The sequence below is a fragment of the Pseudarthrobacter lactosi genome (genome assembly GCF_055412785.1).
The window spans coordinates 1-96,599 of sequence record NZ_JBVAYS010000008.1 but is presented as its reverse complement, the minus strand read 5'-3'; the positions used below and the strand labels follow the sequence as shown (position 1 = coordinate 96,599).

Annotated in this window: 76 protein-coding genes and 3 tRNA genes; 49 read left to right on the top strand and 30 right to left on the bottom strand. The window is 63.5% G+C overall.

Features of this window, described 5'->3' with window-relative positions:
• Positions 1-9: 9 nt before the first annotated feature.
• From ACZY0Q_RS20645 to ACZY0Q_RS20635, 3 genes are all read right to left on the bottom strand, one after another.
• Positions 10-1,230, bottom strand: a complete 1,221-nt coding sequence (locus ACZY0Q_RS20645; RefSeq protein ID WP_463919754.1) for a sarcosine oxidase subunit beta family protein — start codon at positions 1,228-1,230, stop codon at positions 10-12.
• On the bottom strand, positions 1,227-2,525 hold the full coding sequence (gene glyA, locus ACZY0Q_RS20640; protein ID WP_463919752.1) for a serine hydroxymethyltransferase: 1,299 nt from the start codon (positions 2,523-2,525) through the stop codon (positions 1,227-1,229). Before glyA ends, ACZY0Q_RS20645 begins: the two co-directional genes overlap by 4 nt.
• 204 nt (positions 2,526-2,729) lie before the next feature.
• On the bottom strand, positions 2,730-3,407 hold the full coding sequence (locus ACZY0Q_RS20635) for a GntR family transcriptional regulator (RefSeq protein ID WP_463919749.1): 678 nt from the start codon (positions 3,405-3,407) through the stop codon (positions 2,730-2,732).
• Between the two features lie 122 nt (positions 3,408-3,529).
• Here ACZY0Q_RS20635 and purU point away from each other — a divergent pair, with 122 nt between their 5' ends.
• The 4 genes from purU to ACZY0Q_RS20615 all read left to right on the top strand — a co-directional run bounded on the left by purU (position 3,530) and on the right by ACZY0Q_RS20615 (position 8,631).
• Positions 3,530-4,444 (top strand): formyltetrahydrofolate deformylase, encoded by a 915-nt coding sequence (gene purU / locus ACZY0Q_RS20630; protein WP_463919747.1) that lies wholly within the window; start codon positions 3,530-3,532, stop codon positions 4,442-4,444.
• A gap of 55 nt (positions 4,445-4,499) precedes the next feature.
• Positions 4,500-6,992: a GcvT family protein gene (locus tag ACZY0Q_RS20625; protein ID WP_463919745.1), complete on the top strand. Its 2,493-nt coding sequence runs from the start codon at positions 4,500-4,502 to the stop codon at positions 6,990-6,992.
• A 140-nt stretch (positions 6,993-7,132) separates the two neighbouring features.
• Entirely contained in the window at positions 7,133-7,759 is a 627-nt protein-coding gene (locus tag ACZY0Q_RS20620) for a cyclodeaminase/cyclohydrolase family protein (RefSeq protein ID WP_463919743.1), read from the top strand.
• Entirely contained in the window at positions 7,756-8,631 is an 876-nt protein-coding gene (locus ACZY0Q_RS20615; protein ID WP_463919741.1) for a bifunctional 5,10-methylenetetrahydrofolate dehydrogenase/5,10-methenyltetrahydrofolate cyclohydrolase, read from the top strand. The genes ACZY0Q_RS20620 and ACZY0Q_RS20615 overlap by 4 nt, the downstream gene beginning before the upstream one ends.
• 27 nt (positions 8,632-8,658) lie before the next feature.
• Here the strand turns inward: ACZY0Q_RS20615 and ACZY0Q_RS20610 are convergent, their stop codons facing one another.
• On the bottom strand, positions 8,659-9,354 hold the full coding sequence (locus ACZY0Q_RS20610) for a GntR family transcriptional regulator (RefSeq protein WP_463919739.1): 696 nt from the start codon (positions 9,352-9,354) through the stop codon (positions 8,659-8,661).
• A 275-nt stretch (positions 9,355-9,629) separates the two neighbouring features.
• On the opposite strand from ACZY0Q_RS20610, the gene ACZY0Q_RS20605 reads away from it, so the two are divergent.
• The 3 genes from ACZY0Q_RS20605 to ACZY0Q_RS20595 all read left to right on the top strand — a co-directional run bounded on the left by ACZY0Q_RS20605 (position 9,630) and on the right by ACZY0Q_RS20595 (position 15,025).
• On the top strand, positions 9,630-11,957 hold the full coding sequence (locus ACZY0Q_RS20605; protein WP_463919736.1) for an FdhF/YdeP family oxidoreductase: 2,328 nt from the start codon (positions 9,630-9,632) through the stop codon (positions 11,955-11,957).
• An 8-nt stretch (positions 11,958-11,965) separates the two neighbouring features.
• A complete protein-coding gene (folE, locus tag ACZY0Q_RS20600) occupies positions 11,966-12,553 on the top strand; it encodes a GTP cyclohydrolase I FolE (protein ID WP_463919735.1) in 588 nt (195 codons plus the stop codon).
• Positions 12,554-13,000: 447 nt separating this feature from the next.
• Complete coding sequence (locus ACZY0Q_RS20595) at positions 13,001-15,025, top strand: BCCT family transporter (protein ID WP_463919733.1); 2,025 nt, start codon at positions 13,001-13,003, stop codon at positions 15,023-15,025.
• Positions 15,026-15,366: 341 nt separating this feature from the next.
• Here ACZY0Q_RS20595 and ACZY0Q_RS20590 read toward each other — a convergent pair whose 3' ends face one another.
• Positions 15,367-16,299, bottom strand: coding sequence for a LysR family transcriptional regulator (locus ACZY0Q_RS20590; protein ID WP_463919731.1), 933 nt, complete (start codon positions 16,297-16,299; stop codon positions 15,367-15,369).
• A 161-nt stretch (positions 16,300-16,460) separates the two neighbouring features.
• Here ACZY0Q_RS20590 and ACZY0Q_RS20585 point away from each other — a divergent pair, with 161 nt between their 5' ends.
• From ACZY0Q_RS20585 to ACZY0Q_RS20565, 5 genes are all read left to right on the top strand, one after another.
• Positions 16,461-17,762 (top strand): aromatic ring-hydroxylating oxygenase subunit alpha, encoded by a 1,302-nt coding sequence (locus ACZY0Q_RS20585; RefSeq protein ID WP_463919728.1) that lies wholly within the window; start codon positions 16,461-16,463, stop codon positions 17,760-17,762.
• Positions 17,759-19,174, top strand: coding sequence for a ferredoxin reductase (locus ACZY0Q_RS20580; protein ID WP_463919726.1), 1,416 nt, complete (start codon positions 17,759-17,761; stop codon positions 19,172-19,174). Before ACZY0Q_RS20585 ends, ACZY0Q_RS20580 begins: the two co-directional genes overlap by 4 nt.
• Positions 19,175-19,326: 152 nt before the next feature.
• Positions 19,327-20,550: a formaldehyde dehydrogenase, glutathione-independent gene (gene fdhA / locus ACZY0Q_RS20575; protein WP_463919725.1), complete on the top strand. Its 1,224-nt coding sequence runs from the start codon at positions 19,327-19,329 to the stop codon at positions 20,548-20,550.
• Positions 20,551-20,745: 195 nt separating this feature from the next.
• The gene (locus tag ACZY0Q_RS20570; protein ID WP_463919722.1) at positions 20,746-21,873 is read left to right on the top strand and encodes an L-talarate/galactarate dehydratase; all 1,128 of its coding nucleotides are present in this window, start codon (positions 20,746-20,748) and stop codon (positions 21,871-21,873) included.
• Positions 21,874-21,883: 10 nt separating this feature from the next.
• A complete protein-coding gene (locus ACZY0Q_RS20565; RefSeq protein WP_463919721.1) occupies positions 21,884-22,588 on the top strand; it encodes a FadR/GntR family transcriptional regulator in 705 nt (234 codons plus the stop codon).
• Between the two features lie 64 nt (positions 22,589-22,652).
• Here the strand turns inward: ACZY0Q_RS20565 and ACZY0Q_RS20560 are convergent, their stop codons facing one another.
• Complete coding sequence (locus ACZY0Q_RS20560) at positions 22,653-24,062, bottom strand: flavin monoamine oxidase family protein (RefSeq protein ID WP_463919719.1); 1,410 nt, start codon at positions 24,060-24,062, stop codon at positions 22,653-22,655.
• Positions 24,063-24,169: 107 nt separating this feature from the next.
• Between ACZY0Q_RS20560 and ACZY0Q_RS20555 the strand changes: the two genes are divergently transcribed.
• Complete coding sequence (locus tag ACZY0Q_RS20555; protein ID WP_463919717.1) at positions 24,170-24,901, top strand: TetR/AcrR family transcriptional regulator; 732 nt, start codon at positions 24,170-24,172, stop codon at positions 24,899-24,901.
• A 91-nt stretch (positions 24,902-24,992) separates the two neighbouring features.
• Here the strand turns inward: ACZY0Q_RS20555 and ACZY0Q_RS20550 are convergent.
• Positions 24,993-25,075 (bottom strand) — tRNA-Leu (locus ACZY0Q_RS20550).
• Between the two features lie 331 nt (positions 25,076-25,406).
• Between ACZY0Q_RS20550 and ACZY0Q_RS20545 the strand changes: the two genes are divergently transcribed.
• From ACZY0Q_RS20545 to pknB, 7 genes are read left to right on the top strand one after another with little or no spacing between them, the layout of a single operon-like run.
• The gene (locus ACZY0Q_RS20545) at positions 25,407-26,150 is read left to right on the top strand and encodes an FhaA domain-containing protein (protein ID WP_463919714.1); all 744 of its coding nucleotides are present in this window, start codon (positions 25,407-25,409) and stop codon (positions 26,148-26,150) included.
• Positions 26,147-26,629 carry an FHA domain-containing protein FhaB/FipA gene (locus ACZY0Q_RS20540; RefSeq protein ID WP_056342800.1) on the top strand — a complete coding sequence of 161 codons (483 nt, stop codon included), beginning with the start codon at positions 26,147-26,149 and terminating at the stop codon, positions 26,627-26,629. The genes ACZY0Q_RS20545 and ACZY0Q_RS20540 overlap by 4 nt, the downstream gene beginning before the upstream one ends.
• A gap of 2 nt (positions 26,630-26,631) precedes the next feature.
• Positions 26,632-28,266: a PP2C family protein-serine/threonine phosphatase gene (locus ACZY0Q_RS20535; RefSeq protein ID WP_463919712.1), complete on the top strand. Its 1,635-nt coding sequence runs from the start codon at positions 26,632-26,634 to the stop codon at positions 28,264-28,266.
• Positions 28,263-29,651 carry an FtsW/RodA/SpoVE family cell cycle protein gene (locus ACZY0Q_RS20530; protein ID WP_463919711.1) on the top strand — a complete coding sequence of 463 codons (1,389 nt, stop codon included), beginning with the start codon at positions 28,263-28,265 and terminating at the stop codon, positions 29,649-29,651. Before ACZY0Q_RS20535 ends, ACZY0Q_RS20530 begins: the two co-directional genes overlap by 4 nt.
• Positions 29,648-31,108 carry a peptidoglycan D,D-transpeptidase FtsI family protein gene (locus tag ACZY0Q_RS20525; RefSeq protein WP_463919709.1) on the top strand — a complete coding sequence of 487 codons (1,461 nt, stop codon included), beginning with the start codon at positions 29,648-29,650 and terminating at the stop codon, positions 31,106-31,108. Before ACZY0Q_RS20530 ends, ACZY0Q_RS20525 begins: the two co-directional genes overlap by 4 nt.
• Complete coding sequence (locus ACZY0Q_RS20520) at positions 31,105-32,790, top strand: protein kinase domain-containing protein (protein WP_463919706.1); 1,686 nt, start codon at positions 31,105-31,107, stop codon at positions 32,788-32,790. Before ACZY0Q_RS20525 ends, ACZY0Q_RS20520 begins: the two co-directional genes overlap by 4 nt.
• 15 nt (positions 32,791-32,805) lie before the next feature.
• Positions 32,806-34,746, top strand: coding sequence for a Stk1 family PASTA domain-containing Ser/Thr kinase (pknB, locus tag ACZY0Q_RS20515; protein WP_463919704.1), 1,941 nt, complete (start codon positions 32,806-32,808; stop codon positions 34,744-34,746).
• Positions 34,747-34,848: 102 nt separating this feature from the next.
• Here pknB and ACZY0Q_RS20510 read toward each other — a convergent pair whose 3' ends face one another.
• From ACZY0Q_RS20510 to ACZY0Q_RS20500, 3 genes are read right to left on the bottom strand one after another with little or no spacing between them, the layout of a single operon-like run.
• On the bottom strand, positions 34,849-35,490 hold the full coding sequence (locus ACZY0Q_RS20510) for an aminodeoxychorismate/anthranilate synthase component II (protein WP_056342783.1): 642 nt from the start codon (positions 35,488-35,490) through the stop codon (positions 34,849-34,851).
• Entirely contained in the window at positions 35,487-35,657 is a 171-nt protein-coding gene (locus ACZY0Q_RS20505) for a hypothetical protein (RefSeq protein WP_181577402.1), read from the bottom strand. Before ACZY0Q_RS20505 ends, ACZY0Q_RS20510 begins: the two co-directional genes overlap by 4 nt.
• 2 nt (positions 35,658-35,659) lie before the next feature.
• Positions 35,660-36,460 carry a class E sortase gene (locus ACZY0Q_RS20500; RefSeq protein WP_463919702.1) on the bottom strand — a complete coding sequence of 267 codons (801 nt, stop codon included), beginning with the start codon at positions 36,458-36,460 and terminating at the stop codon, positions 35,660-35,662.
• Between the two features lie 175 nt (positions 36,461-36,635).
• Between ACZY0Q_RS20500 and ACZY0Q_RS20495 the strand changes: the two genes are divergently transcribed.
• Both ACZY0Q_RS20495 and ACZY0Q_RS20490 read left to right on the top strand, forming a co-directional pair.
• The gene (locus ACZY0Q_RS20495) at positions 36,636-36,890 is read left to right on the top strand and encodes a cell division protein CrgA (protein WP_463919701.1); all 255 of its coding nucleotides are present in this window, start codon (positions 36,636-36,638) and stop codon (positions 36,888-36,890) included.
• A 19-nt stretch (positions 36,891-36,909) separates the two neighbouring features.
• A complete protein-coding gene (locus ACZY0Q_RS20490) occupies positions 36,910-37,542 on the top strand; it encodes a DNA-3-methyladenine glycosylase I (protein ID WP_463919699.1) in 633 nt (210 codons plus the stop codon).
• Between the two features lie 269 nt (positions 37,543-37,811).
• Here the strand turns inward: ACZY0Q_RS20490 and ACZY0Q_RS20485 are convergent, their stop codons facing one another.
• The 3 genes from ACZY0Q_RS20485 to ACZY0Q_RS20475 form a co-directional block, all read right to left on the bottom strand.
• Entirely contained in the window at positions 37,812-38,285 is a 474-nt protein-coding gene (locus tag ACZY0Q_RS20485; protein WP_463919696.1) for a carboxymuconolactone decarboxylase family protein, read from the bottom strand.
• An 826-nt stretch (positions 38,286-39,111) separates the two neighbouring features.
• Positions 39,112-39,993: a rhomboid family intramembrane serine protease gene (locus ACZY0Q_RS20480; RefSeq protein WP_463919694.1), complete on the bottom strand. Its 882-nt coding sequence runs from the start codon at positions 39,991-39,993 to the stop codon at positions 39,112-39,114.
• Between the two features lie 8 nt (positions 39,994-40,001).
• Positions 40,002-40,547 carry a peptidylprolyl isomerase gene (locus ACZY0Q_RS20475; RefSeq protein ID WP_141138883.1) on the bottom strand — a complete coding sequence of 182 codons (546 nt, stop codon included), beginning with the start codon at positions 40,545-40,547 and terminating at the stop codon, positions 40,002-40,004.
• Between the two features lie 155 nt (positions 40,548-40,702).
• On the opposite strand from ACZY0Q_RS20475, the gene ACZY0Q_RS20470 reads away from it, so the two are divergent.
• Both ACZY0Q_RS20470 and ACZY0Q_RS20465 read left to right on the top strand, forming a co-directional pair.
• A complete protein-coding gene (locus ACZY0Q_RS20470; RefSeq protein WP_463919691.1) occupies positions 40,703-41,686 on the top strand; it encodes a hypothetical protein in 984 nt (327 codons plus the stop codon).
• Positions 41,687-41,823: 137 nt separating this feature from the next.
• On the top strand, positions 41,824-42,699 hold the full coding sequence (locus ACZY0Q_RS20465; protein WP_463919688.1) for a glycosyltransferase family 2 protein: 876 nt from the start codon (positions 41,824-41,826) through the stop codon (positions 42,697-42,699).
• Between the two features lie 34 nt (positions 42,700-42,733).
• Here the strand turns inward: ACZY0Q_RS20465 and ACZY0Q_RS20460 are convergent, their stop codons facing one another.
• The 12 genes from ACZY0Q_RS20460 to dnaA form a co-directional block, all read right to left on the bottom strand.
• Positions 42,734-43,678, bottom strand: a complete 945-nt coding sequence (locus tag ACZY0Q_RS20460; protein WP_463919687.1) for a DMT family transporter — start codon at positions 43,676-43,678, stop codon at positions 42,734-42,736.
• Between the two features lie 107 nt (positions 43,679-43,785).
• A tRNA-Ala gene (locus ACZY0Q_RS20455) sits at positions 43,786-43,861 on the bottom strand.
• 72 nt (positions 43,862-43,933) lie between these two features.
• Positions 43,934-44,050: a DLW-39 family protein gene (locus ACZY0Q_RS20450; RefSeq protein ID WP_210412373.1), complete on the bottom strand. Its 117-nt coding sequence runs from the start codon at positions 44,048-44,050 to the stop codon at positions 43,934-43,936.
• Positions 44,051-44,119: 69 nt separating this feature from the next.
• Positions 44,120-44,193, bottom strand: a tRNA-Ile gene (locus ACZY0Q_RS20445).
• 99 nt (positions 44,194-44,292) lie between these two features.
• Positions 44,293-44,961, bottom strand: a complete 669-nt coding sequence (locus tag ACZY0Q_RS20440; RefSeq protein ID WP_463919685.1) for a DUF3566 domain-containing protein — start codon at positions 44,959-44,961, stop codon at positions 44,293-44,295.
• Entirely contained in the window at positions 44,958-47,636 is a 2,679-nt protein-coding gene (gene gyrA, locus ACZY0Q_RS20435; RefSeq protein ID WP_463919683.1) for a DNA gyrase subunit A, read from the bottom strand. The genes ACZY0Q_RS20440 and gyrA overlap by 4 nt, the downstream gene beginning before the upstream one ends.
• Positions 47,637-47,695: 59 nt before the next feature.
• The gene (gene gyrB / locus ACZY0Q_RS20430; RefSeq protein WP_463919681.1) at positions 47,696-49,786 is read right to left on the bottom strand and encodes a DNA topoisomerase (ATP-hydrolyzing) subunit B; all 2,091 of its coding nucleotides are present in this window, start codon (positions 49,784-49,786) and stop codon (positions 47,696-47,698) included.
• Positions 49,787-50,160: 374 nt separating this feature from the next.
• On the bottom strand, positions 50,161-50,718 hold the full coding sequence (locus ACZY0Q_RS20425; RefSeq protein ID WP_354158553.1) for a DciA family protein: 558 nt from the start codon (positions 50,716-50,718) through the stop codon (positions 50,161-50,163).
• Positions 50,711-51,913 (bottom strand): DNA replication/repair protein RecF, encoded by a 1,203-nt coding sequence (gene recF, locus ACZY0Q_RS20420; protein ID WP_463919679.1) that lies wholly within the window; start codon positions 51,911-51,913, stop codon positions 50,711-50,713. Before recF ends, ACZY0Q_RS20425 begins: the two co-directional genes overlap by 8 nt.
• Before the next feature lie 45 nt (positions 51,914-51,958).
• Positions 51,959-52,843, bottom strand: a complete 885-nt coding sequence (gnd, locus tag ACZY0Q_RS20415) for a phosphogluconate dehydrogenase (NAD(+)-dependent, decarboxylating) (RefSeq protein ID WP_463919676.1) — start codon at positions 52,841-52,843, stop codon at positions 51,959-51,961.
• Between the two features lie 128 nt (positions 52,844-52,971).
• A complete protein-coding gene (gene dnaN, locus ACZY0Q_RS20410; RefSeq protein ID WP_463919674.1) occupies positions 52,972-54,096 on the bottom strand; it encodes a DNA polymerase III subunit beta in 1,125 nt (374 codons plus the stop codon).
• Between the two features lie 528 nt (positions 54,097-54,624).
• Complete coding sequence (gene dnaA, locus ACZY0Q_RS20405) at positions 54,625-56,046, bottom strand: chromosomal replication initiator protein DnaA (protein WP_463919671.1); 1,422 nt, start codon at positions 56,044-56,046, stop codon at positions 54,625-54,627.
• A gap of 469 nt (positions 56,047-56,515) precedes the next feature.
• Here dnaA and rpmH point away from each other — a divergent pair, with 469 nt between their 5' ends.
• The 8 genes from rpmH to ACZY0Q_RS20365 all read left to right on the top strand — a co-directional run bounded on the left by rpmH (position 56,516) and on the right by ACZY0Q_RS20365 (position 62,252).
• The gene (gene rpmH, locus ACZY0Q_RS20400; RefSeq protein WP_003800212.1) at positions 56,516-56,653 is read left to right on the top strand and encodes a 50S ribosomal protein L34; all 138 of its coding nucleotides are present in this window, start codon (positions 56,516-56,518) and stop codon (positions 56,651-56,653) included.
• 40 nt (positions 56,654-56,693) lie between these two features.
• On the top strand, positions 56,694-57,104 hold the full coding sequence (gene rnpA / locus ACZY0Q_RS20395) for a ribonuclease P protein component (RefSeq protein WP_463919668.1): 411 nt from the start codon (positions 56,694-56,696) through the stop codon (positions 57,102-57,104).
• Positions 57,097-57,492: a membrane protein insertion efficiency factor YidD gene (gene yidD, locus ACZY0Q_RS20390; RefSeq protein WP_463919665.1), complete on the top strand. Its 396-nt coding sequence runs from the start codon at positions 57,097-57,099 to the stop codon at positions 57,490-57,492. The genes rnpA and yidD overlap by 8 nt, the downstream gene beginning before the upstream one ends.
• A gap of 16 nt (positions 57,493-57,508) precedes the next feature.
• On the top strand, positions 57,509-58,489 hold the full coding sequence (gene yidC, locus ACZY0Q_RS20385; protein WP_463919662.1) for a membrane protein insertase YidC: 981 nt from the start codon (positions 57,509-57,511) through the stop codon (positions 58,487-58,489).
• Positions 58,489-59,055: a Jag family protein gene (locus ACZY0Q_RS20380; protein WP_463919660.1), complete on the top strand. Its 567-nt coding sequence runs from the start codon at positions 58,489-58,491 to the stop codon at positions 59,053-59,055. The genes yidC and ACZY0Q_RS20380 overlap by 1 nt, the downstream gene beginning before the upstream one ends.
• 20 nt (positions 59,056-59,075) lie before the next feature.
• On the top strand, positions 59,076-59,726 hold the full coding sequence (gene rsmG, locus ACZY0Q_RS20375) for a 16S rRNA (guanine(527)-N(7))-methyltransferase RsmG (protein WP_463919658.1): 651 nt from the start codon (positions 59,076-59,078) through the stop codon (positions 59,724-59,726).
• 87 nt (positions 59,727-59,813) lie between these two features.
• Positions 59,814-60,881: a ParA family protein gene (locus ACZY0Q_RS20370; RefSeq protein WP_463919656.1), complete on the top strand. Its 1,068-nt coding sequence runs from the start codon at positions 59,814-59,816 to the stop codon at positions 60,879-60,881.
• 66 nt (positions 60,882-60,947) lie between these two features.
• Entirely contained in the window at positions 60,948-62,252 is a 1,305-nt protein-coding gene (locus ACZY0Q_RS20365; RefSeq protein ID WP_463919653.1) for a ParB/RepB/Spo0J family partition protein, read from the top strand.
• Between the two features lie 5,202 nt (positions 62,253-67,454).
• On the opposite strand, the gene trxA is transcribed toward ACZY0Q_RS20365, so the two are convergent.
• From trxA to ACZY0Q_RS20340, 5 genes are all read right to left on the bottom strand, one after another.
• Positions 67,455-67,781, bottom strand: coding sequence for a thioredoxin (trxA, locus tag ACZY0Q_RS20360; RefSeq protein ID WP_111908381.1), 327 nt, complete (start codon positions 67,779-67,781; stop codon positions 67,455-67,457).
• 36 nt (positions 67,782-67,817) lie between these two features.
• On the bottom strand, positions 67,818-68,774 hold the full coding sequence (gene trxB / locus ACZY0Q_RS20355; RefSeq protein WP_463919650.1) for a thioredoxin-disulfide reductase: 957 nt from the start codon (positions 68,772-68,774) through the stop codon (positions 67,818-67,820).
• Positions 68,775-69,021: 247 nt separating this feature from the next.
• Positions 69,022-70,593 (bottom strand): ABC transporter substrate-binding protein, encoded by a 1,572-nt coding sequence (locus ACZY0Q_RS20350; protein WP_463919648.1) that lies wholly within the window; start codon positions 70,591-70,593, stop codon positions 69,022-69,024.
• A gap of 182 nt (positions 70,594-70,775) precedes the next feature.
• Positions 70,776-72,932 carry a murein biosynthesis integral membrane protein MurJ gene (murJ, locus tag ACZY0Q_RS20345; protein ID WP_463919645.1) on the bottom strand — a complete coding sequence of 719 codons (2,157 nt, stop codon included), beginning with the start codon at positions 72,930-72,932 and terminating at the stop codon, positions 70,776-70,778.
• A 92-nt stretch (positions 72,933-73,024) separates the two neighbouring features.
• Entirely contained in the window at positions 73,025-73,525 is a 501-nt protein-coding gene (locus ACZY0Q_RS20340; RefSeq protein ID WP_463919755.1) for an NUDIX hydrolase, read from the bottom strand.
• 207 nt (positions 73,526-73,732) lie between these two features.
• Here ACZY0Q_RS20340 and ACZY0Q_RS20335 point away from each other — a divergent pair, with 207 nt between their 5' ends.
• From ACZY0Q_RS20335 to ACZY0Q_RS20255, 17 genes are all read left to right on the top strand, one after another.
• Positions 73,733-75,241, top strand: a complete 1,509-nt coding sequence (locus ACZY0Q_RS20335) for a CCA tRNA nucleotidyltransferase (RefSeq protein WP_463919642.1) — start codon at positions 73,733-73,735, stop codon at positions 75,239-75,241.
• Complete coding sequence (locus ACZY0Q_RS20330; RefSeq protein ID WP_185262037.1) at positions 75,238-75,822, top strand: histidine phosphatase family protein; 585 nt, start codon at positions 75,238-75,240, stop codon at positions 75,820-75,822. Before ACZY0Q_RS20335 ends, ACZY0Q_RS20330 begins: the two co-directional genes overlap by 4 nt.
• A 601-nt stretch (positions 75,823-76,423) precedes the next feature.
• A complete protein-coding gene (locus ACZY0Q_RS20325) occupies positions 76,424-76,585 on the top strand; it encodes a hypothetical protein (protein WP_463919639.1) in 162 nt (53 codons plus the stop codon).
• Between the two features lie 60 nt (positions 76,586-76,645).
• On the top strand, positions 76,646-78,112 hold the full coding sequence (locus ACZY0Q_RS20320; protein WP_463919636.1) for a glycosyltransferase family 87 protein: 1,467 nt from the start codon (positions 76,646-76,648) through the stop codon (positions 78,110-78,112).
• Positions 78,105-79,544 carry a phytoene desaturase family protein gene (locus ACZY0Q_RS20315; protein WP_463919633.1) on the top strand — a complete coding sequence of 480 codons (1,440 nt, stop codon included), beginning with the start codon at positions 78,105-78,107 and terminating at the stop codon, positions 79,542-79,544. The genes ACZY0Q_RS20320 and ACZY0Q_RS20315 overlap by 8 nt, the downstream gene beginning before the upstream one ends.
• A 55-nt stretch (positions 79,545-79,599) precedes the next feature.
• Positions 79,600-81,588: a penicillin-binding transpeptidase domain-containing protein gene (locus ACZY0Q_RS20310; RefSeq protein ID WP_463919630.1), complete on the top strand. Its 1,989-nt coding sequence runs from the start codon at positions 79,600-79,602 to the stop codon at positions 81,586-81,588.
• Positions 81,589-81,687: 99 nt separating this feature from the next.
• On the top strand, positions 81,688-83,370 hold the full coding sequence (locus ACZY0Q_RS20305) for an ABC-F family ATP-binding cassette domain-containing protein (protein WP_463919627.1): 1,683 nt from the start codon (positions 81,688-81,690) through the stop codon (positions 83,368-83,370).
• A 111-nt stretch (positions 83,371-83,481) separates the two neighbouring features.
• Positions 83,482-84,255 carry a DeoR/GlpR family DNA-binding transcription regulator gene (locus ACZY0Q_RS20300; RefSeq protein ID WP_463919625.1) on the top strand — a complete coding sequence of 258 codons (774 nt, stop codon included), beginning with the start codon at positions 83,482-83,484 and terminating at the stop codon, positions 84,253-84,255.
• Positions 84,252-85,448, top strand: a complete 1,197-nt coding sequence (locus ACZY0Q_RS20295) for an MFS transporter (RefSeq protein WP_463919622.1) — start codon at positions 84,252-84,254, stop codon at positions 85,446-85,448. Before ACZY0Q_RS20300 ends, ACZY0Q_RS20295 begins: the two co-directional genes overlap by 4 nt.
• A gap of 43 nt (positions 85,449-85,491) precedes the next feature.
• Positions 85,492-86,988: a phosphatase PAP2 family protein gene (locus ACZY0Q_RS20290; protein WP_463919619.1), complete on the top strand. Its 1,497-nt coding sequence runs from the start codon at positions 85,492-85,494 to the stop codon at positions 86,986-86,988.
• A gap of 171 nt (positions 86,989-87,159) precedes the next feature.
• A complete protein-coding gene (locus ACZY0Q_RS20285; RefSeq protein WP_463919616.1) occupies positions 87,160-88,122 on the top strand; it encodes an ABC transporter ATP-binding protein in 963 nt (320 codons plus the stop codon).
• Between the two features lie 14 nt (positions 88,123-88,136).
• The gene (locus tag ACZY0Q_RS20280; RefSeq protein WP_463919613.1) at positions 88,137-89,024 is read left to right on the top strand and encodes an ABC transporter permease; all 888 of its coding nucleotides are present in this window, start codon (positions 88,137-88,139) and stop codon (positions 89,022-89,024) included.
• 20 nt (positions 89,025-89,044) lie between these two features.
• On the top strand, positions 89,045-90,409 hold the full coding sequence (locus tag ACZY0Q_RS20275; RefSeq protein ID WP_463919610.1) for a sensor histidine kinase: 1,365 nt from the start codon (positions 89,045-89,047) through the stop codon (positions 90,407-90,409).
• On the top strand, positions 90,402-91,094 hold the full coding sequence (locus ACZY0Q_RS20270; protein WP_463919607.1) for a response regulator: 693 nt from the start codon (positions 90,402-90,404) through the stop codon (positions 91,092-91,094). Before ACZY0Q_RS20275 ends, ACZY0Q_RS20270 begins: the two co-directional genes overlap by 8 nt.
• Positions 91,095-91,175: 81 nt before the next feature.
• Positions 91,176-92,066, top strand: a complete 891-nt coding sequence (locus tag ACZY0Q_RS20265; RefSeq protein WP_463919605.1) for an intradiol ring-cleavage dioxygenase — start codon at positions 91,176-91,178, stop codon at positions 92,064-92,066.
• A 10-nt stretch (positions 92,067-92,076) separates the two neighbouring features.
• Entirely contained in the window at positions 92,077-93,405 is a 1,329-nt protein-coding gene (locus tag ACZY0Q_RS20260; protein ID WP_463919602.1) for a M18 family aminopeptidase, read from the top strand.
• A gap of 292 nt (positions 93,406-93,697) precedes the next feature.
• Positions 93,698-96,599: N,N-dimethylformamidase beta subunit family domain-containing protein (locus ACZY0Q_RS20255; protein WP_463919600.1), on the top strand; the 2,902-nt coding region annotated here is incomplete at its 3' end.

Genomic DNA, 96,599 nt, shown 5'->3' with positions numbered 1-96,599 from the left:
GACTCTCTTCTAGTGGGCCACGGCGGCTGCGCCGTGTTCATCGATCAGGGCGCCGGTTTCGAAGCGTTCCAGCGCAAACGGCTTATTCAGCTTGTGCGGGGTCCCGGTGGCGATGTTGTGGGCGAAGGTGAGGCCGGCGGCGGGGGTGCCCTTGAAGCCGCCGGTGCCCCAGCCGCAGTTCACGAACATGTTCTCCACCGGGGTGGTGCCCACGATCGGGGAGGCGTCCAGGGTGGTGTCCACGATGCCGCCCCAGGTCCTGAGGACGTGCGCCCGGGCAAAGATGGGGAAGAGTTCGACGGCGGCTGCCATCTGGTGCTCGATCACGTGGAAGGAGCCGCGCTGACCGTAGCCGTTGTAGGAGTCCACGCCGGCGCCCATGACCAGTTCGCCCTTGTGGGCCTGGGAGACGTAGACGTGCACATGGTTGGACATCACCACGGTGGGGTGGACCGGTTCGTGCAGTTCGGAGACCAGTGCCTGGAGCGGGTGTGACTGGATGGGGAGCCGGAAGCCTGCCATTTCCGCCAGGACCGAGCTGTGCCCGGCGGCGCACAGGCCCACCTTTTCGGTGTTGATGGTGCCCTGGTTGGTCTTCACGCCCACCACGCGGTTACCGTCCTTGACGAAGCCCGTGACTTCGCAGTTCTGGATGATGTCCACGCCGAGTTCGTCGCACTTGCGGGCGAAGGCCCAGGCCACGTGGTCGTGCTTGGCGATGCCGGCACGGGGCTGGTACGTGGCTCCCATAACGGGGTAGCGGATGTTGTCGTTGATGTTCAGGATGGGGCAGAGTTCCTTGACCTGCTTCGGATCCAGCCATTCAGCGTCCACGCCGTTGAGCTTGTTGGCGCCGACCCGGCGCATGCTTTCGCGGACGTCACCCAGGGTGTGGGCGAGGTTCATGACACCGCGCTGGCTGAACAGGAAGTCGTACTCGAGTTCCTCCGGCAGGATTTCCCAGAGCTTGAGGGCGTGCTCGTAGATGGCCGCGCTCTCGTCCCAAAGGTAGTTGGAACGGATAATGGTGGTGTTCCGGGCCATGTTACCGCCGGCCAGCCAACCCTTTTCCAGGACGGCGATGTTGGTCATCCCGTGGTTCTTGGCCAGGAAGTAGGCCGTGGCCAGGCCATGCCCGCCGCCGCCCACAATCACGGCGTCATAGGACGATTTGGGTTCCGGGTTGCGCCAGAGGAAATCCGGGTGCTCGGGAAGCAGATCGACCATCATGCCACCTCGGTCACGTCAGAGGACAGGTTGGGGTAGAGGGGGAACTTTCCGGCCAGGATTTCAACCCGCTGCCGGAGTTCCACCACGGTCTCGTCGCTGAACTCGCGCTTGAGTGCTGCGGCGATGATGTCCGCGACCTCGGTGAATTCTGCCTTCCCGAACCCACGCGTGGCCAGTGCCGGCGTGCCGATACGAAGACCGGAAGAGACCATCGGCGGACGCGGGTCGAAGGGCACGGCATTGCGGTTGACCGTGATGCCGATCCGGTGCAGGCGGTCTTCGCCCTGCTGGCCGTCCAGTTCCGAATTGCGCAGATCCACCAGGACCAGGTGCACGTCAGTGCCACCGCTGACTACGGTCACGCCGGACTCTGCAACGTCGGCGGACAGCATGCGTTCTGCGATGATGCGGGCGCCTTCCAGGGTGCGTTCCTGGCGTTCGCGGAATTCCGGCTCAGCAGCGAGCTTGAACGCAACTGCCTTCGCGGCAATGACGTGCTCCAGCGGGCCACCCTGCTGTCCGGGGAACACTGCGGAGTTGACCTTTTTGGCGATGTCGGCGTCGTTGGTCAGGATCACACCACCGCGCGGGCCGCCAAGGGTCTTGTGGGTGGTGCTCGTGACGATGTGGGCGTGAGGCACAGGGTTGGGGTGCAGTCCAGCGGCCACCAGACCTGCGAAATGCGCCATGTCCACCATCAGGTAGGCACCTACCAGGTCCGCGATACGGCGGAACTCGGCGAAATCCAGCTGCCTGGAGTATGCGGACCAGCCGGCGACGATCAGCTTCGGCTTGTTCTCAACCGCCAGGCGCTCGACTTCAGCCATGTCAATCAGCATGGTGTCTTCGCCGACTCCGTACGGGACCACTTTGTAGAGCTTGCCGGAGAAGTTGATTCGCATCCCGTGCGTCAGGTGGCCGCCGTGTGCGAGGTTCAGCCCCAGGATGGTGTCGCCGGGCTGGATCAGGGCGAACATCGCCGCTGCGTTGGCCTGGGCGCCTGAGTGGGGCTGCACATTGGCGAATTCGGCGCCGAACAATGACTTAAGACGGTCGATGGCCAGCTGCTCGACCACGTCAACGTGTTCGCAGCCGCCGTAGTAACGCTTGCCCGGGTAGCCTTCGGCGTACTTGTTGGTCAGGACGGATCCCTGCGCCTCCATGACCGCAGTCGGCGCGAAGTTTTCGGAGGCGATCATCTCCAGGGTGTCCTGCTGGCGGAGCAGTTCCTGCTGCACGGCGGCGTGGATCACAGGATCGGTCTCTGCAAGCGAGCGGGTCAGAACGTCGACCATTGTTTCTCCTAAGTCTGCCATCTAATATCCTGTTGATATATTAGTTTCGTGACTCAAGTATGCTATCGGCTCCGGAGGGTGTCAACAGATTTCTGAGGGTTTCGCCGGCAGAGCCAAGAGTGGCCGCGCAACAGACGGAGGCCTTAAACGCTTGAGGCGCAGCCCTTTCCGGGCTGCGCCTCACTCCTGGCGTGCAGACCTGGGCTAGGCGGCGAAAAGAGCTTCGCGCACAGCGCGCTCAAAGCCACTGACGTGGATCCGCGCGAGCTCCGCGGCCCGGGCTTCATCTCCGTCGATAACCGCACGGAGCAGGTCCACATGCTCATGGACGTGACGGGAGAGGTCGGGAAGGCGATCCAGGACCATGCACCAGATTCTTGTCGCGAGATTGTCGTAGCGAATCAGGACATCTTCGAGGTGGGGATTGGCGGCGGCCGCGTAAATGCCTTGGTGCACACGGGCATCGAGGCGCAGGGTTTCAACGACGGAGGCCGCACTTGCGTCGAAAGACTCGACAGCGCGCATAACGGCCCGCAGTTGCTCTCGCATCGACTCCGTGGCCACCCGCGCCGCCCGGGAGGCGGCAAGAGGCTCAAGCTGGGTGCGGATTTCGGAAATGAACGCAAGATCAGTGACCTCCACCCGCGTCGCGAAGGTACCCCTCCGCGGATAGGAAACCACCAGGCGATCCAGCTCAAGCCGCTTCAGGGCCTCACGCACCGGAGTCCGCCCGACGCCAAGGTCCTTGGCGAGGTCGCCGTCATTGAGGAGGTCGCCGGGCTTGATGTCAAGCATCAGCAGCCTGTCGCGGATGCGCTCGTAGGCTACGTCAGCCAGCGACCTCTTTGCCGCATCATCAATTGCCAGAACATCAAAAGCCACAGCGTGAACCCCTTTTCACTCAAGCCAAGAAGGCTATTGACCTCCACCACTGACCAGTATACGCTAATTGCCAGTCCTAATATATCAGTTCTAAATCTTGGAATATATCTAAAGGAGGAGACATGACCCTAGTGGCGATAAACTCATCTACCAGCACGCTGCCTCAGTCGGAGGCCCGCGTGAAAGACCAGACGCAGAAGTTCGTGCTCACACTGTCGTGCGGCGAACGCGCGGGCATCGTCCACGCGGTCACCACCTTTCTCTTTGAGCGCGGCTTTAACATCGACGAACACCAGCAGTTCGACGACGGCCTCCGCCAGACACTGCATCTGCGCACCGCCATCTCCGGCTCGTCCACCTACACCCCGGAGAGGCTCCAGGAAGAGTTCCGTTCGATCGCTGACCGCTTCGACATGAAGTTCAGCTTCCATGACCAGACCAAGCAACGCATCCTCGTGATGGTGTCTAAGTTCGGCCACTGCCTGAACGACCTGCTCTTCCGCTGGCGCGGGGGAAGCCTCGGCGGCGACATCGCCCTTATTGTTTCCAACCATGAAACCCACCGGGCCATGGCCGAGGCCGCCGGCCTCCCCTTCATCTATCTCCCGGTGACCCCTGAGACGAAGTCAGATGCTGAACGGCGCCTGCTGGAACTCGTGGACGAGCACAACATCGACCTCGTCGTGCTCGCCCGCTACATGCAGGTACTGTCCGACGACCTCTGCCGCTCCCTGGAAGGCCGGGCTATCAACATCCACCACTCCTTCCTCCCGGGATTCAAGGGTGCACGCCCTTACCACCAGGCGTACGACCGTGGAGTCAAGCTGGTGGGCGCAACGGCCCACTACGTAACCGCGGAACTGGATGAGGGGCCAATCATCGAACAGGAAGTCATCAGGGTCGACCACAGCTACGGACCGAACACCCTGTCAACAGTCGGACAGGATGCCGAAGCGCTGGCACTCTCCCGCGCCGTGCGGTGGCACTGCGAACACCGTGTGCTCCTGGACGAAACCAGCACCGTAGTGTTCCGCTAAGCACCCGCCACCCGCCCAGCAGAGACAACTCACGAAAATCAGCAGGAGAAACCACATGGCATCGACGCCAAGCATTGTCATTATCGGAGCTGGAATCGTCGGCACAAACCTGGCCGATGAACTGGTTACCCGCGGTTGGAACAACATCACCGTCCTGGACCAGGGACCGCTGAACATGCCCGGGGGCTCCACGTCCCACGCCCCGGGCCTCGTCTTCCAAACGAACCCTTCAAAGACCATGGCTACCTTCGCCAAGTACACCGTTGAGAAGTTCCTGTCCCTGGCCGAGGACGGCGTCAGTTGCTTCGACCAGGTCGGTGGCCTCGAAGTCGCCACCACCGAAACCCGCCTGGCGGATCTGAAGCGGAAACTCGGATACGCCGCCGCATGGGGAATCGAAGGCAAGATCCTTTCCCGCGCCGAGTGCAAGGAGCTCTACCCGCTCCTGAACGAGGAAGACATCCTGGGAGGGCTCCACGTCCCCAGCGACGGCCTGGCACGTGCCGCCCGCGCCGTCCAGCTGCTGATCAAGCGCACGGAAGCCGCAGGCGTCAAGTACCTGGGCAACACCACGGTCACGGGCATTGAGCAGTCCGGCCGCCGCGTCACCGGTGTCGAGACCTCCGAAGGCGTCATCCCCGCCGACATCGTGGTTTCCTGCGCAGGCTTCTGGGGCGCCAAGATCGGCGAAATGATCGGGATGTCCGTCCCCCTTCTCCCCCTGGCCCACCAGTACGTGAAAACCACTCCGGTGCCGGCACGGAAGGGACACAACGAACTTCCCAACGGCGCTTCCCTGCCGATTCTGCGGCACCAGGACCAGGACCTGTACTACCGCGAGCACGGCGACCGCTACGGCATCGGCTCCTACGCGCACCGCCCCATGCCCGTGGACCTTGCGGACCTTGGCTCCTACGACGCCAACAGCATCAGCGAGCACAACATGCCCTCCCGCCTCGACTTCACCCTGGAGGACTTCCTCCCGGCATGGGAGGCCACCAAGCAGCTGCTTCCAGCGCTGCGGGAAAGCGAGATCGAGGACGGCTTCAACGGCATCTTCTCCTTTACTCCCGACGGCGGGCCCCTGGTGGGCGAGTCCAAGGAGCTCGATGGCTTCTTCGTCGCCGAAGCCGTTTGGGTGACCCACTCGGCCGGCATCGCCCGGGCTGTTGCCGAACTCCTGACCACCGGAAAATCCCAGACCGATCTTGGTGAATGCGATATCCACCGTTTCGAAGACGTCCAGCTGACCCCTGAGTATGTCAGCGAAACTTCCCAGCAGAACTTCGTAGAAATCTATGATGTCCTGCACCCCCTGCAGCCCAAGCTCTCCCCCCGCAACCTTCGCGTCACCCCTTTTCACGCCCGCCACAAGGCACTGGGCGGATTCTTCCTGGAGGGCGGCGGATGGGAACGCCCTTACTGGTTCGAAGCCAACGCGGAACTGCTGAAGGAGATGCCGGCTGAGTGGCAGCCCCCGGCCCGTGATGCCTGGTCCGCGATGTTCAGCTCGCCCATTGCAGCCGCTGAAGCCTGGAAGACCCGCACCGCGGTGGCCATGTACGACATGACTCCGCTCAAGCGTCTCGAGATTTCCGGCCCGGGAGCACTGAAGCTGCTGCAAGAGCTCACCACAGCGGAGATGGACAAGAAGCCCGGGGCAGTCACCTACACCCTCCTGCTGGACCACTCCGGTGGCATCCGAAGCGACATCACCGTCGCCCGGCTGAGCGAAGACACCTTCCAACTCGGCGCTAACGGAAACATCGACACCGCCTACTTTGAGCGGGCCGCACGCCACCAGACGGAAAGCGGAACCGCCAGCGACTGGGTCCAGGTCCGCGACACGACTGGCGGCACCTGCTGCATCGGTTTGTGGGGGCCCCTCGCCCGGGACCTGATCAGCACCGTCAGCAGCGACGACTTCTCCAACGACGGTCTCCGCTACTTCCGGTCCAAGAAAGTCATCATCGGTGGCGTCAGCGTGACCGCGATGCGCTTGTCCTACGTCGGCGAGCTGGGCTGGGAGCTGTACGCGAGTGCAGACAACGGCCAACGCCTCTGGGATGCCCTGTGGAAGGCCGGTCAGCCTCACGGCGTCATCGCCGCGGGCCGGGCCGCCTTCAGCTCGCTGCGTCTTGAAAAGGGTTACCGCTCATGGGGCACCGACATGACCACCGAGCACGACCCCCTGGAAGCCGGTCTCGGCTTCGCCGTGAAGATGGCCAAGGAAGACTTCGTCGGAAAGGCCGCCTTGGAGGGCCGCACCGAGGAGAACTCCGCCCGCCGCCTGCGCTGCCTGACGGTCGACGACGGCCGGAGCATCGTGCTGGGCAAGGAACCGGTCTTCTACAAGGACCAGGCAGTCGGCTACGTCACCAGTGCCGCCTACGGTTACACCGTCGCCAAGCCCATCGCCTATGCGTACCTCCCCGCCGCCGTGTCCATCGGTGACTCGGTCGAGATCGAGTACTTCGGACGGCGCATCCAGGCCACCGTCACCGCAGATCCGCTGTACGACCCGACGATGACCAGGCTCCGCGGCTAACCACCCGCCAGACCGTTCAAGGGCACGCGTCAAGGGCACGCGCCCGGACTCTTCACCTCGCAACCAGAGTCCGGGCCGCTGCCCTTCAATCACGTCTCAAACCCTGCCCAGTCGACTCAAGGTTCAGCCCAGGAAGACACATGATCAGCTCAGAAACAATCAACGAATACCTCGCCAAGCTCGCCTCCCGAGAACCCACCCCCGGCGGCGGTGCGGCCGCCGCCCTCCACGCCGCCCAGGGGGCAGCGCTCGTCGCCATGGTTGCCAGATACACCACAGGCCTGAAATACGAGCAGCACGCCGAACTCGTCCAAAGGATCATCAGCGCCGCCGACGGACATGTCCTCGAAGCCCTGCGCCTGGCGGACGCTGACCAACATGCGTTCCAAGGCGTCATCGACTCGTACAAACTTCCGTCCGGGACCGAAGACCTCAAAGCCGCACGGACGGCATCCATCCAGGATGCGCTCATCCTTGCCGCACACACTCCCGCGCAGCTCATCAGGCTCGCCGGCGCCATCCTGGATCTTGCCACGGAGCTTTTCGAGGTCGCGAACGCCAATGTGATCAGCGACATCGCCGCTGCCGCAGACGCAGCCCGCGCAGCCGCAAGCACCGCCCGGGTGAACATCGACATTAACGTGGTGGCCATTAAAGAGGCCGCGGCCCGTTCGAGGTTGGCTGATCAAACCGACGGGCTCGAGGAAAAGGTCATCCTGGCAGCAGACTCCCTCGTGGGGCGCGTGCGTGGAAGGATTCTCGGTTGAGCGCCGTACTCCTCTCCGGAAGAGCACTGGCAAAGAGCATTCAGCAGAGGGCCCACCACGAGGCGCGGGAGCTCGAAGCCGACGGGCTACGCCCCACACTCGCGGTGGTTGTGGCCACCGACGACGGCTCCACCCACTGGTATGTCCGGTCCATCGAACGGGCGGCAGAAAGCGCCGCCATCAGTTGCCGGATCGTGGACCTTGGGCCCGATGCCACCGGACAGGTCCTGGCCTCAGTCCTGAACGAACTCAGCGAGGATCCATCCGTTAACGGCATCATTCTTCAGACGCCCCTGCCTCCAGGCGTTGGAACAGATGAGCTGGTAGGGCAGATTGCCCCGGAGAAGGACGTCGATGGCGCGAACCCGTTGAGCCTTGGCCGGCTGGCCGTTGGCCAGCCCTCGTTCGCACCCGCCACGGCTCGCGCAGTAATCGAGATCCTGGACCACTTTGACACCCCGCTGGCAGGCCGGAATGTGGTCGTCATTGGCCGTTCCGCCGTAGTGGGAAAGCCGCTGTCCCTGCTGCTGCTGGAGCGCGACGCCGCGGTCACCGTCTGCCACTCCCGGTCAGGTCCGTTGGAGAAATACACCAAGGCCGCCGACGTCGTGGTCGTGGCAGCCGGGCGTACCGGCCTGTTGACCGGCAGCCATGTCTCGTCCGAGGCGGTGGTGATCGACGTCGGCACCAACGTCCTTCCTGACGGATCCCTCGTGGGGGATGTCGACGAGGCCAGCGTGCGGGGCATCGCCGCGGCGCTGACTCCGGTCCCGGGCGGCGTCGGATCCGTCACCACATCCCTGCTTCTTCTGCACACAACCGAGGCCGCGCGGAAACAGTCACGGGCCTTGGTCCCGGGAACCGCCGGATGATCCACCGCGGGCCCTATTCAGGTGAATTTACAGGACTGCCCTGATCAGATTTTCGAAGTCGGCGACGTGCTGTGTGGTCAGGCGTGCAGCCGCTTCGGAGTCGCCCTCCGCGATGCACTCGAGAAGCTCAATATGCTGGGCGATATGCTCCGACACCGGCGGGAGCTTTTCCAGCACCAGGCTCCAAATCCGCGTTGCCAGGTTGTCATACCGAATCAGGATATCTTCAAGGTGCCGGCTTCCAGTGGCTCGGTAGATCATCCGGTGGACCCGCATGTCCAGGCGCATGAGATCCCGTTGCGAGTGCATCCCGGGCAGAAGCTGGCCGACTTCCCGGGCAAAATCCCTCAGCTCCTGCCGGCGCTGCGGCGATGCCATGCGGGCAGCCCGCGCTGCTGCTGCCGGCTCCAAGAGTTGGCGTATCTCGGAGATTTCAGCCAGGTCAGTTATGTCCACGCCCGCGGCAAATGTTCCACGCCGGGCATAGGCCACCACTAAATGGTCGCTTTCGAGCCGCTTCATAGCTTCCCGGATGGGCGTTCTGCCAACACCGAGGCGCCTTGAAATGACTTCATCGTTGAGCGGCTCGCCCGGTTTGATGTCCAGAACAATCAACTCATCGCACAAGACCCTATAGGCGAAGTCGGCGAAGGACTCGTCGTCGTGCCTCAGCGGCACTAACGAAACCCCCGCCTCCGCCGGTAATCCGCCAGGGTTTGCCATGTCCAAGTCTCCTTCTGTGTGCCTCCGAGCCTTGACGCCCCGACTCACACTACATAGTATTCCTATAACTGATATATCAATACGTATGCATAAGAATGTCACGGGCCGCGGTGCCTGCCAAGATATACCCTCGACTGAAAGCCTGTGTCCATGGGAGCACGCCTCGGTGTGGGCCGCTCGCTCAACCCGGCCCGCAAGTTCAGGCATGGACCACCTTGAAGCCATCAAGCAACCCCAGCCCCCTGTTTCCTGCCCAGATCTGAAGGAACCATCACATGGCTTCAAAAGCCCCCCTGCATAACATCGACGAGTCAAAGCTGACTGTCACCAAACCCAAAACCAAGGCCGTCGGAATCCCCGCGGTGGTGAACTCGCTGAAAATCTCCCTCGAGCAGATGGGTCCGCTGCGCAGTGTCCAAACGCTGCTGGCAGTCAACCAGGTCGACGGGTTCGACTGCATGGGCTGCGCGTGGCCCGAACACGAAAAGCGCAACGCAGCCGAGTTCTGCGAAAATGGCGCGAAGGCAGTGGCCGAGGAGGGCACCCGCCGCCGTGTCACCCCCGAGTTCTTCGCCGCACACTCCATCGAGGACCTGAAAACGCGGGACGACTACTGGCTCGGTCAGCAGGGCCGGCTGACCCACCCCATGCTTTTGGCCGAGGGAGCCACGCACTACACACCTATCGAATGGGACGCAGCCTATGAGCTGATCGCCCAGGAGATGAAAGAAATGGACCATCCCGGCCAGGCAGTTTTCTACACTTCCGGGCGGACTTCGAATGAAGCCGCTTTCCTTTACCAGCTGCTCGTGCGGGGACTGGGCACGAATAATCTCCCCGATTGCTCCAACATGTGCCACGAGTCCACGGGTTCAGCCCTCGTTGAAACCATAGGCATCGGCAAGGGTTCGGTCAGCCTCGTCGACCTGGAGACAGCCTCACTGATCTTCGTTGCCGGGCAGAATCCAGGTACTAACCACCCGCGCATGCTAAGCGCCCTGGAGAAGGCGAAGAAGAACGGCGCCGTCATCATTTCCGTCAACCCCCTACCCGAGGCCGGGCTCCTCCGGTTCGAGAATCCACAGACGATCTCCGGAACGCTCGTGGGCACGCAACTGACCGACGACTTCCTGCAGATCCGGGCCGGCGGGGATCAGGCCCTCTTCCAGGGGCTTGGCAAATACCTCCTCGAGGCGGAGGCGCAGGGGAGGAAGACCCCGGGACTGGCTACGGTCCTGGACCACGAATTCATCAATGACCACACCGTGGGCATCGATGAATACCTGCGGCACCTCGAAAAAGTCCAGTGGAGTGAAATAGTCGAAGCCACGGGCCTGAGCTTGGAGCAGATCCAGGCCACGGGTGAACGCCTGCTGGCCTCCGATGCCACCATCGTCTGCTGGGCCATGGGCCTAACCCAGCACAAACACTCAGTTCCCACGCTCCGGGACGTGGTGAACGTGCTGCTTCTCCAAGGGAACATCGGTAAGCCCGGAGCAGGAGTATGCCCCGTCCGTGGCCACTCGAACGTCCAGGGCGACCGCACCATGGGCATCTTCGAAAAGATGCCAGAGGCGTTCCACGACAGGCTGGACAAGGAGTTCAAGTTCCTTTCCCCTCGCAAGCACGGCTACGACACCGTTGCGGCGATTCGCGCCATGCGGGACGGCAAAGTCCGCGTCTTCGTTGGTATGGGTGGAAACTTCGTCCGGGCGGCCCCGGATTCCGAGGTCACGGAGCGGGCATTGGCCAACACAGACCTGACGGTACAGATCTCTACGAAGCTGAACCATTCCCACGTGTCCACCGGCCGACGCGCGCTGATCCTCCCGACGCTGGGTCGGACCGAAAAGGACGCGCAGCGCACCGGGGACCAGAGGGTGACGGTGGAAGACTCGATGAGCGCCGTCCATGCGTCACGCGGACGCATTAAGCCGGCCAGCGAGCACCTCCACTCAGAAGTGGCCATAGTGTGCAATCTCGCCCATAAGCTCTTCACCGACAGTGACAACCTCCCACTGCCCAACACGCCTGAAGCTGCCTGGCTCTCGATGAAAGACGACTACTCCCTGGTCCGGAAACACATAGAGGCGGTCGTCGAGGGCTTCGAAAATTTCGAGGAGCGGATCCAGCACCCTGGCGGCTTTGTCCTCCCCCACCCTCCGCGGGACGCCAGACAGTTCAAGACCGCGTCGGGCAAGGCCCACTTCACCGGCAATGAGCTGGAATTCATCAAAGTACCGGAGGGGCGGCTGGTCCTTCAGACCCTGCGCTCACATGACCAGTACAACACCACCATCTATGGCAAGGATGACCGATACCGCGGTATCCACGGTGGGCGTCGGGTAGTTCTTGTCAACGAGGCTGACATCGCTGAGCTGGGCTTTCGGGACGGTGACATGGTTCATTTGATTTCCGAGTTCCGCGGGACAGAGCGGCGGGCGGACAACTTCCGGATCGTTTCGTACTCGACACCGAAGGGCTGTGCGGCAGCATACTATCCGGAGACCAACGTGCTCGTGCCGCTCGATTCGGTAGCTGACACCAGCGGCACACCGACATCCAAGTCCGTCATCGTGCGGCTGGAACGGGCCGAAGCGTGAGCGCTGACATGACGACCGCAACAGCGTCCAAGGGTGTGGACGGGCCGCGGGTTGAGCAGGCCGTCCGCGAATATCTACTTGCGATCGGAGAGGACCCGGACAGGCCAGGGCTTGTGGATACTCCCTCGCGGGTGGCCCGGTCGGCTGCGGAGATATTCGGCGGGCTTCATGAGGACCCCCTGGCCGTGCTGGATAAGACCTTTGACCTGGGGCACGGGGAGATGGTCATCGTCAAGGACATCCCCTTCTACTCCACCTGCGAGCACCATCTGGTGCCATTCCACGGCGTAGCCCACGTTGGCTACATCCCATCGGCTGAGGGTCTCGTCACGGGACTGAGCAAGCTGGCCCGGCTCGTCGATGTCTTTGCACGCAGGCCCCAGGTCCAGGAAAGACTTACAACTCAGGTAGTTGATGCGCTGGTCAGTTCGCTGCGGCCTCTGGGGGCCATTGTGGTCGTCGAGTGCGAGCATCTCTGCATGTCGATGCGCGGTGTCCGCAAGCCCGGGGCCAAGACCATCACTTCAGCCGTCCGCGGGGAGCTCCGCCTGCCGGCGGCCCGGGCTGAGGCGCTCAGCCTGATACACGGCCGCTAGGAAATCTCTGGACACACAACCAGTCCTACAATACAATGTAACTGATATATCTATACTGACCATTAAAGCATATCAGTATTTGATTTGGAGGAAGGCTATGTCTGACTTCACCCAGGCCCATGCCGACCCTTTCTGACCGCAGCTCGTGACACTGCCCGCTATACCGCGACTCCCATGAATATTGCTGTTGTGGACGCAGGAGGAAACCTGAAGGCCTTCACCAACCCCGCAACATCGAGGGCCCCGTTCACGCATCCAGGTTCACCTCCGCACCGGAGCCCTGGATGCACCTCCGGCCAACCGCGGGTACACACCCACGGAATGCAAATCGTCGACGGCAACATCATGATCATCGAATCGGACGAGGCCCCCAACCTTCCGCCCGGTCCGACTCCCGAGGGCCACGTTTGATACAGGCCCATGCCTCACCGAGCAAAGGACCCGCTCATGACTTTTAATAGTGACCTAAAATCCCATACACCCGAGGAGTTTCCTGCTGGCAACGGGGTGTCAAAGGCTCCGCGTAACGAAGAACCTGGAAGTGGGGAGAAGAGCAAAGCAGTCTTCCCTGTGTCCGAGGATATAGACACAAACCCCGCTGTCCTCGACCCGGCGGAAGGAGGCACAATTTTGCCGGACGTCGAAGAGCACGAGCAGATCCTCGAAGAGCTGCGTCATGCCAAGACCGTGCAAGCAGTTGCGGATCGCCGGAACCATAAGCTCATTCTCGACAAGGTCACGTTCGGGATCACCGGCGCCATCGCCATTGCCTTTGTTATCTGGGGCTTTGTCGGCCGGGACAGCCTCGCCTCGTCCTCTACGGTTGCCCTGAACTGGGTCATGGAGTACACCGGATGGCTGTTTATGCTCCTGGCCTCGCTCTTCGTGGTCTTTGTCCTGTGGCTGGCCCTGGGCAAGTTCGGCAACATCCCGCTGGGCAAGGATGGCGAAAAACCCGAATTCCGTACCGTCTCCTGGGTGTCCATGATGTTTGCCGCCGGCATGGGCATCGGGCTGATGTTCTATGGCGTGGCCGAACCGCTCTACCACTACATCTCTCCCCCGCCCGGAACCGTGGACGGACGGACACCCGACGCCATCCAGACGGCCATGGCCACCTCGATCTTCCACTGGACACTGCACCCGTGGGCCATGTACGCAGTGGTTGGCATCGCCATGGCCTACGGCACCTACCGCCTGGGCCGCAGGCAACTGATCTCTGTCGCCTTCACGTCGCTCTTCGGCGTCAGGAGGGTCGAAGGGCCAATCGGGAAGTTCATCAACATCCTGGCCATTTTCGCCACCTTGTTTGGTACCGCCGCATCGTTGGGCCTGGGCGCCCTGCAGATCGGCAGCGGCATGACCTCCAACGGCTGGTTCGGCGAAATCGGCACCCCCGCGCTCGTGGCGATCGTCGCGGTCCTGACCTTATGCTTCGTCGCTTCGGCCGTCTCCGGCATCAGCCGCGGCATCCAGTGGCTCTCCAACATCAACATGGTCCTGGCCGTCGTCCTCGCACTCATCGTCTTCATTGCCGGCCCCACCCTGTTCATCCTCAACCTGATCCCCTCCGCGGTCGGCGACTACGCCCGCGACCTGGCCGAAATGTCATCCCGGACCGAAGCGGTCGGCGATGAGGCCCTTCGGAGCTGGATGACCAGCTGGACCATCTTCTACTGGGCCTGGTGGATCTCCTGGACGCCCTTCGTAGGACTTTTCATCGCCCGGATCAGCCGCGGCCGCACCATCCGCCAGTTCGTTACTGGAGTACTGCTGGTGCCCAGCGTAGTCAGCGTGATCTGGTTTGGTATCTTCGGCGGAGCCGCTTTTCATGTCCAGCAGGAAGCCGATAAGGCAGGCACCCCCGGGCTGGTAACCATGGTCAACGGGACACCATCCGTCAACTTCGACGGAGCACTCTTCGACCTGGTCAAGAACCTTGGCATGCCCGGCTGGCTTACTGCTGGTGTCATCTTGCTGGCTATGGTCCTAGTGGCGATCTTCTTTGTCACCGGTGCCGATGCCGCTTCCATCGTGATGGGATCGCTCAGCTCCAACGGCGCCGAGCACCCCCGCCGCGGAGTAGTGATCTTCTGGGGCAGCCTCACCGGCGCCGTGGCGGCGGTCATGCTGCTGGCCGGCGGCGACGAACCCTCGGAAGCCTTGGCCGGCCTGCAACGCCTCACCATCGTCGCAGCGCTGCCGTTCGTCATCGTTATGCTCCTGCTCTGCTTTGCCCTCGCCAAGGACCTGCGTCGCGATCCCCTGTCCCTGCGACGGCGTCTGGCCACCTCCGTCGTCGAACGCGCCATCCGCACCGGCGTGGAACAGCACGGCGGCGTCCAATTTGACCTCGTCACGAGGCATGACTGCGCTGATTCATGTCCGGACCCTGACTCCCACCAGGGCGGCACGCATACGGGCAGCATCCCAGCCGTCCAGCCCCAGCATCGGGACCCGGACAGTAAATAGCTGCGCACCCTACGAGTACCAAGCCACCTAGGCGGCACGCGGCTTGTTCCGGCCCGTGCCGTCTTGGCACACCCACCCCCAACGCATAGCAAGGTTACCTACATGTCCCAGCACCACGACCAAGAACAGACTCTCCGGGTTAGCAGCGAAGGAAAGGAGTTCGTCAATATCCAGTTGGATTCCTCAAGTCCAGTGACTGTTCGGCTGCAGGTGGATGGGGGCTGCAATTGCCAACACGACAACGGAAACCGCCCCGGCTCGTATGTTGACAGTGACCTCAGTCCCCGCTGACTGCGGGCGGCGTCCCGCGCCCGTGGGCAATGAATCGCCGCAATGCGATTTCAGAGGCCGTCTTCGGGCCGGGCGCTGAGGATCCGATTGGCACTGACCTGCAGGATGGCGAGCGACTCCTGGATCAGGGGCGCTGCGATGCTGCCCCTGCGTACCGCAGCGACAATGCGGCGCGTGGGCTTCCCCTTACCGGTAATGCGAAGTCGAACCACGTTCTCGGCACTGTGCAGGGGTGCCAGTCGTGGCAGCAGTCCCACGCCCAGCCCCGCACCCACAAAGGCGATTTGGGTCTCCCATTCAACGGCCTCATGGGCAATCCGCGGTGTCACCCCGACTGCCGTAAACGCCGCGGTGAAGAGGGAATGGTAGGTGGAACCAACTGCCTCTGTGATCCAGGGTTCGGACGCCAGCTCTTCGAGCGTCACCGTTTCCCGCGATGCCAATGGATGGTCGGCGGGAATGATCACGTCCAGCGGATCGTCGAGCAGGACAGTCTGCTCGAATCGCGGATCGTCCTCGCCATAGGTGTCGGACTGCATGGCAACGATGACCGCGAGGTCGATTCGCTCGGCAACCAACAAGTCGAAGCAGCGGGCCGGGTTGGCCTCAAGCACCTGCACCTCCACCAGGGGGCGCGTTGAGCGCAGGGTTGCGGCCAGCGGCGCGAGCAGCCGGGCGGCCGCCGTGGAGAATCCGCCGAGGCCAAAATGGGACTGCACCTGGTCGCCGGCCTCCATGGCTGCGGCGCGCAGGCTCTCCCATTCGGCAATGACGGTGTCCGAGCCCGCCACGAGAAAGCGGCCCGTGGCGGTCAGCCGCACACCTCGTCCGTCCTTCGTCAGCAGCTGCATTCCAAGGATGCGCTGGAGTTCGCGCAACTGCGCGGAGACGGCGGATGGAGAATAGCCGGTCAGCTCCGCGGTTGCGCCAATGGTGCCGCACCGGGCAAACACTCGCAGTGTTATGAGCCTTGCATCGATCATGCACCTATTGTGCACGGTTATCTTCTAAATATTGCGCTTTTGTCGCAGGTCAATCATCCCTAATCTCATGATTACAAGGTTTTCTATAACGCACGGGTTGCACCCCAACAACCTGGCCTCCACGAATCGCACACTTAACCACGCCTCCCGGGAGGAAACACATGTCTGCTCCAGTCTTGCCCATGAATTCACGCGGAAAACTCGCTTCATCCTTGCCTGCAGCGCAGCTGGCAGAAATCAGCGAGCTGTTCGACTTCCGGCGCGTGGGATATTCCCTCGATGCCCCCTTCTACACCGATCCGACGATTTTCAACGTCGACATGCAGGCCATTTTTGGCCAGCACTGGATCTTTGCCGCCAGCATCGCCGAACTCCCGGAGCCGGGCGACTACGTCACCGTCGACTACGGTCCCTACTCCCTGATCCTGCTGCGCAACGACGACGGCGGCGTGAACGTCCTGCACAACGTGTGCCGCCACCGCGGCGCCCGCGTCCTGACCGAGCCCGCAGGGTCAACAGGAAACCTGGTCTGCGGCTATCACTCCTGGACCTACTCCCCGGAGGGCAATCTGATCCACGCCTCGGCACCGGGGGAGACGAAGTTCGACAAGGGCTGCTTCGGCCTCAAGCGTGCCCACGGCCGCGTGGTGGCCGGGCTCATCTTCGTTTGCATTGCGGACGAGCCGCCGACGGATTTTGACGAAACCGCCAAGATCTTTGAGCCTTACCTCGCGCCCCACGATCTGTCGAAGACGAAAATCGCCTACCAGCAGAACATCGTCGAGGAGGGCAACTGGAAGCTCGTCATGGAGAACAACCGTGAGTGCTACCACTGTGACGGCCACCCGGAGCTCGCCTGTTCCCTCTTTCCCACCTGGGGCCTGACGGAGGGCCTGATCCCGGCTCACCTTGAAGAAGTCTGGGACCGCAACAAGGAAGCACAGTCCTCGCTCGAGGAGCGTTGCCGCCGCTATGGCCTTCCCTACGAGGTGGTGGAGGAGCTCGACACGCGCGTAGCTGGTATCCGCATCTCACGGGAATCGCTCGACGGCGAGGGCGAATCGTTCTCGCCCGATGGGCGCCGGCTCTCCAAGAAGCTGCTCGGCGACTTGCGGGACTTCCGCCTTGGCCGCTGCTCGATGCACCTGCAGCCCAACAGCTGGTTCCACTTCCAGGGGGACCACGTCATCACGTTCGGCTGTTTCCCCATCAACGAACACCAGACACTCGTCCGCACCACCTGGCTGGTAGCTGATGACGCCGTGGAAGGCGTCGACTACGACCTGGACAAACTCACCTACACCTGGAAGCAGACCAACCTCCAGGACAAGGCATTCGTGGAGCTGTGCCAGAAGGGCGCCGGCAGCCCCGCCTACGAGCCCGGCCCGTACATGAAGAGCGAATACCAGGTGGAGGCATTCATCAACTGGTACGTGCAGCGCGTGCAGGAGCACTTGGCATGATTGAACTCCTCACCGAGACCGCCACCCAGGAACCACAGCGCATCCGCGGTCTTGAGATGCCGTGGAACAGGGTGATGGGCAGCACGGAGGGACCCGCGGGCGCTGCCCGCGCGTTGGGGCCTTGGCATCCGCAGGAGTTCATGGCCGAATGTGTGGAGGTCGTTCCCGAGGTGGGCGGCATGATGACCTTCATCTTCCGCCGCTGCGACGGGGCGCCCCTGGCGTTCCGTGCGGGTCAGTACGTCAACGTCGCGTTCCCCGTGAACGGCGAGGACCAGGAAGCAGCGGACCGCAGCTACTCACTGTCCAGTTCGCCCACAGAGCCGTGGACCTTTAACATCACAGTCAAACGCGACTCCACTGGAGTTGTCTCACCGTGGGTGCACCAGAACGTCACACCCGGCACGGTCCTCGAAATGCTCGGTCCGGTCGGGGCATTCCACCTGCCTGATGCCGACCGCCGGGCACGGTACCTCTTGCTGGCTGCTGGCGCAGGGATCACACCCATCATGTCGATGGTGCGGACCATCCACTCCCTGCCCGGTCAGGCCGATGTTGTGGTGCTTTATCACGGTGCGGAAGCCGGAGGCTTTGCCTTCCACAAGGAACTGGCCTACATCGCCTCCGTGGACTCGCGGGTCAAGGTCTTCTACTCCCTGGGCGACCGCAGCAAACCCGAGGGATGGGAAGGGCTCACCGGTAGGCTGACGGCGGCCATGCTCGACGAGGTGGCCCCCGATGCCAACGGCCGCCAGGTCTATGCCTGCGGCCCCGAGGGTTACCTGAACATCGCCACCGAGCTCCTCGAGAAGGTCGGCGTCGACGACACCTCCATCCATATGGAATTCTTCTCGGGAGACCGCCAGACGATCCTTGAATACCAGGCGGAGCTCGCGCTTGCAGTGGACATTGCGGAGGAAATCGCCGAGGAAATCGCCGACTCCGCCGAGGACTACTACGAAAGCCAGCCCAGCGCGTTCGGGCTCTACGAGCCCGGCTACGACGCCGAGGGAACCCTGAAGGCCACGGGGCTGCCGCTGGAAACCGTCGACCCTGAGGCGTCCTCTTCCGAAGCCTCCGACGGCGGTCCGGACGGGGGGCCGGAAGCCGGGTCCGCCGACGTCTCGAGCTTCGACACGGTCGGAACGGGAAGCCTCACCCTGTCCTTCATGCGCACCGGCATCAACGTGCGCATTGATCCCGCCGAACACATCCTCGGGGCGGCCCAGCGTGCCGGAGTCAGGATCGGCGCGAACTGCAAGGAAGGCATGTGCGGCTCCTGCAAGGTGGTCAAGCTTTCCGGGGAGGTCGAGATGAACCACCAGGGCGGGATCCGCGCTCGGGAAATCGATGCCGGCAAGTTCCTGCCCTGCTGCTCCACCGCACGCACCGATATGGTGATCGACGCCTAGCCGCCAGCGCAACACCTTCGTTGCGCCTTAGCGATATGCGCTGCGTATCAATTGACCCAGCTTCACAAGACTGACAACAACTTCCTCACAGACAATCTGATGCGACCAGCGTCGCCGTGAGGGTTCGATCGCCAACCCATAGGAGCCACTCAATGTCAGGTAACAAAGCCGTTGCATACAAGGCGCCGGGGATCGTGGAAATCATCGATACCCCGTTTCCCACCTTTGAACTGCAGGCCGGCCCCGGCGTCAATCCCGTCAATGTCGGCCGGAAGGTCCCCCACGGGGTCATCCTGCGCACCGTGAGCACCAACATCTGCGGCTCGGACCAACACATGGTTCGTGGCCGCACAACCGCCCCGGCCGGTCTCGTCCTGGGGCACGAGATCACCGGGGAAGTCATCGAGACCGGGCCCGACGTCGAGTTCATCAAGGTCGGGGACATCGTCTCGGTCCCCTTCAACATCTCCTGCGGGCGCTGCCGGAACTGCAAGGAGGGCAAGACCGGGATCTGCCTGAACGTGAACCCGGACCGGCCCGGATCCGCCTACGGCTACGTCGATATGGGCGGATGGGTCGGCGGGCAGGCAGAGTTCGTCCTGGTCCCCTACGCGGACTGGAACCTGTTGCGGTTCCCCGATCGGGACCAGGCCCTGGAGAAGATCATGGACCTGACCATGCTCTCGGACATCCTCCCGACCGGTTTCCACGGTGCCGTCACAGCAGGGGTCGGCGTCGGGTCCACCGTCTATGTTGCCGGAGCCGGTCCCGTGGGGCTTGCCGCGGCGGCCAGTGCCCAACTGCTGGGGGCCGCGGTGGTCATCGTGGGGGATCTCAATGAGGATCGCCTGGCCCAGGCCCGATCCTTTGGCTGCGAAACCGTCAATGTGGCCAACGGTGACCCGGCTGACCAGATCGAGCAGCTTCTCGGCGTCCGGGAGGTCGATGCCGGTATCGATGCGGTCGGTTTCGAGGCCCGCGGACACGGACACGGTGCCGGGGCCCAGGAGGCGCCGGCCGCCGTGCTCAATTCGCTGATGGATCTCACCGCCGCCGGCGGGTCCTTGGGCATTCCCGGCCTTTATGTCACCGGGGATCCGGGTGCCGCGGACGAGGCGGCCCAGAAGGGCAGCCTGTCCCTGTCCCTTGGCACCGGCTGGGCGAAGTCCCTCTCCTTCGCGACCGGCCAGTGCCCGGTGATGAAGTACAACCGGCAGCTCATGATGGCGATCCTGCATGACAGGATCCAGATCGCCAAGGCGGTCAACGCCACGGCCATTTCGCTCCAGGATGCCCCGCGGGGCTACGCGGAATTCGATGCCGGAGCCGCCACGAAGTATGTCCTGGACCCGAACGGCTACCTCAGCAACAACTAGTCCGACGTAAGAAGGGGTTCCCTACAGGCAGGCCAGAAGGGCCGTTGCACCACCCAGACCGTGAGGGTGGTGCGACGACCCCCGGTCAGCAACTGGTAGCGCCAAAGAATGGCACTGCTTGTAATACAAGTACTCGACTTGTATTATACGGCTTAGGGCAATGCAGCCCGGACAGCCTGCTTTCGAGGAGCATCAATGAGTACCGTCGACTTCATCCGGCACGTCAAACTTTCCACCGCTCGGCTCCCGCTGGCCGTCCCCATCAGTGACGCCAAGGTGTTCACCGGCCGTCAGAAGCCCATGACCCAAGTGGTGTTCCTGTTCGCGGAGATCACCACGGAACTGGGCCACAGCGGTATCGGCTTCAGCTACTCCAAGCGCGCCGGCGGCCCTGCGCAGTACGCGCACGCCAAGGAGGTGGCCGAGGGACTCATCGGCGAGGACCCCAACGACATCGGCAAGATCTACACCAAGCTGCTCTGGGCCGGCGCCTCCGTGGGCCGCTCGGGTGTGGCCACCCAGGCCCTCGCCGCGATCGACATCGCGCTGTACGACCTCAAAGCCAAGCGCGCCGGCCTCTCGTTGGCCAAGTTCCTGGGCGCCTACCGCGACTCCGTCCAGACCTACAACACCTCCGGCGGCTTCCTCAACGCCTCCCTCGACGAAGTCAAGGCCCGGGCAACTGTCCTCCTGGAGGAAGGCATCGGCGGCATCAAGATCAAGGTTGGCCTGCCGGATTCCGCCGAAGACCTCCGCCGCGTAGCCGGCATCCGCGAACACATCGGCTGGGATGTTCCCCTGATGGTGGACGCCAACCAGCAGTGGGACCGGGCCACCGCCCTGCGCATGGGCCGCCAGTTGGAGCAGTTCAACCTCATCTGGATCGAAGAGCCGCTGGATGCCTACGACTTCGAGGGCCACGCGCACCTGGCAAATGTCCTGGATACACCCATCGCCACGGGAGAGATGCTGGCATCCGTTGCGGAACACAAGGGCCTCATCAACGCCAACGGCTGCGACATCATCCAGCCGGACGCACCGCGCGTCGGCGGCATCACCCAGTTCCTGCGCCTCGCCGCCCTCGCGGACGAGCGCGGATTGGGCCTGGCGCCGCACTTCGCCATGGAAATCCATCTGCACCTCGCCGCGGCGTACCCGCGGGAGCCGTGGGTGGAGCACTTCGACTGGCTCGACCCGCTGTTCAACGAACGCCTCGAAACCAAGAACGGCCGGATGATTGTGCCGGACCGTCCTGGCCTCGGCGTGACCCTCAGCGACCAGGCCCGTGCCTGGACCACCGAGTCCGTGGAGTTCGGCGCGTAACCTAGAACGCATGAGCCGGAACCTGACCGCGGACCTCGCCGCCGACCTTCGCACCCGCATCGTGGACGGCGTCATCCAGCCCGGCGACAAACTTCCCAGCGAAAACACGCTGATGGGCGACTTCGGCGTAAGCCGCACCGTAGTGCGCTCGGCGCTAACGCGCCTCCAGGCCGAAGGGCTGGTGGAAACCGAACGCGGGCGGGGCAGCTTCGCGCTGACCCCGCCCGACGACGGACCCCAGCCAGTTCCGGGCAGCCGGCCGGTGGCCAGCGTCGAAGACCGCCTCCACCTCCTCGATTTCCGAATGGGTGTTGAGGCCGAGGCCGCCGCCCTCGCCGCCCGAAACCACTCCGACCGCCAACTCAGGGCAGTCACTGCCGCCCTGGAACAGTTCACCTCCAGCGCGGACCATCCCGGCCATGCCATGAAGGCCGACTTCGAGTTCCACCGCGCCATCGCGGCCGCCTCCGGCAACCCCTTCTACTCGGACTGCCTCGCCGCACTCGGCCAGACGATGATCGCGATGCCGCGCACACGGCTGCTTACCGGCGTCGAACATTACGCCCGCGACCACTTCGACCAGGTAGTCCACGAGCACCGGTCCATCGCCGCCGCCATCGCGGATGGCGATGAAAGCGCAGCAGCAGCCGCCATGCGGAGTCACCTGGCAAATTCCCGACGTCGTTTCAAGGCTTCGGTCCGTCCGCCCGCCTAGGGCCCTCGCGCGCCAGAAGGCCAGCCACAGACCAGCCCTGAGCGGCGCGAGGAACCTGGTGCGCTCAGCCGACGGCGACCGCGACCTCGTTGGCCGCACCTGAAGCGTCCGCCGCAGCCACGATGCGCGCCGCCGTGCGCTGGCCCATGCGGACGGCTCCGTCAACGTGCTGGTAGCCTTCGGCGGCGAGGTCTGAGGAGCACCAGTAGATCGGACCCACAGGGGCATGCTGGTCCTTGCCGTAACGGTGCAGGCCGCCCAGATCGTAGCTGGCGGCGTACGCGCCCCGGGTCCATTCCTCCGAGCCCCAATCGGATTCGTAGTAGACCTCTGGCTCCAGTGCCCTATCCCCCAGGAAGCCGGCAATGGACTCCAGCACCACGCGCTTCCGTTCGGCGGCACTCAACTCGAAGACGGCGTCGGCCTTTTCGTCCGAAATGAAGCCCACCAGGGTGCCCCGAGAATCGCCGTGGTTGGTGTTGTCGTAGACCTCCTGGACCAGCGAACCGGCGCCGAATCCGGTTCCGGAGAGTCCGTCTTCCCGCCAGAACGGCGTGTTGTAGACGGCGTGCACCTTGATCACCAGGCCCAGCGACTGGTGCTGGTGCATCTGGTGCTGCCGCCGCGGAAGCGGTGGATCAAACGAAACGCGCGAGTAGAGGTTCGGCGGCACGGCCATAACCACAAACCGCGCATTCACGGTGGCACGCTCCGCAACAACGCTGACGCGGTGCCCGCCTTCACCGTCATCGTCCCAGTGGACGGTGCGCACCGGACTGTTAAGTACGACGTCGGCACCCAGCTCCGCTGCCTGCAGCAGGGACACCTGCTGCATCCCGCCGATCACCCGCTTGTCCAGGATGAAGTCCTCGTCGGTGAGGTGGCTGAACGAACCGGCTGAAGCTGCCATCAGGACCGCCTGCAGCGCGGAGAAGGCGTGCGCGGGCTTGGTGAGCATGCCGCCAGCGATGAACAAGCCGATGTTGTTGCAGGCTTCCTCGTCGGCCGAGTTGGCACGCAGCCAGTGGTGGAAGGAAATGGTGTCCAGTTCACGGGCCTTGGGGTGGGCCCAGGGTTCGGTGGCGCCAATTTCCGCGGCGAGGCCGTCCAGAATACCGATCAGCTTGTCCATTTCCGCGCCGGTGGCTCCACTCACCGGGAAGGAATCACCGGTGTAGCGGGTCTTCTCGCCGTCGGCGCCGATATAGACGGATTCGCCCTGACGGTAGCGGGAGTATGTCTGCAGGCCAAGCTCGTCCAGAAGCTCCAGCAGTGCAGTCTGGTCCGGGGAGACCCACTGTCCGCCGATTTCCAGCAGGGCCCCATCAATGGTGTCGGTCCAGGTCCGGCCCCCCACTCGGTCCCGTGCTTCCAGCACTGCCACAGTGAGCCCGGCCTTCTTCAGCTCGCGGGCAGCGGTGAGCCCGGACGGTCCAGCGCCGACGATAACAACGTCGCGGTCAAGATTCAGCATGATGTCCTCTCTATGGCCATCCAGTGATGAAAGCCACTAAATGAATGCCATTCATTTATTAGAACTATAGCTGTTGCGCGGCCCGCGAGGAAGAGGCCGGTGGAATAATGCTGGGGATACTGCCCGCAGAAAGGCCAGCAATGCCGGCTTCACCCGCCGATTCACTCAGCACCAGGGAAACCGCGCCCAAAACGGGTGTGGCACGGCGTCGCGCGGGGCGGCCCGCCGCAGCCGTCCTGGACCTTGCGGGCATCACGGCAGCGGCCCTGCACCTCATCGGGAAGAACGGCTACGACGGCCTCACCATGGCAGCACTGGCCCGCTCACTGCACGTGGCGCCGTCGGCCCTCTATAACCATGTGGAATCCAAGCGGGACGTGCTTCTGCTCGTGGAAGACCACTTGGCTGCCCTGGTGGACGTGTCCGCGTTCGCAGCGGAGCCCTGGGAGTCGGCGGTGCGGAAATGGGCCTGGAGTTACCGGGATGTCTTCGCGGAGCACACTCCCCTGATTCCCGTCATCGCCGTACTTCCCGTGACGGACGCACCCCAGACCCTCGCCATGTATGAGACCGTCAGCGCCGGATTCCGGACGGCCGGATTCCCGGAGAAGCGGATCGTGTCCGCCATCGTTGCCCTGGAATCATTCATCTTCGGATCCGCCTACGACGTCACGGCCCCCGCCGACATTTTCGAGTCCGGCAGCATGGCGGAGTCGACGCCGAGCTTCACCGGAGCAGTCCGGAGCCTCGCCGCGCAAGGGCACGAGAAACCGGCGGACGTGGCTTTCAGCTTGGGGCTTGAGGCTCTGATTGCGGGTCTCGGGGCGTTACGGGAGTAGGCGCAGGACCTATTGGCGGCCTGACAACAATTCGGCCCCAGGGTTAAAAGAAAGGAACCCCGGTCCGAAGACCGGGGTTCCTTTGATTGCGTGCGCGAGGGGGGATTTGAACCCCCACGCCCTTTCGGACACTGGCACCTGAAGCCAGCGCGTCTGCCGTTCCGCCACTCGCGCGCAACTTCTTTTCCATGAATAACGGCCGGTTTCCCGGATCCGCAACCGTGTAAAAGCAGCGAGATCAAGCATAACGGACTTCGGCGGCAAAACACCAATTGAGCCGCGGGCACGGTCAAATTCCCCGCCAGGAGGGCGCCTTCCGGGATCCCGGAACGAACTTTTCCGAGGGCCCGGCCGTTGTGGATTAAGGTCATTCACAGGCCTGCCCAGTAGTATCTGATGTAGTAGTGCCCGCCACTGCCAGGCAGGCCGCTGGGTTCTGAACTGCGTTGCTGGTCGAGTTCTGGAACGAAAACTGCCCCGCTGCCGGGGGGAAAGGAGAAGGACCATGGGATTGCTGGACAAGGTCGAGCGCGGTATCGAAAAGGCCGTCCGCGGTGTCTTCTCCACCGGTTCGCGCGCCCAGGTGGAACCTGTGGAAATCGCCAGCCGCCTCCGCCGCGAGGTGGACAACAAAGCCCTCACCATCGCCGCCGGCCGCACGCTGGCCCCGAACGTCTTCGACGTTCAGCTCAGTGACAGCGACTTCACGAGGGCGCAGGAATGGGGCACGCCGCTGGCCGAAGAACTCTGCGACGTCGTCATCAACCACGTCCGCAGCCAGGGCTACACCCTGCAGGGCTCGGTACGGATCTCCTTCCGCCGTTCCGAGGAGCTGCGCTCCGGCGACTTCGAGATCGTCTCCTCCACCGAGAAGTCCAAAGCTGGCCCCGGCGTCGCGTCGGCCAGGCCCAACCTGCCGGCAGCCCCTAGCCGCCCGCCCGTGCGGCTGCAGCCCGTCCTGGACATCGATGGCCAGCGTTACTCCCTCAATGCCCCGTCCATCGTCCTGGGCCGGTCTTCCGAGGCTGACATCCTGGTTGACGACACCGGCGTCTCACGCCGACACCTCGAGATCCGCACCACAAACGGTGTCACCAGCGCCGTGGACCTCGGCTCCACCAATGGCAGTTACGTCAACGGCCACAAGGTGGCCGGCAGCACCGAATTGACCGACGGCTCCACCATCACGATGGGACGGACAAAGATCATCTTCCGCCTGCTTCCCGCCAACCCTGGGGGCCGCCCATGAGCGACCTGACCATCACTGCCCTTCGGTTTGGCTTCCTGATCCTGCTGTGGGTCCTCATCTTCAGCATTGTTTCGGCTATGCGCCGGGACCTGATGGTGGGCCGCAAAGCCGCCGCCGGCACTCCGACCGCCCGCCAGGTTCGCAAGAACCCCGAACTGGCCGAGGCTCCCCCGCAGCCCCTCAAGCAGCAGGCCCACCAACTGGTGGTCACCGAAGGCCCGCTCAAGGGAACCACTATCCCCCTGGCCGCCAGCCCCATCCTGTTGGGCCGCGCGCAGGAAGCCACGCTGGTTCTCGAGGACGATTACGCCTCCGGCCGCCATGCGCGGCTGTTCCCGCAGGGCAGCCGATGGTTCATCGAGGACCTTGGCTCGACCAACGGCACCTACCTGGCGGACCAGCAACTGACGCGGGCACTGCCCGTTGAGCTTGGCGTACCCGTGAGAATCGGCAAGACGGTCATCGAATTGAGGCCATAGCCATGGCTGCTGACCTTCCCGCCGGCGATGCCACGACCGTCCAGCGGCCCCTCATCATGCGCTACGCGGCGCGCTCGGATGTGGGACGCATCCGAGCCAAAAATGATGACTCGGCGTACGTCGGCCGCCATTTGGCCGTGGTCGCGGACGGAATGGGCGGCCACGCAGGCGGCGATGTGGCCTCCGCTGCCACAGTCCTGGACATGCTGCACCTGGACCACGATGACTACGACGGCGATGCCGGAACGGTCCTCGCCGACGAAATCCAGACGGCAAACTCCCTGCTCTCCGAACTGGTGCACATCAACCCGAAGCTCGCCGGCATGGGCACCACCGTCACATCCCTGCTGCTCGCCGAAGGCAAGCTGCACTTCGCGCACATCGGCGATTCCCGGGCCTACCGCCTGCGCGACGGCGAGTTTGAACAGATCAGCATTGACCACACGTTCGTCCAGCGGCTGATCGATGAGGGCCGGCTCCGTCCCGAAGAGGCCGAAACCCACCCGCACAAAAACGTCCTCATGCGCGTCCTGGGCGACGTTGACGCCAGCCCCGAGCTGGATCTGGACACTCTGGACGTCAAGCCCGGGGAGCGCTGGCTGCTCTGCTCGGACGGGCTCAACTATGTGGCCGGACATGTTGTGGAGCGGACCGTCCGCGAGACAAAGGACCTCCGCGAGTGCGTCGAAACCCTGGTGAACCTCACGCTTGAAGCCGGCTCACCGGACAACGTCACCGTTGTCATGGTGGAGATCATCGAGGAAACGCCCGACGACGTCAGTACCGCCGCCGTCAACATCATCCCTCCCCAGCTGCTCACCGATGCCCCTGCCGCCGGCAGCGACGCAGACAGCGCTTCACCGGACACCGAGGCGGCCGACGACAAGCCCGTCGCGGAAAAAGCCGCCGAAGAACCGGTGGCCGCCGAACCGCCGTCCTCCACCGACCCCCATCTCGGCGAGCACCTTTCGGCCGAAGTCCTGCGACAGGAACTCGCATCGCGCCCGCACGAGCTTGTCGGCGCTGCAGCCACCGCGGCTGAGTCCGGTTCCATTCCCACGATCGCTGGCCGCACGGTGGCCCGGCGGGCCGCCACCGTCCTGACGCATAAGGCCGACGCACCCACTGCCGAGGCGGACGATCTCCTGGGGCAGCCGAAACCCCGACGCTGGGTCACCATGTCCATAGCCGCGTCCGTGCTCTTGGTGCTGACCGTGGGCCTCTGGCTCGGCTACGCATGGACCCAGACCCGCTACTACATCGGAGAATACGATTCCCGGGTGGCCATCTACAACGGTGTCTCCCAGCGGCTTGGCCCTATCCAGCTTTCAACCCTCGAAGCCGTAACAGAGATCCGGATGGATTCCTTGCCCCAGTTCTCCCAGCAGCGCGTCCGGCAGACGGTTCCCGCGCGTGACCTCTACGACGCACAGCGGATCGTGAAGAATCTCGAAGGCACCGGCACTATTGCTCCGCCGGATGAGTGCCTGACCCCGTCGCCCGCTCCGGCCCCAACAACTGCGCCGGCGGCAACACCCACGGCCCCTGCCCCATCGCCGGACCCGGCCGCTCCTGCGGCGGCCCCGGCCCCATCCGCCTCGCCCAGCCCCACGACCGCTTGTGAGGGAGGCCAGTGAGCCAGCTCAGCACCATACCCAAACCCCGGCGCAACGTTGAACTGTTGCTCCTGATCCTCGCCCTGTCTGTGGGCATCGGCGCCAACATGTTGGTGGGCGTTGACCAGGAGAAGGCCTTCGACTCCGATTTCTGGTTCCAGTCCAGCCTCCTCGCGGTGGCAGCCCTGGTTTTCCACGCGGTCCTGCGGATCCGTGCAAAATATGCCGATCCGGTAATACTTCCCTTGGTGGTTGCCCTCAACGGCCTGGGTCTTGCCATGATCCACCGCCTCGACGCCCCTGGGGATGACACCGGCAACAACCAGCTGCGCTGGACACTGATCGCCATGGCCGTGGCAATCGGCGTGATCTGGTTCCTGAAGGACCACCGGGTGCTCCGCCGCTTCACCTACATCTCGCTGGCTGTGAGCGCGCTCCTGCTGATTCTTCCGCTGGTACCCGGCATCTCGGCCGGCGAAATCCTCGGCGCCCGCGTTTGGATCCGGGTCGGCCCCATGACGTTCCAGCCCGGTGAGATCGCCAAGATCACCCTTGCTATATTCTTCGCCGGTTATCTCTCCTCGAACCGCGACCTCATTCTGCTGGCCGGCCGCAAGATCGGGCCGCTGCAGTTCCCGCGGTTCAAGGACATGGGACCCATGATCACTGCCTGGTTGGTGAGCATCGGCGTGTTGATCTTCCAGCGCGACCTCGGCTCCTCGGTCCTGTTCTTTGGCCTGTTCATCGTGATGATCTACGTGGCCACCAGCCGCATCAGCTGGGTGGTCATCGGCCTCGCCCTGATCCTCGGTGGCGGCTTCATCGCGGCCCAGGTTTTCTCCCACGTGGAGCAGCGCATCTTTGGCTGGCTTAACGCCTTCTCCCCGGAGGTCTACGAGACCGGCAGCCGGCAGGTCATTGAGGGACTCTTCGGCATGGCCAACGGCGGCCTGGTGGGCACTGGCCTCGGTCAAGGCCGCCCGGACCTGGTGCCCTTTGCCAACAGTGACATGATTATTGCGTCCCTTGGCGAGGAACTTGGCCTGATCGGTCTGTTCGCCGTGGTTTTGATGTACCTGCTGCTGTTCACCCGCGGCTTCCGGGCAGCCCTCGGCACCCGGGACGCCTTCGGAAAACTCCTCGCCTGCGGACTCTCCTTCGCAGTGGCGCTCCAGTGCTTTGTGGTCATCGGCGGAGTCACCCGGCTGATCCCGCTGACCGGGCTCACCACGCCGTTCCTGGCGGCAGGCGGCTCCTCACTGTTGGCCAACTGGATCATCGTGGGCCTCCTGCTGATGATTTCGCACACGGCCCGTGGCCCCGTCGACACCACCCCTTTGCCGCCCGCCAAGGGAACCGAACCCCACGCCGTCGACACACCTACCGAGGCGGTGAAACAAGCGTGAACCAAGCAATCCGTAATTCCTGGGTGGCAGCGATCGCCATGTTTGCCTTGATCTTCGGCGCCATCAGCTTCGTCCAGGTGGTGGGTGCCGATGACCTCAAGGACAACCCCCTAAACCAGCGTGCCATTCTGCAGAATTACTGCAACGACCGCGGCGCCATCATCGTGGGCGGGGACCCCGTCGCCGAATCGGTGGAAGGCACCTCCGAGGTCTGCCAGTTCCAGCGGACCTACGCGCAGCCGGCCCTGTATGCAGGGCTCACGGGCTACTTCTCGCGGAACTACGGTGCCACAGGCCTGGAAGTTGCGATGAAGGATCAGCTGGCCGGCAGCTCAGACCAGCAGTTCTTCGACCGGATCGGTCAGCTCTTCCTAGGCAGCCAGCCGAAGGGGGCATCGGTGGAACTCACCATCGATCCCGCCATCCAGAAGCTTGCCTACGACCTCATTCCGGACGGCCAGCGGGGATCCATCGTGGTCACCAGCCCCAAGACCGGCGCCATCCTGGCCATGGTGTCCAAGCCGTCCTATGACCCCAACCTGATCGCCACCCAGGATCCGAGCGCCGAAACCGCCAACATCAATGAGTTGGTCAAGGTCCCCGGCATCAACCTGAACCAGAATGTCAGCGGTCCCACGGGAGGGCTGCTCGCTCCGGGATCGGTGTTCAAGTTGGTGGATACGGCTGCCGCCCTGAATTCCGGGAAATACAACAAGGACAGTGTGCTCCCCAATCCTGCCCAGATGCCCTTCCCGGGGATCCAGTACACGCTGCCCAACTACGCCGGGGGCAACTGCTACACGCAGGAGACGGCCAGCTTTGCCTTCGCCCTCCAGCAGTCCTGCAACACGCCATTCGCCAGCATTGCCCTGGACCTGGGCCGCGACGCCATAGCCGAGCAAGCGGCAAAGTTCGGCTTCGGCGAGGAGGTGGGCGATCAGCTCAAGCTCGCCTACGCCAAGGGGAACGGCTTCCCCGATGACCTGGACGGGCCAGGCCTGGCTCAGTCCGCCATCGGCCAGAAGGACGTGCGCGCCACTCCGCTGCAGATCGCAATGATGACCGCGGCCATCGCCAACAACGGCGTCCAGATGAGCCCCAGCCTGGTCAAGACCGTGCGGTCCCCGGACCTCCGGGTCATTGACGAACCCAAGCCTGAAGCGCTCAGGACTTCCACCACCCCGGAGATTGCCCGGCAGATCACCGAATGGATGACCAGTGCGGTGAGCCAGGGCATCGCCCGCGGCGCTGCTGTCCCCGGTGTGCAGGTGGCTGGCAAAACCGGAACGGCTGAACTGGGCAACGGCCTGAACAACTCCTGGTTCACCGGGTTTGCCCCCTCAAACAACCCGGAGGTGAGTGTCACCATCGTCATGGAGGGCGTAGACATCACCACCGGTGCACAGCTAACCAGTCCGAACGCGAAGAAGATTTTTGAGGCGGTGTTGAATAAGTGAGGCCTACAACGGGAATCACCCTCGGCGGCAGATTCCAGCTGACCACGCGGATTGCGATCGGCGGGATGGGAGAGGTCTGGAAGGCCAAGGACCAGGTCCTGGGCCGGATTGTCGCCATCAAGGTCCTCAAGGAGGAATACACCGGTGACCCCGGTTTCCTCCAGAGGTTCCGCGCCGAGGCACGCCACACCGCCCTCCTGAACCACGTGGGCATCGCCAACGTCTTTGACTACGGCGAAGAGGATGGCTCCGCGTACCTGGTTATGGAGCTCGTCCCAGGCCAGCCGCTGAGCAGCATCATCGAGCACGAGCAGGTACTGTCCCCGGACCGGACGCTGTCCATGATGGCGCAGACCGCCCGCGCCCTTTCCGTCGCTCATGCCCAGGGTCTGGTCCACCGCGACATCAAGCCGGGCAACCTGTTGATCACCCCCGAGGGCCGGGTCAAGGTCACCGACTTTGGCATCGCGCGTCTGGCCGATCAGGTCCCGTTGACGCAGACTGGCCAGGTCATGGGGACCGCCCAGTACCTCGCCCCCGAGCAGGCCACAGGCCAGACCGCTACCGGCGCCTCGGACATCTACTCACTCGGTGTGATCGGCTACGAGTGCCTCACCGGGCACCGGCCGTTCTCCGGCGAATCGCAGATCGCCATTGCCCTGGCGCAGGTCAATGACGCGCCGCCGCCGCTTCCCGAGACCCTGCCCAAACCGGTCCGCGCGCTGCTGATGTCCATGCTCGCCAAGGACCCCAAGAATCGCCCGGCCAACGCCATCAAGCTGTCCGAAGCCGCCGAGGCCATCCGCAACGGCGATATTGACGCCGCGCACGCCGCGGTTCCGGGCATGCTGCTCTTTGAGGCGACAACCGGCCCCATCACCGCACCCGTGGACATTGCCACAGCACCCACCGGCGTCATCGGGCAGAAGGACAGCAACTCAACGTCGACGTCCGCCCTGCCCGTGCTTGGTGCCGCTGCCGCCGGCGCTGCACTCGGCGCCGCGGGCGCAGGCGCCGCCACCGGAACCGGAAGCACGCTTTCGCGGGCGGACGCCCTGGCTGCGGAGCGCAGCTGGGTGCAGGAGGAAGAAACGTACGACGACGAACCGGCGGATGAGCCCGAGCGTCGCGGCCGCAGCCCATGGACGTGGCCGCTGGTCGCCTTGATCGTGCTGGTTCTGTTCGCGCTGGTGGGGTTCTTCCTGACGCAGCAGGGGATTTTTAACCCGGCCACCACCACTAACTCGGCATCCAGCAACCCGCCGTCCACCAGCGCCAGCCCGTCAAAGACTTCGACATCCGCTACGCCCACCCCCACACAGACCAGCGACGCGCCCACTCCAACGCCCACCCCCAGCACGGTGGACATCATTTCGGCGGCATACCTCGGGAAGGACTACCGCCAGGTCCAGGGGACGCTTGAAACCATGGGCCTGTCCGTGCGGGTCATCCCACAGCAGAGTACTTCCACTGCGGGAACCGTGTTGCAGGTCAATCCCACGGGCACAGTGCCCAAGGGGGCTGAAGTGACCGTGACTTACGCTGTTCCCGCCCCGGCCCCTGCGCCAACCGCACCGCCGACCCCGTCGTCCTCGGCGCCGGCCTCGGCCGAACCAACGTCCACCCTACCCAAGTGCAACCCCGGCCAACTGCCAGGATTGCCCGCCACCTGCGCGCCGTAGCCGTCAGGATTGACAGTGAATGACTCGCCCCGCACTCCGCTGCACCGGGAGGACAGCCTTCCGGTGGATAACCAGCGCGTCCTGAGCGGCCGGTACGAACTCGGCGGAATCATCGGCCGCGGGGGGATGGCGGATGTCCACCGCGGAGTCGATACCAGGCTGGGCCGGACAGTTGCCGTCAAGCTTCTCCGCCCGGACATGGCCAGGGATCCGCAGTTCCAGGCGCGGTTCAAACGCGAAGCGCAGTCCGTTGCCGCGCTGAACCACTCCTCCATCGTGGCTATTTACGACACCGGCGAACACACCGTTCCGGATGGCTCGGACGACAGTGTCCGGGTGCCCTACATCGTGATGGAGTTTGTCGAGGGCAGGACCATCCGCGACCTGATCCGGGCCAAGGAAGTCAGCATTGACCAGGCCATCGACTTTTGCCTGGGCGTGCTCTCTGCCCTGGAATACAGCCACAAGGCAGGCATCGTCCACCGCGACATCAAACCCGCCAATGTGATGTTCTGCGAAGGCTCCAACTCCGTGAAGGTCATGGACTTCGGAATTGCCCGGGCCATCGCCGATTCATCGGCCACCATGACGCAGACCCAGGCCGTCGTCGGCACTGCCCAGTACCTCTCGCCCGAGCAAGCCCGGGGCGAAACAGTGGACGCGCGCAGCGACCTCTACTCCGCGGCGTGCCTGCTGTACGAAATGCTCACCGCGCGGCCGCCTTTCATTGGTGACAGTCCTGTCTCTGTGGCATACCAGCACGTCCGGGAAATCCCGGAGCCGGCGAGCAGTGTGAACCCGGAGGTTTCGGCGGCCCTGGACAGTGTCCTGGCCAAGGCCTTGCAGAAGAACCGGACGGACCGTTTCCAGGACGCAGCGGCCTTCCGGCGCGCGCTGCGCGCCGCGCGGGCTGGCGTGTCCGTGCCCGCGCTGGCCGCAACCGAAGCCCCCACCGATCCCAACGACCACGTCCCGACGCCGGAACGCCCGCCGGCGACAGAGGCGTTCGGTCTCACCGGCGCCGGCTTCCTGGACGATGTCCCCACCGGCCGGGAGCGCAATGCGGAGGACACCCGCACTGACGGGAGAGTCCCCGTCATGGCGGCCGCCGCACACGAAACGTCAGATGTCGATGAACTTCCCCTGGGTTTTGCACCGGAACGTGAGCGGACCGCCCGGCAGAAGTCCCGTCGTCGTGCCTGGGTGGCTACCCTGGTGATCTTCACCCTGCTGGTCCTTGGCGGCGGCGGTTTCTGGCTGTACAGCACCGTAAATCGGCCGGCGCCACCGCCGCCCCAGGTGCAAGTCCCGGCGGTGGCTTCCCTGACTGAATCGGCCGCGCTGCAGGAACTTTATGGTGCCAACCTGCGCCCTCAGATCAAGCGGAACAAGCACGAGACCATACCCAGCGGGACGGCCATCAGCACGGACCCGGTGGCCGGGACATCGGTTGATCCCAATGCGGACGTGATCCTGAATATCTCTGAAGGCCCCAGCGCCGTCAAGATTCCGGAAACCCTTCCGGGCCAGACGGAGGCCGCGGCCCGGGACATCCTGCGCCAGAACGGCCTGCAGGGCGCCGCGTCCACCACCACCGCCAACAGTGCCACAGTGCCTGCCGGCAGGGTGATTACCACCAGCCCTGCACCGGGCCAGATGGTGGGTGTGGGCACCGCGGTAGAGATCGTGATTTCCACCGGCAAGGTGTCCATGCCTGAACTGCGCGGCCGCACGCGTGCCGAGGCTGAAACGGCTCTGAAGGAACTTGGCTTGGTCCCCAACGTCCAGGAAGTTGAGAACGCCCAGGTGGAGGCGGGCAGGATCACGGATCAAAGTGACCCGGTGAACGCCGCCGTCGATCAGGGCAAGACGATCAATATTGTGGTGGCCAAGGAACCGGCCCCGCCGCCCACACCAACGCCAACCGCCACGCCCACAGCCACCAAAAAGGGCTAAGCCTCCACCCGCTTCTTAAAGCAACGCGGGGTCACTTCCCGCCCATGTTCCCCCTCGGGACGGGCGGGAAGTGACCCCGCGTTGTTCGAGCGTGTGTTCCTGTCAGTGCTGGATGAGCGGGCTCAGCGTGGCGGCACGGGCGGCGGCTCCGGCCATTCCGAGGGACTCAAGCCAGTTGCCCAGCATCTGGTAGCCGCCTTCGGTCAGGACCGACTCCGGGTGGAACTGCACGCCACACAGCGGTGCAGTGCGGTGCTGGAGACCCATCACGACGCCGGTAGCTGTTTCCGCGGTGATCTCCAGTACGTCGGGGATGGTGTCCCTGACCGCTGCCAGTGAGTGGTAGCGCGTCGCCGTCACGGGGGAGGGGAGTCCGGCGAAGACGCTGGTGCCGTTGTGCTCCACCAGCGATGTCTTGCCGTGCATCAGCTCCGGAGCGTGGGTCACCGTGCCGCCGTAGGCTTCTGCCAGGGCCTGATGGCCCAGGCAGACACCGAACATCGGCTTGTTGTTCGCGCCGCACCACTTGATCAGCTCGATGCACACACCCGCCTCAGCGGGGTTTCCCGGACCTGGTGAGATGAGGACGCCGTCGCGTGTTTGGGCCATCTCGATGGCTTCAGCGAGGGTCACGTCGTCGTTGCGGACAACGGTGGTCTCGGCGCCGAGCTCCTGGAGGTAGCCCACCAGGGTGTAAACGAAGCTGTCGTAGTTGTCTACGACCAGGATTTTAGTTGTGGTCATGGCTGGCTTGCAGAACCAATCGTTGAGTCGGTGAATGCGGTGAACCCGGACATCCAAGGGAACAGGAACTGAACCATCAGGATCAGTGCGCCGGCGATGAGTACCAGCGACGTGAAGATCCGCAGCCAGAGGGGGCCCGGAAGGTGGCGGAAAATCCAGCCGTACATACTCAGCTTCCTCCCACCGCTGCCGCCACCTGGGCGGCGATCTCAGCAGGCGGCCCAGCCGAAGCAGGCCGCCAGCTGTCCAGCAGCGCGTAGGCGATGATGCGTTCCTCGGCGCCGAAACGCGGATTGCAACTGGTCATGGTGAGGAAGCTTTCGGTCGGAGTGACGCCGGGGCGGGTGGGGACCGGTTCCAGGACATCGGTCCGGGACGGCATCACAATCTGGTTGTTGCGGAACACATAGATGTAATAGCCATCCTTGGTCTGGACGTAGATTTTGTCCCCCGGGACAAGGGTGTGGATATTGTCCAGGACGGCACCGTGGGTCTGCCGGTGACCGGCCACGGCGAAGTTTCCGACGGCACCCGGCATCGCTGTGTTGGCGTAGTGGCCAAGCCCCAGAGTATCCAGGACATCCCCAGTGGTTCCCTGCACGATGGGCCGGGTGTAGTTGGGGCCAAACCGCGGGATGTACATGATGCCGATGGTGCCGGCATGCCCTGGTGCCGCGGAAACTGTGGGGGTGCCGTAGTCCACGGGCGCCGCCGTTGGGTCCGGTTCCGGTACTGGGGGCACCGTGCCGCGCAGCCCCTGGGCGAATTCCTTGATGACCGCACTCTGCTTGGCGTCGGATTCGATATTGGTCCACCACAGCTGCCAGCCCACAAATAGCAGGAGAATAATGCCGGCCGTGATGAGCAGTTCGCCCAGGACCTGCACCGTCCCCCGCAGAATGGAAGCGCGGGCGGGCGTCGGACGGACGGGCCTCCTGGCGGCGCGCCTCGCCTTCTCCTGCAATACCACGCGTTCTCCTCCGGGGTGGCCGCGATGGGCGTTTGAGTGCCCTGAACTACGGCTAGAATTGGCTGCTAGTAAGAATCCAGATTTGACCAAGATCGCGCAGACCGCTGGCAACTTCCTTCTTGCAGGATATCAAGCCCGCGACGCCGAGCTTGCTCCAGTCCGCCAAGGAGTGCACGTGCCCGAGTCAAAGCCACGCAAGAAGACTTCCAACGCCGCGCAGCCCGCTTCCGGGGCGCAGACGTACAAGCCCAACGCTGTCTGGTTCAAGCCGGTGATGTTCGGCCTGATGATCATCGGACTCTTCTGGATCATCACGTTCTACATCAGCGAGGGCCGGTTCCCTGTCCAGGCCTGGGAGTCGTGGAACATCGTGGCCGGTTTCGGCATTGCCATCATAGGATTCCTGATGACTACACGCTGGCGTTCCTGACCCTGACCGCAGGACCCGGATGACTCCCGCGGACGCCGCCCAGCCCCGGAACGAGGCTGGGGACGGCACCATCATTGGCGACGACGGGCTGGCCCGCCCGCCGTGGGCCGCCGTGGATCCTCTGTTGCGCGAATACTACGACTCCGAATGGGGCCTGCCCGTCCGGGACGAACAGGGCCTTTACGAACGCATCTGCCTGGAGGGCTTCCAAGCAGGACTCTCCTGGGCAACGATCCTGCGAAAGCGCCCTGCCTTCCGTAGGGCTTTCCTCGACTTCCAGCCGGACGCTGTTGCCGCGCTTGCGGAAGCGGATGTTGAGCGCCTGCTCCACGATCCGGGTATCGTCCGCAACAGGCTTAAGATCCGCGCCGCCATTACCAACGCCCAGGCCACCATCGCGCTACGCGAGCGGGAAGGCCTGGTTGACTTCGTCTGGCAGTTCCAGCCCACATCCACTCCCCAGCCGGTCACGCACGCGGAGATCCCCACGCAGTCACCGGAATCAGTGGCGCTGTCCACGGCGCTGCGGAAGCAAGGATTCTCGTTCGTTGGCCCCACCACCATGTTCGCGCTGATGGAGGCCATCGGCATGGTGGACACCCACCTTCTGGACAGCCACCGTCGCGGGTCTTCAGGCGTCTGGCAGCGTTGACCTAGCATCGGGCGCCTGGTGACCAGGCGCGCCGCCGACCGACGAAGCGCCCCGCCGCCGGCTGACCCGGGCGTTCTAAGCCTCCTGGTCCCCCTCTCCGCTGGGCAGGTTCTCCCCAGCTGTTGGGAAAGTTATCCACACTGTGCATAACTTTGCCGGTGTCGGAAGCAATTTCTGCCCGTGCAGGCCATGGTCCACGGGACCGGATCCACGGCGGTCGAATGGACAGTTATTAACAGTGTGGATTAGCTGTGGATAATTCACACCGCTCAGCGGTCCCGGCGCACAGGATGATGGCTGGTGATGGATACACGGTTGAAGGCGTTCATGCTGATCACCAGCCAGCTGACCACCGAAAATTCATCGGCACTGAGGTGCTGACGGGCATATCCTTCTTCAAGCTCGGCGGTGCGGTGATCCGGCAGCTCGGTGATGCATTCGGCCAGAGCCAGGGCCGCCCGCTCCTTGTCCGTGAACAGGGCCGTCTCCCGCCAGGCCGGCAGGACGGCGAGCCGCTGGTGACTTTCCCCGGCCTCCACGGCGTCCCGTACATGCATGTCGAGGCAAAAGGCGCAGCCGGTGATCTGGGAAGTCCGCACATTGATCAGTTCAATGGTCCTGCGGTCAATCCCGGCCGCGTCGGCGGCTTCGCGCACTTTCAGCCCCAGACCGTTGAGGGCACGCCATACCGCGGGGTGCTGCTTGTCGAGGTAGATGTGCTGGGTTGTGGCACTGGTGCTCAAGGCGGTCCTCCTGGCTGGGAGCCTGTGGGGTTGGTTGCTGCGTACGAATACCCTCGCACGGACGGGTGTTTTCCACTTACTAACACTGGACTACCCACAACTTATCCACAGTTGTGGACAACAATCCACAGGACGGAACGGGACGACCTCCTCAGATGCCCCAGTCCGGGAAACACTGAAGGTTAACTACATGTCTGTAAGTTATTAACACTGTGAATAACCCTGTTGATATGGGTGGCCTGGATCCCCTCGTTCAGGGTTGCAACGCCGGAAACGGCCAAGTTATCCACAGACGGGGCCTGAAAGGCGGGTTTTTCCACTTAACCACAGGCACATCCCCACGGGTTGTCCACAATTGTGGATAACCGGAGGATCAAATCGGGGAAAAGGGCGGACATCCGGGCACAGGGAAACATCAAGGCACTGAACTACACCTGTGTAAGTTACCAACAGTGTGGATAACCCCTGTGGATAACTTTAGGCGTGGGTGGGAGCCTGCCGCGGCCCTGCCGACGCTCCGGCAGCTCCGGGCAGCACCCCGCAGCTCTGCTCAGACCGTTGGCTGGCGCCACCCGGCAACGCGTGCAGGAGCGACTGGCGGCCGGGCGAGCCATCAGCGCAGCGCGGAGGTGCCGATCGGCAGAGCAGTTCATCAGGGCAGGTCATCAGAGCAGTTCGGCAGAGCAATCCAGCAGCGCGGAGGTGCAGCAGCGCCCGGCCTCAGCTCGAGTCCCCGTCCTGTTGGGCACAGCAAAGACCCCGGTGTCCGCTAGGACACCGGGGTCTTGAATTGGTCTATAGGAGGCCGGCCGGCGAACCCAGGCGGTCAGCCCGCCGTAACGCGGAGCCAGCTCGCCAGGGCCAGCAGGAGAACCACTGCGGCCAGTCCAGCGGCGTGCAGCAGGCGCTGCCGAGGGCCACGGGGCGTGTACGCAATCACGGCAGCGCAAAGGGCTCCGGTGACGAGACCGCCCAGGTGGGCCTGCCAGGCGATCTGGGGGACCACAAATCCGATCACGCCGTTGATGGCAATCAGGACCCAGAGCTGCCGCGTGTCCCCGCCGCGGTGACGCTGCACCAGGAGCATCGCGCCGAAGAGTCCAAAGATGGCGCCCGAAGCACCCACCACACCGGCAAGAGGCACTCCAGGCACATAACCAGGGGTTAGCAGAAGGTAGCCAACGGACCCCCCAATGGCAGAGATGAGATACAAAGCCAGGAAGCGGACCCGGCCCAGGAGCGGTTCGAGTGCCTGGCCGAAAATCCACAGCATATACATGTTCAGCACAATGTGGAGGATGAATCCCTGGGAGTGCAGGAAAGCTGCCGTCAGCATCCGCCAGGGTTCGAACTCGCCGAATTCGGGAGAGGCAAACACATTGGCGAACGCCAGGTTCTGGTAGATCCACTCGTCGGGAACTATCCATTGCAGAACATACATCACCGCACACAGGGCGATGATTCCAAACGTCACCACGGGTTTGCCGGTTGCCACGGCGCCGCCGTAGACAGTCTTGACGGCCGGCGTCGTCCGCTTCGTTTCGTTGACGCAGTCAACACATTGGAATCCGACGGCGGCCGCCCGCTGGCAGTCCGGGCACGCTGGGCGCCCGCAGCGCTGGCAGCGCACATAGGAGGGCCGGTCCGGGTGCCTGGGGCACACCGGAACCTGCGCGGACGGCTCAGCCGCCGGAATTCCGTAGCTCATGTGATGGGTTAGAGCTGCTCGATGTCGATGCTGTTGATGGTGACGTCCTCAACCGGGCGGTCTCCCATGCCGGTGCGGACGCCCTCGATGGCGTCGACGACCTTCTTGGAGTCCTCGTCAGCAACCTCGCCGAAGATGCTGTGCTTGCCCTGCAGCCAGTCGGTGGGGATGGTGGTGATGAAGAACTGTGAGCCGTTGGTGCCCTTGCCCGCCTGGATGCCGGCGTTGGCCATGGCCAGCTTGTACGGTGCGTTGAAGCTGAGCTCGGGGTGGATTTCGTCGTCGAACTTGTAGCCCGGTCCACCCACGCCGCGGCCCAGCGGATCGCCGGCTTGGATCATGAAGTCCTTGATGATGCGGTGGAAGATGGTGCCGTCGTACAACGGCGTGCCCGTCTTGTCCTCGCCGGTCTCGGGGTGGGTCCAGGCCTGCTCGCCGGTGGCCAGGCCAACGAAGTTCTTGACCGTCTTCGGCGCATGGTTGCCGAAGAGATTCACGACGATGTCGCCGAGGCTGGTGTGGATGGTTGCTTTTGCAGTTGCGATTGCAGTCATGCTGCCCATTCTTTCACGGCCGGTCAACGCGGAAGAGGCAGGACGGACAGTTCCGCGCTGGGTGAAATCAGGCGTAAATCCGCTGGAAGAATAGCCCGTGCAGGCCATGGCACGTAGGCTAACAACAGAACCGTCACATTAATCGGGAGGTAGTTGTGAAGAAATCGGATCGTATTGCCCGTGACCTTGAACAGTCAGTCAACAGCGCAGTTGAGAACGCCAAGGACTGGGCAGCCCCCCGCGTGGAAGCAGCGGTGGATTGGGCAGTTCCCCGCCTGCAGCATGGCCTGGACACCGCATCTCCCAGGATCCAGGAAGGGCTTAAGACCGCAGCCCACAACCTGGCCGACGGCGTCGCAACAGTGACACCGCGGATCCAGGAGGGGCTGGCCCAGCTCGCCCCGAAAATCCACGACGCCGTTGAGGTCGCCACGCCGCGCCTGCATGACGCCCTGGACAAGGCCACTCCCGTCATCCAGAACGCACGGGACCGGGTGGTGGTGGAATACCTGCCGCGCCTTTCGGACCAGATCGGCCACGCGTCCGACGCCGTGCACCGCACCTTGGAAAGCGCACCGTCCCACGTGGACGCTGTCGCGCAGCGGCTTGCCGATTCCGGCGTAGTGCATTCCCTCCAGGAACAGGCACAGACGGCCGGCACGCAGCTCAAGGCCGCCGCGCACGAGGCCGGCAAGGCTGTGGGCGTCCAGATCGCCCAGCCCCAGAAGCCCAAGAAGCGCGGCTGGCTGGTGTTCGGCATCATCGCCGCGGCCGTCGCCGCCGGCGTCGCCGCATGGAAGGCCTCCAAGCCGGTAGAAGACCCGTGGAAGACCCCTTCCCCCGTCACGCCCACTCCGGCGCCGGTTCCCGCCACCACAGTGAACGACGCCAAGGACACGGCCGAAGACGCAGCCAGCAAGGCTGCAGCCGCCACGGCTTCCGCCGCTGACGCCGTGGCCGACCAGGCACAGGTCGCTGCAACGGACGCGCAGGACACCGTGGACGACGCCACTGAGAAGGCCAAGCACGTCGCCGACGAATCGGCAGACGCGGCAGCCAAGGCGTCCACCGATGCAAAGACCGCCATCAAGAACATCGCGGCCAACATGAACGGTTCCGCGGACAAGAGCAGCAACTAGCACTTCCGGCGGCGCCGCGCCGTCCACCTGAAGGGGCTCCGCCTGGTGCGGGGCCCCTTCAGTGTTTTCCCAGTGTTTGTCCGGACCGGACCCAGTCGCTGGCAGGACAAATCCCGATCGGTGCTAAATTTGAACTGATGTCAGCCGATAAATCCTCTGGGGATGCCTTGAACGACGCAGCACAGCTGCCGTGCGTGTCCATTGTCATCCCGGCTTACAACGAGGAAAGTGTCATCCGGCAGTGTCTCATCGCTGCGGTGTACCAGTCGGTGCCGGCCCACGAGATCATCGTGGTGGACAACCTCTCCACTGACCGCACCGCCGCCATCGTGGCGCAGATGCAGCTGGAGTATCCGGAAAGTCCCATCATCCTGCTCAGCCAGGACCGGGACCAGGGCCTGATTCCCACCCGGAATTTTGGCCTCAACCACGCCACCGGCGACGTCCTGGGACGCATTGACGCTGATTCGGTTGTCGAGCCGGACTGGGTGGAACAAGTCCAGAAGGCTTTTCTTGACCCGTCAGTCCAGGCAGCCACCGGACCGGTGGTCTACTACGACATGCCGATGCGGCGGTTCGGGCTCAAGGCAGACGACAAGATGCGCCAGCTGATGCTCAAGCTCGCCAAGCACCAGTACCACTTCCTCTTCGGCTCCAACATGGCCCTGCGGGCCACGGCCTGGGAAACCATCCGGGACGAAACCTGCCGTGACGAGAAGGACGAGATGCACGAGGACATCGACCTCTCCCTGCACCTCGCCGACCACGAACTTAAAGTCCAGTACTGGCCCCAGATGGTGTCCGGGATGTCGGCCCGCCGGCTCGAGGATTCACCGCGGGACTACCGGTATTACGTGACCCGCTTCGACCGCACTTACAAGGCGCACAACGTCAAGAAAATGGCCCTCAAGGCACCCATGGTGGTGTTCTTCTCGGTTTACTTCCCGGCGAAGCTCCTGCGCGCGATCCATACGGTCAACACCGCCCAGCCTGCCCGCCGCGGCGGGCAGTAAGCGCGCCTCCAGGTCCTGCCGCCCAGGCCTGGCCTTAGTCGGTTCCGAGGTCAGCCAGTTGGCCCGACGGCGGCTCATCCGCATGCGGGCCGGAGGCTTCCCGACGTTTTCGGAAACCTGACCTCTGCCCCAGAACCACGACGGCGAGCCCCACCAGGATGAGCCCCAGCCCGCCGTAGGTGCCGGCCGGCAGCGTCTCGTGCAGGAAGACCGCGGCCAACACGGCGGCGCCGGGAATCTCCAGCAGGATGATCATCGACACCAGCAGCGGGCTCATGGTGGCCAGCAGGTGATTGAAGGCGGTGTGGCCCACCAGTTGGGCACACACGGTGATGGCCAGGATCCCTACCCAGCCAACGGCGTCGAACCCCACCAGCGGCTGGCCGCTGAAGAGCGCCAGCACCGCCACAAGGGCCGCGCACATCCCATAGCAGAGCGTGGTGTACGTTCCCGTGGTCATGGTCTGGCGGGCCCTGCCGCCGGCGAGTGTGTAGAGGCCAGCCAGGGCTCCGCCAGCGACGGCCAGCAGATCGCCCAGAAGCGCGTCCGGCGAGGACCCCATATCGAACCCGGTGATGGTGACAACGCCGCCGAAGGCGATCCCGAGCCCTGCCAGCACCTGCCAGCGGTGCCTGGTGCCACGGATCAGCTGGAAGACGGCAATCCATGCCGACTGCAGGCAGACCAGGGCGGTAGCGGCAGCCACGGAGGTGAGCTGGAGGGACGTGATGAAACAGGCAAAGTGCAGGGCCAGGGCTACGGCGGCCAGCAGCGACCAGCGGAATTCGGGGCCGGTGATCCGGCCGAACTGCCGGGGCTCGCGGACAAGGCTGGGCGTGGCCATCACTGCAGCGCCGATAGCGTTGCGCCAGAAGGCGATGGCGAGGGCGCTGACCGTGGTGGCACCGAGGGTAGCGGCGATCAACGGCCCGGACGAAGCTACGCCCAGGACCCCAAGGGCCGCAAGTAGGAGGTTCACCGTCCAACCCTACTGTTCTGCATCAACACTGTGCCGCCTTGAAATAACACTGTGCCGCCTTAACGAAAAAGTCCCGGACAGCTTTTCGGCTGTCCGGGACTTCCTTATGGTGGAGGCACGGGGACTCGAACCCCGAACCCCCTGCTTGCAAAGCAGGTGCGCTACCAATTGCGCCATGCCCCCATAAGAAGCAACCCGTCAATCATACCCTAGAACCGTGGAGCCATTTGCAGGCTCCCGGTCCGGGAATCCGGCCTATTCGACCTTGTCGGTCGACTGGCTCCAGACTGTTTTCCGGGCCTCGGATTCCTGTGCTTTCCTGTAGAGCAGGACGCCTGCGATCGCAGCTGCAAGTACCAGCAACTTCTTCACATGCTCCCCGTTCCGGTCCCGCTTGCCCTGAAGCAAACCAAACCTTCCTTCGAACCTGCACAGGTTCCGTGGGCGTACCAGGACTTGAACCTGGGACCTCTTCGTTATCAGCGAAGCGCTCTAACCGCCTGAGCTATACGCCCCGATGCCTCATCGGGCCGAGACATGACTTTACAGCACATCCCGGCCCGATCTCAAATCGAGGCATTTCGCCGGAGAATTTCCGGTGAAATCATGGGTTTTCAGTCATCCGTGAGGGTGACGCCGATGCCGCCAACAAGCGTTGCGGAGATGTTGTAAAGCACCGCTGAGAGCATGGACAACGCCGTCAGCAGGACAACGTTCACCACGGCGATGATTGTGGCAAAGGAAGCCACCTGGCCCAGGGACGCGACCTTCTTCAGTTCGAACCCGCCGCCTTCGGAGCCTGCCAGGGTGCCCAGGAGGCTGTCCACCTGGTCAAAGATTCCGGTGAGGTCCAGGACCGTCCACAGGACGATGGCAGCGACCACAGTGACGATTCCCAACGCCACCGAGAGGAGGAATGCCATCTTCAGGACCGACCAGGGATCCACCTTGCTCACCAGCAGCCGTGCGCGCCTGACCTTCGCCTTCGGTGCAGGCTTGACCAGGCCCGGCTGGCCCTGCGGAGACCGGCCCTGCACTGGGCGCTGGCTGGCCTGATCTGCCGGAGGCCTGCCCTGCCCGGCACGCTGGCCATTCTGGCCTGCAGGCCGGTCCTGCGCAGGGCGCTGGCCGGGAACGGCCGGACGCTGACCCGGCGCACCGGTAGGGGCCGGTGGACGCTGCTGCGGACGGACGGGGTTGTTCACCCGTGGTGCGGCCGCGGGCGGCGGCGTTCCGCCGGGGACATTGCTGCTCGGTTTGGGATATGAGTCGGGATTACTCACTCGTTACCTCCGGTGTAGTCTTCGTTCGGCTCAGCGTCGCCGGAGGCGTCCTCTGACTCAGCAGCCGGTGATGTTTCTGCCGTTGATGCTGACCCTGCGGATCCCTCGGGGGACCCGGCCTCTTCAGCCAACGTTACGTCATCGTCTTCGGATTCTTCGCCCTCGAGGCCGCGTTCGCTGTTCCTGGCCACCTCAATGATGCGATCATTCTTGTCCGGCTTCGCGAAGATCACGCCCATGGTGTCGCGGCCCTTGGCAGGTACGCCCGCCACTGAGGAACGGACAACCTTGCCGCCTTCCATGACCACCAGGACCTCATCCTCTTCCTGGACAATCAGGGCGCCCACGAGGTGGCCGCGTTCCTCCTGGTACTTGCCCACCTTGATGCCGAGGCCGCCGCGGCCCTGCAGGCGGTATTCCTCCACTGCGGTGCGTTTGGCGTACCCGCCCTCGGTGACGACGAAGACAAAGGAACCGTCAGTGACGACGTCAGCCGCCAGCAGTTCATCGTCCTCGCGGAACTTCATGCCCGTGACACCGGACGTGGCCCGGCCCATGGGACGCAGGGCATCGTCGGTGGCGGTGAAGCGGATGGACTGGCCCATGCGGGACACCAGCATGAGGTCATCCGTTTCGGAGACCAGCTGCGCCGAAACCAGTTCGTCCTCGTCGCGCAGGTTGATCGCGATGACGCCGGCGGAGCGGTTGGTGTCGTAGTCCTCCAGCCGAGTCTTCTTGACCAGGCCGCGCTTGGTGGCCAGCACAAGGTACGGGGCCTGCTGGTAGTCCCGGATGTCCAGGACCTGGGCGATGTGCTCGTCCGGCTGGAAGGCCATCAGGTTGGCGACGTGCTGGCCCTTGGCGTCACGGCCGGCCTCCACCAGTTCATAGGCCTTTGCCCGGTATACCCGGCCAAGGTTGGTGAAGAACAGAAGCCAGTGGTGGGTGGTGGTCACGAAGAAGTGCTCTACTACGTCGTCGCCGCGGAGCTGGGCCCCCTTGATGCCCTTGCCGCCGCGCTGCTGTGACCGGTAGTTGTCGCTGCGGGTGCGCTTGACGTAACCGCCGCGGGTGATGGTGACAACCATTTCCTCTTCGGGGATCAGGTCCTCCATGGACATGTCCCCGTCGAAGCCCATCAGGATTCTGGTCCGGCGGTCATCTCCGTGCTTGGCCACGATCTCGCCCAGCTCGGTGCTGATGATTTCGCGCTGGCGTTCCTCGGAAGCAAGGATCGAGTTGTACTCGGCGATCAGGGCCTCGAGTTCGGAATGGCGGTCCTGGATCTTCTGGCGTTCCAGGGCTGCCAGGCGGCGCAGTTGCATGTCCAGGATGGCCCGGGCCTGCAGCTCGTCGATGTCCAGCAGCTGCATCAGTCCGTCGCGCGCGGCTTCTGTCGTATTGGACGCACGGATGAGCGCAATGACTTCGTCCAGCGCGTCCAGGGCCTTCAGGAGGGCACGCAGGATGTGCGCCTCTTCTTCGGCCTTGCGCAGGCGGTAGCGGGTGCGGCGTGCAATAACGTCCAGCTGGTGCGTGACCCAGTGGCGGATGAAGGCGTCCAGGCTCAGCGTGCGCGGAACCCCGTCCACGATGGCCAGCATGTTGGCGGAGAAGTTGCTCTGCAGTTCGGTGTGCTTGTAGAGGTTGTTCAGCACCACCTTGGCCACGGCGTCGCGCTTGAGCACAATGACCAGCCGCTGGCCGGTGCGGCCGGAGGTCTCGTCGCGGAGGTCCGCGATGCCGGAGATCTTCCCGTCCTTGACCAGCTCGGCGATCTTGATGGCCAGGTTGTCCGGGTTAGCCTGGTACGGCAGTTCGGTGACAACCAGGCACGTGCGGCCTTGGAGTTCCTCAACGTTGACCACGGCGCGCATGGTGACGGAACCGCGGCCCGTCCGGTACGCGTCCTCAATGCCCTTGTGGCCGAGAATGGTCGCGCCGGTGGGAAAATCGGGTCCCTTGATACGGAGCAGCAGCTCCTCGAGCAGCTCCTCGCGGCTGGCCGTCGGATTGGCCAGGTACCACTGGACGCCGTCAGCTACCTCGCGGAGGTTGTGCGGCGGAATGTTGGTGGCCATGCCCACGGCAATGCCGGAGGAACCGTTGACCAGCAGGTTGGGGAAACGCGCCGGCAGGATGGTGGGTTCCTGGTTCTTGCCGTCGTAGTTGTCCTGGAAATCGACGGTTTCCTCGTCGATGTCCCGGACCATTTCCATGGCCAGCTGGGACATTTTCGTTTCGGTGTACCGCGGGGCGGCCGCGCCGTCATTGCCTGGCGAACCGAAGTTGCCCTGGCCCAGGGCCAGCGGGTAGCGCATGGTCCAGTCCTGGATCAGGCGGACCAGGGCATCGTAGATCGCGGTGTCGCCGTGGGGGTGGTACTGGCCCATGACCTCGCCCACCACACGGGCGCATTTGTTGAATGACCGTTCCGGCCGGTAGCCGCCGTCAAACATGGCGTACAGCACGCGGCGGTGCACGGGCTTGAGGCCATCGCGCACGTCGGGCAGGGCACGGCCCACAATAACGGCCATGGCGTAGTCGAGGTACGAGCGCTGCATTTCCGTCTGCAGATCCACCTGCTCCACACGGTCAACCAGCACGTCGCCTTCAAGAACGGTTTCCGGAAGATCCGCGGATTCCGCCGGGTTCTCGGGTGTCTCGTCACTCATCGTTTATATTTTCCGTTTCAGGTATATGTCGGGCTTGGAATATCTACTCGGTGAACCGGTCAGATATCCAGGAACCTGACGTCCTTGGCGTTCTGCTGGATGAAGTTTCGGCGGGACTCCACGTCTTCGCCCATCAGGGTGGAGAAGGTCTGGTCCGCTGCCAGGGCATCGTCCATGGTGACCTGCAGGAGGGTCCGGTGGTCCGGATCCATGGTGGTGTCCCACAGCTCGGTGTAATCCATCTCGCCCAAACCCTTGTAGCGCTGGATTCCGTTGTCTTTCGGAATACGGCGGCCGGCGGCCTGCCCCGCCACGAGCTTGGCATCGCGCTGCTTGTCGCTGAAGACGTAGTCGTGCGGCGCGTTGGACCACTTGATCCGGTACAGCGGTGGCTGCGCCAGGTACACGTAGCCGTTTTCGATCAGCGGGCGCATGTAGCGGAACAGCAGCGTCATGAGCAGCGTGGTGATGTGCTGGCCGTCAACGTCAGCATCGGCCATCAGCACGATCTTGTGGTACCGCAGCTTGCTGAGGTCGAAGTCCTCACCGATGCCGGTGCCGAACGCGGTGATCATGGACTGGACCTCGGTGTTGCCCAAGGCCTTGTCCAACCGGGCCCGCTCCACGTTCAGGATCTTGCCGCGCAGGGGCAGGATGGCCTGGGTTTCAGGGTTGCGGCCGCGCTTGGCGGAACCACCGGCGGAGTCGCCCTCCACGATGTACACCTCGCAGCGGGCCGGATCCTTCGAGGAACAGTCGGACAGCTTGCCGGGCATACCGAAGGATTCCAACGGGCTCTTGCGGCGCGCATTGTCACGTGCCTTCCGGGCAGCCATCCGCGCCTGGGCCGCGGAGATGGCCTTGCGGATGACATCGCGGGCGGGGCCGGGGTTGCGTTCCAGCCAGTCGCCCAAGCCGTCGGTGACAACGCGCTGGACGAAGCCCTTGACCTCGGAGTTGCCGAGCTTGGTCTTGGTCTGGCCCTCGAACTGCGGCTCGGCCAGCTTTACGGAGATGACCGCGGTGAGGCCTTCACGGATATCGTCACCGGTGAGGTTGTCGTCCTTTTCCTTGATGATGCTCTTCTCCCGCGCGTAGCGGTTGATGAGGGAGGTCATCGCGGCGCGGAAGCCCTCTTCGTGGGTGCCGCCTTCGTGGGTGTTGATGGTGTTGGCGTAGGTGTGGACGCTTTCGGAATACGCGTTGGTCCACTGCATCGCCATTTCCAGCGCGATGTGCCGTTCCGTATCCTCGGTTTCGAAGGAAATGACGTCCTCGTGGACAACATCGACCTTTTTGCCCGAGTTCAGGTGCTTCACGTAGTCCAGCAGGCCGTCGTCGTACTGGTACACCACGGTGCGGTGCTCAGCGGTGACTTCACCTTCGGTGACCACAGCGTCAAGGTCAAGGTCCTCATTGGCATCCGTGTGCGACGCCTCGGTGCGCTCGTCCGTGAGGGTGATCCGCAGGCCCTTGTTCAGGAAGGCCATCTGCTGGAAGCGGGCGCGGAGCGTCTCGAAATCAAATTCCGTGGATTCGAAGATTCCCGCGTCCGGGTAAAAGGTCTGGGTGGTGCCGGTGGTGGCACTCTCTTCGCCCTGGACCAGCCCGCCCTGGGGCTTGCCGCCGTCAGCGAAGGACATCCGCCAGACGTTGCCCTGCCGCCGGACTTCAGTGTCCACCCTGCTGGAGAGCGCGTTCACTACGGAAATACCGACGCCGTGGAGGCCGCCCGAGACAGCGTAACCGCCGCCGCCGAACTTGCCGCCGGCGTGCAGGATGGTCATAACAACTTCAACAGTGGGCTTGTGCTCGGTGGGGTGCATGTCCACGGGGATTCCGCGGCCATCATCAACAACTTTGACGCCGCCGTCGGCCTGCAGGACTATTTCGATGTGCGTGCAGTACCCGGCCAGCGCCTCATCAACAGAGTTGTCCACCACTTCATAGACCAGGTGGTGCAGCCCGCGCGGCCCGGTCGAGCCGATGTACATGCCCGGGCGCTTCCGGACGGCTTCGAGGCCCTCAAGTACGGTGATGTCGCTTGCGCCGTATTCCCGGGGTGTCACGGCCTCCGCCGGCGTATCGGGGGTAGGTACGTCCTCCGCTGCGCGTTCCACTGCCTGGGTATCTGTATTGTCGTTAGCCACAGGTGCTGTCGACTCCTCTTTTTCGATGATGGCCGGCGGCGGCCTTCCATGGGAAAGCATCCGCCAACAGGCACAAGCTGATGGCGCCGACGGATACGTTGACGTGCGGGACCGAAGACCGCCTGCGGAGAGCGTGCGGAAAACGGACTCAGTCAACGTTTCACCGGCGCCCAGTTATCTGCTGTGATTCTATCGTGAAATGGGCCGCAAACCCGCATTCCGGCGGGCGTCGCGGGACCCGGATATGCCCGTGCGAGGCCATTGACCCCGCCTTGGGCGCCCTCGAGGTCCCGTCTCCGGGTTCCTATACGCCCCACGGGCGTTAGACCGCCCTACACGCCGCCGGACGAATATTCAAGAGCCGACGGCGGCTGCTAGCCGTAGGTATCCCGCGGACCGCGGCCGTTGACGGTACGTCCGCCCTTGCGCCAGCTGGGTGCCGACGGTCCGAGCACCTGGATGCTGGTGACCACACCCTCGCCCAGTTCCGTGCGGAATTTCTCCAGCAGGCTGTTACTCAACAGCCGCAGCTGCGTGGACCAAGCCGTCGAATCGCAGCGCACGTGAAGGGTGGTATCGGTGAAGCTCTCCGGGGTGCAGTGCGCTGAAATCTCCGGGCCAACCAGCGTGGCCCACTCCGCCATGACTGACCCCACCGCTACCGGCGAGCTCCAGCCACGTTCGGCCACGAGGCGTCCCACCACTTTGCCGAGCCCCAGCGGATCCCGGCCGGTGGAGTGGAACTGGCGGAAACCCCGCGTGTCCTGGATCCCACCCTTTGTTTTGGCGGCGCCGGCCTTCGGGGGTGCCTTGCGGCGAATTTCACCGCGCGCTGCCGCGGCCTCCCGCATGCGGTTCAGCGCAGCCTGGGGCGCATCGATGTTGTCAGGATCCCGGCCGGGCTGCAGCCCGCCCTTTTCATCCTTATTCATCGATTCCTCCCGGAATGACCTTCACCCGCCGGCCGGAGAGCTCCTCCGGGATATCGGCGTCGACAGCGGCGGTCACCAGGACCTGTTCCGCGCCGGAGACTATTGCCGCCAGTTTACGCCGGCGCCCCACATCCAGCTCGGCGAAAACGTCGTCGAGGATGAGGATCGGGGCAGACCCGCCGGTCCTGGCGTCGTCGAGCATGACGTAGTAGGAGGCGAGCCGGAGGGACAGGCACATTGACCAGGTCTCGCCATGCGAGGCATATCCCTTGGCAGGCGCTTCGCCCAGAATCAGTTCCAGTTCATCCCGGTGCGGACCCACCAAGGAGATTCCGCGTTCAAGTTCCTTGCGGCGGGAAGCTGCAAAGGCCTGGACATAACGCCCGGTGAGGTCCTCAACTGTGAGGTCCCGCAGATCTTCGGCAGCGGCGGACCCGTCCACCATCAAACTGCCGCCGTCACCCGGTGCTGCGCCGCCGTCGTCGTCCATCAGATTTTGCAGTGTAGAACGATAGACGGCGTTGGCTTCCTTGGAGCCATCGGTGAGCTGGGCGTACGCCTTTGTCAGATGCGGGCGCAGCAGTTCAACCAGTTCCAGCCGTGCGTGCAGCAACTCGGCGCCCGCCCGTGCCATGTGTTGGTCCCAGACATCGAGGGTGGCCTCATGTCCGGCAGTGAACTTTCCGGCACGGGCGGATTTGAGCAGGGCGTTGCGCTGCTTCAGGACACGATCATAGTCCGTGCGCGTCGCCGAATGTCGGGGCATAAGGCTGACCAGCAGCTCGTCGAGGAACCGGCGCCGGTTGGACGGATCTCCCTTGATCAGGGCCAGGTCCTCCGGGGCGAAAAGCACGGTCTGGCAGATTCCGAGGAGGTCCCTGGCCCGGACGGGATTGCTGCGGTTGATGCGTCCCCGGTTGGCGCGGCTGGCATTGATCTCAAGTTCCAGGACCGTGGTCTGTTCGCCCCGGACAAGGCGGGCGCGGACCAGCGCTCGGTCCGCGCCGAACCGCAGCAGCGGGGCATCGGAACTGACCCGGTGCGAGCTGAGCGTGGCCAGGTACCCGATGGCCTCCATGAGGTTGGTTTTGCCGATGCCGTTTGCCCCGACGAGCACGGTGACACCCGGCTCGAGGGGAAGGTCAACCTGGGCATAGCTGCGGAAGTCAGTGAGCGAAAGGTGTTCTAGGTACACGCGGTGTTCGACGATTCTCGGAACCGGCGGGTCCCGGGGTGGATGTTACTTGGCGGGGCGGGTGGCATGCCCGCCGAACTGGTGACGCAACGCGGAAACCATCTTCATTGCCGGCGAGTTTTCTTCGCGGGAAGAAAAGCGCGCAAAAAGGGCAGCCGTGATGGCCGGCGCCGGAACAGCGTTGGCGATGGCTTCCTCAACGGTCCAGCGGCCCTCACCCGAGTCCTCGACGTAGTCATCGATGGATTCCAGTCCCGGGTCCTCGTCCAGCGCCTTGACCATCAGGTCCAGCAGCCAAGACCGGACCACTGTGCCCTTTTGCCAGGCGCGGAACGTACCGGGCAGGTCGTCCACAATGTCCTTGGCGGCCAGCAGTTCGTAACCTTCGGCGTAAGCCTGCATCAGGCCGTACTCAATGCCGTTGTGAACCATCTTGGCGTAGTGTCCGGCACCGATTCCGCCGACGTGGACAAAGCTGTCCGCCCGCTCACCTTCGGGGCGGAGTACATCAAAAACGGGCAGTGCCCGCTCTATGTCAGCGGCCGCGCCACCGGCCATGAGACCGTACCCGTTTTCGAGGCCCCATACTCCGCCGGAAACACCGCAGTCGGCGAAACTGATGCCCTTTTCAGCCAGCGCGGAACCATGTTTCTGGTCTTCCGTGAAGCGGGAGTTGCCGCCGTCGATGACCAGATCGCCGGAGTCGAGCTTCTCCCCGAGTTCGGTGATGACGGCGTCGGTGATGCCGCCTGACGGGACCATGACCCAAATGAGCCGCGGGGCCGGAATGGCCGCAATCAGCTCGTCGACAGAGGAAACATCGGTGACCTCCGGGTTGCGGTCAAAACCCGTGACCTCGATGCCGCCATTGCGCAGACGTTCGCGCATGTTGAAACCCATTTTGCCAAGGCCGATCAGTCCAATATGCACGATGCGGGTTCTCTTTCTGCATTGGGGTTGGCGGTTGTCGTTTTGGGGCCCAGAACGTCACCATTTCTCTGGGCCCACGCCGCCAGGGTTCCCTGGCCGAGCTTGCGAGGCGAGGGGGGCGGTGGGGACTAGTTGGGGAGGCGGACGGGCATAACCAGGTAACGGTAGTCGTCCTGGTCCTCACCGTCAGCGTCTGCCTGGGCCGTGATCATGGCGGGCTTTGGCGCTGTGGTGAAGGAGAACCTGACGTACTTCGTTTCAATGACGGCCAGGCCCTCCACCAGGTAGTGCGGGTTGAAGGCCACAGTGATGTCTTCGCCGGAGAGCTGGGCTTCGAGCTCCTCAGATGCCTGGGCATCTTCGCCGGTGCCGGCATCCAGGTGCAGCAGTCCTTGGGTGAAGGCGAGGCGAACCGGTGTGTTTCGTTCGGCTACCAGCGACACTCGGCGCACGGCTTCCACAAGTTCCTGAGTCTGGACGGTTGCGTGGATTGGCGTGGAATCCGGGAAAAGCGAGCGGATCTTGGGGTAATCACCGTCGACGAGCAAAGACGTGGTGGTGCGGCCGCCACTTTCGAAACCGATCAGGCGGCTGTCGTCATCAGCAAGGGCAAGGTTGATGTCGCCGCTGTTGCCAAGGGTTTTGGCGACTTCGTTCAGGGTTTTTGCCTTGACCAGGGCACTGGTGGAAATTCCCGGTGTGGTGGGCTTCCACGGCACTTCGCGCATGGCAAGACGGTAGCGGTCAGTAGCCAGGAGGGTGATGAGATCGTCCTCGATCTCCATGCGGACGCCGGTGAGGATGGGGAGGGTGTCATCCTTGCTGGCCGCGATGATGACCTGGGACACAGCCTGGGCAAAAGCGTCACCCGGGACGGTACCGCTGATGGCGGGCAACGCCGGCAGGGGCGGGTATTCGGCTTCGGGCATGGTGGCCAGGTGGAAGCTGCTGCGGCGGCAGGTCAGCGTGACTTTGTTGCCGTCGGTCTCCACAACCACGGGAGCTGAAGGAAGGCTTCGGCAAATGTCCGCGAGGAGGCGGCCGGAAACGAGGATGGTTCCCTCGGCGGTGATGTCCGCAGGGATTTCCAACCGGGCGGAGGTCTCGTAGTCAAAGCTCGAGAGGCTGACCGTGCCGGCTTCAGCCTTCAGGAGCAGGCCGGACAGCACGGGAACCGGCGGCCGCGGAGACAACGACCGGGCTGTCCAGGTGACGGCTTCTGCCAGGACGTCCCGTTCGACTCTGAACTTCACGGAAGGGTGCCGCCTTTCATTGCTGCTGCCTTGGTTGAACCGGAAACTCCCACAGGGAGCCCAAAAGTAGTCGCGCCCCAACAACGGAACCTGCATGGTTCTTCGATTGCTGAACCACAAAGAAACCCGAGGATGGGAGCGCTGCTGACAGCTTAGCCGGAAGACTGCTGATTAACCCATCCCCGGGCTGGGCGCCTGGGGTCCTGAGGCCCCTGGGCTTGGGCCGGTTCGGTGTGCGGATCGAGATTGTTATTTGAGGGAAATCAATTTCTTGGGATTAGTAGTGTTAATAACTGCTGTGGATACTGTGGATAACTCGATCCGACCGCAGGATCCAGCGGTTAAGGCCTGTTCATGGATTGTGGGCGACACTGGTTTTAAACAGGCTGTGGATGGGGATAACAATTTTTGGCTTTTCGCTGATCCACAGGCGCCTTAAGGGTTTTAAGCCCATTAAGCGCGGTTGTCCCCTTAACTATCCACAGGGTTATCCACATGCACCTGTTAATAAGGTATAGAGGCGCCGGCTCAGGAGTTGCGCTGCTGCTGCTTGATCCTGTTGGTGAGTTCGGTGACCTGGTTGTAGATCACACGACGCTCCGCCATCAGCTCACGGATCTTGCGGTCTGCGTGGATCACCGTGGTGTGGTCGCGGCCGCCGAGTTCCTGGCCGATCTTTGGCAGGGACATGTCCGTGAGTTCGCGGCACAGGTACATGGCGATCTGCCGGGCGGTCACCAGCGTGCGCGTCCGCGACTTGCTGCAGAGTTCTTCCATGCTGAGCTTGAAATACTCGGCCGTCTGGCTCAGGATCTGGCTCGACGTGATTTCCTGGGCACCGTCGTCGGTGATGAGGTCCTTCAGGACCATCTCCGCCAGTGCCACATCGACCGGCTGGCGGTTCAGGCTGGCGAATGCCGTGACCCGGATCAGTGCGCCTTCGAGTTCGCGGATATTGCTGGAGATCTTGGAGGCGATGTACTCCAGGGCGTCGTCCGGGGCGGAGAGGCCTTCGCTCAGGGCCTTCTTCCGGAGGATGGCGATGCGGGTCTCGAGTTCCGGTGGCTGGATGTCGGTGAGGAGGCCCCACTCGAAGCGGGACTTCATCCGGTCCTCGAATCCTGCCAGCTGCTTGGGCGGCAGATCCGAGGTGATGACCACCTGTTTGTTGTTGTTGTGCAGCGAGTTGAATGTGTGGAAGAACTCCTCCAGGGTCCGGTCCTTGCCGGCCAGGAACTGGATGTCGTCGATCAGCAGCACGTCCACGTTGCGGTACGTGGTTTTGAAGCTGGCGCCTTCGTCATCGCGGATGGAGTTGATGAAGTCGTTGGTGAACTCTTCGGAGTTCACGTACCGGACCCGGATTCCGCTGTAGAGGCGGCGGGCATAGTGGCCGATCGCGTGCAGGAGGTGGGTCTTGCCCAGTCCGGAGTCACCGTAGATGAAAAGCGGGTTGTAGGCCTTGGCGGGCGCTTCGGCCACCGCCACAGCCGCTGCATGGGCAAAGCGGTTGGACGAGCCGATCACGAAGGTGTCGAAGACGTACTTGGGGTTCAGCCGGCCGAATTCGTGCGAAGTGCTCGGCAGCATCGGCTGCGGCTTCTGCTCGATCAGCTGATCTGGTGAGTAGGAAGGTTCGACGACGGGTTCCGGCTCTTTGTGGATCGGCACCAGGTCGGTGTCCACGTCGATTGCGCAGCGGATGTCCTCGGAAAAAACGTTGTGCAGGGCGTCGTCCAAGGCGTCCTTGACCTGGGTCTGGAGGACCTCACGGGTCAGTTCGTTGGGGACTGCCACCAGGAGTGTGGATCCGATCAGGCCCTGTGCCTGCGCCAGAATGACAAAGCCCCGCTGCCGTGGTGATACGCGGTCGTCCTGCTCGAGCAGGCTCACAACCCGACGCCAGGAACTTCCGACAGTATTGGCGTGGTTGGCTTCGTCTACTGTCATCAATCAGTTCCTCAAAACTTGCGTGCCTGCATTACGTGCAGCCCCAAGTCCCGAACCAGGATGCTGGTTCAGCTTCATCCACAGGGTTATGCACAGTCCGTGGATAATCGGCTACTGAGCCACTCTAGGGGATCAAAAGGCCAGAAGATAGCTGGGAAGTAGCTTGTGGATAATTACACTGTTGTGGTTCAAAAACAGGCCTTGTGAGCCACTTCATCCACAGGCTGTGGGGCCAGGTTAACCACAGCCTGGACCAGGGACCCAGGGGTACCCCGGTTTGACTCTGGCAGGCATTTTGCCCTAACGTTGTGAAGTCCTTTGTGTACGCTTTTTGACCTCTTCTGAATCTCTCTGACGCACCGCGTTTGAGCAGCCGGGGGAAGTATGCACATACAAAACTTAGCGTCGGCCAGTTCTTCCCCTTTTACTGATCGGGTGGGCGCACCTTTGATCCACTGGAGTAACTAACGTGAGCAAGCGGACTTTTCAGCCGAATAACCGCCGTCGAGCCAAGAAGCACGGCTTCCGCCTTCGTATGCGTACCCGTGCCGGCCGTGCCATCCTGGCAGCCCGTCGTGGCAAGGGCCGCACCGAGCTGTCGGCCTAGATAACTGACTCGTCGGTAAACTTTTCTTTGCGAGTTTAAGGTGCTGGCCACCCGTAACCGTTTGAGAACAGCAACCGATTTTTCAACAACCGTACGTTCCGGTGTCCGCAATGGACGCCGGAACGTAGTGTTATATGCGGCAGCTATTGCTGCCGACGAACCCAGCCGGATCGGGTTCATCGTTTCCAAAGGTGTCGGGAACGCTGTGGTCAGGAATCTCGTTAAGAGAAGACTGAGAGAAGCCGGTGCTGCCTCGCTGCGCGAGTACGGTACCGGGGTCGCCATAGTGGTCCGGGCCCTGCCTGCGTCCGCTGTCGCCAGCTGGGATCAACTGCTGGCGGATTACAACGCTGCACTGGAAACAACGATGAGCCGGTTGGGCAGCCGCCTTCCGCGGGCTGCTGTAAACGGTTCAACCGGGACAACACAGGAGGGGACACCGCGTGCGTAAGGTAACTGCCGCCGTCGTCCACTACCTTCATCCTGTTGCTGCCGCCGTGGGCACCTTCCTTTGGAACCTGCCCAGAAACATTCTTATTTTGCTGCTCATGGCCTACCGCAAGGTGATTTCCCCCTTGTACGGCCAAGTGTGCCGCTTCTTTCCTTCCTGCTCGGCGTACGCCCTCGAGGCGATTACTGTCCATGGGGCCGTGAAGGGCAGCTGGCTGGCGGCCCGCCGCCTTGTGCGCTGCCATCCGTGGAATGCCGGTGGTGTGGACCATGTCCCCGCCGGCCACCGCCACTGGCCCGAACACCGGACCCCCACAATTGTTGTGCTGAACAACCCGGACAAGTACCTGGCTGCTCAGACTGATGGAGAAGGCCGCCTTGCGGCCTGACGAATAGGGATATCGTATGGACTTCTTTGAAACAATCATGTTTCCGTTCAAGTGGCTGGTTTCCATCATCATGGTGGGCTTCCATGAGGGACTGACCATCATCGGGCTGCCAGCGGCCAACGGCTGGACCTGGACGCTGTCCATCATCGGACTGGTGCTGGTCATCCGTGCTGCCCTGATCCCCGTGTTCGTCAAGCAGATCAAGGCCCAGCGCGGCATGCAGCTCCTGCAGCCTGACCTGAAGAAGCTGCAGGACAAGTACAAGGGCAAGACCGACCAGCTCTCCCGCCAGGCCATGGCGCAGGAACAGATGGCGATGTACAAGAAGCACGGGACCAATCCGTTCTCGGCCTGCTTGCCCATGCTGATCCAGATGCCGTTCTTCTTCGCGCTGTTCCAGGTGCTTTCAGGTATCAGCACTGCCCGTGATCAGGAAAAGGGCATCGGGGCGATGAGCCACGACCAGGTAGTGCAGTTCGACGAATCCAGCATTTTCGGTGCTCCGCTTTCCGCCACCCTTCTCCATGGAACGCCTGAGGGCGGCAACGTGGTGGCCGTGTGGACGCTCTCGATCGTGATGATCCTTGCCATGACTGCCTCGCAGTTCATCACGCAGAAGCAGATCATGGCCAAGAACATGTCCGAAGAGGCCATGGCGAGCCCGTTCATGCGTCAGCAGAAGATGATGTTGTACATCCTGCCGCTGGTGTTCGGTGTAGGTGGCATCAACTTCCCCATCGGTGTCCTTATTTACTGGACCACCACCAACCTTTGGACCATGGCGCAGCAGTTCTTCGTCATCCGCCGCATGCCGACGCCGGGATCCCCCGCCGCCAAGGCACTCGCCGAACGCCGTGCGGCCAAGGGCCTGCCCGTCCTGCCCATTCTGGGCGGGAAAAAGGCCGACGCCGAAGCAGAGGCAGCTGCCGCAGCTGCGATCCTCGAGCAAAAAGGACAGCGCGTCCAGCCACAGCGTAAGAACAGGAAGAAGAAGTAATGTCAGCCGAGAGCACCGAACACGCCCTTTCCGACGAGATCATTGACGATCAGGACGAATCAGCGACCGACGCCGATGCTTCCCCCACCGGATCCGCTGCCAGCCGACTCGAAGAGGAAGGCGACGTTGCTGCCGATTACCTGGAAGAGCTGCTGGATATTGCGGATATCGACGGCGACATCGACATCGAAGTCCGGAACGGCCGTACCTATATTTCCATCGTTGCCGAGGAAGAAACCGACAGCCTCGACAGCCTCGTCGGCGAAGACGGCGAAGTGCTGGAAGCCCTGCAGGAACTGACCCGGCTCGCTGTCCTCTCCGCAACGGAGAACCGCTCACGCCTGGTGCTGGACATCAATGGCTACCGCCAGGAGCGCGCCGGCCACCTGCAGAAGATCGCCGAGGATGCGGCAGCTGCGGTCAAGGAGTCCGGCAAAGCCGTGGCACTGGAGCCGATGAGCGCCTACGAACGCAAAATTGTTCACGATGCCGTCGCTGACCTGGGACTCGTCAGCGAGTCCGAAGGCGAAGGCGCCGGGCGTCACATCGTTGTATCCGCAGACTAGAGAATGCTGACCCGCTAATCATGGTTGACATCACGGCAGCAGAATTGCTGGCGGCCGAGAAGATTTTCGGTGACCGCCTGGACCTGGCGAAACGTTACGTCGAGCACCTGGCCACTTCCGGAACGGAGCGTGGGCTGATCGGGCCGCGCGAGATCCCGCGGTTGTGGAGCCGGCACGTACTCAACTGTGCCGTCATCGAAAGCGAGATCGCGCACGGCAGCCACGTTGCCGACGTCGGAAGCGGCGCCGGACTTCCCGGGCTCTGCCTCGCCATCGCGCGGCCTGACCTTGAACTGACACTGATCGAACCATTGGAACGCCGGGTGATCTGGCTTCAGGAAGTGGTGGACGACCTTGGCCTGACAAACGTCACGGTGATGCGGACCCGCGCTGAACTGGCAGTCGGCATGGTTGACGCTGACGTTGTGACTGCCCGTGCTGTTTCCGCGCTGAGCAACCTTGCTGGCCTGACCATCCCCTTGCTCGCGGGCAAGGGCGAGGTGGTGGCCATTAAGGGACGCAGCGCAGCCGAGGAAATCGAAAAAGCAGCGAAGGTTATCCGGAAGCTCGGTGGTGTAAAGACCTCTGTAGTGACTGTCGGTGAAAGCCTCCTGGAGGAACCCACCACGGTGGTCCGGATCGTCGTCAACAAGTCCCGAAAGATCTCCTAGTCCCGGGCCCGGTAGCCTTGGTCTGCAGGGTGAAGCGGTTAGGCTAGACAACGGCAGCAAAAGCCGAATGAGAGAGAGTGTGTCCCAGTGACCAGTAGCGAAGCCTCCACACAGCGGATACCCCCGTTTGTGTCTTTGGGGTCAGCACGATCAGTTGCTGGCATGGGGTCCGCGCCGGGACGGGGGGAAATCCACCCTAATCCGGTTGCAGAAATGGCAACTCTTGCCTCTGTTTCACGTGAAACAACAGCGGGTGGCAGGACCAACGTCATGGACACCATGGATGACTCCAGTCCTATCGCCAGGGAACTCGCGCACGAGACCCGACGCCGCGAACGGCTGGTTGGCCGTAAACTCCCCAAGCCGGAGAAGACTCGTGTCTTCACGGTGTCCAACCAAAAGGGTGGGGTCGGCAAGACCACCACCACGGTGAACATCGCGGCTGCCCTGGCTGCAGCGGGGCTGAACGTCCTGGTCATTGATATCGATCCCCAGGGCAACGCATCCACGGCCCTCGGAGTCGAGCACCATGCCGATGTGGACAGTATCTACGATGTCCTGATCAACGATTTTCCTCTCGCCGATGTGGTGGCCCCGTGCCCGGATGTCAGCAACCTGATCTGTGCTCCTGCCACCATTCATCTCGCCGGCGCGGAGATTGAGCTTGTCTCGCTGGTGGCGCGGGAACAGCGGCTCCGCAGGGCGATCGATGTTTATGCGAAGACCCGGGCGAAGAACGGCGAAGAACGCCTCGACTACATCTTCATTGACTGCCCGCCGAGCCTCGGACTGCTCACGGTTAATGCCTTCTGCGCTGCCGGTGAGGTCCTGATCCCTATCCAGTGTGAGTACTACGCCCTGGAAGGCCTCAGCCAGCTGCTTAAGAACATTGAGATGATCCAGAAGCACCTGAATGCGGATCTGGAGGTCTCTACCATTCTCCTGACGATGTATGACGGTCGAACCAACCTTGCGGCCCAGGTGGCGGCGGAGGTTCGCCTGCACTTCCCGGAACAGGTCCTGGGTGCTGTAGTCCCCCGTTCGGTGCGGATTTCAGAAGCCCCGAGCTACCAGCAGACAGTCATGACCTACGATCCTTCCTCCAGCGGAGCCCTGTCTTACCTGGAAGCCGCAGCCGAAATCGCTGAACGCTAGAATCTTCAAGAAGTGCAACAACCGGAGTCCGGCAAGTCCTGACTCTTCCATCGGAGGGATTTATCCATGAGCGAAAAGCGACGTGGCCTAGGCCGCGGTCTTGGCGCACTCATTCCAAGTTCCGCCGGTAGTGCGTCGGGCAATGGCAGCGCAGCGTCGCGGCCCGTGGACCTATTCTTTCCGGAAGGCCGTAAGAAAGTCGTTTCCTCCGACGACACCTCAGGGAATAGTGGGCCGGCTTCGGATGCTTCCACCACGTCCGCATCTTCCGGGTCGGTTGCTTCGGACCCGGCTACGCCGGCTCAGGGCAACGAAGCACCGGTAGCGAAGAGGGCAGCCGCGCCAAGGACGGCCTCCCCCGCCAAGGCCGCAGACAAGCTGGCCGCGAAGGCTCCGGCTGAGGCTCCTGCTAAGGCTCCGGCAAAGAGCCGTGCAGACGCACCGGCTGTGGAGTCTGTGCCCGCGCCGGTTGAAGCCGTGACTGATGTGCCTGTAGCCGAAGCACCCGAAGCCCAGAGCAGTGAGCCGGATAACGGTGTCGATCTTGTAGAAGTCCCCGGCGTACGCTTCGCCGAGATTCCGGTTACCGACATCCATCCGAACCGGAAACAGCCCCGCTCAGTCTTCGATGAAGATGACATGGCGGAGCTTATTCACTCCGTTCGTGAAATTGGCGTCCTCCAGCCAATTGTGGTTCGTACTTCAACCGAAGAGGGTGGAGAACCCTACGAACTGGTGATGGGCGAGCGTCGCTGGAGGGCAGTACAGGCGGCCGGGATGGAAACCATCCCCGCCATCGTCCGGGACACCACTGATGATGACCTCCTCAGGGACGCTCTGCTGGAGAACCTGCACCGCAGCCAGCTGAACCCGCTCGAAGAGGCGGCGGCCTACCAGCAGTTGCTCGAAGACTTCGGAACCACTCACGAGCAGCTTGCGGATCGCATTGGCCGTTCACGTCCCCAGGTTACGAACACGCTGCGACTACTAAAGCTCCCACCACTGGTTCAGCGTCGAGTGGCGGCAAGCGTTCTCTCCGCTGGCCACGCCCGTGCATTGCTGGCCCTGCCGGATGCGGCAGCCATGGAACGACTCGCCCAGAAGATTGTGGCTGAGGGTATGTCTGTCCGGGCAACCGAAGAAGCCGTCACTCTTTACCAGGATCCTGCGAAGCCCGCGAAGAACAACATCCCTCGCCCGGGAGCTCGCCACGAGCGCCTGGACTATCTCGCATCCTCGCTGTCCGACCGCCTGGATACCAACGTCAAAATTTCCCTGGGTGTCCGCAAGGGGCGCGTCAGCATTGAATTCGCCAGTGTTGAAGACCTGAACCGCATCATGGAAGTCCTGGCGCCGGGATCTGAAAACTAACGCTCTCCCTTCAAAGAGGGTCTGTTTCACGTGAAACAGACCCTTCTTTGTGTCTGGATTCATTCCGTTCCTGCATTTCCCTGAGGCGATTTCGCTTGCGAGCATGTCGATAGTTGGATCGCCCCGCTTCCTGCGTCTCCGGTTCGCATGGATATCACCAGGGCATTATGGATCGTAGGCGCTTTGCAGTATTGGTTTTACACTGTCCGCGGATGTGGAATATCCCAACGACTGGTGTCATTGGTGCGATTCCGCGGTAGCGGTGGAGATAGGCGGTGCAAGGATTGCTGAACCACTGGAGGTGCGCGCCAACCGAGATGCAGGTGGTCAGGGCTGCCATCCCACCAGAGACCAGCGGTAGGTGGAGTATGTAGGAACGCTGGACACCCTGAATGGACTCATTCTTCTTTGCGGCCAGACGCCTTGGTACACCGGAGTAGTTGAAGGATGAGTCCCTTCTGCCGGGTATCGTCTCGGCTAGTTCTGGTGCGCAGCGCGTTCAGTGGGGAGAATGCCCTGCTGGTTGCCCCTCACATCCAGTCTGCTCGCACGTCACAGGCGGTTTCAGCGCCGGTCTGCGGGGCTAAGTGCTCTCAGCCTCCACCCGTACAGCTGCCTGGCACGTCGGCTAAGCTAGCGAGCCGTGTGTATGGGGATACCCCAGAACGGACGTCTCCCCCGGCCCTATGGCTTGGTTGGATCGCCTCGTCTAAGGATCCCGGCAGATTCAGATTCGACTGGAGAATGCGACGCCCACCTCCGTTTCACGTGAAACATCGGTAGACCACGCGCGAGACTATTGGCGGCGGCTCTGGATATGGCAATCGCAGATTGTTGTAGTCTGGGCCGCTAACAATCGATAGTGCCACCCACCGATTCATCTTGCCCCGTCATTTGATCTCTACCGGTGGATACGCTGGCAGGGACTACCGCCTGTCAGCGCCCGGGAAGGTGAGGCTTCAGTCAGCGCTGAGCGGAGATACTCTTACCTCTTGTCTGCGGCCACTGCCAGGTACGGCTACTCCCACATTCAAGGCTGAGCGGGGCCGGTCAGCGCCAATATCGCTTCAAATGGTTTCACGTGAAACATCATGGCGATCCGACTCTGCCGTGGCCGGACTATCCACCTCTACTGGCACCCTCATGCCCGACCAGCATTAGGGTGCCAGCGGACGGATAGACTCGGACGCTTTGCCGCTTCATCGCCAATGCAGTCCCATGGCCAGCCCAGGGACAACTAGCGGGCGGACTGCTTGGGTTCCATGGCATATTGCCGACGAATTCTTACACTCCGCCTCCGGGAGCCTGTCCCCCAGTCCCGTAGGCGGTAGCTGGCGCCCGCGGTCCCCTGGGGGTGACGGGTGACCACGGCAAACTACACACGCTGTGGCGTAGCTGGACGTCCTCCACGACGCTGGGGTCCCATTGCTGGGCGCAGGAAGGGCCAGTGCCCAGTGGAGGGAGATTGCCGGAGGGAGGCGTGCTCAGGGCCGCCTGGGTCCTCCTCTGGTGCTCGTGCTCCATCGGTGGGCCCAGGGGTTCACCAGAACACACCGGAGTGCAGCCCATGTCCCCTGCGAAAACAGCGCGCAGCGTCGCGCCCTGGTTCTGGATAGCACAAAGGTGATGGGCTGCGTAGTTTTTCGATCTGCGCATGTGTATCCGGACGATCTGCCAGCCAACCCAGCAGCACGGAAGCAATCAAGCAAGGGGCGACTCACCCTTTGGCCCGCCGGCGAATCTTGGTGCGGCGTACGGATTCATCGGGAGAATCAAATTTCAAATGCGGCTCTGCACGCACCAATCTCTCTGGAAATGCATGTCGATGGCAGACGGTGCCCAATGAGGTGGCCGGCCTCCGCTTTCGACAGGATCGACGACCAGTCATGGAACACTGCGACCGTCAGCCCGTCGTCGAAGTAGCGCGCCGCATCGGTTCTCCTGGACATCCCTCAACTTTGCCTCCCAGCACTGTGCATTCCTGTACTGGACGGAATTGGTCCAGATTCAGGGTGACTGGGAATGGAGCGAAATTGGTGGGAGCCATTCGTCTGGAGCTGCGGCAGCATGTGGCAGGTGGACTGCAGGAGAGGTGGGTCCCGGGGCGTGCTTACTCCCAGTGCGCGTACTTCAGTAAGTTAGCTAGATGGACGGTGTCTAGGATATGGACATCCACTGTTCTGGCGAAAGGGGCACGCCCTCGCCAGATTGATTGAGATTCCCGAGATACTCAGTGATCATGGGACGAGAAATTCACCACCACAACACTTGAAGCAAACGCGTCTCCGGGTCCGCTGGGTGTGGATCCAACGGTGGATATTGCTGTGGATAACTTTGTGGATAGATGGTTTGGTGTTGAGCATCACGGAAGAGATTCGTGGCACGTTAGCGCACCCCAATAACCACCAGCTTGCCTCCGCATCAGAGAGCGTCTATGAGCACGTTTCACGTGAAACATTGCTGAGCCTCTGCACAGCGCTACTTTTACTCGGAAAGAGTCGCGATTTGTTGGATTTTGGGCCATATCACGAGTTCAATATGGGCGTCCCCCTCCTCCGCGTTGTAGGTGGCGGGATAGCTGCCGAATTGCCGGCCACCGCTCAACGGAATGACTACTCAGCGACGCCGCATTCATCAATTTTCAGACTGGGGATATGCCTGTGGATATCGATGTGGATAACGTTTGGGGATAACTTCGAAGTCGGCGGATTACCCACAGCGGGGAACCGTCGAGGTGAAGCCGCGAGCCCCTTTCTGATCAGTAGGATTCGATCAGCTGATGACGTTCGCAGCTTATCGAAGTCCACGCAGGTGGAGACGGATGGGCTCGTATATTCCGCCATACGTCCGATTGGATGGGCCTAGTGTGTTGGGTTCGTGGCTCGCGACAGTGATCCTCCGCGGCTAGCCTCAGGCGCCTTGGACCGATCGGTGCCATGCAGGACGCCTACCTTGCGGGGCGTCGACAGTAGATGGCCCCCCGACCGTGAGCCGCAGCGCAGGAAGACTCGTTGATGCTGGCGGTGGTCGCTGCCAAGACTGTCATGCGTTGATCAGAAGGCGGCCGTCGGCAGCTGCGAATCGAGGTGTGAAGTTGGGTTCCAGGCGCATGCGCCAGGAAGCGATCGACCGTGCCCGTGTCGGTCTAGTTGGCGTTCGTGCAGACGGTCCCCCAGCTGCGTATCAAACTGCTTCGCTTGGGCGGTGGCAGAGCCAATGAGGAGGCCTGCATACGGCAACTGGGAACTGCGGAGGTTATCTGGGATGTACGAGCATGCCTGCGAACTATGAAGCGTGCAATGGGTGCGGTACGTTCCTGTGCTGGAAGAAGGGCCGTCGTGCGTTGAGTGTGTCATCCGTTCACGGCGTGCTCATTGGTCCGGCGACCAGGACATACGGACCTTGGTCGTGTTGCTAGGGTCTTCACGTCGTGTCTCAGGCTGGCGTTCAGTTCCCTGCCCTTGGCCAGCTGCCAGCTGAAGTGATGCCAGAATCCTTGACGACCTGTCTATTGGGGGGCATGCTGTCCCTGTTTCGTTTCACGTGAAACATTCCGCACGTGCCATCCAATTGTGAAGCCCGAATCGGCATTGAGGTGTTTCACGTGAAACAGTACGCCGCTGAGGGCGGCCTGTCGTCCAGGCCTTCTCCTTGCACCGTCCCCACAAGACGCACTGGATCGCTAGTTTCGGTGTCATTGCTGCATTCACGGCCTCCTGCAGATGACGAGGCACAACAGGTGCGTGTCGGGACGGCGGTGGCCAGTCCTGCGGCGATGTCAGCCGGGGAAGGTCTACGGCTGGAGCCTCCCCTTGGAGCCAACAATATCCACGGAAGCCGGCAGGAGAAGGTGATGCGAAGGAGCGGGACTTGTCCACCAGTGCGGAGGAATGAGGGCAGACCCTGTGGGTGGCTGCCTCCCCCGCGTGACTTTTGGTCGTTGTTGGAGACTGGAGGCACCTCGTCTAAGCATGTGAGGACACCGGCCGGCGGCAGCAAATCTATCTCGACGCCTTTTTTTGAGGTCTGCAGCCCGCGCCTGCAGCCTGAGTGTCTTCATGGTGTCCGCGGACCACACGTACAGCGTGAGTTCGCCGCGTTTCCACGGTTTGGCAATCCACGAGGGAGACGTTCAACGTGGGCGACAATGTCTTTTCAAGCCACTGATATGGCCGCAATTGAGCGGAAGTAGAGGCGGCAGGCGCAATTTCCGTCACCAAATCATTGGAAGGGCAGTTTCTCGATGCAGCAGCTGCACGTATCGACAATTGGATTCAGTCCGGTCGACCGTGGTAATTGGAACGCCATGAATCCAGCCAGGGTGTTTCGGCTGATCCTCTCTGGCGGTCTCCCTGCGCCGTCTGGGCGAACTGCAAATTGGTCGGTGACTTCGGCAAAGTGGTAATTCAACTGTATTAATTTGCTCTGTTAATCACGGATTGCGGGTTTAGGCAACATACCGTCCAGATCGTGAAGACCGTGGCAGACGGGCGTCCCCGGCGCTTGAGTTGTGGACAGCCGTGGAGAGCGGCAACACGGCCATTTGTCGGCAGGATGGAGTCCTATGCTGCAGGCTCGGAGTGTTTCACGTGAAACATGTGCCTCGTTTCGGATCTGTCCGCGGATCATGATTCTTCTTGTCAGTGGACGCTGGGATGGATTGCACTGCCGTCGGGGGGCTGAGAACATTGTCGTTGTTCCTGCACTGAGGGCCATGCTAGCGACTGCAATTGCTGTCTACTCGGGGACGAAGAGAATGGGCGTGTACTAGTCCCTCCAGCAGGAATCAATGTTTCACGTGAAACACGGCGCGGATTGAATCCTTTCGGAGAACGAGAGGCAACGATCGGGACGGGCCGGATTATTACATTTTCACCGACCAAGAAGCTGACGTTGCTCCGTGCCCTGGTGTGTGAATGTTTCACGTGAAACACGACCTTCGAACGTGAAGGGCCGGGCGGTGGATCAGTAGAAGTTCCACTGATCGTAACCCTGTAGCCGCCGGTTGTCAGGCCAATGCATCCGGGACTTGGCGCTCCGGGGTCGCTGATCAACGCGTCATGTCTGGGAAAGAATCATGGTCGAATGAAACCACACTAAGTATCGAACAATCATTCACTTAAATGTCTGTGGCCACCGCTTCGGGGAAGCAATGGCCACAGACCGGTGTCTCCGGTCACGAGGGACCGGAGGCCTTAATTACTAGGACAGGACGTCCGCAAATTCCTTTTCGAAGAACTGCTTCGGCCTCGCGCCGATTACAGTGCTCTTCACTTGGCCGTCCTGGAAGAGGTACACGGCGGGGATGGACGTGATGCCGTACTCTGCAGCGATGGCCGGGTTGTCATCGACGTTGACCTTGACGACGTTAACCTTCTCGCTGTATTCGACAGATATCTCGTCGAGGATCGGTCCCAGCTTGCGGCAGGGTCCGCACCATTCAGCCCAGAAGTCCACAATCACTGGCTTATCGGCCGACAGTACGTCCGCACCAAAACTTGCATCTGTTACGTCTTTAGCATTGCTCATAATCTTGTCTCTCTCTTCGAATGGCGGTTACGCGGATTACGCGTGGAGGTCTGCGAGGTAGTGTTCCACATCGATAGCAGCAACACAGCCAGAACCGGAGGCCGTGATGGCCTGACGGTACGTGGGATCAACAACGTCGCCGGCGGCGAAGACGCCCGGGATGCTGGTCTTGGAACTCCGGCCCTCGACCGCGATGGTGCCGGCCGCCGTGATCTCCAAAGAGTCCTTGACCAGGTCGGTGCGGGGATCGTTTCCGATGGCCACGAAGACGCCGGTGACGGCGAGGTCGGACACTGTCCCGTCCTGGAGGTTCTTGATCTTGAGCCCGGTGACTTTGTCCGTTCCGATGACGTCGTCAACGGAGCTGTTCCAGATGAACGAAATCTTCTCGTGGGCCAGGGCTCGGTCTGCCATGATCTTGGAAGCCTTGAGTGTGTCACGGCGGTGCACAACCGTGACAGACTTGGCGAACTTGGTCAGGAAGAGGGCTTCCTCCATGGCCGAGTCTCCCCCGCCGATGACTGCAATGTCCTGGTCCTTGAAAAAGAAACCGTCACAGGTTGCACACCAGCTGACACCGTGGCCGGAGAGTCGCTTTTCGTTCGGAAGGCCGAGTTCACGGTATGCGGATCCGGTGGAGAGGATGATGGCACGCGCACGGAAGGTCTCCCCGGTGCCGATCGTGACAGTCTTGATTTCGCCGTCGAGGTCCAGCGCCGTGACATCCTCGAACTGGATCTCGGTTCCGAACCGGGCTGCCTGCTTCTCGAAGTTCTCCATCAGGTCCGGCCCCATGATCCCCTCGGGGAAGCCCGGGTAATTTTCGACGTCGGTGGTGTTCATCAGTTCGCCGCCGGCGGTGACGGATCCTGCCAGAAGCAAAGGCTTCAGGTTGGCACGCGCCGTGTAGACAGCGGCCGTGTACCCGGCCGGGCCCGAGCCGACGATGATGACATCACGAACTTCGGACGCGGTGTTTTCTGCGTTGCTCACTGAACGGTGAACCTCTTCCTTAGTCGATGCGCCGGCTTTTACGGCCGGCCACATGGCACAACTGAATCCTGGTGGTGAATATTCCGGGCGCCGCGCGAACGGAGGAACCATCAGCGGTCATGACCCCGTCACTTGGACGGGACGCCCTACCAGATTACCGTCTGCAGACAGCTGAGCCGCGTCTGTTACTGCGGAGCAACGCTCCGGGCAGAACAGCCGCGGCTCAACATGAACGACGCTAGTGGTCCTACTGGATCTTGATCTCCGCAAGACGGATGCCAAAGCCGTAGCGGGTCTTCGGGGCAGCCAACTTCGGAAGCGACTTGATGGACACGATCACATACTGTGCTGTCACCGGCTCGGCCAGCGGCATGGTCAGATCTGTTGAAGTGAAGCTGTTGGTCCCCACCAGCTTGGCGCCGTCCAGTGACGGCCGGTCATTGGTGAAGACACTGAGGTTGCCGCCCGAGGCCCCGAGCTGAGTCAGGGTGATGGACGAAACTGTCGCCGGATTCTTCAGTTTGACGAACAACGGCACACCATCGTTTGCGAGACCGCCCCAGCCTTCGGTGGCGAATTCCATGTCCGACCAGTAGCTGGCCGCGTTGCCATCAAACGCCTTGACAAGGTCCACGTCGTAGGTGGCTGCGAAGTCAAAATTGCCCTGGCGGGTGATGCTGTCGATGGCCGGCGGTGCTGCTGGCGGTGCGGAGCTGGGGTTTGCGGACGCCGACCCCGTGTTTGGCTGCGTGGCGCCCGTCGAGTTAGAGGAGGGGGCGGCTTGGGGACCAGCTTTGAAGAGACTGCCCAGGTTGGTGACTGCGAAGACGAGCCCTGCAATCAGCACGACGGCAAGCAGGCCGCCCACCAGCCAACGCATTGACCGGGGCTCGCGCTCGGGCTCATCGTCGTCGTAATAGTCATCCGCTCCGCCGGAAGGCGGTACTGCGGCAGCGGGAGACACTTTTCGGGCAAGCAACGGAAAGGCGCCCGCCGCACGATCGGAGCGCTCGGGCGTTCCGGATCCCACAGCTTCGTCGTAACCTGCGTCCTGGGAGTCGTTGGAGTAGTCGTCTTCGGACCACAAAGAAACCTTGGGTGAATCGGAACCCGCACCGGTCCTTGGCTCAGCGGCTCCGGAAACCGACCGGTTTTCTGCAGGCTGCACTTGCTGCGGCGCAGTGACGTGCTGATGCGCGGAAGTGGCGCCAGCAGCAGCGGCGCCCGCGACGACCCCTGCTCCGGCGGCCCCTGTCCTGGCAGACCCCGACGCCGGACGGACAGCCGGGCGCAACGGTGGACGGGCAGGAAGAACCGGGGGTACAACCGGCGGAACCACCGGTGCGGCCGACCGGTGTGGGTCTGCCTGGCCTGGGTGACTATCCGCGTAGCTGATGTAGCCGGCGTCGACGTTCTCTTCGTCGTCGTACGGTTCCGGCTCGTGGGAACGCGCCTGGCCGAAGATCTCGCTGCCAAGGGTATCCGTGAAGAAGGGCTCGACATAAGGTGCATCGGAAGCAACCACGAGGTCCAGCAGGTCTGCCGCGGACGTGTGGTTGGTGATGAGGTAGGTGGCGGCCTCGGTGACTCCGAGGTCCAGGACCTGGACGTTGCCCGGGCGCTCACCGGTGGCCACCTCGCGGGCGCTCTGGGCCACCTGTTCGGTGTTGTCCGGGCCAGCGACCAGAATGCTCACAGGTCGGTTGAGAACCTGGTCCACCCCGTCCAGCACCAGATCCTGGTCGTGTGAGGTCAATACCGTGGCTGTGACCTTGTAGCGGCCGCCGAGTACTGATCCAACGTCGATCGGGTGGGACACGTGTTCCTCCTAGACTGTCCGGGAAATGCCGGCGTAGATGATGCCACCGCCGGTCAGAAACCGGTCAAAAGCCGGCCGGCGAGCCGGTCTGCGCTTGCCTGCAACTACCCCTGTTCACTGTCGATCCTAGCCGATCGGCCATGGCCACCGTGGTCGACAGGCAACCAAAAACCGCGGGAAGATCACTTCTTCCGAGGCCGGCGTGGCTTGAAATGGGGGTTCTGTCCGGCTTGGCCCTGGAACGTGCGCCGGCCTGGAAGGGGAATCTCGTCGCGCAGCAGCCCGCCCCGCGCCGTGGCGGGCTGGTCCTCGCCGGGAAGGTATTCCGTGGCGGGTTCAATGCTTCCGTTGCCAACTCCGGCAGTTTCCCCGTCCGCGCCCTCACTGCCTGGACCCGAAGCGCCACGCACTCCGGGCTCCCCGCGAAAAGGTTCCGGCGCCAAAGGCGCCGCCTGGCGTTCCGGTTCGGGACCTGCGCGGAACGACACGGCATCGAATTCGCCGGAGATCCGGGGAATCAGGCCGGTATCCACCGAGACTGTGGCGCGTTCCGGCGTCGGACGTTCCGTGCCGGAAACGTCGGCATCCGCAGCCGACGACGGCGTTCCCCCGGTACCACCGGAGGGTCCCGCACCGCGCCCCAGCCGTCCCAACAGGGGACGCACGAGGTCACGGAGTTCGGCGACGTGGAAGATCTTCAGCAGGAAGACATAGGCAACCAACATGATGGGTCCGACCACAACGACTGTCACCAGGGCGGCGAGCCGGTCCTTCCAAGCGAAGCCGTCAGCGCTATAGCTGCCCATCAGCCACAATGCCCCTGCGCCCGCGATCGCGGAACCCAGCGCCGCATAGCCCATCCGGATATACGAGTTGGCGATCCGCGGCCCGTCGAGGTGGCCCAGGAGCCGGCGCAGGAAAAAGGCGCTGATGACCACCGAGAGGATGTTGCCCACCATGTACAGCAGGGCAATTGCGTAAATGATCTGGCCCACCGGCAGGAACTGGATCCCAAAGGCACCGGCCACGTAGACCACTGCAAGAAGCAGCTGGATATTGAAGGGCGTGCGAGCATCTTCGTTGGCGTAGAAAACCCGCGACATCATGAAGTTGGCGCTCATAAACGGGGTACTCAGCGCCAGTATGGTCAGCGTCTGGGCCAGCATTACGCCGTCCTGCTTCTCCCCGCCTGAGAAGAACATACCCAGCGGCCCGGCCAGCGCAAACAGGGCAAGGGCACCAAAGACTGTGGCCACCGCCATGGTGCGGAGGCCATGCGAGAGGGCGTCGCGGAGTTCTGCGCGGTTGCCATCCTGCGAAGCACGGGTCATCCGGTTAAAGAGGACAGTGGCGAGGGAGAGCGCGATGATCGAGTGCGGCAGCAGGTACAGCTGGCTGGCCACCTCCAGGACGGCGTTACCGGGCAGCATGTCTGCCGCCGGATCCCCCGTTTCCTTGAGCCGGAGGCGCTCGGCGCCCGGAATGGTGGCGATCCTCATGACATACAGGAAGGCAAGCTGCCCGACGGCGGCAGTCAGCAGGGTCCAGATGCTCAGCTTCGCTGCCTGGCCGAGTCCCACCCCGCGCCACCCGAACCGGGGGCGGAGGCCGAGTTTGAGCCGGAACACCGGAATGAGCAGGATGGCCGTCTGGGCCACCACGCCGATGGTGGAGAAACCGGCAACGAACAGCGTCTGCGAGGGCCCCCAGTTGTCCAGGGTGTGCGCATTGATTTCGTTGGCGCCGTAGATCCAGATGAACATCCCCAGGCCACCGATGGCCACGAGGTTGTTCAGGATGGGCGCCCACATGGCCGGGCCGAACGCGCCGTTGGCATTGAGGACCTGTGTCAGCAGGGCATAGAGACCGTAAAAGAAGATCTGGGGCAGACACCAGAAGGCGAACGCGACTGCCAGCGCCTTCTGCTGCGGCGAATAACCCTGCGTGGTCAATTCGATGACCCACGGAGCCGCGAGCGTGACCAGGGCTGTGAGGCCCAGCAGCAGGAGTACAGCCAGCGTCAGTAGCCGGCTGATGTAGTCCGCTCCCCTGTCCGGAGCCTTGCTCGCCTTGATGATCTGCGGGACCAGTACGGCGTTGAACACACCACCGGCCACCAGCAGGAAGATCAGGTTGGGCAGGTTGTTGGCGTTGATGAACGTGTCGTTGACCGTGGAGCTCAACCCTAGTGCGGCACCCAGCATCCAGGTCTTGCCGAAGCCCAGGAACCGGGACACCAGGGTGCCTGCAGCCATTATGGCGCTGGAACGGGTTTCGCTCGCGGTTCCGCTCGCGGCGGCGCGGCCTGCTCTGTCGGAGGGGGGATTGGTAGCTGACATCGAGTTCATCGTCTCACCCGGACGCTGTTTGTACCGCAACGCAACGGCTATATGCCCGCAGAGGCATGCACGCAGCGACGGCGGAGAAGGCCTTAGAGGTGTTCTGGCAGGACGTCCCGGGCCAGATCCGCGATGCGCCGCTCGTTGGGGAACGAGAGCTTCCGTGCGAGTTCCTTGATGGGGATCCATGCGACGTCCACGGCTTCGTGGTCCGGATCGTTCTCGATGGTGAGTTCGCCGCCCGTGGCGCGCAGCAGGTAGTGGTGGACGGTTTTGTGGACGCGGTGCCCGCTGACAGTGAACCAGTAGTCGATGCTGCCGAGCGGGGCCAGGATGCAGCCCTCGATGCCGGTTTCCTCGGCAATCTCGCGGACTGCCGCCTGCTCGTTGTCTTCTTTGCCTTCCGGATGGCCCTTGGGAAGGCACCACTCCAGCCGTCCGCCCCTGTTAAGGCGGGCAATAATCGCAACCCTTAGTTCGCCGTCGGACGTGTCCACCACAACGCCGCCGGCGGAAATTTCCTCCACGGTGGGGAGCGAGGCCGGGGCCGAGTGCAAGGCAGGCGCGACGTGGGCACCAATTGCCGATGGCAACGGTGCGTTTGTCCTCCTGCCGGGAGCGCTCGGTACGGGATGGGCCATGGAGTCCACTCTAACGACTCTTGTCCGATCATGATGACCGGAACATGACATCAAAGTGGACTGCGTATGACGTACTTTGAGGGGCTGCAGGCGAATAGGTGTGATCTTGAGGAGATTTTGGCCTGCCAAGCCGCTGGTTTCTGACAAGCTTAAGTAACTATGGCGCACGCACATCACAAGATTGATTCCAACACCGTCGATTTCCAGGTGGACCCGGTGGTCCTGGAGCTCGGGCAGCGCTTTGTTGACGCCGGCCACGAGCTGTCCCTGGTGGGCGGTCCGGTACGGGATCTCTTCCTGGGACGCACCTCGCCGGACCTGGACTTCACCACGGACGCCACGCCGGACCAGACCGTTGCCCTGATTAGGAAGTGGGCGGACAACTTCTGGGAAATCGGCCGGGCTTTCGGGACAATCGGGATGCGGAAGGCCGGCTTCCAGATCGAGATCACCACGTACCGGGCCGAGGCTTACGACCCGGAGTCGCGCAAGCCCGTGGTGGCCTTCGGTACTTCACTTAATGATGATCTGCTTCGCCGCGATTTCACCATCAACGCCATGGCCCTGCGGCTCCCGTCGCTTGAACTCATTGATCCGTTCGGCGGCGTCCGCGATCTCAACGCCGCCGTCCTGGCGACGCCCGCTTCACCCGAGGCCTCCTTCTCCGATGATCCCCTCCGTATGATGCGCGCCGCCCGGTTCGCCTCGCAGCTGGGCATTTCCGTGCACGACGACGTGCGGCTGGCCATGAGCCAGATGGCCGAGCGGATCAAGATCATCTCGTCCGAACGAGTCCGCGACGAGTTGGTCAAACTCATCTGCGGGGCCCACCCCCGGGTCGGTGTGGACCTGCTCGTGGAAACCGGCCTCGCCGAGTTCGTGCTGCCTGAGGTGTCAGCCCTGCGGCTGGAATCTGACGAGCACCACCGCCACAAGGACGTCTACCAGCACTCCCTCCAGGTCCTGGAACAGGCCGCTGCCCTGGAAACGGATGCGGGCGGCGCCGTGCCGGCCCCCGACTTTGTGCTGCGGTTCGCAGCGCTGATGCACGACGTCGGCAAGCCGGCTACGCGACGATTCGAACCGGGCGGCGCGGTCAGCTTCCGCCACCACGACATGGTGGGATCCAAGCTCACTGCAAAGCGGATGAAGACACTCCGCTTCGACAACGACACCATCAAGGCGGTGGCCCGGCTCGTAGAGCTGCACATGCGTTTCTACGGCTACGGTGATGCCGGTTGGAGTGACTCGGCCGTCCGCCGCTACGTCACGGACGCCGGCCCGCTGCTGGACCGTCTGCACCGGCTGACCCGCTCCGACGTCACCACGCGCAACCAGCGGAAGGCCGAACGGCTCGCCTTCGCCTACGACGACCTGGAAGACCGGATCGCCGTTTTGCGCGAGCAGGAGTCACTGGACGCGGTCCGGCCCGATCTGGACGGTGCCAGAATCATGGCCATCCTGAACCTCAAGCCTGGCCCCGTGGTGGGCCGGGCCTACAAGTTCCTGCTGGAGGAACGGATGGAACACGGACCGCTGCAACAGGACGACGCCGAAGCGAGGCTGCGCGCCTGGTGGGCGGAGCAGCCCGAGGCAGCACCCCCGGTTCCGGAAGCAGCAGAGCCTCCCGCCGCCGTCGAACTTTTCCCGAACGAGGAGTCCAAATGATTAACCCGATGACCGCGCCCCGCCCCCAGCTCTGGATCCTGCGCCACGGCGAGACCGAGTGGTCCAAGAGCGGGCAATACACCGGGCTCACGGACCTGCCCCTGACCGTGGAAGGCGAGCAGCAGGCCGTGGAGGCCCGGAAAGTGCTGGACCAGGTGGATTTCGACCTGGTCCTGACGTCCCCACTCCGCCGTGCCCGGCGGACCGCGGAACTGGCTGGTTACCCCGACGCGCAGCATGAGCCGCTGGCGGTGGAATGGAACTACGGCGACTATGAGGGCATCAGTTCGGACCTGATCCGCAAGGACAACCCGGATTACCTGATCTGGACCCACGGCGTGCCCAACGGCGAGACCCTGGACGAAGTGGCAGCCCGCGCGGACAAGATTGTGGCCAGCGTGCTGGAATCCGGGTTGGACAACGTGCTGATTGTGGCGCACGGGCATTTCTCCCGGATCCTCACCGCGCGCTGGTTGGAACTCGCGCCCGCCGAGGGCCGCCATTTCATCCTGGGAACCGCGAAGGTCTGCACGCTCGGCTGGGATAAGCGGACCCCGGCCATTGTCCGCTGGGGGCTCTAAAAGAGCATTTCTAAACTTTCTTGAAAAACTTTGCTAATTAAGTGGCGCATTGCCGCATTCATAAGGTAATTTTATTCCTGACCCCAGAGCGTCTTTGCCGGGGTCGCGGCGCGCGTTGCCAGGCCAGTCAGCCGAGGCAGCGGCATAACAGAAAAGGAGGTTGGGACAATGATTACTTTGACTAGCGGATGGAAGATGACCATCACCGCGAACCCGGCCTCTGATGCTTTTGCGCGCCGTCTTAACGGAGTGTCTGCCGCCTAACCTTCCTGCATATGATCCCGCCCTGCGGCGGTGTCACCTGCATTGCGGTAAATATAGGCCGCTCCTCCTCGTATGGCTCGCCTTAGGCGACACCCGTTGGAATTCTCCTGTCGGCACCCCTTCAGGGCTGGTCCGCGCGGCGCAGCAGCATCCCCATAGTTCGGAACTCAAGCTTCTTTGTTGGGGTCTGCGCTGCCGCTGCACCAGGGTCCGTCTTCGCATTTGCGAACAATTCATAAACGCCGGGCATTTCTGTGCCTAATTATGCCGCTATTGCTCTGGCATTAAAGGGCCTTATTTGTTATGCCCAATTTCACGCCGAAAGGAGGTGACCACCATGATAAAGAGAATCAAAAAGGCATTGTTCTCCTTGCGGCGGCCTATCCGGAATGATCGTCCTGTCCGGGATGACCGCCGGGAATTCAACGAGCAGCTCCTGGAGCAGCGACGCGAAGACGTTTTCGTCCTGTTGCACCAGCAGATGGGCGGCATGAACTGACGCCAGGGCCTGGATATCAAGTCGGGTCCACCAGGGCACGTCCCGGGTAAGCTCTCAGACATGCAGGAGACGAAGCCACCGGCGCACCCACGGCGCGCCCGCTTGGTTGTTCCGAGTCGCAGCGATCTGCTGCTTAAGAACTTCACGGAACTGATCGGCGGGCCGATGGGTGCCCGGTCGGCGCCCGGCCTCGTTTCCCCCGGCGTTTTTACCGTGGAACGTGTCCTGATCATCCTGACCGTAGTTGCGGCGTTGGCCGGCATTGCGATCAAGGGTTACTGCCGGGCCAACGGCTGGTCCAGCCCCGGCCAGTTCTATTCCACGTGTTATTCCGACTTCCCGGACTTTTTCCGCAACCGCGGCCTGGGAGACGGCACGTTCCCGGTACTGAGCCCGGGATCTCTTTTTGAAGATCCCGTCCTGATGGGACTTATTGCCGGTGTGACTGCCTGGCTGGTCCCGGGCGAGGGCGTCAGTGACGCGCGGATCCTCGGTTACTTCGACGTTAACGCCACGCTGGTTGCCGCCGTCTGGATTGTCACCGTGCTGGCTACGGCCAGGATGTCGCAGCGGCGCCCTTGGGATGCGGCCATGGTGGCGCTGGCGCCGGGCATTGTGCTCGCCGGCACCATCAACTGGGACATGTGGGCCGTGGCCTTGTTGGCGCTGGGAATGCTCTCCTTTTCGCGTGAAAGGCTGATCCTGGCAGGCATCCTGATCGGCCTGGCTGCAGCGACCAAACCCTACGCCGCCTTGGTTCTTGGAGCCATCCTCCTGCTGGCCCTGCGGACAGGGCGGATCCGCGGGTTCCTGGTCACGGCCGGCGCCAGTGCAGCGGCGTGGTTGGCCATTAACGTGCCTGTGGCCGTCTCCAACCCCTCCGGCTGGGGGTATTTCTTCAGGTTCACCGAGACGAGTGAAGCCGGCTACGGGTCATTATGGTTCGCGTACAACCTGGTGGCCCGGCGCGTACGCTGGCCGGTGCTCGATCCTGCAACCATCAACTGGCTGGCCCTGGCCGGATTCCTGCTGGCCTGCGCCATGATCGCCGTGGTGGCGCTGACAGCAGCACGGCGGCCGCGGCTGGCCCAGTTGGCGTTCCTCATTGTGGGAGCTTTTATCCTGACCAGCAAGGTCTATTCGCCACAGCACGTCCTGTGGCTCATCCCGCTGGTGGCGCTGGCCCGGCCGCGGTGGCGGGATTTTCTCATTTGGCAGGGCGTCGAAGGCCTGCATTGGGCGGCCGTCTGGATGTACCTGGGGCAGGTGACCAGCCAGGGCCCGACGCAGCACAATATTGATATGCCTTACTACGTCCTGGCGGTCGCAGCACATATGCTTGTAACGGCATATTTGATGTTCCGGGTTGTGTGGGACATCCATGACCCTCACTACGATCCCGTCCGTCGCCATCACTTGGATGATCCGCAGGGAGGGCCGTTCGATGGACTGCCGGACTGGCTGCGGTTCAGCCTCCGCCATGGCTCACACGCTGTACTCCCCTGGCGGGCGAAACACCATGCCTGACGTCGCCGTCGTCGGTTCCGGACCCAACGGCTTGGCCGCGGCCGCCATAATGGCCCGCGCCGGCCTGTCTGTCGAAGTCCACGAGGCGGCTGGCACCATCGGAGGCGGCACGCGGACCGCCGAACTGATGCAGCCGGGACATTTCCATGACATCTGCTCGGCCGTGCACCCTATGGCACTGGCGTCCCCCTTCTTCCGTGACTTCGAACTGGCACGCCGGATAGACCTGGTGGTGCCGGAGCTTTCGTTCGGATCACCGCTCGACGGCGGACGGGCGGCTCTCGGCTACCACAGCCTCGACCGGACGGTCCAGGGCCTGGGCAGGGACGGCGACGCCTACCGCAGGCTACTTGGACCTCTCGTTGACCGCATTGACGGCGTGATGGACCTGACGCAGCACCAGCTGCTCCGCATCCCCCGGCATCCCCTGGCCGCGGCGTTCTTCGGACTGCGGACAATGGAACAGGGATCGCGGCTGTGGAACACGCGGTTCAACGGGGACCTCGCCCCGGCACTGCTCAGCGGCGTGGCTGCCCATGCAGTCTCACGGCTGCCCTCGTTGGCCTCCGCCGGTGCCGGGCTTATGCTCACGGCCCTTGCCCACGCCCAAGGCTGGCCGGTTCCGCTGCGCGGATCGGCCTCCATCGCGGCCGCGCTGGAGGCTGACATCCGTGCCCACGGCGGTGTGATCCACACGGGGGCGCCGATCGAGAGCCTCCAACAACTGGGCGGCGCGCGGGCCACTCTGCTGGATGTGGCCCCCAAGGGTCTCCTGGCCATTGCCGGCGACAGGCTCCCGGCCAAGTACAGGCAAGCCCTGGAGGCGTTCCGCTATGGGAATGGTTCCTGCAAGGTGGACTTCATCCTGTCCGGGCCCGTACCGTGGGCAGCAAAGGAACTGTGTGATGCCGGTACGGTGCACGTCGGCGGCACACGTGCTGAACTGGCCCGTGCCGAGAACGAAGTATCCGCCGGAAGGCACCCGGAGCGGCCATACGTGCTGGTGGCCCAGCCATCGCGTTTCGACACCGGCCGCGCGCCGGCCGGGCGGCAGATTCTCTGGGCGTACTGCCATGTACCGGCCGGATCAACCCACGACATGGGCGAGGCCGTCACCGCGCAGCTGGAGCGCTTCGCGCCGGGCTTCCGGGACGTGGTGGTGCAGAGACATGTGACCACGGCGGCGGAGCTTGCCAGCTACAACCGGAACTACGTGGGAGGGGACTTCAGCGCAGGCATCATGGATGTGCGCGGTCTGGTCCAGCGCCCGGTGGTCTCCCGCGTTCCGTGGCGGACGCCCGTGCCCGGCGTATATCTCTGTTCGTCCTCCACGCCGCCTGGCCCCGGCGTGACGGGGATGCCAGGGTACTTTGCCGCCAAATATGCCCTGAAGGACATATTTGCTCTTGAGGTCCCCCCACTCGGGCTTTAAACCGGGCGCGGATTCGTGACAGCAGACACGGTTCAAATCGGGGCATAATAGCGCGGTGGGGAACTCAAGAAAACTGTCAGTTGCCATAGCTGGACTCATCCTCGGCGCCTCCCTGGTTGCCTGCGACGACGGCAGAGGGGGTGCTGAAAGCGCCGCCAAGCAGTTGGCGTCCGCGCTTTCCACGCTCGACGTCGGGTCGGTCGCCTTTGACGGCAAGGACTCCGAGGTGGCCAAACAACAGGTCCAGGACATTTTCAGGTCACTGGATCCTAGCAAGCCCACCGTGGCGGCCGGCGAGCTGACGCTGGACGGAGACACAGCAACCGTTCCATTGAACTACGCGTGGAAAATCGGCACCGGCGAGTGGAAATACACGGTCTCCGCAGAGTTCACGAAGTCCGGGGACAAATGGCTGGCCGTCTGGAACACCGCCACCCTGGTTCCGGGGCTCGCCGAGAACGAAATCCTCAGCAAGGGCACCCAGTCGCCGCAGCGCGCCGACATCCTGGGCGCCAATGACGCGAAGCTTGTTACGTACCGGCCCGTGGTGAACGTGGGGATTGACAGACTGCTTCTGGGATCCGCGGACGCCGCCGCGTCGGCCACCAAGCTGGCCGAACTGGTGGGTGTCGATCCTGCCACCTATGCCCAACAAGTGGCGGCCTCCGGACCGGAGGCGTTCGTCCGGGCCATCACCCTCCGTGAAGAGGGCCGCACCGTCACGGACGCGCAGATCACGGCCATTCCTGGTGGCCGCGCCGTCCCCGAAACCCAGCCGCTGGCACCCAGCCGCACGTTCGCAAGGGCCGTCCTCGGTACCGTCGGAGAGGCTACGGCGGAACAGATCGAGGCGTCAGGCGGTGTCCTGACCGCCGGAGACGTGACCGGCATCGGCGGCCTCCAGCAGCAATACGACGCACAACTCCGCGGCACCGACGCCGTGGTGATCCGTGCGCAGCGGGCCGACCTGACCCGCGAACAGATCCAGGCCGCAGGAACAGATCCCCGCAAAGTCGTGTTCGAGATGGCCCCGGCCCCCGGCACGCCTTTGAAAACCACGCTGGATCCGAACCTCCAGGCACTCGCCGAGAGCACGCTTGCCGGTGTGGGCCCGGCGTCGGCCATCGTGGCACTCCGTCCTTCCACGGGCGCGGTTCTCGCGGCCGCCTCCGGCCCGGGAAGCAACGGCTACAACACCGCGATGCTGGGCCAGTACGCGCCCGGTTCAACCTTCAAGATCATCGACTCACTCGCCATGATCCGCAACGGCCTGAAGCCCGATTCGAAGGTGGAATGCACACCCACCCTCACCGTGGACGGCCGCACGTTCAAAAACGCGGAAGGCTACCCGGAAACCTCACTGGGATCGGTGGCACTCCGCGACGCCTTTGCCCATTCGTGCAACACGGCCTTCATCGCTGCGCGCGACACGGTCACGCAGGCCCAGCTTGAGGCCGCCGCGGTGGCCATGGGCGTCGCTGTGGAGGCCCCCGCGCTGGGCGCCGTGGCGTTCCTCGGGTCCGTTCCGGGCGAGGCCGCCGGCACCGAACATGCCGCCTCGATGATCGGCCAGGGCAAAGTACTCCTGTCCCCGCTGGCCGCGGCCGTCATGGCCGGCTCCGTGGGCAAGGGATCCCCCGTCTCACCGCAGCTGGTCCTGAATCCCGACGCCGGCGCAGCCGCGGCAGGCACCTCCGGCTCGGCGACGGCGGACGCGGGTTCGCCGTCGTCGACCGTTACGCCCGAGGCGCCGTCCAAGGCGTCCGGCCAGCCGATCACCACCGCCGAGGCAGCGGCGCTGTCCGACATGATGCGCGCTGTGGTGACGTCCGGCCACGCCGGCTTCCTGTCGACCGTGCCGGGCGCGCCGGTGGGCGCCAAGACCGGCACGGCGGAGTTCGGCAGCGAGACCCCGCCCAAGACGCACGCCTGGATAGTGGCTGTCCACGGTGACTTGGCCGTTGCCGTGTTCGTCGAAGACGGGGGCCTCGGAGCCACCACGTCCGGGCCGCTGCTCAAGCAGTTCCTGACCGCCGCCGGCTAACCCGCCGAGTTTTTGTCCAGATGATGCGGGCAGGACTGCCGTCAAGGCAGGTTATCCGGACAAAAACTCGTGCGGGGCGGGCGTGGGAGGATTGTTGGCGTGGCCCACATAGACATTTCCGGTATTGACTACTTCCTTTCCGATGGCACCCAGCTGCTCAACGGAGTGACTTTTAAGGTCCCGGACGGCACCAAAACAGCCCTGATCGGGCCCAACGGCACCGGCAAGACCACCCTCTTCCGGATCATTTCCGGCGACCTCGTTCCGGACGAAGGTGTAATCGGGCGCTCCGGAAACATGGGCATCATGCGTCAGTTCGTGGGCCAGGTCAGGGATGAATCCACGGTCCGCGACCTTCTCGTTTCCGCTGCCCCGCCAGCCCTGGCCGCTGCGGCCAAGGAAGTGGACGCGGCTGAGCTCGCGATGGTGGAACAGGACGACGAGCCGTCTCAGATGCGGTACGCCCAGGCGATCGTGGACTGGGGAGACGCAGGAGGCTACGACGTCGAAACCGTCTGGGACGAGGTCTGCATGGCCGCCCTCGGACTGCCCTTCGACCGCGCGCAGCACCGCCCGGCGTCGAGCCTTTCCGGCGGCGAGCAGAAGCGCCTGGTACTGGAAGCCCTGTTTGCCGGCCCCGACGAGCTGCTCCTTCTCGATGAGCCGGACAACTACCTGGACGTGCCGGGCAAGCGCTGGCTTGAGGACAAGCTCAACGAGTCCAAAAAAACTGTCTTCTTCATCAGCCACGACCGCGAGCTGCTGAACAATGCGGCCGGACGCATCGTGACCCTCGAACCGGGCATCAACGGCGCAGGTGCCTGGGTGCACGGCGGTGGCTTTGGCTCCTACGTTGACGCCCGCGCCGACCGGAACGCCCGCTTCGAGGAGCTCCGCAAGCGTTGGGACGAGGAGCACGTGAAGCTCAAGGAACTCGTCAACATGTACAAGAACAAGGCGGCCTTCCGCTCCGACATGGCCAACCGCTACCAGGCCGCCCAGACGCGCCTGGCCAAGTTCCTCGAGGCCGGCCCGCCCGAGGCCCTGCCGATCGAACAGAACGTGCGCATGCGACTGAAGGGCGGCCGGACCGCCAAGCGGGCTGTGGTGGCCGAGAAACTGGAACTGACCGGGCTGATGAAGCCGTTCTCCACCGAGGTCTGGTTCGGCGACCGCGTGGGCGTGCTCGGCTCCAACGGCTCCGGCAAGAGCCACTTCCTGCGGCTGCTCGCCACGGGCGGGACGGACCCGGAACGCGAACACCTCCCCGTGTCCGAAGTCGATATTGCCGAAGTGCCGCACGAGGGCACCGTGAAACTCGGCGCCCGCATCCGCCCCGGCTTCTTCGCCCAGACCCACGTCCGGCCCGACCTCCTGGGCAAGACCCTGCTGGAGATCCTGCACCGAGGCGACGAGCACCGGTCCGGCCTGGGACGCGAAGCCGCCGCCGGCGCCCTGGACGGCTACGGGCTGGCATCGCAGTCGGAGCAGAAGTACGAGTCCCTCTCCGGCGGCCAGCAGGCGCGGTTCCAGATCCTGCTGCTGCAGCTCTCGGGCGCCACGCTACTGCTGCTGGATGAGCCCACGGACAACCTGGACCTCCATTCGGCCGAGGCGCTGGAAAAGGCCATCGACCACTTCGAGGGAACTGTCCTGGCTGTCACCCACGACCGCTGGTTCGCCCGCACCTTCGACCGATTCCTGGTATTCGGTTCCGACGGCAAGGTCTATGAGTCCGCTGAGCCCGTATGGGACGAAAAGCGGGTTGAGCGCGCCCGCTGATGCTCTCTCACTTTCTTGAGGAAAGTGAGAGAGGGTTGGTGATTTTCCTGCGGTAAGTGAGAGAGCGTTTCAAGTGGCGCTCATATGATCAAGAATTGCTATCATATGAGCATGAAGACAGAAGAGCGGCACCGCCTGATCGGGGAGCTGCTGCGCCGCAAAACCGAGGTCTCGGTGGAAGCGCTGACCCTTGCGTGTGACGCATCCGGCGCCACCATCCGACGGGACCTTGAGCTGCTCGCATCACATGGCGTACTTCGCCGGGTCCACGGAGGTGCCCGGAGCCTTATTGCCGGCGGCGAAAACCCTGGCTACGGCCAGCGCGAACTCGAAGACCAGGCCGTGAAGGTCAGGATCGCCGCAGCTGTGGCCGGCCTGCTGGGAGAGCGCGAACATGTGTGGCTGGACAGCGGGACCACAGCCACTGAAATTGCCCGCGTCCTCCGCGGGCGCGAGCTGACGCTGATGCCCATGTCCATGCGCTCCCTGACAACGGTCACCGACGGCGACCAGCATGCCGGCCAGCGCCCTGCCCTGCTGCTCCCCGGCGGAAGCCTGGTACCCGGCGAGCTGTCGTTCCGCGGCCCGCTCGCGGAAGCCAACATCCGGTCCCTGCGCTTCGACACGGCGGTGGTCACGCCCTGCGCCCTGAACCTCAAGGACGGGCTCCTGGCCCATGATCTGGAAGACGCCGCAGTGAAACGGGCTGGCCTCGAATCTGCGGCGCGGGTGATTGTTGCCTGTGCCGGTGCCAAATGGAATGCCACTGCGATGGCCCTGGTTGCCTCCTTGGACGCAGTGCACGTGATAGTCACGGACAAAGACCTGAGTGCGGACGAACTCGCACACCTCAACAAGCTCTCGGTGGAAGTAGTCAAAGCATGAGCATCAACACCAGCACAACGGCCGGGCCGTCCCTCAGGGCAGCCGCGGCCGCCACTTTTGTGGTCTTCGGTATCAACGGCTTTGTTTTTGCCAGCTGGGCCGCCAGAATCCCCGCCGTCACCGAAACGCTGCACCTGACCTCCGGCCAGATGGGCACGCTTCTGCTGTGCATTGCCGTCGGCTCACTGCTGGCCCTTCCGACGGCGGGACTTGTGGTCGGGAAAATCGGCACCGCCAACGCGGTGCGCGCAGGCGGTTTGCTGTCAGCCCTGGCCGGGGTGGGCATTGCACTCTCACTGTCGGCGGAATCGGTGCCGGGCACTGCCGTAGCGCTGTTCTTCTTCGGCATCGGCGTCGGGCTGTGGGACGTTTCCCAGAACATTGAAGGGGCTGACGTCGAGCACAAGCTTCGGCGCACCATCATGCCGCAGTTCCATGCGGCCTTCAGCGGCGGGGCCTTTCTGGGGGCGCTGATCGGCGCAGGCCTCTCAACGATCGGTGTTGGCCTGCCGTTGCACCTGCTGGTGATCGCTGGCGTGGTGGTGGTAGTGGCCCTCGTGGCGCCACGCTACTTCCTCCCGCACATAGCTCACGCCCTGCCCGTGGATGGCGAGCCGAAGGCCATCAAGGGGCCGTCTGCCTGGCGGGACAGCCGCACCCTCCTGATTGGCGTTGTGGTCCTGGGTGCAACACTTACTGAAGGCGCCGGAAACGACTGGATCGCCAAGGCCACCGTCGACGGGCTGGGTGCCTCGGAATCGACCGGCGCCCTAATGTTCGCCCTTTTTGTCCTGGCGATGACAGCCATGCGGCTCTTCGGTGGCCGCGTGATCGACATCTACGGACGTGTTGTGGTGCTCCGGGCAAGCATGGCCGCCGCGGCCGCGGGCCTGTGCCTGTTTGTGCTCGCGGGGAACATGTGGCTGGCCGGCGTAGGTGCTGCGCTCTGGGGTGTGGGCGCCGCGATGGCGTTCCCCATGGGGATGTCCGCTGCTGCCGACGATCCGAAGCATGCCGCCGCGAGGGTCTCGGTTGTATCCACCCTGGGGTATGTTTCCTTCCTCGCCGGCCCGCCGTTGCTGGGGTACCTGGGTGACCTCACGGGGATCCATCTGGCACTCCTGGCGATCCTCGCCCCGATCGTGGTGGCATTGCTCCTGGCCGGAGCCGCGAGGCCCCTGTCCTCCAAGTAGCGGCCTCCAATCCGGGAGGGACCGCCGGTATTAGGGTGGGGAGATGTATAGAGTGTCGCGCAAAGAACCGGGTTGGATCAGCCGAGTTGACCGGCGCCTTGTCCGCGGTGTGTCGTCGTTCCCGGGCGGCAACCACGACGCGTTCTTCCGCCGCCTCTCCGCGTCCGCGAACAACGGCAAACTGTGGATGGGGGCCGCGGCGATCATGGCCGCGTTCCCCGGCAAGCCCCGCCGGGCCGCCCTGCACGGGTTGATCGCCCAGGCCGTGGCTTCGACGGTGACCAACGTAGTGTTCAAAACACTCCTGCCGCGGGCCAGGCCACTCCCCGAGCACCTGCCGGTTTTCCGGTTCGTCCATCCCCAGCCCACCAGTTCGTCCATGCCCTCTGGGCATTCGGCCTCGGCCATCGCCTTCGCGCTTGGCGCCGGACTGGTCAAGCCTGCTGTCGGCGCGATCCTTGCACCCGCCGCATTGGGGGTGGCCTACTCACGCGTCCACACGGGGGCCCACTGGCCATCGGATGTGTTCTTCGGATCGGCCATCGGCGCAGGGGCGGCTTTGGTGACCCGCAAGTGGTGGCCGGTTCGCCCACCGTTTCCCAGCGTGTCCCGCACCGCAACCGAAGCCCCTCGGCTTCCGGGCGGCGAAGGCCTCAGCATCGTGGTGAATACCCTCGGCGGCTCCTTCACGGAACAAACCGCGGGGGCCCTCCAGGAAGTATTCCCGAAAGCGTATATAAAAACGGTCGAGCCGGGTGAGAGCCTTGACGAGGCCATCCAGGCCTTGGCTTCCCATCCGGACACCCGCGCACTGGGCGTGTGGGGCGGCGACGGAACCGTTGGCACCGCAGCCGCGGCCGCCGTCGAGCATTCCGTTCCCCTGCTGGTGCTCCCGGGTGGAACACTCAACCACTTTGCCCGGGACACGGGGACCGCCAACCTTAAGGACGCTGTGGCCGCGGCTGCCGCGGGTGAAGCCGCCCGCGCCGACGTCGGCATTGTGACCGTGGAGCGAGGGCTGGCGGGCCATCCGGAAACAGCTGACCTGATCATGCTGAACACCGCCAGCATCGGCCTCTACCCCAACCTCGTCCGGCGCAGGGAGCAGCTGCAGCCGGCCCTCGGCAAACCGCTGGCCGGCGTCGCGGCAATGTTCCGGACCTTCGCCGCAGGAACCCCCACCACCCTGACCGTGGACGGTGTCCGGCATAAACTCTGGATCGCGTACATCGGCCGGGGCCGCTACTACCCCCGGGACCATGCGCCCCTGTCGCGGCCCGTGCTGGACGACGGCGTCCTGGACGTCCGCATGATCACCGCCGACGAATCCTTTGCCCGGCTCCGGCTCCTGTGGTCAGTGCTGACCGGCACCGTGGCGACGTCCCGGATCACCCACCTGCGGGAGGCCACAGAAGTCCGCATTGAGTCGGAGGGCTCGCCCATGGCGCTGGCAGTGGATGGCGAAGCGCTGGCTGGCGTGCGCAGCGTCCGGATCCGGGTGGAACCGCGCGCCCTGACCTACTACTCGCCCCGCACCTAAGGCGGTTGCCCCTGAGGGGACCCTTCGTCATCCGTGCGGACTACCCTGATTTGACCCTGAATCATCCCTGAGACAGGCGAAATCCTGCCAAGCCGTCGGTAGCGTGGAACGTACGCAAGAAACCTTCCCCGCATCCCGCAGCCACCTGGCTGCTGTTCTAAGGAACATTCCATGATTGAGGCAACAGGCCTGTCCAAGGTCTACGGCAGCAAAACGGCGGTTGACGGCGTCAGCTTCACCGTCAAAGCAGGGCAGGTGACGGGCTTCCTGGGCCCGAACGGTGCCGGCAAATCCACCACCATGCGCATGATCATGGGTCTGGACCGCCCGACGTCGGGCACGGTCACTGTGAACGGCCTGCACTACGCAGACCACAAGGCCCCCCTGCACGAGGTGGGTGCGCTGTTGGACGCCAAGGCGGTCCACACCAGCCGCAGCGCCTACAACCACCTGCGGGCCATGGCGGCGACGCACAACATTCCCACATCCCGGGTGCACGAAGTCATCGAAATGACCGGCCTGGAGGCCGTGGCCCGAAAGAAGGCAGGCGGCTTCTCGCTCGGCATGGGGCAGCGCCTGGGCATTGCCAACGCCCTCCTCGGCGATCCGCAGACCCTGATCCTGGACGAGCCGGTCAACGGCCTCGATCCGGAAGGTGTGTTGTGGGTCCGCAATTTGGTCCGCTACCTCGCCGGACAGGGCAAGACCGTCTTCCTGTCCTCACACCTGATGAGCGAAATGGCCCAGACCGCAGATCACCTGATCGTGATCGGCCGCGGAAAAATCATTGCGGACGCCCCCGTCCAGGACATCATTGCTGGCACCCGCCAGGTCAAGACCCTGGTCCGCACATCCGCGGCTACCCAGCTGTCAGCCCTGCTGTCCGGCGATGGCGTGACAGTGGACCAGGGCCAGCCCGAAACCCTGGAAGTGACGGGCCTGGACGCGCGGCAGATCGCCCAGGTGGCACTGGACAACCGGGTCCTCGTCTACGAACTCACCCCGCAGCAGTCGTCCCTGGAAGACGCCTACTTCGATCTCACCAAGGACGAAGTGGAATACCACTCACACCTGACCGGTGGACCCGCCGGCGAGTTCGCCCCGGAAACCGCCCCGGCAACGGCAGGAAAGTAAGGACGATGACCACCATGACTGATACCGAAACTTCCCGTGTCCGGACCTCCGCTGGTACCAGGGGGGTGACCTTCGCCGGTGTGCTGAGGTCCGAATGGATCAAACTGTTCTCCCTGATGTCCACCCGCATCCTGCTGCTCCTGACCCTGGTGGCGATTGTCGGCGTCGGTGCCCTTGCCGTCCTGATCCGGTTCTCCTTCCTGGACGAAATGGCCCGCCGGGCGCGGGACCAGGGCCAGGCCCTGACGCCCGAAATGATGGCGCAGACCTTCCCGCCCGGATCGGGTTTCGACCTATACAACCTGCCCAATGCCGGCCTGCAGATCGGCACCCTGGTGCTGGGCTCGCTGGCTGTCCTGTTCATCTCGTCCGAATACGCCACCGGAATGATCCGTTCAACCATGAACGCCGTCCCGCGCCGCACGCCGGCCTTTGTGGCCAAGGCGATCCTGCTCGCCGTGATCTCCTACGTCATCACCACCATCGCCGCAGTGGTCACGTTCCTGATTGCCATGCCGGTCTTCCAGGGACTGGGCCTGGACCTGGGCTGGTCCACGGAGGGCGTGCTGTACAGCGTCTTCACGGGCGGACTTTACGTTGCCGGGGTGGCCTTGATCGGCCTGTCGCTCGGCGCGCTGCTGCGCAATTCCGCCGGCGGCATCACAGTCCTGGTGGGCCTGTTCTTCGTGGTCTCCATCGCGGCCAGCTTTATGACCTTCATCCCGGGCGACTTCTGGAAGTACGTTCCCCAGTACCTCCCCAGCGATGCCGGCGGACGGTTCCTGTCCATTGGCCACACCGACGGCGTCATCGATCCGTGGCAGGGCGGCCTGATCTTCCTGGGCTACGTTTTGCTGTTCCTGGTTCCGGCCATGATTGTGCTCAAGAAACGCGACGTCTAGGCGGACACTAGGCTCAGAGCATGAATGAAGCGGCACTTGTGAGGGACGCGTCGGCCAGCCAGGCCGACGCGTCCTTTGCCGAAATCACGGCCAAGCGCCGCGGCCTGCTCCGGCGGTACCTCTTCCAGCGTCCCCGGGTGATGGACGGCGTGGTGGTGTTCAGCTACGCACTGCTGGTGGCGCCGACCGTGGTGGACGCGATCATGTCCGGCGCCTGGCTGGCGGCGGCCCTCCTCTTCGCGGTTGCGGGGGCCCTGTTCTTCCGGCGCTCCCACCCCGTGGCGCTGGCAGCCTTCGTCGCGGTTATGGAAGTGGCGGTCACGCTGCTGCACCCTTGGGGCTCCAACGTTTCGGCGGGGCTGTGGTTCTCGCTCTACGCCGTGGCCGTGGTGCACACGCGCCGGTTCGCGCTGGTGGCCATGGCCGCCGCCACGGCGCCGCTGGCCCTGCTATACCTGCTGGCCGCCGTCGGCCCCATGGAGAATTCCTTCATCCACGATGCGGGCGGTAATCCCGGGGACTTCCACCTTCTGACCAGCATCGCCACCGGCGCCACCATCGCCCTGTCCAACGTCATCGCCACCGGGATCGGCATTTCGGTGCGGCAACGGCGGGAACACGAGCAGGAGATCTCCGCGTGGGCGGCTCGGACGGCCAGCCTGGCGTCCGTCAACGAACGCAACCGGATCGCCCGCGAAATGCACGACGTCGTGGCGCACTCGCTGACGGTGATGGTCAGCCTCTCCGACGGCGCCGCCGTCGTGGTCCGGAAGAGTCCCGAGCGCGCCGGCGAGGTGCTGGGGGAACTGTCGCGGACCGGCCGGACCGCTCTGGCTGACATGCGGCGTGTCCTGGGCGTACTCCGGGACGACGCTGGCGGGGCGGCGCCGCGCCAGCCCCTGGCTTCCGGCGATAGCCTGGCGAAGCTCCTGGAAGGCTTCCGCACCGCGGGCCTGCCGCTGCACTACTCGCATACCGGCCCGGCGCTGCCCGCCGACGCGGCCTTCCAGCTGACGGTCTACCGGATAGTTCAGGAGTCGCTGACCAATGTGCTCCGCTACGGCAGGTCGCTGGGACGGGTGGACGTTGCCATCGTCCGGGCCGGCTCCACGGTCACCATTGAAGTGCTCGACGACGGCGCCGGAGTCCCGGGTCCGGGAACCTCCGACGGCGGCGGGCCGGTTTCGGCCGGGCTGGGTTCGGCCGGGCCCGGTTCCGGCCAGGGGTTGGCGGGTATGGCCGAACGGGCGCGTATTTACGCAGGCACCGTGGCGGCCGGGCGGCGCGGCCGCGGCTGGCGGGTCCATGCCATGCTGAGCTGGCCGGCTGACCAGCACGCGGAAACCCACACCCATCCACCCCAACTGCAAGGCACCCGTGACTGAGACCCAACCGATAAACGTCCTGCTGGTGGATGACCAGCCGCTCCTGCGGATGGGCTTCCGCCTCATCCTCGAGGGCGAGCAAGACCTGCATATTGTCGGAGAGGCATCCGACGGTGCCGAAGCCGTGCGGCTGGTCCGGGACCTGAACCCCGACGTGGTGCTGATGGACGTCCGGATGCCCGTGCTGGACGGCATCGAGGCAACCCGTGCCATCACGGTCTCCGGATCCTGTGCCCGGATCATCATCCTCACCACCTTCGATGTGGACGAATATGCGTTCGCCGGGCTCCAGGCGGGCGCGTCCGCGTTCCTCCTCAAGGACGTGGCGCCGTCGGAGCTGGTCGGCGCTGTCCGGGTGGTGGCCAGCGGGGACGCCGTGGTGGCCCCGCGTGTCACGCAACGGCTGCTGGAGACCTATGTCCGCGGCGCCGCCATGCCGGCCCCCTCCGCCGCGCCGCGGGACCCCCTGCTCGAAGACCTCACCCCGCGCGAAACCGAAATGCTCGAAGCCATGGCCGAGGGCCTCTCCAACGCCGAAATCGCGCACCGGTATTTCCTGTCCGAAGCCACGGTGAAGACCCACGTCCGCCGGATCCTGACCAAACTCCACCTGCGCGACAGGGTCCAGGCAGTGGTCTACGCCTACGAGACCGGCCTGGTGGTCCCGAGCAACCCTGATTACTGACGCTGGCGCGGCCTGCTGACGCACAGGTTCCGCACAGGAAGGGCCTATGCAGGGGATAGGCGGGACGCGTTGGATGGAGCCATGAGCAAACTTCCCCACCCCAACCACGACCGCGGCCTCGAGTTTGACCTGTCCACCATGGTCAGCCGTCGTTCCCTCGGAATGTTCTTCGGCGCCGGCGGTGCGGCAGTGGCGCTGGCAGCGTGCACCTCCGGCGGGTCAGGCACCACAGCCGGCACATCGACGTCGGCCGCCACCCAGAGTGCCTCAGCCACCGCAAGCGCGGCCACCACGACGGCGACTCCCACCGCCAGCCCCACGCTCACCCGGGCGATCGCGGAGTGCGGCGTGGAGATTCCGGCGGAAACGGCAGGGCCGTATCCCGGTGACGGCTCCAACGGCCCCAACGTGCTGGCAGCCTCCGGGGTGGTGCGGCAGGACATCACCACAAGCTTCGGAACCGGCAGCGCCACGGCCGAGGGTGTGCCTCTGACGTTCACCCTGACCCTGCTGGACAATGCCAACGGCTGCGTGCCACTGGCCGGCGCGGCCGTGTACGCCTGGCACTGCGACCGGGACGGCAGGTACTCCATGTACGATTCCGGACTGGCAAACGAAAACTACCTCCGCGGCGTCCAGGAGGCGGACGGCAGCGGCCAGGTCACCTTTACGTCCATCTTCCCCGGCGCCTATTCCGGGCGCTGGCCGCACATCCACTTCGAGGTGTTCGAGTCCATGAGCAACGCCACGGCCGCCGGACAGGTGCTGGCTGTATCGCAGATCGCCCTGACCAAGGCCGCCTGCGACGACGTCTACGCCACGCCCGGCTACGAGGCCAGCGTTGCGAACATGAAGCGGACCACGCTGCAGGCGGACAACGTGTTCGGGGACGATGGCGGCATCTACCAGCTGGCCACCATGACCGGATCGGCGTCCGCCGGCTACACCGCCGGGCTCAATGTGACCATCTAGACTCGGAACCATGCCTTCACCTTCCGCTGCCGCCGCCTCCAGTGCCGTTGACCACATCCAGGACCTTGGCGCGTACGTCAGCGCATCGCCGTCGAGCTTCCACGCGGTCCACGAGGCCGCCCGGCGGCTGGACGAGGCCGGGTTCACGGGCCTGGACGAGCGTGAGCCCTGGGCCGGCGGGGCCGGATCGTTCTACCTGGTCCGCGACGGCGCGCTGATCGCCTGGGTGGTCCCGGAAGGCGCCGGACCCACCACCGGATTCAATATCCTGGGCGCCCACACGGACTCCCCGTCCTTCAAGCTCAAGCCCAAGCCCACCACCGGAGCGTTCGGCTGGCTGCAGGCCGGGGTGGAGGTCTACGGCGGTCCGCTGCTCAACTCGTGGCTTGACCGCGAACTTCAGCTGGCGGGCCGGCTGGTCATGCTGGACGGCACCGAACACCTCACCGCCACCGGGCCCATGCTCCGTTTCCCGCAGCTGGCCATCCACCTTGACCGTGCGGTGAACGACGGCCTGACCCTGGACAAGCAGCGGCACATGAATCCCGTGTGGGGCCTGGGTAGCCCCTCAGATTTCGACCTGCTGGGCGTCTTGGCGGCCTATGTGCCCGGTGGCGCTTCGGTTGATCCTGCGCGGATCGGCGGGTACGACGTCGTCATTTCGGACACGCAGGCACCTGCGGTTTTCGGGGCAAACGGGGAGTTCTTCGCCTCCGGGCGCCTTGATAACCTGTCCGCGACGCATGCCGGGCTGGCCGCGCTGATCGCGCATTCTTCTGCTGTGTCCAGCCGTGCCGCCGATGCCCCGATCGCCGTCCTCGCGGCGTTCGACCATGAGGAAATCGGATCCAACTCACGATCAGGCGCGTGCGGTCCCATCCTCGAAGACGTGCTGGTGCGGGTTTCCCACGGCCTCGGCGCAACGGTGAGCCAGCGGCGGCAGGCGCTGGCGGCGTCGTTCTGCGTTTCGGCGGACGCGGGCCACGCCATCCACCCCAACTACCCGGAGCGGCACGATCCGGCCAACCACCCCGTCCTGAACGGCGGCCCGCTGCTGAAAATCAACGCCAACCAGCGGTACGCGACCGATGCCGCCGGCGCTGCATTCTGGGCCAGGCTGTGCGGCGACGCGAAGGTGCCGTACCAGGAATTTGTGTCCAACAACGTGATGCCCTGCGGCTCCACCATTGGCCCCCTGACCGCAACGCGCCTCGGGATCCGGACTGTCGACGTCGGCGTTCCCCTGCTCTCGATGCACTCCGCCCGCGAGCTGTGCGGCGTGGCCGACCCGCACCGGCTGGCAACGGTCACGGAGCTGTTCTTCCGGTCGGCGGCATAGCACCGGCACGATTCAGCCCCCGCACTGCCGGTGCGGATATCCACATAGTCACGCCACTTCCGTAGTGGAGGCGCCCAGCCGCGCCTACGGTTGAAAAACACGGATGCCCTTTCGGTATGCGGCCCATGGTTCCGGGCTGCTGCGGCGGTTCATTTATCGCCACCCAGGACATCGGTAACAACTAGCTGTACGCGACAGCAGGTGCCGGGAAGCCGGTGCCGCGGGCAGGACAGGGGAGTGCAGACCCCGGATCCTGCCGCTGCGTGGTTGGGCCGCGACTATGGAGCCGAAAATGAAGTCTGCACCTGGATTGTTCTCCCGGCGGATCCTCAGGCAGGGTGTGCCTGCGCTGGTCCTTGCATTGATCGTCTCGACGCTCTCGATCGCCGCCGACCCGTCGTTGCTGGCTCCCGCCCGCGCCGCAGGTCCGTGCGATGCGCCGGTGGTCAGCAAGGTCGCCTGCGAGAACACCCAGCCAGGCAGCCCCGCCTCCGAGTGGCAGGTGGCGGGAGCCGGCAACAGCACCATCCAGGGCTACGCCACATCGATGAGCGTCAACATCGGGCAGACGGTGACTTTCAAGGTCAAGAGCACTGCCAGTGCATACCGGATCGACATCTACCGGATGGGCTACTACCAGGGGCTTGGCGCCCGCAAAGTCGCCGCAAACATTCTTCCCTCAGTGCCGCTACCCCAGTCCCAGCCGAACTGCGCCACGTTCTCCGCGACCGGGCTCATCGATTGCGGCAACTGGGCCGTCTCGGCATCCTGGCCCGTTCCGGCGTCGGCCGTCTCCGGGGTCTACCTTGCGCGGTTGGTTAGGACGGACAATGGTGGCGCGAGCGTTATCCCGTTCGTTGTCCGCGACGATGCGGCTCACTCGGATCTTCTGTTCCAAACCTCGGACGCTACGTGGCAGGCGTATAACTCATATGGCGGCAACAGTCTCTACAAGTGCACGGTGGCCTGCCCGCCAGGCAATCCGCAAACCTACAAGGCAGCATTCAAGGTCTCCTACAACCGTCCCTTCAACTCAGCCGCAGACGACATTGGCCGAAGCTGGCTTATGTACAGCGAATATCCAATGATCCGTTTCATGGAGGCCAACGGTTACGACGTCAGCTACATGAGCGGTTTGGACGTGGCCACCAAGGCGCCTCTCCTGCTGAACCATAAGGCATTTCTTTCGGTGGGGCATGACGAATACTGGTCCGCTGAGCAGCGTGCCAATGTTGAGGCAGCACGCGACGCCGGTGTCCACCTTGCTTTCTTTAGTGGCAACGAAATGTTCTGGAAGACCCGCTGGGAGCCGAGCTCCGACGGTTCGAACACGGCGGGCCGGACTTTGGTTTCCTACAAGGACACCCATTTTGATGCTCCAACTGACCCTGTTTCATGGACTGGAACATGGCGTGACCCACGCTTCGGGACAAGCGGCGGCGGGGGAAATCCAGAAAACGCGCTGACGGGCCAGTTTTTCCTGGTCAACTCCGGCACGACGGATATCAAAGTTCCCTATGCCTACAGCAAGCTCAGGCTCTGGCGCAATACGCCTATCCCTTCCATGCCGGCCGGAGGCCAGATAACACTTGGAGCGGACATTGGAACCCTGGGCTACGAGTGGGACATTGATGCGGAAAACGGGTTCCGGCCAGCAGGGCAGTTTAGGCTCTCCAGCACCACCAGCAACGCTGAAGTGTTTGTCGACTACGGTTCCCGGGTCCAAGGCAATACACCCACAACGCACAACCTCACCATGTACAGGGCTGCCAGCGGGGCTCTCGTCTTCGGTGCAGGGACCGTCCAATGGCCATGGGGCCTCGACGGTTACGCAACGGGTAAACCCGTGGATCGAACAATGCAACAGGCCACGGTCAATTTGTTTGCCGACATGGGCACGCAGCCCGCCACGCTGATGACGGGCCTGACCACTGCCCAGGCATCCGGCGACACTGTCAGTCCTACATCAACCATTAACTCGCCCGCCGCCGGAACGGCGGTAGCGGACGGCGCCTTGCTGACAGTCAACGGTACGGCGGTGGATGGAGGCGGCATCGTGGCAGGTGTGGAAATTTCCACGGATGGTGGCAAAACATGGCGCCTTGCCAACGGTACAACCACGTGGAGCTACCAATATGTTGCACACGGAAGTCCTAGCTCCATCCTGCGTTCCCGTGCGGTCGATGACAGTGGGAACCTCGAGATTCCGGCTTCGGGACGATCCCTGCAGGTAAATTGCCCGTGTTCACTGTTCGGCGTAAACACGACGCCGGAAGTGGCCGATTCCGATGACGGCGGGTCCGTGGAGCTTGGGGCAAAGTTCTATTCGGATGTTGATGGAACAATCTCCGGAATCCGCTTCTACAAGTCAGCCCTGAACACCGGAACGCACGTGGGAAACATCTGGAGTGCGACGGGACAGCGGCTTGCAACGGCGACCTTTTCAGGGGAGTCAGCCACGGGCTGGCAAACCGCAACCATCAACCCACCCTTGTCGGTCACGGCTAACACACGCTACGTCGCCTCCTACTTTGCACCGAGGGGACACTACGCCCAACATAACGGCTACTTTTACAACAATCCTTCGCCGGCACCAGCGGGAGGCGGAAGCACTGATAGTGCGCCGCTCCATTTCACACGAAGCACTCCCGGTAATCCCAACGGCTTCTACCGCTATGCAAGTTCCTCCACTTTCCCTGATCAGATCTACAACGCCGAGTACTACTGGGTGGATCCAATCTTCAATCCCTCTGGAGTACCGGCTCCGCCGGCTCCTGCGGTGTCGTCGGTGTCGCCGGTGGGTAATGCTTCGGGTGTGGCTGTGGATGTGAAGCCGGCGGCGACGTTTAACCAGGCGGTGACGGGGTCTTCGGTGGTGTTCGGTTTGAGGGATGCCTCGAATGTGGTGGTGGCTGGGTCGGTTGCGTATAACGCGGCGACTAACACGGCGGTGTTTACGCCGGGGGCTGCCCTGCCGTACAGCACGACGTTTACGGCGACGGTCAGTGGTGCGACGAATAGCTCGGGCCAGTCGATGGCGGCGCCCTACGTGTGGACGTTTACTACGACTGCGCCGCCACCGGCTCCTGCGGTGTCGTCGGTGTCGCCGGTGAGTAATGCTTCGGGTGTGGCTGTGGATGTGAAGCCGGCGGCCACGTTCAACCAGGCGGTGACGGGGTCTTCGGTGGTGTTCG

Bases quoted from the DNA above. Each gene is read 5' to 3' on its own strand.
- ACZY0Q_RS20510 (WP_056342783.1), bottom strand. From the start codon at position 35,490: ATGACCACAACTAAAATCCTGGTCGTAGACAACTACGACAGCTTCGTT.
- ACZY0Q_RS20625 (WP_463919745.1), top strand. From the start codon at position 4,500: ATGGCATCGACGCCAAGCATTGTCATTATCGGAGCTGGAATCGTCGGC.
- ACZY0Q_RS20325 (WP_463919639.1), top strand. From the start codon at position 76,424: ATGATAAAGAGAATCAAAAAGGCATTGTTCTCCTTGCGGCGGCCTATC.
- murJ (WP_463919645.1), bottom strand. From the start codon at position 72,932: ATGTCAGCTACCAATCCCCCCTCCGACAGAGCAGGCCGCGCCGCCGCG.
- rsmG (WP_463919658.1), top strand. From the start codon at position 59,076: ATGGTTGACATCACGGCAGCAGAATTGCTGGCGGCCGAGAAGATTTTC.
- ACZY0Q_RS20610 (WP_463919739.1), bottom strand. From the start codon at position 9,354: ATGGCAAACCCTGGCGGATTACCGGCGGAGGCGGGGGTTTCGTTAGTG.
- ACZY0Q_RS20260 (WP_463919602.1), top strand. From the start codon at position 92,077: ATGCCTTCACCTTCCGCTGCCGCCGCCTCCAGTGCCGTTGACCACATC.
- ACZY0Q_RS20480 (WP_463919694.1), bottom strand. From the start codon at position 39,993: ATGAGCTACGGAATTCCGGCGGCTGAGCCGTCCGCGCAGGTTCCGGTG.
- ACZY0Q_RS20505 (WP_181577402.1), bottom strand. From the start codon at position 35,657: ATGTACGGCTGGATTTTCCGCCACCTTCCGGGCCCCCTCTGGCTGCGG.
- ACZY0Q_RS20590 (WP_463919731.1), bottom strand. From the start codon at position 16,299: ATGATCGATGCAAGGCTCATAACACTGCGAGTGTTTGCCCGGTGCGGC.
- ACZY0Q_RS20545 (WP_463919714.1), top strand. From the start codon at position 25,407: ATGGGATTGCTGGACAAGGTCGAGCGCGGTATCGAAAAGGCCGTCCGC.
- ACZY0Q_RS20380 (WP_463919660.1), top strand. From the start codon at position 58,489: ATGTCAGCCGAGAGCACCGAACACGCCCTTTCCGACGAGATCATTGAC.
- ACZY0Q_RS20490 (WP_463919699.1), top strand. From the start codon at position 36,910: ATGACTCCCGCGGACGCCGCCCAGCCCCGGAACGAGGCTGGGGACGGC.
- ACZY0Q_RS20280 (WP_463919613.1), top strand. From the start codon at position 88,137: ATGACTGATACCGAAACTTCCCGTGTCCGGACCTCCGCTGGTACCAGG.
- ACZY0Q_RS20300 (WP_463919625.1), top strand. From the start codon at position 83,482: ATGAAGACAGAAGAGCGGCACCGCCTGATCGGGGAGCTGCTGCGCCGC.
- fdhA (WP_463919725.1), top strand. From the start codon at position 19,327: ATGTCAGGTAACAAAGCCGTTGCATACAAGGCGCCGGGGATCGTGGAA.
- ACZY0Q_RS20620 (WP_463919743.1), top strand. From the start codon at position 7,133: ATGATCAGCTCAGAAACAATCAACGAATACCTCGCCAAGCTCGCCTCC.
- ACZY0Q_RS20645 (WP_463919754.1), bottom strand. From the start codon at position 1,230: ATGATGGTCGATCTGCTTCCCGAGCACCCGGATTTCCTCTGGCGCAAC.
- ACZY0Q_RS20560 (WP_463919719.1), bottom strand. From the start codon at position 24,062: ATGCTGAATCTTGACCGCGACGTTGTTATCGTCGGCGCTGGACCGTCC.
- ACZY0Q_RS20285 (WP_463919616.1), top strand. From the start codon at position 87,160: ATGATTGAGGCAACAGGCCTGTCCAAGGTCTACGGCAGCAAAACGGCG.
- ACZY0Q_RS20585 (WP_463919728.1), top strand. From the start codon at position 16,461: ATGTCTGCTCCAGTCTTGCCCATGAATTCACGCGGAAAACTCGCTTCA.
- ACZY0Q_RS20555 (WP_463919717.1), top strand. From the start codon at position 24,170: ATGCTGGGGATACTGCCCGCAGAAAGGCCAGCAATGCCGGCTTCACCC.
- ACZY0Q_RS20315 (WP_463919633.1), top strand. From the start codon at position 78,105: ATGCCTGACGTCGCCGTCGTCGGTTCCGGACCCAACGGCTTGGCCGCG.
- gyrA (WP_463919683.1), bottom strand. From the start codon at position 47,636: ATGAGTGACGAGACACCCGAGAACCCGGCGGAATCCGCGGATCTTCCG.
- ACZY0Q_RS20605 (WP_463919736.1), top strand. From the start codon at position 9,630: ATGGCTTCAAAAGCCCCCCTGCATAACATCGACGAGTCAAAGCTGACT.
- ACZY0Q_RS20535 (WP_463919712.1), top strand. From the start codon at position 26,632: ATGGCTGCTGACCTTCCCGCCGGCGATGCCACGACCGTCCAGCGGCCC.
- trxA (WP_111908381.1), bottom strand. From the start codon at position 67,781: ATGAGCAATGCTAAAGACGTAACAGATGCAAGTTTTGGTGCGGACGTA.
- ACZY0Q_RS20275 (WP_463919610.1), top strand. From the start codon at position 89,045: ATGAATGAAGCGGCACTTGTGAGGGACGCGTCGGCCAGCCAGGCCGAC.
- ACZY0Q_RS20465 (WP_463919688.1), top strand. From the start codon at position 41,824: ATGTCAGCCGATAAATCCTCTGGGGATGCCTTGAACGACGCAGCACAG.
- glyA (WP_463919752.1), bottom strand. From the start codon at position 2,525: ATGGTCGACGTTCTGACCCGCTCGCTTGCAGAGACCGATCCTGTGATC.
- ACZY0Q_RS20335 (WP_463919642.1), top strand. From the start codon at position 73,733: ATGGCGCACGCACATCACAAGATTGATTCCAACACCGTCGATTTCCAG.
- ACZY0Q_RS20295 (WP_463919622.1), top strand. From the start codon at position 84,252: ATGAGCATCAACACCAGCACAACGGCCGGGCCGTCCCTCAGGGCAGCC.
- ACZY0Q_RS20290 (WP_463919619.1), top strand. From the start codon at position 85,492: ATGTATAGAGTGTCGCGCAAAGAACCGGGTTGGATCAGCCGAGTTGAC.
- ACZY0Q_RS20565 (WP_463919721.1), top strand. From the start codon at position 21,884: ATGAGCCGGAACCTGACCGCGGACCTCGCCGCCGACCTTCGCACCCGC.
- ACZY0Q_RS20330 (WP_185262037.1), top strand. From the start codon at position 75,238: ATGATTAACCCGATGACCGCGCCCCGCCCCCAGCTCTGGATCCTGCGC.
- yidC (WP_463919662.1), top strand. From the start codon at position 57,509: ATGGACTTCTTTGAAACAATCATGTTTCCGTTCAAGTGGCTGGTTTCC.
- folE (WP_463919735.1), top strand. From the start codon at position 11,966: ATGACGACCGCAACAGCGTCCAAGGGTGTGGACGGGCCGCGGGTTGAG.
- ACZY0Q_RS20540 (WP_056342800.1), top strand. From the start codon at position 26,147: ATGAGCGACCTGACCATCACTGCCCTTCGGTTTGGCTTCCTGATCCTG.
- ACZY0Q_RS20580 (WP_463919726.1), top strand. From the start codon at position 17,759: ATGATTGAACTCCTCACCGAGACCGCCACCCAGGAACCACAGCGCATC.
- dnaA (WP_463919671.1), bottom strand. From the start codon at position 56,046: ATGACAGTAGACGAAGCCAACCACGCCAATACTGTCGGAAGTTCCTGG.
- ACZY0Q_RS20570 (WP_463919722.1), top strand. From the start codon at position 20,746: ATGAGTACCGTCGACTTCATCCGGCACGTCAAACTTTCCACCGCTCGG.
- ACZY0Q_RS20595 (WP_463919733.1), top strand. From the start codon at position 13,001: ATGACTTTTAATAGTGACCTAAAATCCCATACACCCGAGGAGTTTCCT.
- purU (WP_463919747.1), top strand. From the start codon at position 3,530: ATGACCCTAGTGGCGATAAACTCATCTACCAGCACGCTGCCTCAGTCG.
- ACZY0Q_RS20365 (WP_463919653.1), top strand. From the start codon at position 60,948: ATGAGCGAAAAGCGACGTGGCCTAGGCCGCGGTCTTGGCGCACTCATT.
- ACZY0Q_RS20265 (WP_463919605.1), top strand. From the start codon at position 91,176: ATGAGCAAACTTCCCCACCCCAACCACGACCGCGGCCTCGAGTTTGAC.
- ACZY0Q_RS20425 (WP_354158553.1), bottom strand. From the start codon at position 50,718: ATGAATAAGGATGAAAAGGGCGGGCTGCAGCCCGGCCGGGATCCTGAC.
- ACZY0Q_RS20475 (WP_141138883.1), bottom strand. From the start codon at position 40,547: ATGACTGCAATCGCAACTGCAAAAGCAACCATCCACACCAGCCTCGGC.
- ACZY0Q_RS20320 (WP_463919636.1), top strand. From the start codon at position 76,646: ATGCAGGAGACGAAGCCACCGGCGCACCCACGGCGCGCCCGCTTGGTT.